The sequence below is a fragment of the Streptomyces griseosporeus genome, assembly GCF_014656055.1.
GTDB classification, from domain to species: Bacteria; Actinomycetota; Actinomycetes; order Streptomycetales; family Streptomycetaceae; genus Streptomyces; species Streptomyces griseosporeus.
In genome coordinates this window covers 155,371-251,124 of the sequence record NZ_BNBR01000002.1, presented here as the reverse complement: position 1 = coordinate 251,124, position 95,754 = coordinate 155,371, and the positions used below count along the sequence as shown (strand labels likewise).

General features: G+C 71.6%; 84 protein-coding genes and 1 pseudogene (1 of these 85 only partly in view). 50 read left to right on the top strand and 35 right to left on the bottom strand.

What is annotated here, in order from left to right:
• Positions 1-12: 12 nt before the first annotated feature.
• Entirely contained in the window at positions 13-1,230 is a 1,218-nt protein-coding gene (locus IE308_RS10175; RefSeq protein WP_373314488.1) for a CE1 family esterase, read from the bottom strand.
• A 70-nt stretch (positions 1,231-1,300) separates the two neighbouring features.
• A complete protein-coding gene (locus tag IE308_RS10170; RefSeq protein ID WP_190217597.1) occupies positions 1,301-2,947 on the bottom strand; it encodes a glycoside hydrolase family 27 protein in 1,647 nt (548 codons plus the stop codon).
• A 294-nt stretch (positions 2,948-3,241) separates the two neighbouring features.
• Between IE308_RS10170 and IE308_RS10165 the strand changes: the two genes are divergently transcribed.
• Positions 3,242-4,876, top strand: a complete 1,635-nt coding sequence (locus tag IE308_RS10165; RefSeq protein WP_190217596.1) for a glycoside hydrolase family 43 protein — start codon at positions 3,242-3,244, stop codon at positions 4,874-4,876.
• 22 nt (positions 4,877-4,898) lie between these two features.
• On the opposite strand, the gene IE308_RS10160 is transcribed toward IE308_RS10165, so the two are convergent.
• The gene (locus IE308_RS10160) at positions 4,899-5,912 is read right to left on the bottom strand and encodes a LacI family DNA-binding transcriptional regulator (protein WP_190217595.1); all 1,014 of its coding nucleotides are present in this window, start codon (positions 5,910-5,912) and stop codon (positions 4,899-4,901) included.
• A gap of 216 nt (positions 5,913-6,128) precedes the next feature.
• Here IE308_RS10160 and IE308_RS10155 point away from each other — a divergent pair, with 216 nt between their 5' ends.
• Positions 6,129-7,094, top strand: a complete 966-nt coding sequence (locus tag IE308_RS10155) for a glycoside hydrolase family 6 protein (protein ID WP_190217594.1) — start codon at positions 6,129-6,131, stop codon at positions 7,092-7,094.
• A gap of 145 nt (positions 7,095-7,239) precedes the next feature.
• On the top strand, positions 7,240-8,514 hold the full coding sequence (locus IE308_RS10150; protein ID WP_190217593.1) for a glycoside hydrolase family 6 protein: 1,275 nt from the start codon (positions 7,240-7,242) through the stop codon (positions 8,512-8,514).
• Between the two features lie 25 nt (positions 8,515-8,539).
• Here the strand turns inward: IE308_RS10150 and IE308_RS10145 are convergent, their stop codons facing one another.
• Positions 8,540-9,703 carry an MFS transporter gene (locus IE308_RS10145; protein WP_229908812.1) on the bottom strand — a complete coding sequence of 388 codons (1,164 nt, stop codon included), beginning with the start codon at positions 9,701-9,703 and terminating at the stop codon, positions 8,540-8,542.
• A gap of 305 nt (positions 9,704-10,008) precedes the next feature.
• Here IE308_RS10145 and IE308_RS10140 point away from each other — a divergent pair, with 305 nt between their 5' ends.
• The 3 genes and pseudogenes from IE308_RS10140 to IE308_RS10130 form a co-directional block, all read left to right on the top strand.
• Positions 10,009-11,193 (top strand): Gfo/Idh/MocA family protein, encoded by a 1,185-nt coding sequence (locus IE308_RS10140; protein WP_190217591.1) that lies wholly within the window; start codon positions 10,009-10,011, stop codon positions 11,191-11,193.
• Between the two features lie 56 nt (positions 11,194-11,249).
• A complete protein-coding gene (locus IE308_RS10135; RefSeq protein WP_229908811.1) occupies positions 11,250-11,750 on the top strand; it encodes a VOC family protein in 501 nt (166 codons plus the stop codon).
• Between the two features lie 87 nt (positions 11,751-11,837).
• A pseudogene (locus tag IE308_RS10130) lies at positions 11,838-12,273 on the top strand (BtrH N-terminal domain-containing protein); the annotation flags it as partial.
• 40 nt (positions 12,274-12,313) lie between these two features.
• Here the strand turns inward: IE308_RS10130 and IE308_RS10125 are convergent.
• Complete coding sequence (locus IE308_RS10125; protein ID WP_190217589.1) at positions 12,314-12,610, bottom strand: hypothetical protein; 297 nt, start codon at positions 12,608-12,610, stop codon at positions 12,314-12,316.
• 278 nt (positions 12,611-12,888) lie between these two features.
• Between IE308_RS10125 and IE308_RS10120 the strand changes: the two genes are divergently transcribed.
• The 5 genes from IE308_RS10120 to IE308_RS10100 all read left to right on the top strand — a co-directional run bounded on the left by IE308_RS10120 (position 12,889) and on the right by IE308_RS10100 (position 17,957).
• Entirely contained in the window at positions 12,889-14,448 is a 1,560-nt protein-coding gene (locus IE308_RS10120; protein WP_190217588.1) for a Re/Si-specific NAD(P)(+) transhydrogenase subunit alpha, read from the top strand.
• 4 nt (positions 14,449-14,452) lie between these two features.
• The gene (gene pntB, locus IE308_RS10115) at positions 14,453-15,919 is read left to right on the top strand and encodes a Re/Si-specific NAD(P)(+) transhydrogenase subunit beta (protein WP_162655436.1); all 1,467 of its coding nucleotides are present in this window, start codon (positions 14,453-14,455) and stop codon (positions 15,917-15,919) included.
• A gap of 200 nt (positions 15,920-16,119) precedes the next feature.
• Complete coding sequence (locus tag IE308_RS10110) at positions 16,120-16,764, top strand: dihydrofolate reductase family protein (RefSeq protein ID WP_190217587.1); 645 nt, start codon at positions 16,120-16,122, stop codon at positions 16,762-16,764.
• Between the two features lie 29 nt (positions 16,765-16,793).
• Positions 16,794-17,459 carry a TIGR03086 family metal-binding protein gene (locus tag IE308_RS10105; RefSeq protein WP_373314487.1) on the top strand — a complete coding sequence of 222 codons (666 nt, stop codon included), beginning with the start codon at positions 16,794-16,796 and terminating at the stop codon, positions 17,457-17,459.
• 165 nt (positions 17,460-17,624) lie between these two features.
• A complete protein-coding gene (locus IE308_RS10100; protein ID WP_190217585.1) occupies positions 17,625-17,957 on the top strand; it encodes a putative quinol monooxygenase in 333 nt (110 codons plus the stop codon).
• A 79-nt stretch (positions 17,958-18,036) separates the two neighbouring features.
• On the opposite strand, the gene IE308_RS10095 is transcribed toward IE308_RS10100, so the two are convergent.
• Entirely contained in the window at positions 18,037-18,642 is a 606-nt protein-coding gene (locus tag IE308_RS10095; protein ID WP_190217584.1) for a TetR/AcrR family transcriptional regulator, read from the bottom strand.
• Between the two features lie 127 nt (positions 18,643-18,769).
• Between IE308_RS10095 and IE308_RS10090 the strand changes: the two genes are divergently transcribed.
• Positions 18,770-19,924, top strand: coding sequence for an FAD-dependent oxidoreductase (locus tag IE308_RS10090; protein WP_190217583.1), 1,155 nt, complete (start codon positions 18,770-18,772; stop codon positions 19,922-19,924).
• Here IE308_RS10090 and IE308_RS10085 read toward each other — a convergent pair.
• From IE308_RS10085 to IE308_RS10070, 4 genes are all read right to left on the bottom strand, one after another.
• Complete coding sequence (locus IE308_RS10085; protein WP_190217582.1) at positions 19,917-20,453, bottom strand: GNAT family N-acetyltransferase; 537 nt, start codon at positions 20,451-20,453, stop codon at positions 19,917-19,919. The two genes, IE308_RS10090 and IE308_RS10085, sit on opposite strands and share 8 nt — an antisense overlap.
• Positions 20,454-20,561: 108 nt before the next feature.
• A complete protein-coding gene (locus tag IE308_RS10080) occupies positions 20,562-21,482 on the bottom strand; it encodes an RNA polymerase sigma-70 factor (protein WP_190217581.1) in 921 nt (306 codons plus the stop codon).
• Positions 21,479-22,684: an NAD(P)/FAD-dependent oxidoreductase gene (locus IE308_RS10075; RefSeq protein WP_190217580.1), complete on the bottom strand. Its 1,206-nt coding sequence runs from the start codon at positions 22,682-22,684 to the stop codon at positions 21,479-21,481. Before IE308_RS10075 ends, IE308_RS10080 begins: the two co-directional genes overlap by 4 nt.
• 125 nt (positions 22,685-22,809) lie before the next feature.
• Entirely contained in the window at positions 22,810-23,409 is a 600-nt protein-coding gene (locus IE308_RS10070; protein ID WP_190217579.1) for a TetR/AcrR family transcriptional regulator, read from the bottom strand.
• A gap of 145 nt (positions 23,410-23,554) precedes the next feature.
• On the opposite strand from IE308_RS10070, the gene IE308_RS10065 reads away from it, so the two are divergent.
• Positions 23,555-25,024 (top strand): MFS transporter, encoded by a 1,470-nt coding sequence (locus IE308_RS10065; protein ID WP_190217578.1) that lies wholly within the window; start codon positions 23,555-23,557, stop codon positions 25,022-25,024.
• Positions 25,025-25,308: 284 nt separating this feature from the next.
• Here the strand turns inward: IE308_RS10065 and IE308_RS10060 are convergent, their stop codons facing one another.
• On the bottom strand, positions 25,309-26,187 hold the full coding sequence (locus tag IE308_RS10060) for a patatin-like phospholipase family protein (protein ID WP_190217577.1): 879 nt from the start codon (positions 26,185-26,187) through the stop codon (positions 25,309-25,311).
• Positions 26,188-26,445: 258 nt separating this feature from the next.
• Here IE308_RS10060 and IE308_RS10055 point away from each other — a divergent pair, with 258 nt between their 5' ends.
• The gene (locus IE308_RS10055) at positions 26,446-27,045 is read left to right on the top strand and encodes a DUF4328 domain-containing protein (protein ID WP_190217576.1); all 600 of its coding nucleotides are present in this window, start codon (positions 26,446-26,448) and stop codon (positions 27,043-27,045) included.
• A gap of 74 nt (positions 27,046-27,119) precedes the next feature.
• Here the strand turns inward: IE308_RS10055 and IE308_RS10050 are convergent, their stop codons facing one another.
• Positions 27,120-27,821: a bleomycin resistance protein gene (locus IE308_RS10050; RefSeq protein ID WP_190217575.1), complete on the bottom strand. Its 702-nt coding sequence runs from the start codon at positions 27,819-27,821 to the stop codon at positions 27,120-27,122.
• A 68-nt stretch (positions 27,822-27,889) separates the two neighbouring features.
• Positions 27,890-28,714 carry a DUF1684 domain-containing protein gene (locus tag IE308_RS10045; protein ID WP_190217574.1) on the bottom strand — a complete coding sequence of 275 codons (825 nt, stop codon included), beginning with the start codon at positions 28,712-28,714 and terminating at the stop codon, positions 27,890-27,892.
• Between the two features lie 359 nt (positions 28,715-29,073).
• Between IE308_RS10045 and ku the strand changes: the two genes are divergently transcribed.
• Positions 29,074-30,165 (top strand): non-homologous end joining protein Ku, encoded by a 1,092-nt coding sequence (gene ku, locus IE308_RS10040; RefSeq protein ID WP_190217573.1) that lies wholly within the window; start codon positions 29,074-29,076, stop codon positions 30,163-30,165.
• A gap of 68 nt (positions 30,166-30,233) precedes the next feature.
• On the opposite strand, the gene IE308_RS10035 is transcribed toward ku, so the two are convergent.
• Positions 30,234-30,611, bottom strand: a complete 378-nt coding sequence (locus IE308_RS10035) for an STAS domain-containing protein (RefSeq protein WP_110626012.1) — start codon at positions 30,609-30,611, stop codon at positions 30,234-30,236.
• A gap of 162 nt (positions 30,612-30,773) precedes the next feature.
• Between IE308_RS10035 and IE308_RS10030 the strand changes: the two genes are divergently transcribed.
• Positions 30,774-31,253, top strand: a complete 480-nt coding sequence (locus IE308_RS10030; protein ID WP_190217572.1) for an ATP-binding protein — start codon at positions 30,774-30,776, stop codon at positions 31,251-31,253.
• A 152-nt stretch (positions 31,254-31,405) separates the two neighbouring features.
• Here IE308_RS10030 and IE308_RS10025 read toward each other — a convergent pair whose 3' ends face one another.
• Positions 31,406-33,142, bottom strand: coding sequence for a SpoIIE family protein phosphatase (locus IE308_RS10025; protein WP_190217571.1), 1,737 nt, complete (start codon positions 33,140-33,142; stop codon positions 31,406-31,408).
• Between the two features lie 330 nt (positions 33,143-33,472).
• Here IE308_RS10025 and IE308_RS10020 point away from each other — a divergent pair, with 330 nt between their 5' ends.
• Positions 33,473-34,228: a hypothetical protein gene (locus tag IE308_RS10020; protein WP_190217570.1), complete on the top strand. Its 756-nt coding sequence runs from the start codon at positions 33,473-33,475 to the stop codon at positions 34,226-34,228.
• 79 nt (positions 34,229-34,307) lie between these two features.
• On the opposite strand, the gene IE308_RS10015 is transcribed toward IE308_RS10020, so the two are convergent.
• The gene (locus IE308_RS10015) at positions 34,308-35,210 is read right to left on the bottom strand and encodes a Rieske (2Fe-2S) protein (protein WP_190217569.1); all 903 of its coding nucleotides are present in this window, start codon (positions 35,208-35,210) and stop codon (positions 34,308-34,310) included.
• A 273-nt stretch (positions 35,211-35,483) separates the two neighbouring features.
• Here IE308_RS10015 and IE308_RS10010 point away from each other — a divergent pair, with 273 nt between their 5' ends.
• Positions 35,484-36,752: a PP2C family protein-serine/threonine phosphatase gene (locus IE308_RS10010; protein WP_229908809.1), complete on the top strand. Its 1,269-nt coding sequence runs from the start codon at positions 35,484-35,486 to the stop codon at positions 36,750-36,752.
• A gap of 43 nt (positions 36,753-36,795) precedes the next feature.
• Positions 36,796-37,596 carry a phosphotransferase gene (locus tag IE308_RS10005; protein ID WP_190217568.1) on the top strand — a complete coding sequence of 267 codons (801 nt, stop codon included), beginning with the start codon at positions 36,796-36,798 and terminating at the stop codon, positions 37,594-37,596.
• Positions 37,597-37,604: 8 nt separating this feature from the next.
• Here the strand turns inward: IE308_RS10005 and IE308_RS10000 are convergent, their stop codons facing one another.
• Positions 37,605-38,051 carry a MarR family winged helix-turn-helix transcriptional regulator gene (locus IE308_RS10000; RefSeq protein WP_229908808.1) on the bottom strand — a complete coding sequence of 149 codons (447 nt, stop codon included), beginning with the start codon at positions 38,049-38,051 and terminating at the stop codon, positions 37,605-37,607.
• A 181-nt stretch (positions 38,052-38,232) separates the two neighbouring features.
• Between IE308_RS10000 and IE308_RS09995 the strand changes: the two genes are divergently transcribed.
• The gene (locus IE308_RS09995; protein WP_229908807.1) at positions 38,233-39,729 is read left to right on the top strand and encodes an MFS transporter; all 1,497 of its coding nucleotides are present in this window, start codon (positions 38,233-38,235) and stop codon (positions 39,727-39,729) included.
• Positions 39,730-39,758: 29 nt separating this feature from the next.
• Entirely contained in the window at positions 39,759-40,553 is a 795-nt protein-coding gene (locus tag IE308_RS09990) for a maleylpyruvate isomerase family mycothiol-dependent enzyme (protein WP_190217567.1), read from the top strand.
• 22 nt (positions 40,554-40,575) lie between these two features.
• On the opposite strand, the gene IE308_RS09985 is transcribed toward IE308_RS09990, so the two are convergent.
• Positions 40,576-42,183 carry a DUF4246 domain-containing protein gene (locus tag IE308_RS09985; protein WP_506005317.1) on the bottom strand — a complete coding sequence of 536 codons (1,608 nt, stop codon included), beginning with the start codon at positions 42,181-42,183 and terminating at the stop codon, positions 40,576-40,578.
• Positions 42,184-42,255: 72 nt separating this feature from the next.
• On the opposite strand from IE308_RS09985, the gene IE308_RS09980 reads away from it, so the two are divergent.
• Positions 42,256-43,590 (top strand): hypothetical protein, encoded by a 1,335-nt coding sequence (locus IE308_RS09980; RefSeq protein ID WP_229908806.1) that lies wholly within the window; start codon positions 42,256-42,258, stop codon positions 43,588-43,590.
• A gap of 119 nt (positions 43,591-43,709) precedes the next feature.
• Here IE308_RS09980 and IE308_RS09975 read toward each other — a convergent pair whose 3' ends face one another.
• A complete protein-coding gene (locus IE308_RS09975) occupies positions 43,710-45,272 on the bottom strand; it encodes a pectate lyase family protein (protein ID WP_190217565.1) in 1,563 nt (520 codons plus the stop codon).
• A 652-nt stretch (positions 45,273-45,924) separates the two neighbouring features.
• Here IE308_RS09975 and IE308_RS09970 point away from each other — a divergent pair.
• The 4 genes from IE308_RS09970 (at position 45,925) to IE308_RS09955 (ending at position 49,081) form a co-directional block, all read left to right on the top strand.
• Positions 45,925-47,292, top strand: coding sequence for a pyridoxal phosphate-dependent decarboxylase family protein (locus IE308_RS09970; protein ID WP_190217564.1), 1,368 nt, complete (start codon positions 45,925-45,927; stop codon positions 47,290-47,292).
• Between the two features lie 210 nt (positions 47,293-47,502).
• On the top strand, positions 47,503-48,243 hold the full coding sequence (locus IE308_RS09965; protein WP_190217563.1) for a hypothetical protein: 741 nt from the start codon (positions 47,503-47,505) through the stop codon (positions 48,241-48,243).
• 133 nt (positions 48,244-48,376) lie between these two features.
• Positions 48,377-48,592 (top strand): hypothetical protein, encoded by a 216-nt coding sequence (locus IE308_RS09960; RefSeq protein ID WP_190217562.1) that lies wholly within the window; start codon positions 48,377-48,379, stop codon positions 48,590-48,592.
• Positions 48,593-48,910: 318 nt separating this feature from the next.
• Entirely contained in the window at positions 48,911-49,081 is a 171-nt protein-coding gene (locus IE308_RS09955; protein WP_110625987.1) for a hydrophobic protein, read from the top strand.
• A gap of 123 nt (positions 49,082-49,204) precedes the next feature.
• Here IE308_RS09955 and IE308_RS09950 read toward each other — a convergent pair whose 3' ends face one another.
• A complete protein-coding gene (locus tag IE308_RS09950; protein ID WP_190217561.1) occupies positions 49,205-51,187 on the bottom strand; it encodes an APC family permease in 1,983 nt (660 codons plus the stop codon).
• Between the two features lie 307 nt (positions 51,188-51,494).
• Here IE308_RS09950 and IE308_RS09945 point away from each other — a divergent pair, with 307 nt between their 5' ends.
• Positions 51,495-52,343 (top strand): class I SAM-dependent methyltransferase, encoded by an 849-nt coding sequence (locus IE308_RS09945; RefSeq protein WP_308440093.1) that lies wholly within the window; start codon positions 51,495-51,497, stop codon positions 52,341-52,343.
• A gap of 114 nt (positions 52,344-52,457) precedes the next feature.
• Here the strand turns inward: IE308_RS09945 and IE308_RS09940 are convergent, their stop codons facing one another.
• Positions 52,458-53,468, bottom strand: a complete 1,011-nt coding sequence (locus tag IE308_RS09940) for a LysR family transcriptional regulator (RefSeq protein ID WP_190217560.1) — start codon at positions 53,466-53,468, stop codon at positions 52,458-52,460.
• 180 nt (positions 53,469-53,648) lie between these two features.
• On the opposite strand from IE308_RS09940, the gene snpA reads away from it, so the two are divergent.
• The 4 genes from snpA to IE308_RS09920 all read left to right on the top strand — a co-directional run bounded on the left by snpA (position 53,649) and on the right by IE308_RS09920 (position 58,235).
• Positions 53,649-54,335 (top strand): snapalysin, encoded by a 687-nt coding sequence (gene snpA, locus IE308_RS09935; protein WP_110625984.1) that lies wholly within the window; start codon positions 53,649-53,651, stop codon positions 54,333-54,335.
• A gap of 388 nt (positions 54,336-54,723) precedes the next feature.
• Complete coding sequence (locus tag IE308_RS09930; protein WP_190217559.1) at positions 54,724-55,194, top strand: hypothetical protein; 471 nt, start codon at positions 54,724-54,726, stop codon at positions 55,192-55,194.
• A 128-nt stretch (positions 55,195-55,322) separates the two neighbouring features.
• Positions 55,323-57,329 (top strand): WD40 repeat domain-containing protein, encoded by a 2,007-nt coding sequence (locus IE308_RS09925; RefSeq protein ID WP_190217558.1) that lies wholly within the window; start codon positions 55,323-55,325, stop codon positions 57,327-57,329.
• 144 nt (positions 57,330-57,473) lie between these two features.
• Positions 57,474-58,235 (top strand): aminoglycoside adenylyltransferase family protein, encoded by a 762-nt coding sequence (locus IE308_RS09920; protein ID WP_190217557.1) that lies wholly within the window; start codon positions 57,474-57,476, stop codon positions 58,233-58,235.
• Between the two features lie 56 nt (positions 58,236-58,291).
• Here IE308_RS09920 and IE308_RS36850 read toward each other — a convergent pair whose 3' ends face one another.
• The 3 genes from IE308_RS36850 to IE308_RS09900 form a co-directional block, all read right to left on the bottom strand.
• Positions 58,292-60,754 carry a S9 family peptidase gene (locus tag IE308_RS36850; protein WP_229908805.1) on the bottom strand — a complete coding sequence of 821 codons (2,463 nt, stop codon included), beginning with the start codon at positions 60,752-60,754 and terminating at the stop codon, positions 58,292-58,294.
• A complete protein-coding gene (locus IE308_RS09905; RefSeq protein ID WP_190217556.1) occupies positions 60,730-62,511 on the bottom strand; it encodes an N-acetylglutaminylglutamine amidotransferase in 1,782 nt (593 codons plus the stop codon). Before IE308_RS09905 ends, IE308_RS36850 begins: the two co-directional genes overlap by 25 nt.
• Positions 62,512-62,661: 150 nt before the next feature.
• A complete protein-coding gene (locus IE308_RS09900; RefSeq protein WP_110625979.1) occupies positions 62,662-63,849 on the bottom strand; it encodes a carboxylate-amine ligase in 1,188 nt (395 codons plus the stop codon).
• A gap of 336 nt (positions 63,850-64,185) precedes the next feature.
• Here IE308_RS09900 and IE308_RS09895 point away from each other — a divergent pair, with 336 nt between their 5' ends.
• Positions 64,186-64,704 (top strand): SRPBCC family protein, encoded by a 519-nt coding sequence (locus IE308_RS09895; RefSeq protein ID WP_190217555.1) that lies wholly within the window; start codon positions 64,186-64,188, stop codon positions 64,702-64,704.
• A 32-nt stretch (positions 64,705-64,736) separates the two neighbouring features.
• Positions 64,737-67,043 (top strand): FdhF/YdeP family oxidoreductase, encoded by a 2,307-nt coding sequence (locus IE308_RS09890; RefSeq protein WP_190217554.1) that lies wholly within the window; start codon positions 64,737-64,739, stop codon positions 67,041-67,043.
• Between the two features lie 112 nt (positions 67,044-67,155).
• Here the strand turns inward: IE308_RS09890 and IE308_RS09885 are convergent, their stop codons facing one another.
• Entirely contained in the window at positions 67,156-67,962 is an 807-nt protein-coding gene (locus IE308_RS09885) for a GNAT family N-acetyltransferase (RefSeq protein WP_190217553.1), read from the bottom strand.
• Positions 67,963-68,428: 466 nt separating this feature from the next.
• Here IE308_RS09885 and IE308_RS09880 point away from each other — a divergent pair, with 466 nt between their 5' ends.
• Complete coding sequence (locus IE308_RS09880) at positions 68,429-69,319, top strand: glycoside hydrolase family 19 protein (protein WP_190217552.1); 891 nt, start codon at positions 68,429-68,431, stop codon at positions 69,317-69,319.
• A gap of 87 nt (positions 69,320-69,406) precedes the next feature.
• Here the strand turns inward: IE308_RS09880 and IE308_RS09875 are convergent, their stop codons facing one another.
• From IE308_RS09875 to IE308_RS09860, 4 genes are all read right to left on the bottom strand, one after another.
• Positions 69,407-70,954 (bottom strand): fascin domain-containing protein, encoded by a 1,548-nt coding sequence (locus IE308_RS09875; protein WP_190217551.1) that lies wholly within the window; start codon positions 70,952-70,954, stop codon positions 69,407-69,409.
• 72 nt (positions 70,955-71,026) lie between these two features.
• Positions 71,027-72,103, bottom strand: a complete 1,077-nt coding sequence (locus IE308_RS09870) for an AraC-like ligand-binding domain-containing protein (RefSeq protein WP_190217550.1) — start codon at positions 72,101-72,103, stop codon at positions 71,027-71,029.
• A 116-nt stretch (positions 72,104-72,219) separates the two neighbouring features.
• Entirely contained in the window at positions 72,220-72,663 is a 444-nt protein-coding gene (locus IE308_RS09865) for a DUF4267 domain-containing protein (RefSeq protein ID WP_190217549.1), read from the bottom strand.
• Between the two features lie 55 nt (positions 72,664-72,718).
• Positions 72,719-73,165: an anthrone oxygenase family protein gene (locus IE308_RS09860; protein ID WP_190217548.1), complete on the bottom strand. Its 447-nt coding sequence runs from the start codon at positions 73,163-73,165 to the stop codon at positions 72,719-72,721.
• Positions 73,166-73,256: 91 nt separating this feature from the next.
• Between IE308_RS09860 and IE308_RS09855 the strand changes: the two genes are divergently transcribed.
• The gene (locus IE308_RS09855) at positions 73,257-73,835 is read left to right on the top strand and encodes a TetR/AcrR family transcriptional regulator (protein WP_190217547.1); all 579 of its coding nucleotides are present in this window, start codon (positions 73,257-73,259) and stop codon (positions 73,833-73,835) included.
• Positions 73,836-73,958: 123 nt separating this feature from the next.
• The gene (locus IE308_RS09850) at positions 73,959-75,695 is read left to right on the top strand and encodes an SdrD B-like domain-containing protein (RefSeq protein WP_190217546.1); all 1,737 of its coding nucleotides are present in this window, start codon (positions 73,959-73,961) and stop codon (positions 75,693-75,695) included.
• A gap of 59 nt (positions 75,696-75,754) precedes the next feature.
• On the opposite strand, the gene IE308_RS09845 is transcribed toward IE308_RS09850, so the two are convergent.
• From IE308_RS09845 to IE308_RS09835, 3 genes are all read right to left on the bottom strand, one after another.
• Positions 75,755-76,294 carry an NADPH-dependent FMN reductase gene (locus IE308_RS09845; RefSeq protein ID WP_190217545.1) on the bottom strand — a complete coding sequence of 180 codons (540 nt, stop codon included), beginning with the start codon at positions 76,292-76,294 and terminating at the stop codon, positions 75,755-75,757.
• A gap of 96 nt (positions 76,295-76,390) precedes the next feature.
• Complete coding sequence (locus tag IE308_RS09840; protein WP_110625969.1) at positions 76,391-77,056, bottom strand: hypothetical protein; 666 nt, start codon at positions 77,054-77,056, stop codon at positions 76,391-76,393.
• Between the two features lie 272 nt (positions 77,057-77,328).
• Positions 77,329-78,018, bottom strand: a complete 690-nt coding sequence (locus IE308_RS09835) for a lytic polysaccharide monooxygenase auxiliary activity family 9 protein (RefSeq protein ID WP_190217544.1) — start codon at positions 78,016-78,018, stop codon at positions 77,329-77,331.
• 298 nt (positions 78,019-78,316) lie between these two features.
• On the opposite strand from IE308_RS09835, the gene IE308_RS09830 reads away from it, so the two are divergent.
• The 12 genes from IE308_RS09830 (at position 78,317) to IE308_RS09775 (ending at position 93,171) form a co-directional block, all read left to right on the top strand.
• A complete protein-coding gene (locus tag IE308_RS09830; RefSeq protein WP_190217543.1) occupies positions 78,317-79,705 on the top strand; it encodes a DEAD/DEAH box helicase in 1,389 nt (462 codons plus the stop codon).
• Between the two features lie 91 nt (positions 79,706-79,796).
• Complete coding sequence (locus tag IE308_RS09825) at positions 79,797-80,039, top strand: DUF5302 domain-containing protein (RefSeq protein WP_190217542.1); 243 nt, start codon at positions 79,797-79,799, stop codon at positions 80,037-80,039.
• 674 nt (positions 80,040-80,713) lie between these two features.
• Positions 80,714-82,267: an amino acid adenylation domain-containing protein gene (locus tag IE308_RS09820; protein WP_190217541.1), complete on the top strand. Its 1,554-nt coding sequence runs from the start codon at positions 80,714-80,716 to the stop codon at positions 82,265-82,267.
• Positions 82,257-82,523, top strand: coding sequence for a phosphopantetheine-binding protein (locus tag IE308_RS09815; RefSeq protein WP_190217540.1), 267 nt, complete (start codon positions 82,257-82,259; stop codon positions 82,521-82,523). Before IE308_RS09820 ends, IE308_RS09815 begins: the two co-directional genes overlap by 11 nt.
• Positions 82,520-83,896 carry a flavin monoamine oxidase family protein gene (locus IE308_RS09810; RefSeq protein ID WP_190217539.1) on the top strand — a complete coding sequence of 459 codons (1,377 nt, stop codon included), beginning with the start codon at positions 82,520-82,522 and terminating at the stop codon, positions 83,894-83,896. The genes IE308_RS09815 and IE308_RS09810 overlap by 4 nt, the downstream gene beginning before the upstream one ends.
• Positions 83,897-84,232: 336 nt before the next feature.
• The gene (locus IE308_RS09805; protein ID WP_190217538.1) at positions 84,233-85,936 is read left to right on the top strand and encodes a class I adenylate-forming enzyme family protein; all 1,704 of its coding nucleotides are present in this window, start codon (positions 84,233-84,235) and stop codon (positions 85,934-85,936) included.
• A 17-nt stretch (positions 85,937-85,953) separates the two neighbouring features.
• Positions 85,954-87,450: a KamA family radical SAM protein gene (locus IE308_RS09800; protein WP_229908803.1), complete on the top strand. Its 1,497-nt coding sequence runs from the start codon at positions 85,954-85,956 to the stop codon at positions 87,448-87,450.
• Positions 87,447-88,490 (top strand): ATP-grasp domain-containing protein, encoded by a 1,044-nt coding sequence (locus IE308_RS09795; RefSeq protein WP_190217537.1) that lies wholly within the window; start codon positions 87,447-87,449, stop codon positions 88,488-88,490. The genes IE308_RS09800 and IE308_RS09795 overlap by 4 nt, the downstream gene beginning before the upstream one ends.
• A gap of 5 nt (positions 88,491-88,495) precedes the next feature.
• The gene (locus tag IE308_RS09790; protein ID WP_190217536.1) at positions 88,496-89,713 is read left to right on the top strand and encodes a phenylacetate--CoA ligase family protein; all 1,218 of its coding nucleotides are present in this window, start codon (positions 88,496-88,498) and stop codon (positions 89,711-89,713) included.
• On the top strand, positions 89,710-91,011 hold the full coding sequence (locus IE308_RS09785; RefSeq protein ID WP_190217535.1) for an MFS transporter: 1,302 nt from the start codon (positions 89,710-89,712) through the stop codon (positions 91,009-91,011). The genes IE308_RS09790 and IE308_RS09785 overlap by 4 nt, the downstream gene beginning before the upstream one ends.
• Entirely contained in the window at positions 91,008-91,910 is a 903-nt protein-coding gene (locus tag IE308_RS09780; RefSeq protein WP_190217534.1) for an SDR family NAD(P)-dependent oxidoreductase, read from the top strand. The genes IE308_RS09785 and IE308_RS09780 overlap by 4 nt, the downstream gene beginning before the upstream one ends.
• 4 nt (positions 91,911-91,914) lie before the next feature.
• Positions 91,915-93,171, top strand: a complete 1,257-nt coding sequence (locus IE308_RS09775; RefSeq protein WP_190217533.1) for an AMP-binding protein — start codon at positions 91,915-91,917, stop codon at positions 93,169-93,171.
• A 51-nt stretch (positions 93,172-93,222) separates the two neighbouring features.
• On the opposite strand, the gene paaI is transcribed toward IE308_RS09775, so the two are convergent.
• Positions 93,223-93,669 carry a hydroxyphenylacetyl-CoA thioesterase PaaI gene (gene paaI / locus IE308_RS09770; protein WP_190217532.1) on the bottom strand — a complete coding sequence of 149 codons (447 nt, stop codon included), beginning with the start codon at positions 93,667-93,669 and terminating at the stop codon, positions 93,223-93,225.
• Positions 93,670-93,820: 151 nt separating this feature from the next.
• Between paaI and IE308_RS09765 the strand changes: the two genes are divergently transcribed.
• Positions 93,821-94,222, top strand: a complete 402-nt coding sequence (locus tag IE308_RS09765; protein WP_190217531.1) for a hypothetical protein — start codon at positions 93,821-93,823, stop codon at positions 94,220-94,222.
• A 35-nt stretch (positions 94,223-94,257) separates the two neighbouring features.
• Here IE308_RS09765 and IE308_RS09760 read toward each other — a convergent pair whose 3' ends face one another.
• Positions 94,258-94,581 (bottom strand): hypothetical protein, encoded by a 324-nt coding sequence (locus tag IE308_RS09760; RefSeq protein ID WP_190217530.1) that lies wholly within the window; start codon positions 94,579-94,581, stop codon positions 94,258-94,260.
• The gene (locus IE308_RS09755; RefSeq protein WP_268256472.1) at positions 94,575-95,174 is read right to left on the bottom strand and encodes a TetR/AcrR family transcriptional regulator; all 600 of its coding nucleotides are present in this window, start codon (positions 95,172-95,174) and stop codon (positions 94,575-94,577) included. The genes IE308_RS09760 and IE308_RS09755 overlap by 7 nt, the downstream gene beginning before the upstream one ends.
• Between IE308_RS09755 and IE308_RS09750 the strand changes: the two genes are divergently transcribed.
• Positions 95,060-95,754, top strand: the start of a protein-coding gene (locus IE308_RS09750; protein ID WP_268256471.1) for an MMPL family transporter. The gene runs 928 nt beyond the window's last position; only the first 695 of its 1,623 coding nucleotides appear in the window; its start codon is at positions 95,060-95,062; the stop codon falls past the right edge of the window. The genes IE308_RS09755 and IE308_RS09750 overlap by 115 nt on opposite strands.

Sequence of the window (95,754 nt, the reverse complement as noted above, 5' to 3'; positions counted from 1 at the left end):
GACCCCAGCGGCTCAGGTGGTACAGGCGGCGCCGTTGAGGGTGTATGCGCCGGGCGGTGCGGTGTTGCCCGTGTGGGTGGCCTGGAAGCCGATGTCGATCGAGGCACCCGGGGCGATGGTGGCGTTGTGGCTGACGTTCCTGGCGGTCACCCGGCCGGAGACGGGGGAGTACTCCGCGTTCCAGCCGGAGGTGATGGTCTGGCCGTCCGGGAGGGTGAACCCGAGGGACCAGCCGTCGACGGGCGTCGTACCGGTGTTGGTGAGGGTCAGGTTCGCGGTGAGGCCGGTGTTCCAGGCGCTGACCGTGCCGGTGACGCGGCAGGTCCCGTTGCCCGGCTGCGGCTCAGAGGTCTGGAACTGGGTGAAGAACTTCCACACCTCCGCCGGCAGCCAGGTCCGGGAACCGCTGTCGCCCGGTGCCCCGTCCTGGGGCGCGGCGATGTGCCCCTCGTCGAACGCGGCCCACACGACCGGATGTCCGGCCGAGCAGCCCGAGTAGGCGGTGACCCGGTGGGTCAGGCTGCCGGCTGCCGGCTCGGGCGGGTTCTGTGGTGTGCAGCCGTTGTTCGCGACGAACCTGTCCCGCAGCGTCCGCCCGCCGGAGATGCCGAGGACGTTGTCCCGCAGGCCGTGCACCCCCAGGTAGGCGATGGGCTGGGTGCCCCCGCTGCATCCGCTGAGCAGTCCGCCGCTCTGGACCGCGACCGCGCGGAAGACCGTCGCCCGTGAGCACGCCAGGGCGTACGACATGGCGGCGCCGTAGCTGAAGCCGAGGGCGAAGCGCTGGGTGGTGTCCACGCACAGGTCGGCCTCGATGCGCCTGAGCATGTCGTCGACGAAGGTGATGTCTTCGCCGCCGGTGTTGGCCCAGCCGTTGTTGAGGCCCTGGGGTGCGACAAAGATGGTGCTGTTGTTCGCCAGCCGCTGCAGGCCGTAGTAGGCCCAGGTGCCCGTCTCCACGGTGCGGCCGGTGGCGACGTCGGTGGAGGTGCCGCCCAGCCAGTGGAAGCCGAGGACCAGCCGGTAGGGGTGGTTGCGGTCGTAGCCGTCGGGGATCCGCAGGATGAAGCTGCGGTTCTTGCCGCCGGTCTGGATCGTGTGCGTACCGCTGGTGAGCGTGGGCGTCCTGCCGCATCCGGAGCTGGCGGGGGCCGCGGCCGGCGTACCGGCCACCGCGGTGCCGCTGCCCAGGCTCAGCACGGCCAGCAGCGCGACCAGGGTGGTCCACAAGAAGGATGCCGACCTTGTCCTGGAGCCCGACGTCGGCCTTGGTGTTGACCTTGCCATCGTGCAACTCCTCTCAGGCGCGGGCCCACTTCTGCCCGGCGCGGCCGTCGCAGGTCCACAGCACCAGCGGCGTTCCGCTGGCGGTGGCGCCCCCGCTCGCGTCGAGGCACAGGCCCGCCTGGACGTTGCGGATCGAGCCGTCGGCGCCGAGGGTCCACTTCTGGTTGTCCTGGCCGTTGCAGGGCCAGGTGATGACCCGGGTGCCGTTGGTGGTGCCCTGGTTGTAGGCGTCCAGGCACTTGTCGCCGTAGACGCGGATCTCGCCGCCGGCCCAGCTGGTCCACAGCTGGTTGGCGGCCGTGTGGCAGTCCCAGAGCAGCACGGTCGCCCCGGCGGCGGTGGAGGCGTTGTCCACGTCCGCGCAGCGGCCGGAGGCGCTGGCGCGCAGGCGGGAGGTGGTCGCGGCCAGTGGGCTGCCCCCGGTGACCCGGAAGACGGCGACTCCGTGGGCGGGGACGTTCGCCGAGATCTGCCCCGACGTGCTCGACGTGCCGCCGGTCCACAGATCGGTGAGGGTGAACGAGCCGCCGGACAGGCCGACTTGGGCGGCGTTCGTGGTGACGGTCGTGGCGCCGTCGCCGCGGTTGAACAGGCCCACCGCGACCGAGCCGTCCGCCAGGGACTTGGCGAAGACCTCCGTGTTTCCGTCGTCGCGCACCCGGCGTCCGCCCGCGCCCAGCGGATCCTGGTTCACCGCCAGCAGGCGCGGGTTGCGCAGGATGGCGCTGACGTCGGCGGACATGGTGCGGATGTCGTTGCCGGCCATGAGCGGGGAGCCCATCAGCGCCCACAAGGCGAAGTGGGAGCGGGACTCGGTCAGCGACAGGCCGGGACGGCCGACGACCAGCATGTCGGGGTCGTTCCAGTGGCCCGGGCCCGACTGGGCCGCCAGCGGCGCGGTGACGTCCAGGACGTTCCCGACGCCCATCGGGTAGCTGTTGGTGTTGCCGTTCTGCCAGATGTCGAGCAGGTCCTCGGTCGTCCGCCAGAGGTCGGCGACCTCGCCCCAGTTGTACGTGGAGCCGGTGATGGCGTGGAAGCTGTTGGGGTTGATGCTGTAGACGATCGGCCGGCCGGTGGCCCGCAGGGCGTCCCGCATGAGGGTGAACCGCGCCACCTGCTCGTCGCGTGTACCGCTGGACGAACACCAGTCGTACTTGAGGTAGTCGACGCCCCACGAGGCGAAGGTGGCGGCGTCCTGGGTCTCGTGGCCCCTGCTGCCCGTGGAGCCGGGGTAACTGCCCACGGTCTGGGCGCAGGTGCGCTCGCCCGGCACCTCGTAGATGCCGAACTTCAGGCCCTTGCTGTGGATGTAGTCCCCGAGGGCCTTCATGCCACTGGGGAACTTGGTCGGGTTGGCCCGCAGGTTGCCCTGCGCGTCACGCTGCGGATCGAACCAGCAGTCGTCGACCACCACGTACCGGTAACCGGCGTCCCGCATCCCGGAGGACACCATCGCGTCGGCGGCCTGGCGGACCTGCGCCTCGGTGATCCCGCAGCCGAAGCTGTTCCAGCTGTTCCAGCCGAGGGGCGGGGTGAGTGCCGGACTGCCCGGCGCGGCCGAGGCGGGGGAGTGGGCGGAGGCCGTCACGCACGCGGTGGCCGTCAGGGCGGCGGCCGCGCACAGGCGGACCAGTCGCCCGCGTAAACGTCTGAGCACCAGGGGCTCCTTCAGGGGTTCGAAATTTCGACCTTCGTTCGGAAAGTGGCGGTCTCAGGGATGCTAGAGATGGATGACGCGGTGTCAACACCTGTCCCAGGACTGGCTCCATTGCGACGGAAACCCGAGCAGGGGAGCGCCGAAAATTTCGGAGCCGGGGCCGAGTCGTGCGGGAAGGGTTGACGGCGTTCCCCGACCCCCTATGCTCCAGTTGCTCGCCCAGTCGACCCGCGTTCGATATGTCGGACGTATGAGTGATCGTCAGTTCCCGAAGCCAGGAAGAGGGCGCCCTTCATGGAAATGTCATGGACTCATCAGCCAGTGTCGCGTCGCCGCGCCCTGTCCACCGCCACCGGCCTGGCGGCAGGCGTCCTCCTCCCCTCGGCCGGAGCCACCGCCCCGGCGCAGGTGCAGGCCCAGGCCCAGGCGGCGACCTACACGAACCCGGTCATCTGGCAGGACTTCGCCGACATCGACGTCCTCCGCGTCGGCGACACCTACTACGCCTCGGCCTCGACGATGCACTACTCGCCGGGCGCGCCCGTCCTGCGCTCGTACGACCTGGTGAACTGGGAGATCGCCGGCCACTCCGTGCCGGTGCTCGACTTCGGTGCCAAGTACGACCTGAACGGCGCGCGCGGCTACGTCAGAGGCATCTGGGCCTCGTCCCTGGCGTACCGACCGAGCAACAGGACCTTCTACTGGCTCGGCCAGATCGACTTCGCCCGGACGTACGTCTACACCGCCACCGCCGTCGAGGGGCCGTGGAACAGGCTGACGACGATCGGCACCCCCTACTACGACGCGGGCCTGCTCGTCGACACCGACGACACCCTGTACGTGGCCTACGGAAACACCACCATCAGCGTCGCCCAGCTCTCGCCCGACGGACGCACCCAGGTCCGCGCCCAGGAGGTGTTCAGGACGCCGTCGAGCGTCGGCACTCTGGAGGGCTCCCGCTTCTACAAGATCAACGGGCAGTACTACATCTTCCTGACCCGGCCCGCGAACGGCCAGTACATCCTCAAGTCCTCCGGCGGCCCCTTCGGGCCGTACACCATGCGCCAGGTCCTGCTCGACCTGCGCGGACCGATCCCCGGCGGCGGTGTCCCGCACCAGGGCGGGCTGGTGCAGACGCAGAGCGGCGCCTGGTACTACCTGGCCTTCGTCGACGCCTACCCCGGAGGCCGGATGCCCGCGCTGGCCCCGGTCACCTGGACCTGGGACGGCTGGCCCGTCGTACAGCTCGTCGACGGCGCCTGGGGCACCTCGTACCCCAGCCCGGTGGTGCCCCCGCCGCCGCGCCAGGTCACCCCCATGACCGGCGTCGACACCTTCGACGGTACGGCCCTCAAGCCGAGGTGGGAGTGGAACCACAACCCCGACAACACGAAGTGGTCGGTCGGCAACGGGCTCACCTTACGGACCGCGACCGTGACCAATGACCTGTACTGGGCCCGCAACACCCTGACCCACCGCGTCCAGGGCCCGACCTCCACCGCCACCGTCCAGCTCGACCACTCCGCCATGCGGGACGGCGACCGGGCCGGGCTCGCGCTGCTGCGGGACTCCTCCGCGTGGATCGGCGTCAAACGCGACGGCGGCGCCGCGCGGGTGGTGATGGTCACGGGGCTGACCATGGACACCAACTGGAACACCACCGGCACCGGCTACGAGGTCGCGAGCGCGCCCCTCTCCGGCAGCCGCGTCTGGCTCCGAGCGACCGCGGACATCCGCCCGGGCGCGCCGCGCCCCGGCACCTTCTCCTACAGCACCGACGGCGTCACGTTCACCCGTCTCGGACCGGCCTTCTCCATGGGCAACGACTGGCGGTTCTTCATGGGTTACCGCTTCGCCCTCTTCAACCACGCCACCCAGGCACTCGGCGGCGCCGTCCGCGTCACACGGTTCGAGCTGTCCACGCCCTGAACCGAGCCTCCGCCACCACCCGTCAGGCGCTGGAGCGCACGACCAGCCGGGTCGGCAGGATCAGCGGAGAGGGGTCCTGCCCGTTGACGAGGGCGACCAGCATGCGCGCCATCTCCCGGCCCAGAGCCTCTATGGGCTGACGGACGGTGGTGAGCGGCGGGTCGGCGATCCGCGCGACGGTCAGGTCGTCGAAGCCGACCACGGCGACGTCGGCCGGCACCCGCCGGCCGGCCTCCCGCAAGGTGCGCAGCGCGCCCGCCGCCATGTTGTCGTTGGCCGCGAACACCCCGTCCACATCGGGTTGTTCCGCCAGCAGTACGGCCATGGCGGCGGCGCCGCCGGCCTCGGTGAAGTCCCCTCCCCGCGGCGGGACCGGTTCGAGGCCCGCGGCGAGCATGGCGTCCCGGTAGCCGCGGTACCGGGCGCGTCCCGCCTCGGTGTCCAGCCGCCCGCAGATCGCGGCCACCCGCGTCCGGCCCAGCGATACCAGGTGCTCGGTGGCCGCGCGCGCTCCGCCGACGTTGTCGACGTCGACGTACCACCTGGGGGTCGAGGCGACGGGTCGTCCGCCGAACACGACGGGCATCTGCGCCTCCTCGGCCGTCCGCGCCAGCGGATCGTCCTCGCGCAGCGCCATCAGCATGACGCCGTCGGCGCCCCTGGACCGCAGGAGTTCCGCCACGCGCTTGCGGCCCCGGTCGGAAGCGGCCAGGCACAGCATCAGATGCAGGTCGGCCTCCTCCAGAGCGGCCGACGCGCCCACGATGACCTGGGCGAAGAAGGGGTCGGCGAAGATCGACGGATCCTCTCCCGACACGACCAGGGCAGCCGCTCCCGTCTGCCGCGTGGCGAGGGCACGGGCGGTGGGGTTGGGGACGTAGCCCAGTTGCCGCACCGCACGTTCGACGGCCTCGCGCTTGGCGCGGCTGACGTGCGGCGCGTTGTTGAGGGCGCGGGAGGCCACGGAGCGGGAGACACCGGCGCGTTCGGCCACCTCGTCGAGCGTCGGCTGCCGACGCGGCGCATCTTCTGCCATGGACCGGGAGTCTTCCACAAGCCGGAAGATCTGCGGTGGCTGAATCTGGAAGCGCTTCCAACTCTCCGCCCCTCCGAGCCGCTTGCACGATGCGCAGGTCAACTCCTGCGCCGACTATTGACAGTTCAACGAGCCGCTCCCACGATTGGGACCGCTTCCAGTGGGAGCGCTCCCAGTGCACCCGAATCCCTCCCCCCAGGAAATCGAGGTACAGCCATGCGCCGCAGACTCCGCGTACTGATGGCAGCGCTCTGCGCCCTGCCGCTCGCGCTGGCCGCCGCACCCTCCGCCCATGCGGCCGACCCCACCACCATGACCAGCGGCTTCTACGTGGACCCCAACTCCACGGCGAAGCAGTGGGTCGCCGCCAACCCCGGCGACGGCAGGGCCCCCGCGATCAGCGCCGCCATCGCCAACACCCCGATGGCCCGCTGGTTCGGGGCCTGGAGCGGCACCATCGGCACCGCGACCGGGTCGTACGTGGGAGCGGCGGACTACGCCGACAAGCTGCCCGTCCTCGTCGCCTACAACATCTACAACCGCGACTACTGCGGCGGGCACTCCGCGGGCGGGGCCTCCTCGCCGTCCGCCTACGCGAACTGGATCGCCCAGTTCGCGGGCGGCATCGCGAGCCGCCCGGCCGTCGTCATCCTCGAACCGGACTCCCTCGCCGACTACGGCTGCATGAGCCAGGCCCAGATCGACGAACGCGAAGCCATGCTCACCGGAGCCCTCGCACAGTTCAGCCGCCAGGCCCCCAACACCTGGGTCTACATGGACGCGGGCAACCCCGGCTGGGCCGGCGCGGCGACCATGGCCCGGCGTCTGCACGAAGCCGGCCTGCGCCAGGCCCACGGCTTCTCGCTCAACGTCTCCAACTACTTCACCACCGCCGAGAACACCGCCTTCGGCAACGCCGTCAACGCCGAACTCAGCGCCCGCTACGGCTACACCAAGCCGTTCGTCGTGGACACCAGCCGCAACGGCAACGGCTCCAACGGCCAGTGGTGCAACCCCGCGGGCCGCCGCATCGGCACACCCACCCGGACCGGCGGTGGCGCCGAGATGCTGCTGTGGATCAAGACCCCGGGCGAGTCCGACGGCAACTGCGGCGTCGGAACCGGCTCCACGGCCGGACAGTTCCTGCCCGAGGTCGCCTACAAGATGATCTACGGCTACTGATCCAGGACCCCCGCCGCCCGCACCGGCGATCCGGTGGTCCGACGATGCGTCGATGGCGCGACCCGTTGGTCCGGCGATCCGACGATCCGCCGGCTCCCGGGCGGCGGGTGTCTCCCGTTCCCACCTCACCGACCAGGAAGCAGTCATGGAACCACGCAGCCCACGGCGCCGTACGGCCGCCGTCCTCGCGGCCCTCACCGCCTTCGCCGCTCTCCCGGCGACGCAGGCGCAGGCCACCCCCACGCAGGACGTGATCACCCCGGCCACCCAGTTCTACGTGGACCCGCACAGCAAGGCCGCGCAGCAGGCCGTCGCGGACGTCCGCGCCGGCGACCTCGTCAACGCCCTGAACATGGCCAAGGTCGCGAGCTGGCCGCAGGCGCAGTGGTTCACCGAGGGCACGCCCGACGAGGTGCGCGCCAAGGTGAGCGGTCTCGTCCGCCGCGCCCGCGCCGTGGGCCGTACGCCCGTGCTGGTCGCCTACAACGTGCCGGGCCGGGACTGCTCGCAGTACTCCAGCGGCGGTGCCGGGTCCTCCGCCGCCTACCGGCAGTGGATCGACGCCTTCGCCGCCGGCATCGGCACGGGCAAGGCGCTGGTCGTCGTGGAACCCGACGGCACGGCCCTCCTGCCCAAGGACTGCGGGCCCACCACGGACCCGACCGGTGAGCTGACGGCCGCCCGGATCGCCGACCTCGCGTACGCCGTCAGGACGCTGAAGGCGAAGCCGCGCACCGCGGTCTATCTGGACGCGGGCAACGTCCAGTGGCGGCCGGTGGGCGAGATAGCGCAGCGGCTGCTGGACGCCGGGGTGCGCGACAGCGACGGCTTCGCCCTGAACGTGTCCAACACGCATCCCACCGAGCACAACGCCAGGTACGGCACCTGGATCGCCCAGTGCATGTGGTACGCCACCGCGGGCCCCGCGGAGGCGCGCGGCCACGCCGAGCGGTGCGCCGACCAGTACTACTCCGCTGCCGCGCCCAACGACGGAACCCCCGGCAGCGCGGTCTCCTCCGCCGACCCCGCCACCTGGCGCTGGACCGATGCCTGGTACGACCAGAACGTGGGCACCCCGCCGGCCGACGAGCTGGCGCACTTCGTGATCGACACCAGCCGCAACGGGCTCGGCGCCTGGACCCCCGAGCCGGGCAAGTACAGCGGGGACCCGGAGATCTGGTGCAACGCGCCCGGCCGCGGACTCGGCCCGCGCCCGACCGCCGACACGGGTGTGCCCCTCGTCGACGCCTACCTGTGGGTGAAGATCCCCGGTGAGTCCGACGGCAGCTGCACACGCAACACCGGCGGCAGCGTCGACCCCGAGTACGGCATCGTCGATCCGCCGGCCGGTACCTGGTGGCCGGACCAGGCCCACAGCCTGGCCCGCAACGCGGCACCGCGCCTGACGTTCAACCGCTGAACTCCCCGCGGTCGGCGGTCCCTTGTCACCCGGGCTGTACGACGGCCCGGCGCGTCTCCTGGCGCACCACCCAGGACTCGGACAACAGCACGGACAGGCCGCCGACCGCGAGGACACCGCCGAGGAGCACCGCGCCTCGTACGCCGAAGCCGGTCGGCAGCAGCAGCCCACCGAGGAAGGAGCCGCCGGCGATACCGACGTTGAAGACCGACGAGCCGACGGCCGAGGCGATCTCGGTGCTCCCCGGCGCCACGTGCAGGATCCTGCTCTGCAGGGCCGTCGTCATCGCCGCCATGGCGAAGCCGAGCAGGGCGACCAGGCAGACCGCCGCGAAGGTCAGCTCCCCGCACAGGGCCAACCCCAGCATCGCGGTCGTCAGCAGGGCCATGCCCAGCGCCAGGGTGCCGCGCGGACGGCGGTCCACCCGGGCGCCGGCCAGCGCGGTGCCCGCGATCCCCGCGACGCCCGCGGCCAGCAGCAAGGGTGCCACGGCAGCCTCGGACAGTCCGGTCACGTCGGTCAGGAAGACCGTGATGTACGTGTAGCCCGTGAACACGCCGCAGACGACCAGGCCGGTCGCGGCCATCAGGACCAGGAACCGGCGGCGGCTCGGTTCGGCGCCGCCGGTGGCGTGACCCTCCTCGCCGGCCGTGGACGGCAGCAGAACCGCCACCGCGACCAGGGCGAGGAAGCCGAACCCGCTCATCACCGTGAACGGAACGCGCCAGCCGGCCTGCTGGCCCAGCCAGGTCCCGGCCGGGACGCCGACCACACCGGCCAGGGAGAGCCCGGAGAAGAGCCCGGCCACCACGCGGCCGCGCACCTCGGGCGGGAACAGACTCGCGGCGGTGGCCGCGATCACCGACCAGAACACCGCGTGCGTGAGAGCCACCGTGATGCGGGCCCCGAGCAGCACCCCGTAGCCCGGGGTCGCGGCGGAGACGAGGTTCGCTGCGACGAACAGGGTGAGCAGCCCGCACAGCAGCGTGCGGCGCGGAACCCTGCGGACCAGGCGGGTCAGCGGCACCGAGGCGACCGCCACGACGACGCCGTATCCGGTCACCAGGCGGCCCGCCTCGGCCTTGGACACCCCGAGATCGTCGGCGATCTGCGGCAGCAGCCCGACCGGCAGGGTCTCCACCGTGCTCAGGGAGAACAGCGCCAGCGCCAGCGCGACCACCACGACCACGGCGGTCGAGGTGCGTAAAGGTGTTCTCGTTCCGGTCTGCGGCACTGTCACTGCCTTTCTGCCTTTCCTGTTCGAGATTTCGGAGATCGGGGCGGCCGTCATTGAATGCGCTGTCCCGTGCGTCATGCAAGCGCATTTCTGTAAACACCCCGTGAACCGCGGGCGATGTGCCGTTCCGGCCATGAGTGCAGAACCAGCCGAAACTCTTTCGAAGCTTGAGATTGCGAACCCGGGGCCTGTTGTCTGTCTCTCGCATGTCCTCTGCGTGACGCTCCGCAATGCATGTCTAGGAACATGGAGGAAGAATGCCCACTCCCATGGACACGGGCAAGCGGGTAGGGATCGCCTTTCTCGGATGCGGTTATGCCGCCGACTTCTACGGCCCCACGCTGCCCAACTATCCCGAGATCGAGCTCTTAGGCGCCTACGACCCGGCCTCGGACCGAGCGAAATCTTTCGCCGCGGAGTACGGCGGCCGAGTGTTCGGCAGCATGGAGGAGGTGCTCGCCGATCCCGACGTCGAGATCGTCGTGAACCTCACGCCGACCACCGAGCACTACTCCGTGAACAAGGCCGCGCTCTCGGCCGGAAAACACGTGTACTGCGAGAAGCCCATGACCACGAGCATGGCGCAGGCACGGGAACTCGCGGCGCTCGCCGCCACCCGCGGACTTCACCTGTGCAGCGCGCCCGCCACGGTGTTCAGCCGGTCGGCACAGACCCTCATCCGGGCCGTCCACGGGGGAGTGGCGGGCACTCCCCGGCTCGCGTACGCCTCGCTCGACATGGGGCCGCTCGCGTTCATGGCCTACCGCGACTGGCGCAGCAGCCGCGGCGTCCCCTGGCCGTACCGCGAGGAGGTGGGCAACGGATGCGTCCTCGAACACGCCGGCTACCTGCTCACCTGGCTGACGGCCATGTTCGGCCCCGTCGTGGGCATGTCCGCCCAGACCGTCACCCCCTTCGCGGACCAGTGGGAGGGCGTCGTCGACGACGTGGCGCCCGAGACCTCCTTCGGCGCCCTGCGGTTCGCCGACGGGACCGTGTGCCGGCTCACGATCGGCTGGGCGGCCCCGGCCGACAAGTCCCTGCTGGTCGTGGGTGATCAGGGCGTCCTGTCCGTCGACGACGTCTGGCAGGCGTCGAGCCCGGTCATGCTGCGCCGCCGGGTCCACACGAGCGGCAGGGACACCGGTTACCTGGCCGAGCCCGAACAGCTCCCCTTCGTCCTGCCCCCGCTCGCCCACGGATACGACGACGAGGCGCACGACCTGACGGTCGCCGCGGGCATCGCCGACCTGGCGCGGGCGGTGCGCTCCGGGGGCCGGCCGCTGCTGGGTGCGGAGTACTCCCTGCACATCCTCGACGTGAGCCTGCGTCTGGCCGCCGCCCGCAGCACGGAGGAGTACCTCGACGTCCCCGCCCCCTCCGCGACCAGCCTGTGGGGCGACCGGTACCGGCAGCCGGCGCAGATCAGCGTCCCGGCCTGAGCACGCGGAAGGAAACCATGCGCGGCACGACACGAGGAATCCCCGGATCGTCAGGCGTGCACCACGTCGCGTACACCGTTCCGGACCTGGACCAGGCCGTCGAATTCTTCGTCGATGTCCTCGGAGCGGAACTCGCCTACCGGATCGGACCGGTGGAATTCCCGGACAGCGACTGGATGGAGAGATACCTCGGCGTCCACCCGAAGGCGACGATGGACCTGGCGATGCTCAGGCTCGGGCCGGTGACCAACTGCGAGCTGTTCCAGTACTCCGCCCCCGAACAGCGCCGGGAGATGCCGCGCAACAGCGACTGGGGCGGCCACCACCTGGCTTTCCACGTGGCGGACATGGACGAGGCGGTCGCCTATCTGCGGGCTCAGCCGGGCGTGCGGTTCCTCGGCGAGCCGCAGCCTCTGGACCCGGGTTCGACGCGGGGTGACAGCTGGGTCTACTTCCTCACCCCCTGGGGAATGCAAATGGAACTCATCAGAATGCCCCCCGGAATGGCCTACGAGAGCCGGACCACGACCCGCCTCTACCAGCCGGAGAGCCACTGAGCCCGGGGCTCTCTCCTGGCACGCGGCTCCAGGCACCGGCGGCGGGCTGCCGTCCGGTGCCGGGGGGAATGAGCGGCATGGCCACGGTCCGCCGCACTCGGGCTCGGTCTTGCCGTCGCGGAGACCACCTCAGCGCGGAAGGCGTGGCAGAACGTGGCGACGCCCATCGACGCGGGCCGGCCGGTCGGCCTCCAACTCGACAGCTACCACCTGGACTACTTCACCACCAAGGTGCACTTCGGCGGGCACGTCGTGGCCATGTACGGCTACGACGACCAGGACGCCCTGTTCCGCAATCTCTACCAGGACTTCCTCGCCGAGTGCGCCGAGCTGATGACAACAGCCACCTGCGCACGGGCCACAACCTGTACGCCGAGGCCGCCGCTTGCTGGACAGCGGTGGCCGAGCTGATCGCAGCAGCGGGCGAGTCCGGCGACGCGAGAACCTCGTGCGGGCCGGCTCCCTGCTCCACGAGACCGCGCGCATCGAACGGGAAGCCATGCGCGCACTCAGCAGGCTCTAGGACTCTGTCCGGTTGACCCGGTGGCGTCACCTATGGCGTCTCAGCTCACCGACGCGCCGGGCGCCAGCGCCAAGCCGGAGGCCGCGAGGAAGGCTTCGAGGCCGATGGCTCCGCCGTTCGTGCCGTCGTCCCACTCGACCAGGAGTCCCGACAGGCCCTCGTTCCAGGAGTCCGGTGTGTCGATGTCCGGGCCAGGGTGTCGTTCGACGCGACCCTGGCCGTGGCGGTACCGGAGGTACAGGTACTGACCCTCCACTGTCCAGGCATCCCACTGGGACGGATGGGCGGAACACGTCTGCACGACCCGCACCAGCACCAGCCCCTCGGCTTCCTTCATACGGCCATGGTCACGCGTGATGCGGAACCGGGGCAATCGACTGGTTCTCCGAGCCCGGGACTTTCGCTCCACTCTGCCCGACGGTGCCCGAATCGCGGCCGCAACCGGCGGTGGCCGAGAGCCGTCGGTCACTGCTGCCGGGTGAACGACGTCACCGTGCGACTGCGTTGGCCAGGGCCCTTCTGGCGGGTAGGTTCCACCGATCACGGGGGAAGACGTCCTAACCGGCGCGCGCGCAGCTCCCCTTCCGCACCCCCCTCTGATGAGAGATTCGGGACATGTCTGCTGAAGAACGCTCACATCTCCTACCCCGGCGCATCGGCGTGGTGGCCGAGTCCGTGTCCGGCGAGACGCGGGTCGCGGCGACCCCGTCGACGGTACGGATGCTGCTGGGTCTCGGTTACGAGGTCGTCGTCGAGCCCGGAGCCGGTGAGGCCTCCGGCTTCGCCGACCAGGCGTACGCCGATGCTGGCGCCGGGATCGGCGAGGCCTGGGACGCGGATGTCGTCCTCAAGGTGAACGCCCCCTCGGACGCCGAGATCCGCCGGCTGCGGCGGGGCGCGACCCTGGTCGCCCTGCTGAGCCCGGCGCAGAAGCCGGAACTGCTGCAGGCGCTCGCCGACGCCGGGATCACCGCGCTCGCCCTGGACGCCGTGCCGCGTATCTCCCGCGCCCAGTCGATGGACGTGCTGTCGTCGATGGCGAACATCGCCGGCTACCGGGCCGTCATCGAAGCCGCGCACGTCTTCGGCAGGTTCTTCACCGGTCAGGTCACCGCCGCGGGCAAGGTGCCGCCCGCGAAGGTCCTCGTCGCCGGTGCCGGCGTCGCCGGTCTCGCCGCGATCGGTGCCGCCTCCAGCCTCGGCGCCATCGTGCGCGCCACCGACCCGCGGCCCGAGGTCGCGGACCAGGTGAAGTCGCTGGGCGGCGAATACCTCGCCGTGGACGTCGTACAGGAGACGAGCACCGACGGGTACGCCAAGGCCACGTCCGCCGACTACGACCGCGCCGCCGCCGAGCTCTACCACGAGCAGGCGAAGGACGTGGACATCGTCATCACCACCGCACTGATTCCCGGGCGGCCCGCCCCGCGCCTGCTGACGGCCGAGGACGTGGCCGTGATGAAGCCGGGCAGCGTGATCGTCGACATGGCGGCCGTGCAGGGCGGCAACGTCGAGGGGACGGTCGCGGGCCGGGCCGTGGTGACCGACAACGGCGTCACGATCATCGGCTACACCGACCTGGCCTCCCGCCTCCCGGCCCAGGCCTCGCAGCTCTTCGGCACCAACCTGGTCAACCTCGTCAAGCTGCTCACGCCCGGCAAGGACGGGCAGCTCGTGATCGACTTCGACGACGTCGTGCAGCGCGCCGTGACGGTGGTCCGGGAGGGCGACGTCACGTGGCCGCCTCCGCCCGTGTCGGTGTCGGCCGCGCCCGCCGCACCCCCGAAGGCGGCCGCCGCCGCCCCGCCCGAGCCGAAGCGCACACGGCTGACCCCCGCCGGCCGCCTCGCCCTCATCGGGCTCGGCATGCTCGCGATGTTCCTGCTGGTCGCCTTCGCGCCCGCCCAGCTCGCCGAGAACTTCACGGTGTTCGCGCTGGCGGTGGTCATCGGCTACTACGTCATCGGCAAGGTGCACCACGCACTGCACACACCGCTGATGTCGGTGACCAACGCGATCTCCGGCATCGTCGTCATCGGTGCCCTGCTCCAGATCGGGCACGAGAGCACGCTCGTCACCACCCTGTCGGTCGTGGCGATCCTGCTGACGAGCATCAACATCTTCGGCGGTTTCGCCGTCACCCGCCGCATGCTGTCCATGTTCTCGAAGGGCTGAGCCGATGACCTCCCTGACAGCCTCACACGCCGCCGACCTGGTCGCCGCGCTGCTGTTCATCCTCAGCCTGGCCGGCCTGTCCCAGCACCACACCTCCCGCGCCGGCGTCGTCTACGGCATCGCCGGCATGGTCCTCGCGCTCGTCGCCACCGTCGTCGTGGCGGCGCAGAGCATCTCGGCCGGAGCGGTCACCCTGATCGTGCTGGCGATGGCGCTCGGCGCGGCGATCGGCCTGTGGCGGGCCCGCCGCGTCGAGATGACGCAGATGCCCGAACTGATCGCCGTACTGCACAGCTTCGTCGGCCTGGCCGCGGTGCTGGTCGGCTGGAACAGCTACCTGGAGGTGGAGGCGCACGGCGCCGACCAGACCCGGATCGGCGACGACCTGCTCGGCATCCACCACGCCGAGGTGTTCATCGGCATCTTCATCGGCGCGGTCACCTTCACCGGCTCGATCGTGGCGTTCCTCAAGCTGTCCGCCCGGATCAAGTCCCGTCCGCTGATGCTGCCCGGCAAGAACGCGCTCAACATCGGCGCGCTCGCCGCCTTCGTCGCGCTGACCGTGTGGTTCACCATCAGCCCGAACCTGCCGCTGATGATCGCGGTGACCGTACTGGCACTGGCCCTGGGCTGGCACCTGGTCGCCTCGATCGGCGGCGGCGACATGCCCGTCGTCGTATCGATGCTGAACAGCTACTCGGGCTGGGCGGCGGCCGCGGCCGGCTTCCTGCTCGACAACAACCTGCTCATCGTCACCGGCGCGCTGGTCGGCTCCTCCGGCGCCTACCTGTCGTACATCATGTGCAAGGCGATGAACCGGTCCTTCTTCTCCGTCATCGCCGGCGGCTTCGGCATCGAGGCTCCCTCCGGCGGCGACGAGGAGCAGGGCGAGCACCGTGAGGTGCGGGCCGCGGAGGCGGCCGAGATGCTCGCGCAGGCCCGCTCGGTGATCATCACCCCGGGCTACGGCATGGCCGTGGCCCAGGCCCAGCACCCGGTCGCGGAGCTGACCCGCCGGCTGCGCGAGAGGGGCGTCGAGGTCCGCTTCGGCGTCCACCCCGTCGCCGGACGCCTGCCCGGGCACATGAACGTCCTGCTGGCCGAGGCGAAGGTGCCGTACGACATCGTCCTGGAGATGGACGAGATCAACGACGACTTCGCCGACACCTCGGTCGTCCTGGTCATCGGCGCGAACGACACCGTCAACCCCGCCGCGACCGAGGACCCGGCCAGCCCGATCGCGGGCATGCCGGTGCTGCGGGTCTGGGAGGCGGAGCAGGTGATCGTCTTCAAGCGCTCCATGGCATCCGGCTACGCGGGCGTACAGAACCCGCTCTTCTTCCGTGAGAACAGCAGCATGCTCTTCGGTGACGCGAAGCAGAGCGTGGAGGACATCCTGAGCGCCCTGGGCACCGGCGGCCGAGGCGACACGGACCCGTCGGCCCGCCAGGCCACGGTGGCGAGCCACTGACGCACGCCCCCTGCCACGGCCCCCTCGGCCGCCCAAGAGCGATGCCCACCCGGACCCTGCGAACGGTCCGGGTGGGCACGGTGGCCCGCGCTGCGTGAAAAAAGTTCGTGAGCCGTGTCGATCCGGCTGCGTCCCGTTCGACGTCAGGACGAGCGGCGCCCCGACGGGTGAGGGCGCCACAAGACCTGGTGAGGGACCAAGTGCAGCAACTGCTGAGAGTCATGAACTTCAACGTCTCGAGTGACGGCATCGGTGCCGGTGAGCACCAGAGCCTCGAGCTGCCGTTCGGCCTGGACCGCCCCGAAAGGCTCTTCTCCTGGGCGGGAGCGACGGCGAGCTGGCCCATGCGCACGGATTCCGGGGGGAGCCGGGGCCTCGACGACTACTTCACGCGGGACTTCGCCCGCAACATCGGTGCGGAGATCATGGGCCGCAACAAGTTCGGGCCCGAGCGGGGGCCCTGGGCCGACCACGAGTGGCTCGGCTGGTGGGGGGAGGAGCCCCCGTTCCACACGCCGGTGTTCGTCCTGACGCACCACAAGCGGCCGTCGTTCACCCTCTCCGACACCACGTTCCACTTTGTGGACGGCGATCCGGCCACGGTCCTGGAACAGGCGCGGCAGGCCGCACGGGGCCAGGACGTCCGGCTCGGCGGGGGAGTCACCACCATCCGGCAGTTCCTCGACGCCGACCTCGTCGACACCCTGCATGTGGCGGTCTCGCCGGTGAAGCTCGGCTCCGGACTGCGGCTCTGGGAGTCCCCCGAGGAACTGCTCGACCGGTTCCATCTGGAGGTCGTGCCCAGCCCGAGCGGGGTGACGCACCACCTGTTCTGGCGCAGGTAAGGGGAGGGGTCTTTCGGCCGCGCGCCTGAATGTCAGTGGTGGGGCATATGGTGGAGCTGTATTTCGGTTCGTGGGGTGGATCAAAGGGGGGCAGCGGGTTGTCCGTTGACGGGTTCAAGTTGCTGGCGGATGCGCATGAGTACCTGATGGCCGCGGTGCGGGGGGTGCCCGAGGAGGCATGGGGGGCCGCGACGCCGTGCAGCGAGTGGACGGTCCGTCAGGTCTACCATCACGCCCGGCTCGACCAGCAGGCCCTGACCATGCAGATCACGGGGCAGGCGCCGGAGAGCGACCCGTTCGAGCCCGTGGACGCACTGGCGGGCGACGGCGCGGAGGCGGTGATGCGGCTGGAGGCCACCCTGGGCGCGGCGCTGAAGGCCTGGGAGTCGGGGCGCGAGGCGGAGAGTGTGGCGACGCCGATGGGCCCGATGCCCGCGCAGGCCGGCGCCATGGTCGCCGCGCTCGACGCGGCCGTCCACGCCTGGGACATCGCCAGGGCGACCGGTCAGGACCTTCCGCTGACCGAGGACATGGCCGAGCGGCTGGAGCTCCCGGCCGGGCAGGTCGTCGAGTTCGTCCGCCAGTCCTTCGGCAAGTTCGCGCCCGTGGTCGAGATACCCGCCGACGCGAGCCGGGCCGACAAGTTCCTCGCGTTCACCGGCCGCGACCCGTACTGGTCCGCGACGACAGGCTGATCTTCCTCGTGTACGTCTCGTAAGTGCTCGGAGGGTTGCGCCTGCGGGCGGCGGCTCCTTGGCGACATCATGAAGTCGTCATGAAGGCGGAGACCACGGCCGTGCGGCATGCGGCGACGCAGTCCACGGCCGTGCCGCCCACCGCACCTGCCGAGGGAGCCTGAGATGATCTTCATCACGGCGAAGTTCCGTGTCCGGCCCGAGCACGCCGACCAGTGGCCGGAGATCGCCGCCGACTTCACCCGGGCGACGCGCGCCGAACCGGGTTGTCTCTGGTTCGACTGGTCGCGGAGCGTCGACGACCCGGAGGAGTACGTCCTCGTGGAGGCGTTCCGCGATGACCGGGCGGGCGCCGAGCACGTCGGCTCCGAGCACTTCCAGACCGCGCAGAAGACCCTGCCGCGCTATCTCGCGGAAACCCCGCGCATCGTCAACGCCACCGTCCCGCAGGACGACTGGTCCCTGCTCGGAGAGATGGCCGTCCCGCAGGAGGGCTGACGACCGTCCGCGCCCCTCTCCCTCGCACTGGGTGCCGCGTGCGGATGACTGACCCGTCGGCCCGGGCCGGTGGTGCCGGCTATCGGTGGTCGGCGAGGGCGCACCAGCCGTTTTCCAGCACCTCGAAGGCGCGGATGACCGCCTCGCGGGGGTCGCCGTGGCCGCGGGCCGCGCGAGGCGCTTCGAGGGCGAAGTGGGCCAGGGCGGCGCAGGCGGGATCGTCGGCCGGCAGTTCGCTCTCCTCGGCGATGACCTGAGCCAAGGCGGCTGTGTGGCGCAGCCACATGTTCTGGGCGTAGTCCCGCAGGGCCGGTGTGCTGTTCACGAGGTCGAAGAACGCGGTGAAGCGGGCGTCGGCGCCGGCTGCGGCCATGCGGTACCGCAGGGCGTGCTCGCGCAGAGCGGCGGGGATCGACTGCCCCTCGGGGCGTTCGCGTACGGCCGCGAGCAGACGGGCCTCCTGATCGGCGTCCTCGTCGAAGACGAGGGCCTCCTTGACCGGGAAGTGCTTGAACAGCGTGGTGGTGGACACGTCGGCGGCGTCGGCGATCTCGCGGATGCCGACGGCGTCGTAACCGCGCTCCAGGAACAGGCGCAGCGCGGCGTCGGCGATCGCCTGGCGAGTGGCGGCCTTCTTGCGCTCGCGGCGCCCCATCGGCACGGGGCCGGTCTCGGTGTCCGTCATGCCTGCGAGCATACCGCTTGGGTTGCTCAGTTACAAAAGTTGAGTTGTTGCATTTATTGGGCGGGTGTGCTCTTTTGGAGTGCACGGCTGCACCCGTCCCACACCGCCGCACGAACGGAGCGCCACCATGACCTCCTCCTCCGCCCCGCGCATCGCGATCATCGGTGCCGGCCCGGGTGGCCTGACCTGCGCGCGCATCCTGCAGCGCCATGGCATCACCGCCACCGTCCACGAGCACGAGAGCGGCCCCGACTCCCGCAACCAGGGCGGCACCCTGGACCTGCACGAGGACAACGGCCAGATCGCCCTGCGCGAGGCCGGGCTGCTGGACGACTTCTTCCGCCTCTCCCGGCCGGAAGGCCAGGAGATGCGCCAGATGGACCCGGCGGGCACGCTGCTCTTCCACCACCGCCCCGCGGACGGTGAACGCTTCAAGCCGGAGATCGACCGCGGCACTCTGCGCGACCTCCTGCTCAACTCGCTGGAGCCCGGCACCGTGCGCTGGGGCCACAGCCTGCGCTCCGTCAGCGGGCCCGCAGCGGGCCCCCGACGACTGCACTTCGCCGACGGCACCGTCGTCGAGGCCGACCTCGTCGTGGGAGCCGACGGCGCATGGTCCAGGGTCCGTCGCGCCGTCTCCGACGCCCGGCCCCGCTACAGCGGCGTCAGCTTCCTGGAGGCGTGGTTCCACGATGTCGAGAACAGGCACCCCGAGATCGCCGAACTCGTCGGCCAGGGCAGCGCCGCAGCGGCCGACGGCGACCGCGGCGTCTTCGCCCAGCGCAACGGCGGGGACCACATCCGCGTCTACATCCTCCAGCGCGTCCCCGTGGACTGGATCGCCGCGGCAGGCCTGACCGTCGAGGACACCGACGGCATCCGTGCCCTCCTGCTCGACCGCTACCGCGACTGGGCGCCGGGCCTGCGCCGCCTGCTCACCGACAACGACGGCCGCTACGTCGACCGCCCCGTCTTCGCCCTGCCCGTCCCGCACACCTGGGAGCACAACCCCACTGTCACGCTCCTCGGCGATGCGGCCCACCTCATGCCCCCGCTCGGGGTCGGCGTCAACCTCGCGATGCTGGACGCCTGCGAACTCGCCCTCGCCCTGGCGCGGCACGACACGATCGACGAGGCCGTCCGCGCCTACGAGCAGACGATGCTGCCCCGCTCCACAGAGATGCAGCACCTCCTCGACAACGGCGCTGAACACCTGCTGTCCACGGAACTGCCCGACTTCGCGCAGGACGGGACGCCCACGGATGAAGGCGCTCTTATGTGAGCGTGACAGCGGGGCGCATGCCGAGCCACTGCTCGGCGTCCCAGGCCCAGAACCGCTCCAGTTCGGTGAACCCCAGCTTCGCCGCGAGGCGCATCGAGCCGGCATTGGCGGTCTGCGTGGCGAGCACCACCGGCTCACCGGGAAGGACGCGTTCGAGCCAGTCGAGTGCCGCCGTACAGGCCTCGGCGGCGTATCCGAACCCCCACGCGTGCGGCAGGAACAAGTAACCGAGATCGACCTTCCCCACGGCGGCGGGGCGACGGTGTGCCGTCGCTCTCCTGATGAGGACCTGACCGATCATCTCCCCGCCGAGATCGACGACGAAGCTCCCGGGCCATCGCGCGGGCACCTCGGGCATCTCACGCTCAAGCTCCTCACGCGGGCGGGGACCGCCGAGGTAGGCGTGCACCTCAGGCGACGCCAGCAGCTCGATGAACGCCTCACGGTCCCGGGCCTCGGACGCACGCAGCACCAGCCTGTCGGTCCGGATCGGCGCCGGCGGCCAGGGAACGGGCCCGAGATCGCTCATGCCGCCCAGCCAATCAGCAGACTGGGCAGCGATCAAGGCTCGTTGACTCTCCGACCGCCCTCGCCGTGATCTCGGCGCCGCCGCGCCGACACATACCGGTCCGGGCTCCTACCGTGTTGCGATGTCGTGGGTGTTCCCCTCGGCCACGGCCCGGAGTTTGTCCGGGTTGGCCACGTTGTGGATGGTGGTGATGCGGCCGGCGGTGTCGAAGTCGAAGGTGAGGGTGGCGATGACGCGGCCGGGGGCGCTGAACACGATGCTCGGGCCGCCGTTGATCTCGGCGAGTTCGGCCTTCATGTCCGTGGGCCGGACGCCCTGGTAGGTGACGGTGCCGATGGCCGCGAACCACTGGGCCACCGTGGCGGCGCCGACCACCGGGCGCAGGGCCTGGCGGACCTTGCCGCCGCCGTCGGTCCACAGGGTGACGTCGGGGGAGAGGAGTTCCATCAGGGCGTTGACGTCTCCGCCGGTCGCGGCGGTGAAGAACCGTTCGGTGGCCCGCCGTTGCTGTGACCGGTCGACGGTGAAGCGCGGCCGTCGGGCCTGCACGTGCTCGCGCGCCCGGTGCGCGGCCTGCCGTACCGCGGCTTCGGAGCGTTCCACCGCCTCGGCGATCTCGGCGTGGCTGAAGTCGAAGACCTCCCTCAGCACGAACACCGCGCGCTCCAGCGGGCTGAGGGTCTCCAGCACGACCAGCATGGCCATGGACACCGACTCGGCGTCCGTGACGGCCTCGGAGGCGTCCCCGCCGGTGAGGATGGGCTCCGGCAGCCACGGCCCGACGTAGGTCTCGCGTTTGTGGCGGGTGGAGCGCAGCCGCTCCAGCGCCAGGTTGGAGACGATGCGCGTCAGGTACGCCTTGGGATCGGCCACCTGCGAGCGGTCGGAGGCGGACCATTTGAGCCAGGCGTCCTGGACCGCGTCCTCGGCGTCGGCGGCGCTGCCCAGGAGGCGGTAGGCCACGGAGAACAGCAGCCGCCGGTGCTCGTGGAAGACCTGCTGACCGGGGTCGGCGGACGGGGCGCTCACCGGACTTCCCGGACCCGGCTGAAGCGGCCCCCGCGGGGCCAGATCGCGCCCGAGGCGGGCATCTTCTTCATACGGCCGTACGTCGGCCAGGGCGAGCCGGTCACCGTCTCCTTGTACCGGACGGCCAGGCGGCCCGTCAGGCAGATCCGGCGAGGGCTGTCGTCGGGCCGTGTGAACTGCACGACGGCGTCGCCCCGGCCCAGGCTCACGGGTGTGTGGTAGTAGCCGAAGCGGAACGCCTTGGGCTGCTTGCCGTCGAGGGCCCGGTGGATCGACAGCGCGGCGTGCACCCCGGTCGGCATGCCGCCCTGGCAGGTGCCGTGCATGACGCCGTAACCCTGCCGGATCGCGGCCGCGTCGCCGATCGCGTACACGTCGGGGTGGGACACCGAGCGCAGCGCGGGGTCGGTGACGATGCGTCCGTACCCGTCGACGGCCAGCCCGGCGGCGGCTGCCAGCGGCGACGTGCGTGTGCCGCTCGTCCACAGCACCGCGTCGGCCGCAAGGGTCTCCCCGCCCGCCAGTTCGACGGCGCCGGGCAGCACCTTCACCACCTCGACGCCCGCGCGCACCCGCACACCCAGCCGGTCGAGCGCGGCCCGCACATGCTTCCCGGCCTTGGCCGTCATGGCCGCGCCGGGCTCCTGCCTGCCCAGCAGTACGACGTCCAGCCGGGGGTGCCGCTCGGCGATCTCGGCGGCCGACTCGACGCCGGTCAGCCCGCTGCCCGCGACCACCACCGTGCCCTCGGTGAGCCGTGCCAGCCGGTCGGCCAGCAGCTCGGCGTCCTGGGCGCTGCTCAGCGTGTACGCGTGGTCCTCGGCGCCCGGCACCGCCGCTGTGTCGGCGACGCCGCCCAGGCCGTACACCAGCGTGCCGTAGGACAGCACCCGGTCGTCGTCGATCCGTACGGTCTTCGCGTCCGGGTCCACGGCGGTCACCCAGCCGCGTACGAACCGCGCGCCCGTGCCCTCCAGCAGCTGAGGGATGCTCAGCTCGGCGAGCTGCTGCCCGGTCGCCGTCATGTGCAGCCGCATGCGCTCGGTGAACCGCTCCTGAGCGTTCACCAGGGTCACCCGCACGTCGTCGCGCTGCTTGACCCGGGCCGCGAGCTGGACGGCCGCCGCCATGCCCGCGTATCCCGCCCCCAGGATCACCACGTGGTGCGTGGCTGCCGTGCCGGTCTGCAGTCGTGTGCCCATCGTTCCGTCCTCCTCAGCTCGCTTGCTGACGCCCACCAGATGGGAGCAAGCGGCCCGGACGTGACACGGCTCGGATGTGACGCGTGACACAACGGCAGGGCTACGCCGACCAGGCGATCGAGAGGTCAACGCCCCTCGTCCCGTTGCTCGGGCCGGGGCGACAGCAGGCGGTCGACCAGCCCGTCGACGTACTCGGGGGTGAGCGGGCCGATGCCGAGCAGGACGCGGACGTACATCGGGGCCAGCACATGGTCCAGCACGTCGAACGCGTCGGGCGCGTGTTCGCCGCGGGCACGGGAGCGGTCGAGCATGGACTGCAGCTGCCGGGTGCGTTCGGCGAGGAGGTCCTCGCCCGCCTTCACGCCCTGCCGGCCGTTGTGCGACAGGGCGACGGCGAGTCGCAGCAGGGCCAGGCCGTCGGGTCCGGTGATCTCACGGGCCACCTGGGCCGCGTAGGTGCGCAGGTCGCCGGCCAGGCTCCCGGTGTCGGGCATCGGCGACCGCGCGTCGAGACGGGTGAGCGCCACGTCGGTGAGCAGGGTGGCCAGGTTGCCCCACCGCCGGTAGATGCTGCTGTCGGCCACGCCCGCGCGGGCCGCTACGTCGCCGACGGTGAAGTTGCCGTAGCCGCGCTCGTTGATCAACTCGGTGACGGCCTGGTGCACCTCCGCGCGGACGCGGGCGCTGCGCCCGCCGGGCCGCCGAGCCGGCTGTCGCTCGTCCATGCCCCCACCTTAACGCAGTCGACGCTTGCGTTTGTGAGCGACCGTCCCTACAGTCGCCTAACGCAGTCGCTGACTGCATTAGGGCGTCCGGTGGGCCGAACGTGTCGGCCCGGACAGCCGCAACCGACGAGGAAGAGGAATCCCGATGGCGGTATCGCCTGCGGCCGAAGGCAGTCGCGGAGACCGGGCCGTGTTGCTCACGGTGACCTGCCTGGGCCAGTTCATGGTGCTTCTCGACAACACGATCGTCGGTGCGGCGCTGCCCGACATGCAGCACCGGCTGCACACCCAGCTGACCGGTCTGCAATGGATCGTCGACGCGTACGTCCTGCTGGTCGCCATGCTGCTGCTGGCCGGCGGCGTCTTCGCCGACCGGTTCGGCCGCAAGCGGGTGTACCTGACCGGCGTGGCGGTGTTCACCGCCGCGTCCTTGGCGTGCAGCCTCGCGCCCTCGACCGGCTGGTTGATCGCCGGCCGGGTGCTGCAGGGCATCGGCGCCGCCGCGCTGAGCCCCGCCTCACTGGCCCTGCTCGTCGCCGCCCATCCCGTGCCGCGGGAACGGATCAGGGCGATCGGGTTGTGGGCCGGCTTCAGCGGAATCGGTCTGGCCGCGGGCCCCGTGGCCGGTGGCGTGCTGACGGAGGCCTTCGGCTGGCCGGCCATCTTCCTGGTCAACCTGCCCATCGGCGTGGTCCTTCTGCTGGCCGGTCTGCGCACGCTCCAAGAGACCCGCAATCCGACCGCCCCCGCGATCGACGTCCCGGGCACGGCGCTGTCCGTCGTGGGGGTGGGGGCGCTGACCTACTCGCTGATCGAGGGCGGTGCCCGCGGCTGGACGTCGCCCGCGGTCCTCGCGAGCTCCACCGCCGCGGTGATCCTCCTCGCCGCCTTCGTCGCCGTGGAAGCGCGTCGGCGTGCTCCGATGCTGCCGCTGCGGCTGTTCCGGCAACGCCTGTTCACCGTGTCCAACACCGCCATGGTCGTGGTGGGGTTCGCGCTCATGGGCTCGTCGTTTTTCTTCTCCCAGTTCTTCGTGTACGTCCAGGGCAGCTCGATCCTGCGCGCCGGCCTGCAGACCCTGCCGACCACGCTGGCCATGGTGATCGTCAGCCCGTACGCGGGCAGGCTCGCCGCCCGGTACGGGTTCCGGGCCGTCGTCACCGTCGGCCTGGCCGTGGCCGGCCCCGGGCTGCTGGCGCTCGGCACGGTGGACGCCGACACCGGCTACGGGAACGTGTGGTGGCGCCTGGCGGTCGTGGGCATCGGCTTCGCCCTGACCATGTCCCCCCTGACAGGAGCCGCCATCCAGGCGGTCGCCCCGCAGGAAGGCGGCCTGGCCTCAGGTATCAGCAGCACCACACGGCAGATCGGCGCGGTGCTCGGCGTGGCGGTCCTCGGAGCCGTCGTCCGCGCCCGGCAGGCCGACGGCGCGTCCTTCGAGTCGGGCCTGCACAGCGCGTTCGTCGTCGCCGGCGCCCTCACCTTGGCCACGGCCGTACTCACCGGCGTGTGGCTCGGTAGGTCCAAGCCGGCGGAAGAGCCTGCGGCGCGGCACCACTCCGCCGGTGCGAGTCCGGTCACAAACTCGAACGACACACCTGCGAAGAGCAGTTGACTGCGACGCCAGGCCTTGACCGGGGGGCACGGCGCGTCCGCTGACCAGTACGCGGGGGACTCTGCGGACCCGCTCTCTGCCGCACGATGGCGCGGCTGGAAAGATTCGGCGGGCAGGGGGGTGATGAGGTTGCGCCGAACACCGCGCGGATCCGGCCTGGTCGGGTCGCCCTGCCGCTCTGGGCCTTCGGCATTCCGGAACCGGCTGATGCCGTCACCTCTCCCTGACGGCGACCGCCGCCCCCAGGCGGCACCCGAGGGCGGCCGGGAGCCGCGTCGGCCGCGTCACCCTTCGGCGAAAACCGCCCGCGACGCGCCGGGAGCAGCGACCCCGGCAAGTGCCTCCCGCACCCGCTCCACCGCGCAGAGGCCGTCCTCGTATCCGAGAACGGCCGCCACGCCCCGCACATCCGGGTCGAACGGATCCGAGCCGAAACCGGCCAGGGCCCGCTCGGACGGCTCGACCACCACAGCCCGCTCCAGCACCGCCCGCTGCTCCTCGGGCGCCTCGCCCGCGAGTTCCGCCATGGGCCGCAGCACCAGCACCCGGTCGGCGTCGGCGGCGAGGTCGGCGTTGGTGAGGGAGAACGTACCGCCGTCGAGGTACTCGACGCCGTCGATCCGGACCGTCGGCCATATCCCGGGCACGGCACAGCTCGCGGTCACCGCGTCGACGAGCCCGACGCCCGACTCCCGCGTGAACACGGTGCGTTCGCCGTCCACGCGGACGGCGGTCACCGACAGACGGCCGTCCGGCCAGACGTCACCGGCCAGCCGGCCGGCGACCGCGGCCCGTCGCAGGGCCGGATCGACCCCGGAGCGCTCCCGCGACAACCGGGCGAACCGCTCCGCCTTCTCCGCGACGGACTGCTCACTCCCGTACACGGCCAGCATCTCGGGCATCAGCTCCGCGAGGGCCACCGCCGGCGTCAGCTCCTCGTTGCGCAGCGACTTGCGCACCATCCGGTCGTACACCGCGGCCGCCGAGCCCGCCTGGAGCACCATCGCCCCCACCGCCGAGCCGGCCGACGTCCCCACGACGTGCGCGGCCGCGGACAGCCGCAGGACCCCGGCCTCCTCCAGCGCGGTGAGCGCCCCGACGGTCCATCCGATGCCGGCGAGTCCGCCCCCGCCGAGCACCACAGTGGTCGATTCCTGCGCCATACGAGTCCTCCGTCACTCAACTCCCGCCCGTGACCGGGCACTTCAGGGAGAAGCAAGACGACACCCGCGCATGTTCCCGGCGCCGCGCCGGACCGGATCAAGTCGCCCTCACCCCTCCCCGGTTGACGCCGCTGCGACGGCCCGGACGATGTCCCGCCCACCCCGTGGACACCTGCGCCGAGGCGCACCTACGATGCCGATGATCATCGCCGGGCCGCGCACGGGTGGGGTGCCGGCGACAACTTCGGGGGAACGTCCATGGACCGTTACAACATGCTCGTCGGGCCGGCCGCCGTACGGGGGCCCCGCTACCGGTTCCGCAATCCGGCCGGGCCGGCTGTCGTCGCCCAGAGCCTGATCGCCACATCGGCCCTGGCGGACATCGGCATCATCGTCTCCGGCGGATCCGACTCGCCGTGGGTCGGTGACGACGGACTCCCCCTGCTCGGGCTCCTGCAGATCGCCTGCTGGATCTCGTTCCTGGTCTGGTTCCACCGCTGCCGCTGCAACGCCGAGGTGCTCGCACCGGGGACCCACAAGTACGCTCCGGGCTTCGCCGTCGGAGCGTGGGCCATTCCGCTCGCGATGTGGTGGCTGCCCCGGCGCATCACGCTCGACATCCGCAGGGCCGGCGGACCGCCCGTGGACGTCTGGCTGATCAACGCCTGGTGGTTCGTGTGGCTCTGCGACGGCCCCCTCTCGGTCGCCGTCCACCTCCTGCTCCTTCACCAGACCGACTACCACAACCCGGTCGACCACGGCATCGGCGTCGCCTCGTCGGTCCTGGCGATCGCGGTCATCCGCCGCGTGACCGCCGGCCAGCCGGCGGGCCCGCTGCCGTACTTCAACATGACCTGAACCCGCACGGCGCGGAAGCGGCGGCCGAGGACGCCGCGCCCCCACGGAGCGCGGCGTGGGCTCTTGAAGCCGCCTCAGGTGCTCAGCTCTTCGAGGCGCCGTAGGTCGTCACTGACCGACCTCCGCTCCTGCTCGGTGAGTTGGACAGCGGCAGCCCGGGTGAGCGCGGTCCTCGCGGTGGCCTCGTCACCGAGGCGCGCGGCGACATCCGCGCGCAGCACCAGGAGCCGAAGCAACTGAACGGGCGTGGGCTGCCCGTCCTCCAAGCGCAGTACCCGGTCGATGATCTTCGCGGCGCCGGCGGGGTCCTCCTTGGAGTCCGCGAACAGGGAGGCGTGATGGAGGGCGCGGGCAAAGGGTTCCGTGGGTGCGGGGCGGTGGCGCTGGTCCTGGCTCGTCTGCTGCCCGATGCGCAGGCAGTTGCCGCCCGGATCGGTCAAGAGGAACTGCCGCATGCCGTACGACGTGTCCTTCAGCGCTCCGATGCGCGGCAGCCCTCGGGTCGGGATCCTCCCGTACGCCGCCTTGAGGCCGGTGCGGAAGGCCTCGTACAGGCCGTCCACGTCGTCGGTGCGTATGTAGCAGGTGCTGTACGACTCGGCCGGCTCGTAGTGCTTCATCGCGAAGAAGTGAAGCTGGATACCGCGGAGCTCCACGACCGCGTACGGGTTCGGGCTCTTCTGCTGGAAGGTCACCGCGAAGCCGAGGGCGGTGTAGAAGTCGAGAACGGGCTGGATGGTCCTGCACGGCAGGATCGGGATGGTCGTTTCCCTCATGCCGACAGTGTAGTCAAACTTGACTAGCCTCCCCTCGGGTAAAGGCGATCGGGTCGGGCGCCTCCGGCTCAGGAGCCGCCGCGCTCGCGCGGGATCTTCTGCCCGGCCTCGATCGCCACCGGCAGCCGGTTCTCGGCCGGGGGCAGCGGGCACGTGGCCAGGTCCGTGTAGGCGCACGGCAGGTTCGCGGCGCGGTTGAAGTCCAGTACGACCGTGCCGTCGGCGGCGGGCGGGTCGAGGGCCAGGGACCGGTTGGCGGCGTACGTGGTGACCCTGGACGTCGTGTCGGTGAACAGCACCAGCAGGCGCCCCGGGCCATGGCCGGGAAACGCGGTCAGCGACAGCCGCTGCCCCTCCAGCTCGAACTCGACCCTGCCCGGAGCGTCGTACACATGCTCAAGCCCCTCGACCGCGGCCCCCACCGTGGTCGGGCGCGGCGTGTCGAAGGGGAAGTAGCGGCCGGTCACGACCCAGCGCGGGTCGGGGGCATAGGCCGGTGTGCCGGTGAAGGCCGTGCGCAGCGGCGCGTCCGGGTGCCGGGGGCGCACGATGTCGTACCCACCGCGCCTGGCGACCTCGATGACGGCGTCCCCCCAGACGGCGTCGACGCCGCCACGCTCGGGAAGCACACCGAAGCGGTGCTCGCCGCGTACCGGCGTCCCGTCGACGATCAGTTCCTCGCCCTCGTCGAGGTCCACCACGACGCCGTCCGGGCCGGTGCGCCACGCGCCGGGCGCGTCGGGGAAGCGCTGGGGCCGGTCGTCGAGCCAGTGCAGGCCGGTGATCGCCAGGAACCCGTGCGGGGCGGCGAGCCGGGCCTCCTGGCCGCGGTACCACTCCAGCCAGGACTCGGTGAAGGCGTGGAGGTCCGTGCTGGTGGCCTCGGTGGTCATGGGGATTCTCCCTCGTTCGGGGGTGCCTGCGGGCACCGGATGCGGGGGCGCTGACGGGTGTGCTCCGCCGGGCGACGGGGCGTGCGAGGTCGTCGATGGGGCGTGCGAGGCCGCCGCGTCGAGTGCCGCACCCGGAGTCATGTCAGTCAGAACCGGCGCGGGCCGAACCCGCATTCCGGTCCGTCTGTGACAGCTTCTTGTCAGTCATGTGACGCGGTGCCGAGTGGCACCGGGGGCGGTCCGGTGCCCTGACCGCCCAGGGGCCCGACGTCCGGCTCGACAGGCGTGGCCCGGTCCGCGGTGCGAGCGTGGAAGCAGCGATGCGATGGGGGCTGGATGAGACGGGACGGAGCACGGCCATGGCTCGGGCGATGTGGACAGGCGTGATCACGTTCGGCCTCGTGACCGTCCCCGTCGGCCTCTACACGGCGACGGAGGACCACACGGTCCACTTCCACCAGCTGCAGCGGGGCACCTCGGACCGGATCCGCAGCAGGCGGGTCAACGAGCGCACCGGCGACGAGGTCGACACCAGTGACATCGTCAAGGGCTACGAGATCGACCAGGGCCAGTACGTCGTGGTGGAGCCGGACGAGCTGGACGAGATCGCGCCGGGCCGCTCCCGGACCATCGACATCACCGACTTCGTCGACCTCGACCGGATCGAGCCCGTCTACTTCGACCGCACCTACTACCTCGCACCCCGCGGCAAGGAGTACACGAAGGTCTACGAGCTGCTGCGGGCCGCACTGGCCGAGGCGAACAAGGTCGGGATCGCCACCTTCGTCATGCGCAACAAGCAGTACCTGACCGCGCTGCGCGCGGAGGACAAGGTGCTCGTACTGCAGACCCTGCACTGGGCGGACGAGGTGCGCGACCCGCGCCAGGAACTGCCCGAGCTTCCCTCGGGGCGGGCGGGGCGCGGCAAGCAGCTGGACATGGCGCTGCAGCTCGTCGACGCGCTCAGCACCGACTGGGAGCCGTCCCGCTACCAGGACACCTACCAGGAGAAGGTCCGCGAGCTGGTCAGGGCCAAGGCCGAGGGCAGGGAGATCGCCGTGGCGGACGAGGCGCCGGAGGCGACCAATGTGATCGACCTGATGAAGGTCCTCGAAGGAAGTGTCCAGGCCGCCCGCTCCGGCCGTGGCGGCAGCGAGCCCGACGCCGAGGAGAAGGGCGAGGCCGCGCCGCGCAAGGCGGCCGCCCGGTCATCGGCCGGCGGCAAGCAGGCCAAGTCGCCGGCGCGAAAGGCGCCGCCGAAGAAGGCCGGCGCAGCGCGGGCGCGCACCCGCGACACCGGCGGCGTGAAGGAGCTGCAGAAGCTGAGCAAGGCCGAGCTGTACCAGCGGGCCACCGACGAGGACCTTCCCGGCCGGTCGAAGCTGAGCCGCGACCAGCTCGTCGACGCCCTCGCCCGCAGCGGGCGCCGACGCAAGAAGACGCCCGCGTGAGGTTGCCCCCCGGCACTGCCGCGCGCCCGTGAGCAGCCCTTCGGGCACTCACGGGGCGCCCGAGCGGGTCAGGCAGCGAGCGCTTCCTGCAGGGTGGGGTGGCATTCGATGAGGTCGTCGACGCCGACCAACTGCAGCACGCGCGCGACGGAGTCGGTGGGTGCGGCCAGGCGCAGCCAGCCGTCGGCCGCGGTGACGGCCTGGTAGGCGGCGATGAGGACGTTGATGCCGCTGGAGTCCATAAAGGTGACCTGGCCCATGTCGACCACGATGCGCGGTCCGGCGGTGCCCGTGACCTCCAGGGCACGGCGCAGCTGGTCGCTCGTCTCGTGATCGATCTCGCCGGCCAGGGTCAGCACGCGGATGCCGTCCGTGGCGGTGGCCACGACCGATAGCCCGCCGACCGGTTCGGTTCGCTCGGTGTCCGTCATTCGTCCCTCAGCCATTCGGTGATACTTGCACACCAGGACCTCCCGCCCAAAGTGCGTCCGCGCACGTCCGGGGGATGCCGCAGGTGTCGGCGGGGAGTCGGCGCAGCAGAGTGGAGCGTGTATCGCGCGGGCGCGGGTACACGCGAGGTGTGAACGGGGTGGCGAAAGCGGGCCGTGATGGAACCAGTTCCAGTGGATGAGGAGGGCACCGCACCGGACGAGCAGCAGCTGCGGACCACGGTGGCGCTGTCGGGCGACAGCACGGACATCGCCCAGGCGCGCCACCTGGCGGCGCAGTTCCTCGCCCGGGTGCAGGCCGAAGCGGGCCTGCCCGTCTCGCGGCGAGCAGTGGACGTGACCCGGCTGGTGGTCAGCGAGCTGATCACCAACGCCCACAAGCATGCGCCCGGTCCGGTGCTGATGGATCTGCGGATCGCCGGCGACATGGTCGAGGTGGTGGTCTGGGACTCCGAGCCGGTGCTGCCGGTGGCCCGCTCCGCGGACGCCGGGCGGGTCGGGCAGCACGGTCTGGAGATCGTGATGGCGGTGTCCCAGGGCTTCGAGGTCCAGCGGGAACCGGTGGGCAAACGCATCACCGCCCGCATCGCCCTGCTGGACGATCCCGGCGGCGCCGTCGCAGGGCGTAGCCCCGAGTAGCTTGCGCGCACCTTTGCGGGGAGGGGCAGTGGTGCGGGCCGAGTCCGTCGGCCCGGTGAGCGGTCGACAGTGCTGCGGGCAGGCGGGCAGGAATGTTCTGACGGAGGTCGGTCCGGCCCCCCGGTGGGGAGATTCCGTCGGACCAGGGGATGTCACACCCGCTCGGGTGTCCGCAGGGCGAGGAGCGCGACGTCGTCGTCGTTGGCGGCCGGGCGGACCCTGCGCAGCAGCTGGTCGGTGAACGAGGCCAGGGGCCGGTGGGCGAGGGCGGCGGCGTGCCGGCGCAGCCGCTGCAGGCCGTCGTCGACGGTGTGGCCGGGCTCTTCGATCAGTCCGTCGGTGTACAGCACGAGCGTGGAGCCCGGCGGCAGCACGACGCTCGCGTCGGTGCGCGGTCTGCCGGCTCCGGTTCCCAGCAGAATGCCGTGGCCGTCGGTCAGGTAACGGGTCAGGCCGTCGTGGCTGATCAGCAGGGGCGGTGGGTGGCCCGCGTTGGTCCAGGACAGCTTCCAGTGGCCGTCGCCCACTTCCTCGATGCGGGCGAGCACCAGGGTGGCCATGGTGACCTCGGTGATCTGCATGATCGCCTCGTCGAGCCGACTGACGATCTGGCTCGGGGGTTCTTGCAGCGCCCAGGCGTAGGCGCGGAGCATGTTGCGCACCTGTGCCATGCCGGCCGCGGCCTCCAGGTCATGGCCGACGACGTCCCCGACCGCCAGCGCGGTGGCGCCGTCGGACAGCGAGAAGGCGTCGTACCAGTCGCCGCCGACCTGGGAGGCGTCGGGCGCGGGCAGGTAGCGGGCCGTCATCTGCAGTCCCGGTACATGGGGCATCTGGGGCAGCAGGTGATTCTGCATGGTCTCGGCGACCTTGCGCTGACGCTCGTACAGGCGTGCGTTGTCCAGCGCGAGCCCGGCGCGGCGCGCGATGTCCTCGATCAGGGGCAGGTCGGCCGTCGTGAACGTGCCCGGATGCGCGGCACGGCCCAGGGTGAGTGCTCCCAGGACCTCGCGGGTGCTGCGGATGGGGGCGATGGCGGCGGAGCGGATGCCGGTGGTGTCGAACAGGCGGCGCTGTTCCACGGCGATCCCGGAGTCCGGTTCCTGCCGGTAGGTCTCGGGCCCGGCCACGGTGGACGCGACTCCGCGCAGGGCCCTGGACAGCGGCATGGGGGAGTGCGGCGGGATCGGTGGCATCGGACCCTGGAGGTCCTCGCGGTGCAGCAGGGTGTCCCCGTCGGCGTGGACGACGATGCTGCGCCACAGCTCGTCGCGCTCGGCGATCAGATCGACGATCGCCCAGTCCGCCAGCCGGGGCACGACCAGTGTCACCAGACGGCGCAGCGCCTCTTCGACGTCGAGGGTGGAGGTGAGCTGTGTGGTGGTCTCGGCCAGCAGGGCGAGCCGGTCCAGTTCCGACAGCGGTGTGCTCGACGAGCCCGGCTCCCCTTCGGGTGTCTGCCGGCGGTCGCAGCTGTGGAAGACGACGAGCGTGCCGCTGTCGTGGCCGATGTCGTACGGGGTGATCAGCCAGGAGATGGGCAGCACCGAGCCGTCCCCGCGGGCGAAGTAGTCCTCCTCCACCTGGGCCGTACTGCCGATGTGGAACGCCTGCCGCACGGTGCACTGGGTCCTCGACAGGCGCTGGCCGTGGGCGTCCCGGTGCAGCAGGTCGTGCGCGTCCCGGCCGATGAGCTCGGAGGCCGGACGGATCAGCATCTTCTCGGCGAGGGAGTTGACGGCCAGGATGCGGCCTTCCGCGTTCACCACGTAGGCGCCGGTGCCGATGGCTTCCAACGCGTCGGTCAGCGCGGCAGCGGGTGTGGCTCCGGCCTGTGTCGCTCCGGCCTGCCGCCTCGTGTAGGGCGCCGCCTGCTCAGGCCCTGCCATTCCCGTCCCCTTGCTCGAATCCCGGTGTCTGTCCGCCGACGGCACATCCGCTCGCCGGCCTGCCCTTTGCCACATGCCCCCGCTTCACGCCGGAACGCCTCCCGAAAGGGCCGCCCGTCCGGAAGCCCCGGCTCGGCGGGCGGGGCCTGCCCACAACGCCGCGGCTCTCTCCAACAGTCTCCACCCGCCACCCCCGAGCGGCTCGCCGCCCACGGCCGTCGTGACATCGACGACGTCCCCGCGGCCGGGATTCTTCTGCACAGCGGCCAACGGGACCGGGCGCCGGCCCTTGCCCCCGTTCCGGCGTCTTCGGCACGCTTGAATGCGAGGGTGATGAACTGGGGGCGCCCGTACGTACCTCGGACCGATGAGCTCCTGCCGGCGCTCCTGGATCAGGTGGAGGCCGGGGGCGTCAGCGAGAGCGTGTGGCGCGAGCTGTGGACGATGCTGTGCGGAGAGGGGGAGACCCTCGTCCCGGGCAGTCCGGCCGCGCTGCCACGTCTGGTCGCGCTCGCCCGAAGCGAGACGCAAGCGCTGGAGATGGCCGGGGCGATCGTGCGGAGCGCGATGACGGACGACCAGGGCGAACTCATGTTCGTGGAGAGTGCCGACGCCATCGCGGAGCTTCGGGAGCTGGTGGACCGTCGCCTCCGAACGCGCCCGGCTGACTACATCTGGGGCTTCCGCACCCTCCTGGCGATCGAGGGGCAGTTCCACTGGAGCGCCGCCCTGGGTGACTTCAGCGATGACTTCTACGCGGTGCCCTGTCCGCACTGCTCCCTGAACGTGACCATCGCCATCGGCGGATACGGGACCTACTCCGCCCGCCGGGACTGGGACGCCTGGGACGTCGACCGACGCGATCTGCGGCCGGCGTCCGTCGCGGAGCTCGACGGCACAGGTCGGTGGATGTACGACCTCGCGGTCCGTGACGGTCAGGACCGGCTGGCCGAGAGGATCAGGTATCTCATGGGCCGCGCGGAGTGTCCGCGCTGTGCCAGCGTCTTCGGGATTGCGGACGAGTACGCGGCCGCCAATCTCCCCCCGCTGTCTTCCGTTCCGCTTACACGTTCCTGGACCGAATGACAGACGGCTGTTCGGGCCACGTCAGTCCGCGGGCCGGCCGTTGCTGTGGCCGCGGTCAGCCCCCGTGCCCATCGGCCCCTTACGGCAAGGCCTCCGCCGTCGACGGGCTGCTCTCGGCGGATGACTCTTCCGGCAGACGCACCTCGACGTGGCCGTCGACGATGCGGGTGTCGAAGGCGGGCTGGGGAGCGGTGGCCGGGCCGCGTACGTTCCAGCCGTCGGAGAGCCGGAAGACGCTGCCGTGCCAGGGGCACCGCACACATCCGTCCTCGACGGTTCCCTCGGACAGGGGCCCCGCCAGGTGGCTGCACCGGTCGGCCAGCGCGTGGACGGCCCCTCCGGGCTCGCGCACCACCAGGACCGGCACGTCGTCCACGCTGCGCCGCACCGCCTGGCCCGCCGGGAAGTCGGCCACGGCGCCGATGCGGTGCCAGCCCTCCGAGACGACGTGCGGCACCTCCTCGGCGTGGTTGGCGCCCGCCGCCTGCCGGTAGGCGAGGTGGCCGCCCAGCATGCCGCCGGTCGCCGCCGCCGTCAGGCCCAGGTAGGCGAACCCCCGCCCGGCCCCGGTACGGCCCTTGGCGCGGCACACGAGCGAGGCGGCGTACAGCCCGACGGCCGCGGTGTTGGCCAGCGCGTGCACCAGGCCGACCCGCTGCTGCGGGCGGTGCAGCTCGGCCCAGTCGACGGCACCGGCCAGCGCGGCGGGAGCGGCGGCGGCCAGCCCGACGCCGATGAGAAGGCTCGCCTCTCGTGACCGGCTGGGACGCAGGTCCAGCACCGCGGCGGAAAGCCAGCTCCCGATGGGGACCTGGACCATCAGGGGATGCACCGGATGGCCGAGCCACCTGCCGTGCAACAGGTCCCGGCCGCCGCCCAGCGGAAGAGCGCGCACGCCCCGGCCGACCAGGTCCATGACGGTGTCCGCGCGAGGCTGCCGTTCCAGGCCGTCCAGCAGCCGCAGCACTCGGTTCTGCCCCATCCGGCGACGTAGCGTGCGTGTCATGAGTCGCAGGGTCCCCCCACCCCGCAGGGGGTAAACGGCCGGTTGCCCCAGGTGGAGGCGCGCGGTCACCCGGTCGCGCCGCGCCAGATCGTCGTCGCCGGCGACCGGGCGGCAAGCTGCCGGGCCGTCCACCAGCCGCCATCGACCGAAGAGCGGCGATACACCCCGGGACCCCGCAACCGAAGAGGGGCAGACTGATAGCGACGCACCTGTCGGCGGACGGCGTTGATGCCGTGCCGAGGAAAGAGAGTGCTGGCTGTGGAGGACCGCGACCGCGACGGCCGGGGGATGCTGGAGGGCCTGCTGGCCGCCAGCCACGTGATGCCCTTGGAACTCCTGCCCGCCCGGGTCACCGAGCACGCGGCGGCCGCGGGCATGACCGAGGTGCTGATCTACGTCGGGGACGTGCAGCGCCACGCGTTGCGGCTGCTGACCGGCCGCGGCGAGGACGCCGGGCAGGCGACGGACGGTGCGCAGGCCGAGCTGAAGGTCGAGGGAACGCTGCCGGGGCGGGCCTACCAGCACGTCCAGGTCGTGCCCGACAGTTCCGCCCCCGCCGAGCAGCACCGCTGGTGGGTGCCGTTGCTGGACGGCACCGAGCGGATCGGGGTGCTGCGCGTCACCGCGGCCGACGACTCGGAGCGGGTACGGCGGGACATGGAGGCGCTGGCGTCCGTGATCGCGCTGATCCTGGTCAGCAAGCGCGGGCACAGCGACTCCTACGCCCGGCTCACCCGCACGGAGCCGATGGACATCGCCGCCGAGATGCAGTGGCAGCTGATGCCGCCGCGCACCTATGCCGACGGGCGTGTCGTGATCTCCGCGGCGATGGAGCCGGCCTACCGCATCAGCGGTGACGCCTTCGACTACGCCACGGCCGGACCGGTCGTGCACCTGTCGATCTTCGACGCGATGGGACACGACACCGCCGCGGGGCTGACCGCGAACCTCGCCATGGCCACCTGCCGGAGCTTCCGCCGTCGGAAGGCCGGACTGGTGGAGCTGACCGAACGGATCGAAGAGGCCCTGATCGAGCAGTACGGCCAGACCCGCTACGCGACCGGGGTGGTCGCCGACCTGGACACCGGCACCGGTGTCTTCACCTGGGTCAACCGCGGTCACCACCCGCCGGTCATCATCCGTGGCGGGCGCTGGATCAGTGAGCTGCGCTGCCGTCCCGCCCACCCCATGGGCACGGGGCTCGGACTGCCGGTCGTCCTGTGCCGCGAGCAGCTGGAGCCGGGTGACCGGATCGTGTTCTACACGGACGGGATCACCGAGGCCCGGGGCTCGAAGGGGGTGGAGTTCGGCCTGCAGCGGTTCATCGACTTCCTCATCCGCCACCACGCCGACGGCCTGCCCGTGCCCGAGACCCTGCGCCGTCTCGTCCGTGCTGTGCTGGAGTACCACGACGGTCGGCTGGAGGACGACGCCACGGTGCTGGTCTGCGAATGGCTCGGCCACGACCCGGACGCCACCGCGGAGGCCAGGGCCCTGACCGGCCTCACCCGCATGTGACCGCCCATACCCGCGTCTCCGGCGCGGCGGTAGCGTGATCGCCATGACGGCTGAGGGCGAGGCGCTGGTCGGCGGAATGGTGAACACGGGGGCGGTCTTTCGCCGGGGTGCGCTGGTGGAGCGGCCGGCGCCACGCCATGCGCGCGCTCTGCACGCCTACCTTCTGGAGCTGAGGGAGCGCGGCTTCGACGCGGCGCCGGCGCCCGTCGGTCTCACCGCCGACGGCCGTGAGCGGCTGACGTTCCTCCCCGGCGACGTGGCTCTGCCGCCGTTCCCGGACTGGGCGATGACGGAGGCCGCCCTCGCGTCCGTCGGCAGCCTGCTGCGGCGCCTGCACGAGACCGGTAGGGCCGTCGCGGTCGACACGCGCGCCGACTGGCCGCGGGACCTGGCCGACCCGGAGGGGGGAACGATGCTGTGCCACAACGACGTATGCCCGGAGAACGTCGTCTTCCGCGACGGTCGTGCGGCCGCACTGATCGATTTCGACATGGCGGCGCCGGGCCGCCCTCTCTGGGACATCGCCATGACCGCCCGCTACTGGGTGCCGATGCTCGACCCCGAATCCGCGGCAGGCCTTTACCCCTCAGGGCTGGACGCGCCCGTACGGCTGCGGATCCTCGCCGACGGCTACGGCCTCCCGGCGGACGAGCGCGCCGAACTGCCCGGCGTCATCGAGCAGGCCACCGAGGTGTGCCGGACCTTCGTATCCCGACGTGTGGCCGACAACGACCCCGTCTACCTCCAGGCACTCGCCGACCGCGGAGGATGGGAGCGCTGGGACCGTGTGCAGACATGGCTGGCGAACCACCGCGAGACGTTCATGGCCGCCCTGCTCGACTGACCTTTCTCTCAGGCGCGGGCGGCAGCGGGCTGCGGGGTGAAGACGCGCTCCAGGAGGGCGCCCAGGGCGGCCCGCTCGTCTTCGTCCAGCCGGTCCAGACCCGCGAGCGTGCGGTGCATGTTGCCGCGGATCACGTCGATGACCCGCTCGCCCTCCGCCGTCAGTACGACGTTCTTGACGCGCCGGTCGGAGGCGCTCGGCTCGCGGCGCACCAGGCCTCGCTTCTCCAACCGGTCGACGATCCCGGTCATGTTGGAGGCGTCGCAGGTCAGCGTGGTGGCCAAGGTGCTCATCGAGGCCGGTCCCCGGCGCAGCACATTCAGTGTCTTGCCCTGGCTGGCCGTGAGGTTCTCGTCGGCGGCGGCCACGGTGAAGTCCCCGTAGTAGGCGGCCAGTGACGCCGAGAGCAGCTCCATGAGCCGGGCGGAGTCGACGCGGGGGAGTGCTGCTGTCATGTGCGTCACCCTACGCCGGAAAACTTGACGATCTCAAATACCGCTGGCTACGGTCCTGGCAATTGCTTGAAGTCCTCAAGCTTCGAGGTCCTCAAGCTTCCACGTTCTCAAGTTTCACCGTTCCGCGGCCCCGGCGTGCTCCCGTTCGCCGAGGCCGAGGTCTCACCGAGGAAGAGATTCCGTGTCACAAGCACTGCGCACGGCCGGCCCGAGACGCGCACCGGACAGCGTGCTGATCCTCACCCTGGGGCTCGCCGCGATGGTCGTCTCGATGATGCAGACGCTGGTCGTGCCGATCCTGGGCATCATCCAGAACGATCTGCACGCCGGCACGGCGAGCGTCAGCTGGGTGACCACCGCCACGCTGCTGTCGGCCGCCGTCTTCACCCCGCTGCTCGGCCGCTTCGGCGACCAGCACGGCAAGAAGGCCACCCTGGTCGGTGTTCTCCTCGTGATGGTCGCCGGCTCGGTGCTCGCCGCCACGACCACCTCGCTGACCTGGCTGATCGTCGGCCGGGTGATGCAGGGAGCGGCGACCGCGATCTTCCCGCTCGCCCTCTCCGTCCTGCGCGAGGAGATCGAGCCGGTGAAACTGCCCGGCGCCATGGCCCTGGTCAGCGGCACCCTCGCGTTCGGCAGCGGACTCGCGCTGGTCGGCGCGGGGCTCCTCACCCGGGGCGCCGACCCCGACTACCACCGGGTGTTCTGGCTCGCGGTGGCGCTGGCGGTGGTGGCGCTGGCAGGCGTGTGGTTCGCCGTGCCCGCCTCCCGGACGGCGACGGGAGGGCGGACGGACTGGCTGGGCGCGGCCACCCTGGGAGCGCTGCTCGTGCTGCTGCTCCTGCCCGTCTCGCAGGGGCACGAGTGGGGATGGACGTCCGGCCGTACCCTCGGCTCCTTCGCCGGAGCGGCCGTCATGGCGGCGGTGTGGGTCGTGACCGAGAGCCGGGTCAAGGAGCCCATGGTGGACATGAAGATGTTCACCCACCGGCCCGTCCTCTTCACCAACCTCGCCGGGCTGCTGCTCGGGTTCGCGATGTTCGCCCAGTTCATCGGCGTCTCCTACCTCGTCCAGATGCCCGAGGACATCGCCGGCTACGGCTTCGGCGCCTCCGTGCTCCGCGCCTCCGTCGTGTACCTGCTGCCGACCACGCTCGTCTCGCTCGTGGGATCGCAGTTCGGCGGAGTGCTGGTGGGCCGGCTCGGCGCCCGCGTCACCCTGGCCGCCGGGGCCTGCTTCGGCGTCGTCGGCTTCACGTGGCTGACCGTGGCGCACGAGACGTCGGCCTCGGTGATCGGCGCCGGCATGGTCATCGGTCTCGCGATCAGCTTCGGTTACGCCGCCATGCCCGCCCTCATCGTGGCGAGCGTCCCCGCCCACCAGTCCGGCATCGCCAACGGCATCAACTCCATCTCCCGCTCCGTCGGCAGCGCCGTCGCCAGCGCGGTGATCACCACACTGCTGGCGTCGAAGACCATCCGGCTGCCGCACGGCATGCCCGCGCTGCCCCAGGAGAGCCAGTTCACGATCGGCTTCGCGCTCGCCGGCGCGGCCTTCGCCCTGGTGGTCGCCGTGTCCCTCGTCGGCATCAAGTCGGCGCACGCACCTCGTACACCCGTCCTGAGGAAGGCCGCCGAAAGCCGTACCCCGGCCGTCCTCGACCAGCCGTCCCGCTGACCCGCACCTTCCCGGAAAGGCAGCTCACGATGAGCATCTCCGACCCCACGCAGGCCTCTGTCGTCCCCCCGGTCGATCACCGCGCGGCGGTCGCGGCCGAGACCGCGCGGTTCGTCGCCGCGCTCCGCGGCGCCGACCTGAGCACCGCCGTGCCCAGCTGCCCCGACTGGACACTGGCCGACCTGGTCAGGCACACGGGCAGCGTGCAGCGCTGGTTCTCCGTCCTGCTTCGGTCACGTATCCAGGAGCCTCCGCGCACCCGTGAGGTGGACCTGCGGCTGCCGGAGCGGGAGGACGGCTACCCCGACTGGCTGGCCGAGAGCGCGACCGTGGCCGCCGAGGCCTTCGCGGCCACGGACCCGGACCTGCCGATGTGGGCGTGGGGCGTCGACCAGCACGCCCGCTTCTGGGCCCGCCGCATGCTCTTCGAGACGCTGCTGCACCGCGCCGACGCCGAACTCGCCCTCGGCCTGACGCCCGCGATCGACCGTTCCCTCGCCGTCGACGGCATCGACGAGTTCCTCGTCAACCTGCCCTTCGCCACCTTCTTCGCACCGAAGGTCGCCGACCTGCGCGGCCCCGACAGGACCATCCGCTTCCGTACGACCGACGGCGACGAGTCCTGGCTCGTGCGCCTGCGGCCCGACGGCTTCGGCCTGGAGGAGGCCGGCGCGACCGCGGACACCGCCGACGCGACCGTCCGGGGAACCGCGGCCGACCTGCTCCTGCTCGTCTACGGCCGCCTGCCCTACCGGGCGCAGGCCCTCGCCCACGAGGGGGACGAGGACCTGCTGACCCACTGGTTCGCGCACTCCGCCTTCTGAACGGCCCGGAGCGCGCCGGCCCTCAGTGCTCGCAGAGGGAGAACTCCCGCTCGTAGAGCTGCTCGTTGTGTTCGTCGACGAAGAACTTGCGTTCCCGCATGAGTTCCTCGCGGTAGGCCTTGGCCTGCTCCAGCGTCATGGTCGAGGTGTCGGACCACGGCTGCTGGGGCGGCACGTCGGACGTCGAGACGATCTGCTCCGACGGGTCGACCAGGAAGAACGCGAGGATCTTGCGGTGTCCCGGGCGGGTGGGGTCCGCGAGGCGGAACGAGCCGACGCGGTGCTGCAGGATGTTCGGGAACGCAAGGCAGCGGCCCTCCGGGGTCGACGCCGATCCCAGCACCTGGTTCAGCGCGTCCTCGTTCTCCAGGCCGTACACCTCACGCATGCCGTTGTCGTCGTTCTGCTCGTAGTGGGGGTCGTCGAGTGCGGCTCGGAAACTCAGCCGGCTTTCGGTGATGTTCTCGCTGTCGAAGTAGTGGATGCCGGTCGAGACGATCCGTTCGTTCAGCATCCCCTCGACATGCCAGGAACCGCCGGGGTACTCCGGCTTGTCGGGGGTGAGATGGATGGAGGCGAGCTTGACGATGACCTGGAGACGGCGCCCGCGCAGGCCGACCCGGGCGCTTTCGCCGGGCACCTCGGGCGCGGTGAACTCGGGGGCGTCCGGCACGACCGGCCGGCGGTTCTCCCACCAGTCGTCCTGGGCCTCTTCCCAGACGCGGACGGCTTCCGCGTGGGCCTCGTCGTCGCTGTAGGAGGACCTGTCCGGGTACTCCGGCTCCGACTCGTACCACCCATAGGGATCGGCCTCTATGCGCAGCGGCCGCGGATGGCGCAGGTCGGTGAGCACGTTCTCCCACAAGGGAAGGAACCGCGCGAACAGGTCCGGCAGGACGGAGGCCAGTTCGTGATGCTGCTCGGGGTGGACGTTGTTGACGTACGAGCGGAACGTGACCTCGCCGTCGTCACTGACGTCCACGTCCGTGGGCAGCCACTGGAACCTCTCCGAGAACTCGTGCTTCGAGTAGCGGTCCGTCGGGTTCCGCCACGCCCGCTCGGGCGCCCCGCTCACCTCCCTCACCAGACAGAACAGAGAGGGATGAACGAGATCCAGCACCTGGCCGTCCGAACCGGGATGCCAGTCCTTCTCCGCCTCGGGGACCTCCTCCAGCACCCGCACCGCCTCACGCAGCCGTGACCCGAGCTTGTCGTCGACCAGGGCGTCCGACTGCCACACCCCGTCGACGGCGGACACCTCTATGCCGGTCCGCCCGTCCCGCAGTGCCGCGTAATGCGCCAGTTCGGCCAGTACGTAGCGGATCTGCGCCTCGGTGAGGCCCTGGTCGATCGCCTCTCGCGTCCACCTGTCGACGATGTCGGCGTCGTTCATCTTCTCGAACCACCCCGGCTTCGCCCGGATGTGCGAGCTGCACTCCATCATCTGCAGTTCCCGCAGTGTCCGGGGCTGCGCGAAGGACAGGGAACGGGAAGCGTGAAACGGGAGCGGGAAAGCCGGCGTGCCGGTCAACTCTCTTGTTCCTCTCGGTCGATGAGCGGTGCCGGGCACGATACGTGAGCGCACTGACAACGCGGCCCTGGCCTCGGTCGCCCGAGGAAGTAAGATCATCGGACTCTTGGGCTTCCTGTGGGGAAACCGTGGTGGCCCCTCCGTGTTCTCGCCGTGATCGAAAGGATCTGTGTGAAGATCCCGCGTTCCCTCGCCGTCGCCGCTGCTGTCGCGGTCGTGACCCCCGTCGCCTTGTTCTCCGCCGCCCCAGCCTTCGCCGGCGAGGCGGCCGTAGGCCAGACACAGGACCAGCCGACGTACGCGGAGCTGGTGAAGGCCGCCGAGGGCGCGGGGAAGGCGTACGACCTGGCCGTCGCCGCCAAGGCGGAGGGGCGCGAGGAACTCGAGACCACCCTCGAGGAACTCGACTCGGACACGCATCCGCTGAAGGCCGCCGCCCTCGACACCGCGAAGGCCGCGAAGGCCGCCGCCGACGCCAGGACTGCCGCCGAGAAGGCGGTCACCGAGGCCAAGGCCAGGCTCGAAGCGGCCCAGAACGACACCGAGAGGGCCGAGGCCCAGCAGGCCCTCGACTCCGCGGAGGGCGATCTGGCGAAGGCGGTGACGGCGCAGCAGGCCGCCGCCGCGGCGGCCGAGAAGGCGCAGACCGCGCTCGACGACGCCCGGGTGGCGGCCGTCCGCAAGTACAGCCTCCTGGAGCAGGCCCTCGACAAGGCCCTCGCCGACAAGCAGGCCGCCGACAAGGCGCTCGCCGCCGCGAAGGAATGCGTCCGGGAGGCCGGACTGACCTCCCTCGCGGTCGGGCTGCCGTCGAAGCTCGTCGCCGGGACCACCGTCGACTTCACGCTGCGGGTGACCAACGGGACCACACGCACCCTGACCGTCGACCCCCTCGTGTCCATCCACGTGGCCGGTGAAGGCGCGGGGACGAAGAGCGTTCTCGGCGTGGAGTGGTCGGACGGCTCGCGGTGGCGGCCGCTCAGCGGCGAGGGATCCGAGCACATCGCGCACGTCGACGCGATGAAGCCGGGCGAGCACAGCGACGTGAAGCTGCGGATGAAGGCCGACTCGCCGGCCACGGCGAAGGACGCCCTCGCCCTCTTCGCCGGTGACGCCTCCGACGCCTACCGGCCGTGTGTACTGGGCCCGATGAAGCGCTACGACTTCCAGGTCCTCCCCGCCGGCAGCACCACGGACCCGGGCGACGACGCCGAGCCGGCGCAGCCGGGGGACCAGGACGACGCCCGGCCCGGTCCGGTCACGCCCGGGCAGGGAACCGGTGCCAGGCCGCAGGGCGGTGCCGCTCAGCAGGCGACCGGGGCGGCCGGGACGACTCAGGCGGCGGCCGCGGCCGGTACCGGGGGAGCGACCCTCGCGGCGACCGGTTCGTCCTCTGCGACGCTGCCGATGGCCGGGGCCGGCGCGGGCGCTGTCGTACTGGGTGCCGCGGCGGTTGCGGCGGTCCGACGCCGTACGTCGGGCTCCGGTTCGGCAAGGGCTATCTGACCCACCGCTGGACGTACGCGGCACACGGCAGCGCGTTCGGCCCGTCCCCTGCCGTCGGGCAGGAGAGGCGGTCCGAGGCGCCGCCGCGTGCCGCGCGGAGGATGCCCGGGGGTGCCGGATCAGGCGTAGGTCTCGAACTCGGCCACCTTCGGGGTGCCGGTGGCGCCGGTGATCTCGAAGGTGATCTTCTGCAGGGAGGTCCGCGCGAAGGAGATGACGCCCGCTCCGCTGCCGGTCTTCAGGACGGCACCCGTGTCGGCGTTGAGGAGCCGCCACGAGCCGATGGCGCCCACTGACCCGGCGGCTTCGCGGATGTTGACGCTCGACACGGCGGTGGGCGCACCCCACTTGATGGAGACGGAGCCCGTCGACCCGGACGGCGACCAGTAGGTGCTCAGGTTGCCGTCACGGACGTTGCCGTAGCTGGTGCCGTCGGCCTTGCTGGAGCCGTCGGAGCCGGCGCCGATGCTGAGGTTGGTGCCACTGGGCTGGCTCGGCGTGGGCGTCGGGGTGGGAGTGGGAGTGGGAGTGGGCGTGGGGGTCGGAGTCGGGGTAGGAGTCGGCGTAGGACTCTGCGGCGAGCAGTTGCCGTCGGACACTTGCAGGCCCTTGTTCGCGCCCGCCGTCCGGCTCACCACGTCGGGTACGCAGGAAGCGGCGTCGAGGGTGTAGGCGTAGGGGATGCTGACGGTGGTGTTGGACTGCGGGTCCGGACCGGCGGGGTGGCTGTCCGTACCGGGGGCGGACCAGGTGACGTTGTCGAAGATGTTGCCGCTGACCTGCCAGTAGCCGAGTTCGTCCGTGTAGAAGGTGCCCAGGACGTTGGCGGAGTCCTCGAAGTAGTTGTTGTCGACCTTCGCCTTGCCGCCGGCGCGGGAGTTGATGCCGGACTTGTTCAGGCTCACGTAGTGGTTGTTGTACATGTGGGCCGTGCCGCCGCGCAGCAGGGGCGTGCGGGAGTCGATGTTCTGGTACAGGTTGTGGTGGAAGGTGACATAGCCGTTGGACAGGTCGCTCTCGCTGGAGCCGATCAGGCCCCCGCGGCCCGAGTTGCGCAGGATGCTGTACGACAGCGTCACGTACTGCGTGTTGTCCTTCATGTCGAACAGGGCGTCGTAGCCCTCGGCTTCACCGCCCGACGCCTCCAGCGTGGCGTGGTCCACCCACACGTTGCGGACGTTGCTCTCCATGCCGATCGCGTCGCCGCCGTTGGAGGTGGGCGAGCCGGACTTCTTCACGTTCCGGACGGTGACGTTCTGGATGATGATGTTCTTGGACTCGCGGATGTGGATGCCGACTTGGTCGAAGACCGCGCCACTGCCCACGCCGACGATGGTGACGTTGCTGATCTGCTTCAGCTCGATCACGCCCGCGGCCGTGTTGCAGCTCGCGCCGGACACCTTCTCGGTGTTGGCGTGGTTGATGGTGCCCTCGACCTGGATGGTGATCGGGGTGCTGCTGCTGGCGCGCCCGCACAGCGCCGCGTGGATCTGGGTGCCCGTGGTGGCACGGACCGTCTGCCCGCCGGCCCCGCCGGTGGTCCCGCCGTTCTGGGTGGCGTAACCGGTGGCGCCGCCGGTGGCCGCGGACGCCTCGGACATCGACAGGGCGGCTCCCGCGGCGGTCGCGAGGGCCAACGCGGCTGTGGCGGCGGACAGTCGCAGGGCGACAGGTCTTTTCATTGGGGGCTCCTGGGGGTCGAGGTGATCGGTGCGGGTGTGCGGGTGTGCGGGTGTGCGGGTGTGCGGGTGTGCGGGTGTGCGGGTGTGCGGGTGTGCTGGCGGGGTGGTGCGGTTGGTCCGGGGTGCCGGTCGGCGGGAGTTCCCGGTGGCTCGGCGCCGCGCCACCGGTGCCGGGGCGCGTCAAGCGACCGTCCGGGGTCGCCGGACGGGCGTGGAGTCGCGTGGTCGCTCGGTGTGGTGCGGTGTGGTGCGCCGTCGGATGCGGCCGGAGGACCGGACAGCGTCGGACGGTTCCTTGCGGCTCGTGCACGCGTCGCGGTGGCCTCCGCGACCATCGCTTCCTCGGGCTGTCCCGGTGGCCCGGGGGGAGCGATCGGGAAAGCGCTTTCTGGCGGGAGACGATAGAGCTCGTTCGACCGGCTGACAAGAGCAGCGGCAGGATCTGGTTCACATGCTCGAATTCGCGGCCAGGTGCATGCCCTTGGCGAGCGTGAGGTTCGCACGTTTTACGGGTTGTAGCGGCAGGGCAGCTCGCGATTCCCTGCGAGGATAGATGCGTACATGAATATCGTTCATATAACTGGACACAGTGGTCGGCGTTTCGAGGGCGCCCCGCTTGCCTGGCGGCGGACGCCGTCCGATAGTCCGATACATGGACGAGCGCGAGGCGGCGCTCCACCGGGCGTTCGATCACGCGGTGCGCTGGCTGGCCGGCCTGTCGGAGCGGCCGGTACCCGCGCGTGCCTCGGTGGAGGAGGTCGTCCGCGCCTTGGGCACCGATCTGCCCGACGACCCCACCCCGGCCCCCGAGGTCGTCGACCTGCTCGCCACGGCCGGCGAACCGGGCCTGACCGCGTTCCCCAGCGGCCGCTTCTACGGCTTCGTCGTCGGCGGCACCCACCCCGCCGCCCTCGCCGCGGACTGGCTGGTCAGTGCCTGGGACCAGAATTGTGTGATGCGGGCCGCCTCACCCGCCTACGCGGCGGCCGAGGACATCGCCGCCGCATGGCTGCTGGAGCTGCTGCGTCTGCCCGCCACTGCCGGCGTCGGCTTCACCACCGGCGCCACCATGGCCAACTTCACCTGCCTGGCCGCCGCACGCGACACCGTGCTGGGCCGAATCGGCTGGAACGCGGCCCGGGACGGACTCTCCGGCGGACCCCCGGTACGCGTCCTGGCCGGCGCCGAGCGCCACATCTCCGTCGACCTCGCCCTGCGCTACCTGGGCCTGGGGGAGCCGGAGCTGATGCCGGCCGACGACCAGGGACGGATCCGGCCCGGCGATCTGCGGCAGGCGCTGTCCGACGGCGAGCCACGGCCGACGATCGTCGTGCTGCAGGCCGGCAACGTGCACTCCGGTGCGTTCGACCCGTTCCGGCAGGCGGTGAGCGCCGCACACGAGGCCGGCGCCTGGGTGCACGTCGACGGCGCCTTCGGACTGTGGGCCGCCGCCAGCCCCCGCCTCGCCCACCACACCGAGGGCTGCCAGGAAGCCGACTCATGGGCCACCGACGCCCACAAGACCCTCAACGTCCCCTACGACTGCGGGGTGGCCGTCGTCCGGGACGCGGGCGCGCTGCGGGCGGCGATGAGCCAGCAGGGCGCCTACCTGATCCATGACGCCCACGGTGACCCGGTCGACACGGTGCCGGAACTCTCCCGGCGCGGCCGCGCCTTCACCGTGTGGGCCGTGCTGCGCGCGCTGGGCCGCAGGGGCGTCGGTGACCTGGTCGAGGGGCTGTGCGCACACGCCAGGGCGTTCGCGACGGGCATCGGCGGCATCGACGGCGCCGAGGTCCTCAACGACGTGGTGTTCACCCAGGTCTGTGCCGCGTTCGGCGACGACGCGCGCACCGACCGGGTTCTTGCGCGGCTCCTCGACGACGGCACGGCCTGGATCAGCGGCTCCACCTGGCGGGGCCGCCGCATCATGCGCATCTCCGTCAGCAACTGGTCCACCACGGCCGACGACGTCGCCCGCACGCTGGACGCGATCCGCCGCGCGGCGGCTGCGGCCTGACGGCGCGTGCGTGGCATGGCCAGCCTCCGGCCCTGGACTTTGCGGGCCGGCGGGGGCCATCGGTGCTGCCGGCATGGGCAGTGCGCCGGCCTGGGGGTGGTCGGATGCCGGCGGGCGTGCCATACGGGGGAGGTTGGGGACGTAGGCGGGCAGGCCGAGGGCGTGAAGGGATATGCATCCCTCGTCCACGTTCCCCCGTCGGAGGTCGCAGTGAACCGCAGAAGGGTGCTGGCCGCGCTGGCCGGCGCGGCCGTGTGTGTCGGAGTACCGGGCGCCGCCGGGTGCGAGCGGGAGGCGGCGGACCGGGCCGCACCGCCCAACGGATCCCCGGCCCGCCCAGGCCCGCCGCGCTCCATGGTTCGAAGCCTGCCGGGCATCGGACCGGCCATGCTGGCCCGTATCCCGGCGAGCGCTCGGCAGGTGCTGACGGTCATCGGCGGGACGGCCGACACCAACGAGGCCCGGGCGATGCTCTACCAACTGGACCCGCACACGGGCTGGGTCCCCCTCGCGGGCCCCTGGCCGGCCCGCAACGGCCTGCGCGGCTGGACCGACGACCACGACGAGAACGACCTGCGCACCCCGATCGGTGTCTTCCCGCTCAGCGACGCCGGCGGGCTGCTGCCCGACCCGGGCACGCGGCTGCCCTACGACCAGGACGAGGCCTTCACCGCCTCCGGCACCGGCCATCTGGGCGAGCCGCTGGACGGGGCCTTCGACTACGTCATCGCCATCGACTACAACCGGGTGCCCGGCAGCAGCCCGTTGGACGAGACCCGGCCGCTGGGCGACCACAAGGGCGGCGGCGTGTGGCTCCACGTGGACCACGGCGGGCCGACCAACGCCTGCATCAGCCTGGACAAGGCGCACATGCTGGCCCTGCTGCGGGTCCTGGACGCGGCCCGGCGTCCGGTCGTGGTCATGGGCCCTGAGGCCGCGCTCAGGGCGTGACCACGCCCGGCGGCACTGACGTGACGGAGCCGTATCGAGGGGTCGGGCCACCGGAGTGGGCCGGATGGAGGATTCCCGCGTGGGCGGACGCGCCGTGTCGCTACTCGCCGGCCGGAGCCTCGTTGAACGGATCATGAAGATGAACCGGATGCTGGTCGTCGGCGCTTTCGCGCTGGCCGCCCTTGCCACCCCCTCCGTCGCACACGCCGCCGAACCCACCCCCCTCGCTTCACCAGTCGTGAATCCCCTCGGACTCCTGCCGGGCCTGTGGCCCAACCTGCAGCAGACCAACGAGGGCGCACCCCGAGAGGTGTCCGCCCTGGCCACCGCACTGGGCATCAAGGCCTGACCCTCGTTCTCCCACCGGTGGGCCCTCCTTGGTTCCGAGGGCGACCGACAAGGCCCTGTCAGCCGAAAGGCTGGACAGGGCCTTGTCGCAAAAAAAGGGGGGCCGCGAACGCCCACCGAAGCACCCCGGCGCGGCGTCGGCCCGGGCACCTACCGCTGGGTCGTGGAGAGACATGCTGGCGAGCCTATGGATGTCCAGCCAGTGCCGAGGGGAAGTGCGCAAGGAATCATCGTGCCCGGCATGCCGTGGAAGTAACGCGGATTTCTCGTGCGTATAAGGCCGGTCCAAGGGCATTCGATGGCCAGGAGGTTGATATCGATGGTTCCCCTGCTTCTGGTTCTTCTGCTGGCTCTGGTTCTCTTCGGTGCGGGTTTCGCGCTGAAGGCGCTCTGGTGGATCGCGGTGATCGTGCTGGCTGTGTGGCTGCTCGGCTTCGTCGTTCGCACGGCGGACGGTACGGGTCGGAAGGGCCGCTGGTATCGCTGGTGACCTAGGAATTCCTGAAAACGCATCAGCACATGCAATGCGGGCCCTGCCGGGGACGGCCGGGCCCGCATTGCATGTGTGTCAGACGCCGTTGCACCGAGTCGAGATCGGCCGGACCAACCGTGCCTAGCCGCCGACGTGAATACCGGGTCGGCGAGCCGGGTCGGGTTCGTGTTTGCGGATGATTTCGCGGGTGACGGGGGCGGTGTCGCCGCGGCCGAGGAGGAAGTAGCGGAACATGTGGACCAGCGGGCTTCCCTCGGCCCAGGCGAAGTAACAGTGCGGCTGCACACCGGTGGCGTCACGCAGCGCGAGGAGTATCGCGGCGATGGCGTTCGGTGCCGCGGGCGCGTCGGCGCGCAGGATGCGGTAGCCGTCGACTTCCACACCGCGCACGGTGAGGGCCTCGCTGAAGTCGGACGGGTCAACCACGTCGATCTCCAGGAACAGCACGTCGGCCCGCCCGGGCACGGGGTTGATATGACGCTGCTCGTCCTCCTTGCCGGCGTACTCGGCGGCGTCACCCGCCTGCCGCCGGTTGGCGATGATGTTGATGGACCGGTCGTAGGCGAGGGTGTCGGCGATGAACCGGCGTGCGGCCTCGTCGAAGACGATACGGTCGGCGCGCAGTTCGGTGGTGCGTGAGATGCGGGAGATCAGCGAGACGGCGAGGATCCCGGCGATGAACACCCCCGAGATGGCGATGCCGTCGGGCTTGTCGACGATGTTGGCCAGCAGGGCGTAGAGCAGCACCGCGGTCAGCGCCGCGAACCCGACACCGGCCGCGCGCCGTCGGCGACGGACGACGGAGACGGTGACGGCGAACGCGCCCGAGACCATCATGGCCAGGACACCGGTGGCGTAGGCGCCGGCCTGGGCGTCCACATCCGCGTCGAAGGCGATGGTGATGCCGACGGAGATGGCGGTGTAGACGAGGACGACGGGGCGCACCGCGCGTCCCCATTCGGGAGCCATGCCGTAGTCGGGCAGGTAGCGGGGGACGATGTTGACCAGCCCGGCCATCGCGGAGGCGCCGGCGAACCACAGGATCAGGATCGTGCTGATGTCGTAGACCGTGCCGAAGGCCTCGCCCACGTGCTCATGCGCCAGCCAGGCCAGCGCGCGGCCGTTGGCGGCTCCGCCCGGCTCGAACTCCGCCTTCGGGATGAGGACGGTGGTGACGAAGCTGGCGGACAGCAGATACACACTCATGATCAGGGCGGCGGTGGTCAGCAGCCTGCGGGTGTTACGGATACGCGAGCGCAGCCGCTGCTCGGGGTCGGTGCCCTCCGCGGCGACGAGCGGCATCATGCTCACACCCGTCTCGAAACCCGACAGACCGAGCACCAGCAGCGGAAAGGCCAGAAGGGCAGGGCCCGCCAGGTCACCGAATCCGCCTCCGGTGTCCGAGAGCGCGTCCGTCCACGCCGAGAGCGCACCCTCCGTGGTGAACACCTCGGCCAGGCCGACACCGATGATCACGGCGTTGAGCAGCAGGAAGACCGCCACCAGGGGGATGGCCACCATGACCGCCTCGCTGAACCCCAGGAGGAACACTCCGCCCAGGAGCAGCAGCAGCGTCACGGTGAGTCCCACTTCGTGCCCGTGGAGGGCCTGCGGGAAGAAGGGGTTCTCCACGACGTGCACCGAGGCGTCCGCCGTGGACAGGGTGATGGTGATGATCCAGGACGTGGCGACGAAGCCCAGCAGGACCAGCACGAACAGCTTGCCCCACCAGAACGGCAGCAGATCCTCCAGCATGGCCACCGACCCGGCCCCGTGCGGGCTCTCCCGGGCCACCCGCCGGTACATCGGCAGCATCCCGAGCAGCGTCAGACCCACGATGAGCAGGGTCGCCAGCGGGGAGACGGCACCGGCGGCGACCACGGCGATCGCCGGTACGTAGGCCAGGCTGGAGAAGTAGTCGACTCCGGTCAGGCACATCACTTTCCACCACGACTGCGGCTGGGCGTGCGCCTCGCCTGCGGCCGGCCCCACCGGCTGCACCCGGTGGTGCAGCAGCCACCGCGCCAGCCCACTGGTGGGCTGCGGTCGTAGCGCGGGGCTGTCCACCACCTCCGGTACGAGCGGCCCGTCCACGTCGTTCATGTCCCCCATCGCTTTCGAAAAGCCCTCTCGGGTGTCTTCTGGTGCGTCGGCACCACGGCACGATGATCGAGTATCCGCCCCACCACAGCCGTCACCCACGCGCCCCCCCGGTCAACGGACCGTGGCTTGCCGTGAGGCTGGGGCGGGGCTCCGTTCGTCCGAGAGGGGGATGGTCGGCTACGGATACAGGCAGCGGCGACCATCGATCACGCGGTCGCATGCCGACCGTACGCGCATCACCGGCTGACCGCGCCTGACGCTCGCTCCCCTCATCAGGCCCCTCAAATCGGTCCTCTACGCTGGCGCGGTGACTGATGAGCAGGAGCGGGTGCAGCCGTCGGGAGTGTGGGCCACCGCGGTGGGGGTGGCCAGGGTGCGGGCGTTGGAGACCGAGCGGAAGAACGCGCTGTTCCGCGATCCGCTGGCACGGGCCTTCGCCGCCGCCGGCGGCCTGTGGCCGTCCTCGCCGCCGCCCGATGACGAGGCCGCGCGGCGCCGCCGGCTGGCAGTGTCGTGGTCCATCGTGATCAGGACGAAGTTCCTCGACGACCTGTTGCAGCAGGCCTCCGCGTCCGGTGTGCGGCAGGTCGTGCTGCTCGGCGCCGGCATGGACAGCCGGGCCTTCCGGATGAACTGGCCCGAGGGCACCAGGCTGTTCGAGGTCGACACCGCCGCGCCACTGGACTTCAAGGCTGCGGTGCTGCGCCAGGAACGGGCCGTCGCACAGTGCGAGCGGATCACCGTCGCGGTGGATCTGCGGGAGGACTGGCCGGATGCGCTGGCCGCCGCAGGGCACGACCCGGCGGAGCCGACCGTGTGGATCGCCGAAGGACTGCTGATCTATCTGCCCGAGGACGCGGTGGAACAGCTGCTGGCCCGGATCAGCGAACAGTCGGCGGCCGGCAGCCGGATGGGGCTGACCTTGGGCTCGCGCGGCGTGATCGAGCGCTTCGGCGCGGACGCCGCGCCGGGATCGGCGGCGTCCATGTGGGTCTCCGAGATGCCCGACGACCCGGTGGCCTGGCTGGCCCGGCACGGCTGGGAAGCCGAAAGCCACAGCCTGCGCGAACGCGCTGCCGCCTACGGCCGTCCGTTCAGCACCCCGCCGCAGCGCGAGGACCAGCCCGGCGGACTGATCTCGGCGGCCCGCCGGTAGAGCGACTCCCGGGTCCGCGGGCCGTGGTGACAGTACGGTGAGGCGGCACGGGTCTACTCGTAACGTCATGGGCGCGCAGGAGCTCGCCTACCATCATCTGGCAGAGGCACTGGTCTAGCTCGAAGCCGCCGACGCGCCCACGGACGGGGGTGGTCCCGCGTCCGGTCGCCGTGCCGCGCTCAGGGACTGGCCGGACCGGGAACCGCGCTCCAGCCACGCGAGGTAGGCCGGTGCCTCCCGGGCCACGGTCCAGTAAGCCTCCTCTAGTGCCGGGTAGGCGTCGTCCAGTTCCTCCTCCGTTCGGGCGGCCAGCAGCAGGCGGACGCCTATCGGGTCGCCTTCCAGGGGGCGGATCGTGAGGTCCGGGCGGGGATGGGCGGTCGGCTGGCTGATCGTGACCACTTCGCCGGTGGCGGCGAGCGAGTAGGCGGTGAGGTAGTCGCCGTGCAGTATCTCCGAGTGCAGGCCCGCGGCCCGCAGCGCGCGGGCCAGGGCGTCCCACTCGCCGTCGACCGTGGCGTCCACCATCCAGCGGTCGCCGGCCAGGTCGGCGAGACGCACCCGCGGATGTAACGCCGCCGGGTGGTCCGCGGCGAGGGTGACGAACTGCGGTTCGCGCTCGACGAGCACCCGCACGTGCAGGCCGGGCGGGACGCGCAGCGGGCTGCCCTCGACCTCGTGCACGAAGGCCATGTCGAGGCGGCCGGCGGCGACCATGCCGAGCAGGGCGTTGGCGGACACGTTCATCTGGAGTGTCGGTTCGACACGCGGCTCACGTGCCCTCAGCAGCCGGAGCCAGCCCGGGATGGCGCGGCTCGCCGTGGCGCCGATACGCAGCTGGAACCCGTCGGCGGTCCGGGCCGCCGCCGCCCTGGTCTCGGTGACGATCGCGGCGAACTCGGCCACCAGCGGCCGGGCCCGGCTGAGCACCACGAGCCCCAGCGGGGTGGGCCGGCAGCCGGTCCGGTCACGGACGAAGAGCTGAGCCCCGAGGGTGCGCTCGATGCGCCGCAGCTGAGTGCTCAACGACGGTTGTGCCAGCCCCAGTTGACGTGCGGCTTTGTGCAGGCTGCCGGTGTCGGCGATGGCACAGAGAACGCGCAGGTGCCTCACCTCCAACTCCATGGGGGGAGAGTAGGGCGGCAGGGCATGTGACACCAGATGTTCAAGGTCCAACAGTTATGGCGAGTTGGCCGCCGATAGCCCGGTGCTATCCCCGATTGCCATCATCCGCAGCCCCGTTGGTCTGCCCGAGACTCACTGGCAACCGATCGTTCAACCCCACAGGACGAGTAGGAGCCCCCCATGGCGTCGTTCCGCACCCGCACCCGGCCGAAGGCCTCCGGCAGACTGCTGGCCCTCGCACTCGGCCTGGGCATGGCCTCCGCAGCGCTGGGCACCGCGGCCCCGGCGAGCGCCCAGAAGAACGCCGAAGCACCCGTCCGCACCGCCGTCGGCTATGTGGGCGTGTCCCAGAAGGCCGACAACAAGGCGTTCTTCGACGCCGTACTGAAGTCGGTCGCCAAGCGGCAGGCCGCACAGCCCTCGGCTCAGGCGGTGACCGTCTACTACAACGCCTCGCAGGCCCCCAGCTTCCGTTCCCAGATATCGAGTGCCGCCTCCATCTGGAACAGCTCCGTGTCGAACGTCAAGCTCCAGGCGACGTCGGGCAGCGCCGACTTCGCCTACTACGAGGGCAACGACTCGCGCGGGTCCTACGCCTCCACCGACGGCCACGGCCGCGGGTACATCTTCCTGGACTACGCGCAGAACCGGCAGTACAACTCCGTGCGGGTCACCGCCCACGAGACCGGGCACGTGCTGGGCCTGCCCGACCACTACAGCGGTCCCTGCAGCGAGCTGATGTCGGGCGGCGGCCCCGGCCCGTCCTGCACCAACCCCTACCCGAACTCGACCGAGCGCAGCCGGGTCAACCAGCTGTGGGCCTACGGTCTCGCCCAGGCCCTCGCACAGGTGGCCACGACGCGCTGACGCAGCGCCCACGACGGGCTGACGTCGGCTGACCCGCTGCCCGGGCACACGCTCAGCCCGCCGCCCACGGCGGGGCGGCGCTCCCCACCACCGGCCCGCAGCGCGGGCCCCGCCGACCCGCCGCCACGGTGCGGACCGCGACGCCGGCTCGCGGTCCGCACCGCCGCGCACTCCCAGGTCATCGAGTACACGACCGCTCCCATCCATGGCGATCCTCGGCCCCACCTCGTGGAAATCGCCCACAGGGAATTGGCGCCGGCTGTCGACCCGGTTCTGTCGGTGCGGACGATCCACGGGCCCGCTTCGTGAGTTCTGGGCGTGGGTACCGCGCGGCTTCCACCTCGCCGTATGGGACAAGATGGGCCTCTCATCCGGAGGGGGTCAGGGGATGGCGTACGACCTGCGAGCAGTGATCGCGGACGGTGAGCTGCTGCGCGGCGTGGTGGGGGAACTACCTGCTGCCCGCCTGGCGTCGATCGGGCAGGGCCTCTCGCTGATGCCGGTAACGGACGAGTTGTTCGATTCCGTCACCGACGGCGGTGGTGTCGGCACGCTGGGGTTCTGGGGGCTGCCGGGAGGGTTCGAGGAGAACCTCGCCGCCTGGTCGGCCGGTGGGCCGGTGGCCTATGTCGAGGCCGAGTACTTCGGCGGCGTGGGCGAGCAGCGGGCTGCCGTGTGGAACGGCGGTCGCATCGTGCTCGGACCGCTCCACGTGGAGGAGGGGGAGCCCTTTCCGTCGGGTGGCAGTCCGATCTCCCAAGCGCTGCGGCGATTGGGCGTAGTGGCGAGCGCCGGCGAGGACGAGTTCGCGGCAGTGGGGCTGGACAGGCATCGGCACAGCGAGGCGTGGATCGCGTAACGCGAGTCTGCCTGCGCACCCCGAGCGGCACCAGGTGCCTCCTGACGTCTCTGTCAGGGGCATGCTCTACGCTGCCGATCATCGCATCCCGCTCCGGGACGCGAGGACCTATGGGGGGTTCTCTCATCGTGCGCAGACGCACACTCTCGGCCGCGACGGCGCTCGCGGTCCTCTTCAGCTCCGCGGCGCTGGTCGCGGTCACCGCCGGCCCCGCTGCCGCCGACAGCAGCAGGAAGCTGCCGCTGACGACCGTGGGCGACGTTGTGGTGGACGGCGTCCACCACAAGATCTTCATCAGCGACCCGAACCTGGGCAAGGTCGTCGCGACGGACTACAGCGGCACCGTGCTGGGTACCGTCGCCGACCTGCCCGGCGTCACGGGCCTCGCGCTGTCCGACGACGCCGGCCGCCTGTACGCCGCCGTCCCCGGCGCGGACGCCGTCGTCGCGCTGGACACCGCCTCGGTCACCGAGCAGTCCCGGTACGCGATTGGCGAGAACACCCGCCCGCGCTTCCTGGCCCTCGCGGGCGGCAAGATCTGGTTCGGTTACGGCGCCGACGCGAACAACGGAGCCTGGGGCGACGACGACGGCGACATCGGCTCGCTCGACCTGTCCGGCGCCGAGCCGGTGGTCACCCTCGACCAGGACACCGAGACGGACTACTCGGGCGCCCCGCGGCTCGTCACCTCGCCCGCCGACCCGAACGCCCTCGCCGCCGCCAGCTCGTACCACAACCGCTTCGCCCTCGCCGCCTACGACGTGACGACGGGCACCGCGGTCCGCACCGCCCGCAACACGACCGCGCTGACCGGTATGACGAGCGACCTCGCCTACACACCGGACGGCACCCGCCTCATCACGGCCAACCCGGGCAACGTCCACCACGTGTGGCAGGCCTCGGACCTCGTCGAGACGGGCACCTACCCGAGCGAGTACCACCCGACCGCCGTGGCCGTCGCCGCAGACGGCACGGTCGCCGCGGGCGCCGACGCCCCGTACGACGACGACGTCTACGTCTACCGTCCGGGGGCCAAGACCGCCGTACGGACGTACGACTTCCCCTCCACCGGCACCAGCAGCGGCGGCGACGACCTGCCCAGCGGCGCTCTGGCCTGGGAGCCGGGCGGCAGCCGGCTCTTCGCGGTGACCACCAACTACGACAACAGCGTCCGGCTGCACGTCCTGAGCGAGCCCCTCAAGTCCGCCCCGGCGCTCACCGTCAAGGCGCCGGCCACGGCCCCGCTCGACAAGGCGCTCACCGTCTCCGGCTCCCTCAACGCCACCCTGCCGCTGCCCGCCGGGACGCCGCTGACCGTGACCCGGTACGACGCCGGCGACCCGAACGGCAAGGCATTGGGCGTCAAGCCGCTCGCGTCGGGAGGCACGTTCTCCTTCACCGACAAGCCGACCGCGGCCGGCAGCGTCACCTACAAGGTGGCCTACGCCGGGGACGCCGACCACTCGGCCGCCGCCGGGTCCGCGCGAGTCAACGTGGCGTACTACAAGACGCCGCTGACGCTCGACCGCAACGGTCTCACCGTCAACCACGCCACCACGGTCACCTACACGGCCACGCTCGGCTACACGTACAAGAACCGCGTGGTGGAGATCTGGGCCGACCCGTGGGGGACGGAGCCCAAGCGGCTGCTGAAGCGCGGCACGGTCGACTCCAAGGGCAAGCTGTCGGCGTCCCTGAAGATGTCCAAGGACACCACGGTGACCGCGGTCTTCGCCGGCGACACCCGCTACGGCCGGGCCGAGGCCAAGTCCACCGTGCGTACCCGCGCCGGCGTGACGACCACGCTGTCCCGGCACTACAAGTGGACGAAGATCGGCACCACTTGGTACCGCACCTTCCACCAGACGACCGACCCGCTGATCACCACCTGGCACAACGCCTACCCGGGCCGGTACACGCGGCTCGACCTCCAGGTCTGGTACGACGGCGCCTGGCGCTCGGGCGACTCGCAGTACTTCCCGCTCAACAGCAAGGGCATGTCGTACGTGACGCTGGACGGCGACGGCGCGGCCGGATACCGCTTCCGCATCCGGTCGGTCTACGTGGACGGTTACACCGACTACGTCAACACCACGTCCTACGGCCCCTGGCAGTACTTCAACTTCACCCGCTGAGCCGGCCACCCCGCGATCGGCCGGCCGCGCTGCGCACCGCGCGCGACGCGGCCGGCCGACGCGCACCTCGGCCGGTGGCGGCGGACCGGTGAGCCGAGCCTTGATGCCGTGCCGTCGGACCGGACAACAGGACACACTGACGCGGTGAATCAGCTCGAAGAGATCGTGGCAGTGGCCGGCGGGGTGCTGGGCGGGGATGTCATCGGTACCTATCTTCACGGATCTGCCGTGCTCGGTGAGCTCAGGCCGGCCAGCGACGTGGACGTGCTCGTCGTCTCCCGGCGGTCGATGGACGAGCGGGGGCGACGGGCGCTCCTCGGTGGACTGCTCGGCATCTCCGGCTCGCGGAACGGAGTCCGTCCGGTCGAGCTCATCGTGGTCGTCCAGTCCGAGGTCCAGCCGTGGAGGTACCCTCCCACCTGCGACTTCCTGTACGGCGAGTGGCTGCGAGACGAGTACGAGGCAGGGGAGGTCCCCCAGCCGGCGCCCATGCCCGATCTGGCTCTGCTGATCACCATGGTGCTGACCGGCGACCACCCTCTCACCGGCCCGCGGCCGGCACAGGTCCTCGGCTCGGTCCCGCACTCCGACCTGGTCCGGGCGAGCGTGGCAGGCATCCCCGACCTGCTCGACAACCTGGACGGCGACACCCGCAACGTCCTGCTGACCCTCGCACGCATCTGGACCACACTGGCCACCGGTCAGATCAGGTCGAAGGACGCTGCCGCGGACTGGGCCCTCGCCCGGCTCCCGCCGGAACACCGCCCCGTCCTGGAACACGCCAGGCAGCTCTATCTCGACTGCCCCTACTCCGAGGAGCGCTGGAACGAGGCGTTGCGGGCCCAGGTACGTCCGCACGTGGACCGCTTGCTCGCCGAGATCGACCGGTTGAGCACCCGGAGCTGACAGGTATACGAACCGCTTCTCCCGCACTCCACCGCGTGGCCCACTGCCCCTGACTGTCAGACGCTCAGGTGCCGTTGCAGCCAGTCGGCGGCGGCACGACGGAAGAGCCGGCGGTTGTCGGCGCGGAGGAACTCGTGTCCCTCGTCGAGCAGGGTGAGCAGTTCGGCGGTCACACCGCGCTCGCGCGCCGCCCGGACGAACTGCTCCGACTCACCCGGCGGCACGTTGTTGTCGTGTTCCCCGTGCACCGCGAGCACCGGTGCCCGCAGCGCGTCGATGCGGCTCATCGGGGACAGCGCCCGCAGCAGTTCACGGTCGCGTTCGGGGTGGCCGTACTTGTGGGCCGCCGACTGGGCGATCCAGGGTTCGGTGCCCTCGAAGAACGTCGCGAGGTCCGACATGCCGCACACCGCCACCCCGGTGCGGAACAGGTCCGGATGCCAGACCAGGGAGGCGAAGGTGAGATAGCCGCCGTACGAACGCCCCATCACCGCCAGCCGGGCGGGATCGGCCAGGCCGGCCAGCACGGCGTGGGCCGCGCAGTCCGCCACGTCGTCGATCGCGGCGAACCGCCCCCGGCCGAGGTCCGCGTCGACGAACGACCGGCCGTAGCCGGAGGACCCGCGGACGTCGGGGGCGAAGACGTCCAGTCCGCGCCCGAGGATCTCGTGGTACAGCGGGTTGAGGACGGGGCGTTCCTGTTCCTCGGGGCCGCCGTGCAGATGGATGACACAGGGCGCCGGTTCGCCGGGGGCGCGGCCCGGCGCACGGTAGTACCAGCCGTTCAGCTGCAGCCCGTCCCGGGCGGTGGGGCGCAGAGGGACCGGCCGTACGGGCGGGCGGCCAGGCGGAACGGCGTCCTCGTCGCGTGACGACCACGGGGTGCGCACCGGGGTCGCGCCGTCGGGCAGCCACCAGATGCCGGGGCGACGGCGGGACCCGGACAGGGCCAGCAGCAGCCGAGGGCCGGCGTCCGTGATGCGGGTGACCACTTCGTGCGGCAGGGACACGGACCGGGACGACCGGTGGGTGTCCGCCCCGGGCCGAGCGGGGGAGCCCTGGTCCTGCCAGGGGCGGCGGGACGTGCCCGCGTCTGCCCCCGGCGGGCCGGACCCGTCCACCACTGGCACCACTGGCCGACTGGACGCGTCCACCACTGGCCGACCGGCCGGGTCCGCCCCCGGCCCGCCGGTCGTTTCCGCGCCCGCCGCCGGACCACCGGACGGACCCGCGTCCGTCGACAGCCCGCCCGCCGCGCTCGTGTCCAGGACCTCCACCTCGCTCATGCCCCGGACGTTCCAGGCCAGCACGGCGGAGACGCCGTCGCGGGCGCACCGCAGCAGTTCGAGGTCGATGCCCTCGCGCGAGGCGGCTTCCGACCAGCCCCGCGGCTGTCCCTCCGGGTCGAGCTCCGCGGCGAGGAGGACCGCGAACTCCCGGTGGGCGTTGCTGCGCAGCCACAGGACGTCCGCGCGGGGTGAGAAGCCGCCGATCCACGGGTCGCCGTCGGCCACCGGCATCACGCAGGTCGTCACATGGTCGGCGGTGCGCAGGACGACGGCCTCGCGCCGGCCGCGAGGTCCCCGGCGCAGCAGCGCGAGCGTGCCGTCGCGGCTGAGGTCGCACACGCGGAGCGTCGCCGCGTCCTTCTCGACGGCGAGCAGGACGGGCGCGGCGACACCGTCGGGGTCGACGAGGTAGGCCGACAGACCGTCGCCGAACGCGGCCGCCGGTGTGGTACTGCCGCCCGGGGCGCCGATCACCGCCGTCCCCACCGTGAGCTGGGGGGACGGCAGCCCGGGCCCTGGGCCTGTGTGCGGTGCCGGGCCGAGGAGCCGTGTGTCGGCCGTACGGCCCTGCCACGGAGCCGGCAGGTGGGCGTCTGCCGGGCCGGGGCCGGGCGCGGCGGCCTCCGTGGCGGCGTCCGGGGCGGGTGCGGCGGTGGGGACCGCGACGGTGACCGCGACGGCCGACCCGTCGTGCGCCCAGCAGCCCAGGTGGGCGGAGGTGCCCGGCTCGGCTCCGGCGAGGATGTGCCGGTCGCTGCCGTCGGGGCGGACGCACAGCACCCGGGTGTGCTCACCGCCGCCGGGGGCCGCGGTGTAGGCGATCCAGCGGCCGTCGGGCGACCAGGACACCTCGGTCACGGGGTCGGGTCCGTCGTCGAGCAGGCGTACGGCCTCGCCGTCGACGGGACCCGTCCACAGCTGCGGGACGCCGCCGCGGTCGCAGATGAAGGCGACGCGGGTGCCGGACGGGTCGGCCGAGGGATACCAGCAGCCGTGCGCGATGAGCCGCGTCGTCGCCTCGCGCGGCCCGGAGGCGTTCGGCAGCGGAACGCGGGCGGGCGCGGCGAACGCGCCGGTACGGCCGTCCGGGGCCGGTGCCGACGGGGGCGGGGGTGGGGGGACGGTCCGTGCGAGAGGGGCGGGGGACGGCCGCCCGGCCCCGGTCGGGCCGGAGTCGGGCGGCCGTACCGCGAGGGACTCGCCGGTCAGATTCCGTGCGTCTGCAGCCATATCTCCAGCAAAGCCACTTGCCACAGTGCGTTCGCTCCGCGCTTGGTGCGGTGCCGGTCGGGGGCCGCCAGGAGTTCGGCGACGTAGGAGTCCCGGAAGAGTCCGCGCCGCTTGGCCTCCGGGGCGCCCAGCGCCGCACGTACCCGGTCCAGCACGGGCCCGGCCATGTGCGTGATCGCCGGGACCGGGAAGTAGCCCTTGGGGCGGTCGACCACCTCGCTCGGCAGCAGCTTGCGGCCGGCCTCCTTCAGGACGCCCTTGCCGCCGTCGGCCAGCTTCAGCTCCGGCGGGCAGGCGGCCGCCAGCTCCACCAGCTCGTGGTCCAGGAACGGCACGCGGGCCTCCAGGCCCCAGTCCATCGTCATGTTGTCGACCCGCTTGACCGGGTCGTCCACCAGCATGACATGGGTGTCGAGGCGCAGGGCGGCGTCGAGCGCCGTCTCGGCCCCCGGCTCCGCCATGTGCTCTCGCACGAACCGGCCGGAGACGTCCTCGGCCGGCAGCATGTCGGGCTGCAGCATCGCGGCGAGGTCAGCGTGCGACCGGTCGAAGTACACCTCGGCGTACCGGTCCGGCTCGTCCTCGCGGGCCGCGGCCGCCAGCTCCGGGTACCAGTGGTAGCCGGCGAAGACCTCGTCGGCGCCCTGCCCGCTCTGGACGACCTTGACGTTCTTCGACACCTGCTCGGACAGCAGATGGAAGGCGACCACGTCATGGCTCATCATCGGCTCGCTCATCGCCGCGACCGCCGCGTCCAGGGCCGCCGAGACGCGCTGCGAGGGAACCACCAGCTGCTGGTGGTCGGTGGCGAACTCCCTGGCGACCAGGTCGGAGTAGCGGAACTCGTCCCCTTCGTCGCCGCCTTCGGACTCGAAGCCGACGCTGAACGTCGCGAGGTCGCGCTGCCCCTCGTCGGCCAGCAAGGCCACGATCAGGCTGGAGTCCAGTCCTCCGGACAGCAGGACACCGACCGGGACGTCGGCCACCATCCGCCGCCGTACGGCGGTGCGCAGGGCGTCCAGGACGGCGTCGCGCCACTCGGTGGGGCCCATGCCGGCGTGCTCGGGGCGGCGCGTGTACGACGGCTGCCAGTAGCGGTGGTCGCGGTGGGTGCCGTCCGGCTCGACGACCCGCACGGTCGCCGGGGGAAGCTTGCGCACCCCCGCCAGCACGGTCCGGGGGGCGGCGACGGTCGCGTGCCAGCTGAGGTACTGGTGCACGGCGGCCGGGTCGAGCGAGGTGTCCACGTCGCCGGCCGCGAGCAGCGCGGGCAGCGAGGAGGCGAAGCGCAGCCGCCCGGGAGTCCGTGCCAGGTACAGGGGCTTGATGCCGAGCCGGTCGCGGCCCAGGATCAGGCGGCCGGTCCGGTGCTCGACCAGGGCGAAGGCGAACATGCCGTGGAAGTGGTCGACGCAGGCGGTACCCCACTGCCGGTACGCCGCGAGGACGACCTCGGTGTCGGAGGTGGACCGGAACCGGTGGCCGAGGGCCCTCAGTTCCGCGCGCAGCTCCTGGTAGTTGTAGATGCACCCGTTGAAGACACCGGTGATCTCCTGCTCGGCCTCGGTCAGGGGCTGCGCCCCGCGCTCGGACAGGTCGATGATCTTCAGGCGGCGGTGTCCCAGCGCGACGGCGCCCTGTGACCACACCCCCTCCCCGTCGGGTCCGCGGGGGGCGAGCCGGTCGTTCATCCGCTCGACGGCCGCCAGGTCCGGACGCGTGCCGTCGAAACGCATCTCTCCGCTCAGGCCGCACATCGGGAACCACCTCCCCGCTGTCCGTGGTGCGCGCACAGCACGTGCGGCGGTGTGGGACGCGGCGGACCGCCCGCCGGTATGTGGCCCGGACTGATCGACACGGTGGTGCATCTCCTTCGCAACAGGAACGAATACGGTCGTGGCCGCGGTTCAGCGGCCGGCGGTGTTGGCCCAGGCGGCCCCGGACGGGCGGCCGACCGGCCGGCCGGGGGAGGTGAGGGGCCGGGCGGGAGCGGGCCGTCGGCGCGGGCGGTCGTCGCCCCGGGTCTCCGCGATCGCCAGATCGGTGCAGGCGAGCAGGTCGTCCTCGGCGGCGGCGCGGCGCATGCGGTGGGCGGCGCTGCCGCTCGCCAGGGCGCGCTCCGCGAGATCCCGGACCGCGGGCCAGTCCCCGGCGGCCTCCAGCGCCGGGCGCACCCGCCGCAGCAGCCGCCGTACGACCTCGGCCGCGGGCGCCTCACGTCCGGTTCCGGGGTCGATCAGGGTCCCTTCCAGGCCCGACCGGGCGGCCCGCCAGGACGCGGCCCGCAGCCATTCGTGCCGGCCCGGGCAGGCGGGCGCGTCGGCCGCCTCCAGCCGCTCACGGGCCTCGGTCACGAGGGCGCGGTAGAGCCCGGCGACCAGCAGCACCGTCTCCGGTCGGGGGCAGGCGTCGCAGATGCGCAGTTCGAGGGTCGGCTGGTGGGCGGAGGGCCGGATGTCGTGGTAGATCATTCCCGCGTCGCTGATGACACCGGAGTTGATCAGGTCCCGTACGGCCGCGTCGTACTCGGCGGCGTCGGCGTAGCACCCGGCGGGGCCGGCGGTGGGCCAGCGCTGCCACACCATGGTCCGCCAGCTGGCGTAGCCGGTGTCCGCGCCCAGCCAGAAGGGGGAACTGGCGGACAGGGCCAGCAGGACGTGCAGCCACGGGGCCACCTCGCACATGAGGCGCACCGCGAGGTCGCGGTCCGGCACGTCGACGTGGACGTGGGTGCCGCAGATCAGCTGCTCGTCGGCGATCAGCCCGTAGGCGTCGACCATGCGGCGATAGCGGCGCCCGGAGGTCGGGCGGGTGTCCTGCATGCGGGCCAGTGGCACGGTACCGGCGGCCACCACGGCGAGCCCATGCGCGCTCGCCGCGGCATCGAGCCGGCGTCTGGTACTGGTCACATCGTCGTACAGGCCGTCGAGGGAATCATGGACGCCGCTGTTCGACTCGATGGTCGCCTGCTGCAACTCGGTCGTGAACGTGCCTGCGGGGAGCCTCTCGAGCATGATGTCGGCTCGCGGCGCGAGCAGGCCCGTCTCCACCTCGACGATGTGGAACTCCTCTTCCACCCCGATGCGAACGGTCACGGCACTCCTTACGTGGCGGGTGAGCGCTGGCCGCCTCACCCGGAAATCGGCCGGCTCCGCCGGTCCGGCGGAGGCGGGCTGTGCACCTCCGACTTCCCACGGGGCACATTGCCAATCAGGGGTGCTCCTCGGAGGGTGCTATCTCACAGATGAGCGGCCCGGTGTCGGCTGAGATGTGGTCCCGACGGATTGGGCCGCGCCCGGCGGGGTAGCCGCGTCCGGCGGGGCAGCCGGGCGCCCTGCGGGGCACCGGCCGCCCGTGCGGTCCGCGCCGTGTGGCGAAGGGCCGGGGGAGTGGTGAGACTGGGGCGAACGGCGCCTGAGGACGGGTGGGCCATGCACAGCGTTGAGGAAACGGTCGAGATCGCGGTCCCGGTGCGTACCGCGTACAACCAGTGGACGCAGTTCAAGAGCTTCCCCCGGTTCATGACGACGGTGAGGAAGGTCGACCAGATCAAGCCGTCGCTCACCTCGTGGACCCTCGCGCTCGGACCCGTGCACGGCGTCTTCGAGGCCGAGATCGTGGAGCAGGAGCCCGACTCCCACCTGGTCTGGCGCAGCCTCGGGCAGCGGCCCGCGCACCGCGGCGAGGTGGTCTTCGAGGCCGTGGCGGTGGACCGTACGCAGGTCACCGTACGGATGGAGATCGCCGCGCGCGGCGCCACCGGGCTGCTCGCCGGCGTGCCCAAGGTGGCCGGCCGGGTCGTACGCGGGGAGCTGCGGGGCTTCAAGGAGTACATCGAGGGACTGGGGGCGGAGAGCGGTGCCTGGCGGGGCACCATCCGCAACGGCCGCCTGCGGCGGACGCACGAGGAACGACAGGCGAGCGGGGTGCCCTGCTGGCCGGTCGGCTGATGCCCGCGACAGCGTGAGCGAGAGGCGATCCGATGAAGAACGCGCCCGGCGAGGAGCCGGACGAGGCGCTGACCGTGACTCCCCCCAAGGAGTGGGCCGCGGGAGTGCCCGCGGTGGCGCACGCCCTGGAGTACTCCCTGGCGGAGACGTCCCCCCTCCGGGCCGGCCGGACGCTGCTGACCATGAACCAGGTGGACGGCATCGACTGCCCCGGCTGCGCGTGGGCCGACCCCGCCCCGGGACACCGGCACCGCAACGAGTACTGCGAGAACGGCGCCAAGCACATCAACGACGAGGCGACGACCCGGCGCGTCACCGCCGACTTCTTCCGCGGGCACCCGGTCTCCGAGCTGGCCCGCCGCTCCGACGCCTGGCTCAACCAGCAGGGCCGCCTGACCGAGCCCATGGTGAAGCGGCCGGGCTCGGACTTCTACGAGCCGATCAGCTGGAGCGACGCCTTCGGGCTCATGGCCGAGGAGCTGACCTCGCTCGACTCGCCCGACCAGGCCGTCTTCTACACCTCCGGCAGGGCCAGCAACGAGGCCGCGTTCGTACTGCAGCTGTTCGCCCGGGCGCTCGGCACCAACAACCTGCCCGACTGCAGCAACATGTGCCACGAGTCCAGCGGCTACGCCCTGCACGAAACCCTCGGCACCGGCAAGGGCACCGTCAGCCTGCACGACCTGCACCACGCCGACCTGATCTTCCTCGTCGGGCAGAACCCCGGGTCCAACCACCCCCGGCAGCTGTCCGCGCTGGAGCAGGCCAAGCGCAACGGCGCCCGGATCATCGCGGTCAACCCGCTGCCGGAGGCGGGGCTGCTCCGGTTCAGGAACCCGCAGAAGCCGCGCGGGGTGATCGGACCGGGCGTCCGCATCGCCGACCGGTTCCTGCACCTCCGCGCCGGCGGCGACCTGGCCCTCTTCCAGGGCCTCAACCGGCTGCTGCTGGAAGCCGAGGAAGCCCGGCCGGGCGAGGTCCTCGACCACGACTTCATCCGCAGCGACACCAGCGGCTTCGACGAGTTCGCCGCACACGTCCGCGGCGTCGGCTGGAGCGACGTCCTCGCCGCGACCGGCCTGACCCGCGAGGAGATCGAGCAGGTCCGCGACGAGGTGCTGGCGAGCGAACGGGTCGTCGTGTGCTGGGCCATGGGCATCACCCAGCACCGGCACGCCGTCCCGACCATCCGGGAGATCGTCAACTTCCTGCTGCTGCGCGGGAACGTCGGCAGGGCGGGCACCGGCGCCTGCCCGGTGCGCGGACACAGCAACGTGCAGGGGGACCGCACGGTGGGCATCTGGGAGCAGATGCCGGACTCCTTCCTCGACGCCCTGCAGGCGGAGTTCGGCTTCGACCCGCCGCGCGCCCACGGACTGGACTCGGTCAAGGCGATCAAAGCGATGCGCGAGGGCCGGGTCAGGTTTTTCCTCGGCCTGGCCGGCAACTTCGTCCGGGCCGCCCCCGACAGCACGGTCACCGAGGAGGCGGTGCGCACCTGCCGGCTGACCGCCCACATCTCCACCAAGCTCAACCGCTCCCACACGGTGTGCGGGCGGACCGCGCTCATCCTGCCGACCCTCGGCCGGACCGAGCGGGACATGCAGGCGAGCGGCGAGCAGTTCGTGACCGTGGAGAACTCGATGAGCGAGGTGCACACCTCCCGCGGCCGCCTGGAACCCGCCTCCCCGCTGCTGCTCAGCGAGGTCGCCATCCTCAGCCGGCTCGCCCGCCGCACGCTCGGCGGCACACCGGACATCCCGTGGGAGCAGTTCGAGGCCGACTACGGTGCGATCCGCGACCGCATCTCCCGCGTCGTGCCCGGTCTGCACGACTACAACCGGCGCGTGACACGCCCCGGCGGCATCCCGCTCACCAACCCGGTCAACGAGGGCGTGTACGCCAACGGGGTCGGCAGGGCGCTCTTCACCCGCAACACCGCCGAGAGGCTGCAGGCCCCCGAGGGGCACCTGCTGCTGCAGAGCATGCGCTCCCACGACCAGTGGAACACCGTCCCCTACTCGGACAACGACCGCTACCGCGGCATCCACGGCAGCCGCCGGGTCGTGCTCGTGAACCCGGACGACATGGCCGAACTCGGCCTCGCCGACCGGCAGAACGTCGACCTGGTCAGCGTCTGGGCCGACGACGTCGTGCGCCGCGCCGAGGACTTCCGCGTGATCCCGTACCCGACGGCACGCGGCTGCGCCGCCGCGTACTACCCCGAGACGAACCTGCTCGTGCCCCTGGAGAGCGTGGCGGAGAACAGCAACCAGCCGACGTACAAGGGAATCGTGGTCCGCCTGGAGCCGAGGACTCCCCGGCCCATGCCCTCGTGACGGTGCGCCACAGATGTGATCAGCACTCGCCGCCCACACCCACCCCGTCCGGCGGTCCGCGCCCACTACGCGCGGCTGGAGGCCTCGCCGGGCGAGTGCGTAGCCGGATCCGTCAACCGCCCGAGCGTGCCGGGCCGGTCGGAGGTGCGGGAGGTGCCGGAGCCGTCGGGGGCAGGGACACGTAGAGGCGCGTGCCGTGCGGACGGTATCCGACGCGCTCGTAGACGCGGCGGGATCCTTCTCCCGAGTACTCCAGCCAGACGGATCCGGCCCCCTGGGAGAACATCGCCTCCGTCAGAGCCGCGGTGACGGCGGCGGCGATCCCGCGGCCGCGGCAGGCCGGGCGGGTACCGACGCCGGACAGCTCCGCGGTGCCCTCCGCCGCCGGGGAGCAGGACGCGCCGCCGGCGACGCCGCCCTCCGGGTCGGGGACGAAGCGCACGGCGCCGCCGCTCTCCTGGGTGCGGCGCAGTCGTGCCGCACCCTCCGCGGAGGGTGGGAACACGCCGCCGAATGCCTCGGCCAGCGCGGCATCGAGCGCGGCGAACTCCTCGTCGGTCTGCGGCGTCCGCACGCGGATGCGGTCGGAGGACCGGGGGAGTGTCAGCGTGCGGGGCGTGCACACGAGGTACGCGTGCACCGCCTCGTCGGCGAAGCCCGCCGCCCGCAGCACGGCTTCGACGGCGGGCGCGGCCTGAGGGGCGAACTCCAGCCGAGGCAGCAGTCCTCGCTCCCGGAAGACGCGGATCAGCGCCGCGACGTCCCGCTCCGTCGGCTCGGCGCCGGGCAGCGGGGTCGCGTAGTTGAGGTAGGGGTTGTCGGTGCCGGGGATGAAGCCCGCGACGAAGCCGCCGGTCTCGACGACCGCGGGTCGGCGGCGGAGATGGGCCACGGCGAAACTCTGGACCTGGATGTCCATGGTGGGTGTCGACCTCACGAAGTCTCTGGAGAAGCCCCCGGTGAACGCACGGCGTTCGGGGCGCGGAAGAGTGGCGGTGCGTCAGGCACCGCGTCGTGGGGCCGCCGTAGGAAACAGCGTGGCGTGATCCGAGGCCGCGGCAGCGGACGCTCAGCGCCGACGGCGGCCGCTGGGGGACGCCGAGAACATTGGCTTCGTTCCTCACCGTGAGTGCGTCTGCGAGGTCGCAGAGCGCGGCACACTTTCCCACGGCCGGCCCGCCTGGGCAAGCGGCTTTTCCCGGCCATGGAGGGCGCGTTCCTGACTGGTCTACACCCTTGACTGGTACAGACCAACGCGGTTGAGTGTGGCTCACACCCCCCCACCACGGCCGTCGTCATCCCGTATCCGGTCCGCCGGTACGTGCGGCGCGGGCCCCCTTGCGCCCCGCCCGACAACGGCCGCGCTGCGCAAAGGAGTTGATCCCGTGTCGAGACGCCATGTCTCCGCCGTCCTGGCCGCCCTCACCCTCGCCGGCACCGCCCCGGTACTGCTACCGGCCACCGACGCCGTCGCCGCGACCTGCTCCAGCTACCCCAGCTGGGTGGCCGGAAAGTCGTACAACGCGGGCGACATCGTCCGGTACACCGACGGCAAGGCGTACATCGCCGAGCACGCGAACCCGGGTTACGACCCGGTCATCAGCACCTGGTACTGGGACCCGTACGCTTGTGACAGCGGCCCGGGCACGCCCGACGCGCGCTTCGTCGTGACGGAGGCGCAGTTCAACCAGATGTTCCCCAACCGGAACCCCTTCTACAGCTACAGCGGCCTCACCGCCGCCCTCAGCGCCTACCCCGGTTTCGCCAACACCGGCAGCGACACGGTGAAGAAGCAGGAGGCCGCGGCTTTCCTCGCCAACGTCAGCCACGAGACCGGCGGTCTGGTGTACGTGGTGGAGCAGAACACCGCCAACTACCCGCACTACTGCGACTGGAGCCGGCCCTACGGCTGTCCCGCCGGACAGGCCGCCTACTACGGACGCGGCCCGATCCAGCTGAGCTGGAACTTCAACTACAAGGCGGCGGGCGACGCGCTCGGCATCGACCTCCTGGGCAACCCCTGGCTGGTGCAGAACGACTCGGCGGTGGCCTGGAAGACGGCCCTGTGGTACTGGAACACCCAGACCGGCCCCGGCAGCATGACCCCGCACAACGCCATGGTCAACGGCGCCGGTTTCGGCCAGACGATCCGCAGCATCAACGGCTCCCTGGAGTGCGACGGCAAGAACCCGGCGCAGGTGCAGAGCCGCGTGGACAGCTACCTGCGGTTCACGCAGATCCTCGGGACGTCGCCCGGCGGCAACCTCTACTGCTGACGGCCCCCAGCCCCGCCCGCCGGGGCGACACCGCCCCTGCCCGCCACGACCGCGGGTGTCTCCCGCGGTCGTGGCCCGGGTGCCCGTTCAGTGGAAGGCGACCGCGGCGCGGATCAGTTTGTGGTCCGACAGACCCGTGTCGGTGACCGAGCAGGAGTAGTCGGCGCTCTGCGGGCCGAAGACGTAGTCGAGCTTCAGGCTGGACGACGTGCTCACATGGGTCGGCGCACCGGTGCGCGCGCCGCCGTTGGCCGACTGGTCGCACTCCTCGAAGCGGTCGTCGACGACTCCGGGCTGGTGGTAGAGCGGTTCGAGCACCCACGCCGGGGCCGAGCCGGTGCCCTGCGGCGCGTCGGGCGGGGTGGCGTTCAGGTCACCGCCGAAGACGACCTCGTAGCCGAGACCGCGCAGCGTGGAGGCCTGCTGGAAGGCCGTCTTGGCCTGCTCGTTCCTGTAGTAGCCGGTGGGCTGCGGGTTTGCGCTGTCCGTGACGTCGTCGCCGGCGATCCCGGCGCTGAAGTGGCCGCCGCAGAAGGCCGTGCCCAGCGACGGGAGGGTCGCGCACATGAGCGGGCGCTGCTCGGCGGTGTCCCGCGAGGGAAGGACCCAGGAGCGGTACCAGGTGTTCTCACTGGGAACGGCGACAGCCATGCCGTACGCACCCCGGTCTGCGCCGCTCCCGCTGTTCGCGCACTGCTTCTGGGCGAGGACGCCGGTGCCGGTCAGCTTCCGGTAGGTGGGGGCGAACCGCACGTCCCAGTCGGTCAGACCGCCCACGCGCCGGCTTTCAAGGCTGCTCTCCAGGGGAGCCGCGGACTTCTCGCAGAACTCCTGGACGAACATGACGTCGGCGTCGGCGGCTGCCGCCTGCCCGGCGACGGTGTCACCGACGGTGGTCACTTCGGCGTTGTCGAGAGCACAGTCGTCGTTGTTGTTCGAGCAGGCGTTCCACGACACGACGTTCTGCACGGTTCCCGCGGGGCCGGTGGTCGTGGCCGGGGGGTCGGCCGTGTCCCCGTACTGGCCGCTGTTGGGCACCGGCACGAGCCGGACGCGCTCCCACGACCCGGACGCCTCGGCGTACCCGGCCAGGAGCAGCCCCTGGTCACCGGTGGAGGGAAGGTTGAAGCGCGCGGACACGAACTGCTGCGTCGCCATGGACTTCAGGTTGTAGGCCCCGGCCACCTCCGGGTCCTTCCGCAGCTCGAACTTCTCCCACGCGGTCGAGCTGCTGCCGATGCTGCGCGCGCGGGCGCGGAGCATCTTCGCATAGGGCGTCGCGTAGTTGACCTCGGTCGAGACGTAGAGGCCGTTCTCCTCGTTCCGCAGGGAGACCGTCGCGCCGTTGTCGGCGGTGTGCAGGGTGAAGGTCTCCCACGTGCCGATCGCGGACGGGGAAGTGGCGGCCGTCCTGGCTCGCAGCCGTCCCTTCTGTTCCGAGCTGAGCGAGTCGCTCAGCTCCGCGGCGACGTAGTAGCTCTTCCCGGTGACCCCGTCCGTGATCTGGAGGGCCCACCGCTGGCCGGTCGAGGACCGCGGCGCGTCCGCGGCCGCGGCCGCACCGGGCGCCAGCAGACTCACCGAACCGGCCACGAGCAAGGCCAGGGTCGTCATCACGATGCGTATGCGTTTCACCGGCTCATTCTCACCGCCCGCTTCCGCAGCGAGACAGCGGCCTCCCCGTACGCCGGACCTGAGCGGTCATGCTCACGAAAGCTGCGGCGAAGGCCGCGACAAGGAAGAGCCCGGCGGACCCTGACGTGCGCCTGAGGGAAGGGCGCTGCGCTGAGCGTGCCCGGCGGTGTCTGCGTGTTCCGCCGCGCGGCGGTGTTCGCTCGGGGACATGCCGTACGCCTCGCGGAACGCGCGGCTGAAGACGGAGCCGTCGGTGAACCCCCAGCGGGCGGCGATCGCCCGCACCGTGTGCGCACGCAGTGCGGGGCCGGCCAGGTCGTCGCGGCAGCGTTCGAGCCTGCGCAGGCGGATCCTCCCTGCCACGCTGACCTCCTCGTCCTCGAACAGGGCGTACAGGCTGCGCAGCGACAGGTGATGGTGCTCGGCGACCATCCGGGGCGTCAGCTCGGGGTCCCCCAGGTTGTGGTCGATGAAGGCGTCGATCCGCTCGCGGAGGGCGAGGGGGCGTGCCTCGGGCGGCTCGTCGGCGAGGACGCCGAGCCGCTCCGCGAGGCAGGAGGCGGTGAGTTCGAGGGCGAGGGTTCCGAGCCGCTCCTGGTCCCCTGGCCGGCACTCGGGGCCCTGCGTGTGCAGCGCCGCGAGGAAACGGGCCAAGATCGCCGCCATGCCCGCCCCGGCCGGGATGCGCTGGGCGACCATCCGGTCCACCCGGCGGGCCCGCAGCGGAAGCGCCGCCCGCGGCACCTGGAGGACGAGCGCCTCGGTCCTCCCGGAGCCGCCGCCGGCCCCTGAGGCGACGGCCCGCTGCGGGCGCGAGGTGTCCATGAGCACCATGTCGCCCGTGACGGGCCCGGACGTGTTACCGCCCTGGTCGACTTCCATCCGGCCCGCTCGCACCCATCCCAAGTGGTACTGCTCCGGGTCGGCACGCCTGATGAGGGCCTCTGTGCGCTGCGTCCGCAACGGCGAATACACGAATCTCGACAACTGCACCGGGCCGAGCTCCAGCACGGCCGCCTCCGCCTCGAAGTCGGCCGTGCTGTCGCTGCTGACCCTCATCGGCGCCAGAGAAGCGGCCAGCATCTCTGAGAACCACTCGAACCGATCCCTCGCCGGCACTCCCGCATCCGGCACCCCCCGCCACACCATCACATCCCCCTACGTGTCCGGTATCTGTGACGGCATCCTGCCCCTGACCACCGCGAACACCGAACCGGCTCGCCCGACCGGATGTCAGGGCCGGAAGGGCGAAACCGACGGGACGATCACGGCCTGGTCCGCGCCAGGCGGACAGCGGGGCGGGTGCCCCCGGAAGTGGCCACGGCGTTGCGGGTCTCAAACATGATCATCAGCCCGTTGAGCACCATCACGGTCGCGGTCATGCAGTGGACGCCGAGCGCGGTGGCCACGGAGCCGTGATGGGCCAGCACGGTGGCCATGTCGCCGTACGCGGCGAAGGCCTCCACCAGCAGCACCCAGCCCAGGGCCCGGCGGTGCCCCGTCACCAGCAGGATGCCCAGGACCAGGGCGAGGACGACGTCCCGCACTCCCTTCACGACGAGGAAGCCGCCGCCGTCGCCGGAGGGCCAGCTCGGCAGGCCGAAGGTCGGCGCCGTCGTCTCCGGGATCAGGATGAACTCCGTCCCGAACCAGAGGATGAACAGGACGAAGGCGGCGGTCAGGACGGTGTTGATCTTCTTCAGCGCCATGGGTCTTCTCCTTGTGAGGCTTCGTCAACGGACACGTGTCGTGGTGGCGGTCGCCTTACGTCAGGGCGGTGACCAGCAGGGTGAAGGCGGCGACGATGACGGCGACGCGGACGTAGTGGTAGCGCTGCCAGCGGTTCAGCTGCTCTTTCCAGTCGGCGGGCCGGTTGTCGGTGGTCCAGGTCTTGTTCCGGTTGTTGATCGGGACGAGGAGCAGGACCGACATCACCACGCTGACGATCAGCAGAGCGGCGGCGGTGACGACGAGTCCGGCGCCCTGGTGGTGCCATCCGGCGACGGCCCAGATCGCGCTGAGGACGAGTGAGCCGATGTACCAGAACGGCATCAGGGCGCCGAGCATCCGGCCGCCGTGGGCGTGGCCGAGCTGGGCGCTGTCCTCGGGAAGCGCGTCCAGGATCCGGTTCATGATGAAGGCGACGCTGAACTCCACCCCCACCATGAGGCCGACGATGACGGTCGTGGCGACTTCGAGTGCGTCGAGCATGACGATCCCCCCAGAGATCTAGCAGTGCTAGGCGATGAATCGACGCTAGCACTGCTATCGCTCGGTTGTCTAGCAATGCTAGAATCGCTGCATGTCGGTAAAGGAACGCAAGGAGCGCGAACGAGCCGCTCGTGAACGCCTCATCGTGGCGGCGGCGCGCGAACTCGCCGAGCAGCAGGGCTGGGACGCGGTCACCACCCGCCGGCTCGCCGAGCGCATCGAATACAGCCAGCCCGTCCTCTACAGCCACTTCCGCGGCAAGCGCGAGATCATCGGCGCCGTCGCTCTGGAGGGCGCCGCCGAGCTGGCCTCGGCGGTCCGTGCCGCGACCGCCGCCGTCAACGGCCCGCGCGAGCGGGTGGCCGCGCTGGCCCGCGCCTACCTCGACTTCGCCGAGCGCAATCCCGCGGTGTACGACGCCATCTTCCAGCTCGACGGCGGCCTGGCGTACGCGCAGGAGGACACCCCGGAACAGCTGAAGGACGCTTTCGCCGCGCTGATGGAGAACCTGGCCGAGGTCGCCGGGGACGGCATCGAACCGGGCCTGTTCACCGAAGTGTTCTGGGCGTCCCTGCACGGGATCGCCACCCTGACCCGCACCAAACGCCTGCTGCCCGAGTACGCCGAGGCGAGGGTGGAACTGCTCGTGGACCGGCTCGCCATGCTCTGACACCCAGGGCGCAGGCGAGGTGGAGGCGGCAGCCGCCCAGCGTTGCGACGATCGGATGGACTTGGTCCCCTCGGCAGCGTCGCTGTTTCTGACCTGGCGCGTCGGTGTCCGAGTGTGGCGGACATGAACGCGTTCGAATGCCTCGGTCGTCGGACCCATGCCCGCAATGCCGCACTCGTCGCCGTCGGGGGCGCGCTGGCGGCCTCCATCTGGTGCTGGCCCCTCACCGCGGCGTACGCAGACGCCACCTCCGCGTACGGCGAGTGGACGATGAACGGCTCCACGGGCCAGGTCAGTATCCCCCTGGCGGGCTTTCCTACCGCGTCGGTGACCACGGACAGCAGCACGTCCTCCGTGCAGTCCGGAACCTCCGCCTTTCTCGGGCCGGGCACGCCCGTAGGTGCCCGGTACGGGACGTCGCAGGGCAGGACCTACGTCAACCTGCGCACCGCGGCCGGACGCACGCCGTCCACGACGACCCTCACCTTCGAGTCGCCGACCAACGCCGGGACCTTCGCGTTCACACTCGGCGACATCGACGCCGACAGCGTCCGGGTCTCCGCGACCGGCGCGGACGGGCAACCCCTGACAGCTGCGGAGCTGGGCTGGCAGGGGGCCTTCAACTACTGCCAGTCCTCTCCCAAGCCGTCCTCCTGCGGACCCACCGGGACCGACACCGACCAGCCCGTCTGGGACCCCGCCACCAGCACCCTCATCGGCAACGGCGCCGACACGACGGGTGCCGCCGGGTGGTTCCAGCCGACCGTGCCGGTCACCGGCATCACGCTGACCTTCAGCTTGCAGAGCGGCTTCCCCATCTACCAGTTGTGGACCTCGTCGCTGTCCTCACAGATCGCCGGCCGGCTCGCCTCCGACTGCGGCACCCCCTCGGGACAGGAAGTACGGCTGCTGGACGAGAACGGCGCGCCGGTCCTGAACCCCGACGGCACGCCCGTCACCACGACCACCGACGCGCAGGGCAACTACGCCTTCGCGGACATCGCCCCCGGCCAGTACCAGGTGAGCACGACGTCAGCCGACTACACCCCGCAGACGAACTCCCTCCCCGCCGACACCAGCGACGGGAACAGCGTCACGAACGCCGACCTGACACTCACCTGCCAGACCTCTCCGAGCCCCACGCCGACGGCCACGGATTCGCCGGCACCGACACCGACGGACACGGATTCGCCAACACCGACGCCTACGGATACGGCGAGTCCGTCGCCGACGGATACGGCGAGTCCGACGCCGACCGAGACGGGGTCGCCGACGCCGACGGACACCGCCAGTCCCACGCCGACCGACACGGCCAGCCCGAGTCCTACCGACACTGGGTCGCCCAGCCCCACCGACACGGCCAGCCCGAGTCCTACCGACTCGGCGAGCCCCAGCCCCACCGACACAAGCTCCCCGACGCCGACGGACACCGCCAGTCCTACCCCGACCGGCACCGGGTCGCCGACCCCGACCGGCACCGGGTCGCCGTCGCCGACGGGCCCTGGGTCGCCCAGCCCTACGGGCACGGGCAGCCCCAACCCGACGGGGCCGGGGGCCCCGACGCCCACGGGCACCGGCTCCGCCACCCCCACCCCCACCCCCACGGGTACGTGTTCCGCCGAGGCGCCTCCCGCCTACGGGGACCCGTGGGAGCCGCCGGCTTGCCCCGGTGTGACGACTACTCAGCCGCGCCCGCCGGTGTCCGATGACACCCCGGCCGGCGGACGGCCCCCACAGCTCGCCGACACCGGAGTGGACGGGTACGCAGCCTGGGCGGCGGGTCTGGCCGCGGTCTCCATGGCCGCGACGGGAGGCTTTGTCGTGCTGCGGCGGAAGACCGCCGGCGGGGAACATCGGTAAGCCGGAGCTGAGGGTTCCCCCGTGTGCTGGGGAACCCTCAGCCCTGGTGTCTCCCTGGTTCAGCCACCTGTCGCCAGTGCGCCCAGTACGTCACCCAGGCGCTGCCGCACCTGCGGATCCTCGATGACGCCGTCCGTGCCGATCATCCCCCGGTCGACGGGGAGTTTGACGCAGGCCGGTTCCACGATCGCGGCGCCGGTGTAGCCCAGCACCGTCCGCAGGGTCGCCTCGGCGCCGTGGCCCCGGCCTGGGGCGGCCGCGTTGATCCAGCCGACCGGCTTGTCGCTGATCTCGGTGCCGCCGACCGTCCAGTCCAGCAGGTTCTTGAACGAGCCGGGAAGGGTGCCCGCGTACTCCGGGGCGCAGATCAGGATGCCGGTCGCCTGCTCGATCGCCGCGCGCAGTTCGGTCACGGATGCGGGCAGCGGGTCGGTGTCGTCGTCGGGATTGAAGTGCGGCAACCGCGCCAGACCCTCGTAGCGCACGGCCCGGACCCCGGCGGACGGCGCCACCGCTTGTGCGGTGCGCAGTACGGCCTCGTTGGTGGAGGCGGCGCGCAGACTTCCCGAGAGCAACAGGACCAGCGGCATTGCGGACATTGGCTCAACCTACCTCCCCAGCGTCCTTGATGCGGACGGCCCGCGGTGCCCGACGCGAAGGCCGGGCACCGCGGGCCGCTCTGGTGCGACGGCGTGTCAGGGCTGCAGGGCCGGTGCGGCGGCGGGCGTACGACGTGCGGCGCTGCGGTAGACGGAGATGCCCACCGCGAGCAGCCAGTAGCTCAGCAGCGCCCCCATCAGGGCCGTGCTGCCCCAGCCGTTCGCCGCGTAGAAGTGCGCGGGGGTGTTGCCGAAGAACAGGGACGGTACGAAGGCCAGGTTGACCGCGGCGAGAACGTACGCCGAGCGGCCGGTCCAGCGGGGGAGCAGGTCGGCGCGAGTGACGCCGTAGCCGACCGCGGTCAGGAAGAGCGCGAGCAGCAGGCGGCCGATCGAACCGTAGAGGATGTACGTTCCGCTGACGGTGATGGTCGGGTCGATGGGCTGGTCGGCGGCGATGACCGCGCCGGCCTCCAGTCCGCTGGAGACCAGGGTGACCGTCGCGTAGACCAGTCCGGTGGCGAAGGCCACCGTGCCGACCCACTCGTGGGCGGGGCTCACCTGCTTGACCAGCTCACGGAAGCCCGTGACGAACAGGATGAGACCGCCGAGCGCGACGATGCCAATCAGCAGCCGCGTCAGCACGTTGGCGTCCGGCGGCGGCCCCGAGTAGAGGAAGTACAGGGGCACTTCGACGATGAAGCAGACCGCCGCCGCGATGCCGGCCAGCCCTGTCAGGCGCCTGGTGATGATGTCGTTCATGTGATGTCCCCCCGAAGCGAGTGTGGTCAGTGCCCGGTCGTACGTCCGCGTGGTGCCGACGACGAGCACTTTCCCGCGCCCGCCGCGCCGCGTCGCTGGGCCTGGACACCGAAAGCCGCCGGGGTGTGGACACCGGACGGGGGTGGGGCTACGGACACCTCACGGGGCGCCGCCGGGTGGTTCCACGGTCAGGACCAGGACCCAGCGGAGGGTGGGATGGGCTGCGAGCGGCGCCGGCCCGTGGACCGGCGCCGCTCTCCCGATCGGGCGGCTCAGGAGAAGTTCACGTCACTGCACAGGAAGTACGTCTGGTCCATGTGCGAGGCCTGCCAGATCGTGTAGACGACGTGGCGGCCGGTCAGGCCCGAGGTATGCACGGGGATGTCGTAGTTGTTGCTCGGCGCGTACCTGCCGGTCCGGGTCAGCAGCTGCAGGTCGCTCCACCGCAGGGGCTGGGTCGTGGGGTCGAAGCCCTGGCGGGTGACGTAGACCAGGAAGTAGTCCGCACCGTGGCTGGCCTGGTCGTACAGGCGCACGGTGAAGTCCGCCGCGACGTTCGTGGTCTTCCAGGGGCCCACGGCGTCGAGGGAGTTGTACCGGCCGCTCTCGGTGTGGCCGCCGCTGCAGAGCTGGCCGTCGGGGACGACGGCCTGGAAGTTGCCGGCGGAGCCGTTGCGGTACAGGCCGTTCCAGTTCCACATGGCGTTGGGGTTGTCCTGCCACGCCTGCCAGCACATGGGGTCCTGCTGTGCCATGGCGGGGTTCTGGAAGTCGCTGCCCCAGCGCTGCCAGCAGCCGTAGTTGCGGGACGCCGGATCCACGACCGAACCGTGGGCCTCGGCGGTGCCGCTCCCGGGGACCAGGGCGATCAGCAGCGCGGCGAGAACACTCAGCAGCAGCGCCGGACGGACGCCGCGGCGTCCGCGCGATACTGCATGGTCATGACATTCACGGTGTAACACGGTCTCCTCTTTCCACTGTGGGGGATGTGGAGGTGAAAACTGCGGCGAGGCACCCCCTCACCGAACTTTTGGGAGCGCTCCCACCTGGCCAGGGTGCGTGGTGGGAAACACAAGCGCAACACTGGTTCACGCCACTTCGGTGCCACTTCCGTGCCGCTTCGACGGTGGGCCTCGTGTTACCGTGATGCGTTTGCGTGGTCGTCGCGGTGGGCGATCGTTGGCGTTCGGTTCCGCTGGTGCGTGGGCTGTTCCTCCCCGCCGGGCCTTCCTCGGTAGATCCCCCTGCGGAAGGCAGTTCATGAAACCCGACGAGTCAGCTGTTGCCCACTCCGGCCCCTCCCCGTCGACGGCCGCCTCCTTCGCCGATCTCGCACTGCCGGCGGAGGTACTGCGGACACTGACCGGACGCGGGGTGCGCGAGCCCTTCCCGATCCAGGCCGCCACCCTGCCCGACGCCCTGAAGGGGCGCGACATCCTGGGGCGCGGGCGGACCGGTTCCGGCAAGACGCTCGCCTTCGGTCTGCCGCTGCTGACCCGTACGGCCGGCCGGCGCGCCGAACCGAAACAGCCCCTCGCCCTGATCCTCGTACCCACCCGGGAACTGGCCCAGCAGGTCACCGACGCCCTGACGCCGTACGCCGAAGCGCTGCGGCTGCGGATGGCCGCGGTCGTCGGCGGAACGCCGATCGGCCGGCAGATCTCCGCGCTGCGCGAGGGGGCCGAGGTGGTCGTCGCCACCCCCGGGCGCCTGCACGACCTGATCGAGCGCAACGCCTGCCGGCTGGGCCGGGTGCGGATCACCGTGCTCGACGAGGCCGACCAGATGTCCGACCTCGGGTTCCTGCCACAGGTCACGGACCTGATGGACCAGGTGCACCCCGACGGGCAGCGGATGCTGTTCTCGGCCACGCTCGACGACGACGTCGACCAGCTCGTCCACCGCTACCTGCACGACCCCGTCGTCCACTCGGTCGACCCGTCCGCGGGCACGGTCACGACGATGGAACACCACGTGCTGGTCGTCCACGGCCCCGACCGCTACGCCGTCACGACCGAGATCGCCGCCCGCGACGGCCGCGTCCTGCTGTTCCTCGACACCAGGCACGCCGTCGACCAGCTCACCCGGCATCTGCGGGCCAGCGGGGTGCACGCCGGGGCCCTGCACAGCGCCAAGTCGCAGCCGCAGCGCACCCGGACCCTGGCGCAGTTCAAGAGCGGCCAGCTCACCGTGCTGGTGGCGACCGATGTCGCGGCCCGTGGCCTGCACGTCGACGACCTCGATCTCGTGGTCAACGTCGATCCGCCCACCGACCCCAAGGTCTATGTGCACCGGGCCGGACGCACCGCCCGCGCCGGCGGCTCCGGCCGGGTCGTCACGCTCGTCCTCACCGGCCAGCGCCGCGAGACGAGCCGCGTCATGGCCGAGGCCGGCATCGAGCCGACCGTGACCAAGGTGCGCTCGGGCGAGGCGCAGCTGAGCCGCATCACCGGTGCCAAGACTCCCTCGGGCGCCCCGCTCGACGGCGGGCCCGGTGTGGCCCGGCCCAAGAACACCAACGCACCGTTCCGCGGGCTCGGCACCACCAAGGACCCCGCGCGCGGCGCCGGCGGGAAGTCCCGCAAGGCCGGCGAGGCCCGCAAACTCGCCGAGGCCCGTAAGGCCGCCCGCATGCGTCGCAACGGCTGAGGGGCCCTCGCTTCCGGCCGTGACAGTCCTGGCAGAGCGGCCGACATGACAAGCTGTGCTTGCCCAACCCCCCGAACCCCAGGAGGTCACCATGACCGCAGAGCCCGCGTCGACGGAAGGTTCGGAGCCGGCCGAGTCGCAGACACCGCCGCTGGCGGCGGACGCCGACGGCAACTACGACCTCAAGCGCAAGTTCCGCGAGGCCCTGGCCCGCAAGCGCGGCGCGCAGGCGGACGCGGCCGACGGCGCCGCCGGCTCCGACGCGTCCAAGGTGCGCGCCGCGCACGGTCCGGCCACGAACCAGCGGTCGTTCCGGCGCAAGAGCGGCGGCTGACCGGTCAGCCACGGGATCCGGCCGCTTCACCGGCACTGCGAACGCCGTGAAGCGCGCCGGATCCCCGCGTCCGCACCTCACCCGTTCCACGCCGGCCCCGCCGTGGCGCGTAGATCCCCGACTCGGGAATGAGCTGGGCGCAACGGGGTAGACGTGCCGCTGGCCGGGGAAGGACGCGTGCACCTGGGGAGGTCGAACGCGTCCTTCCCCGTTTTTTGATCGCTCGGGGAGCCCTGCGCGCAGGACAAGGTCGACTTGTCGATGCCCGTCCCAAACCGTGAGACTTGTCGGTCGCTTCGGCGTGGGGGAGGAAGCCGCCCGCCACGCGACGGCGTGCGTGCCGTCGCCGGCGACATGGCGCCCCATGAACCACCGAACGCCCCCTCCGCTTTCAGCCGCGCGCGGCACGCGAACCGGTAGCGCCGCCTCCGCGACGCATGCCTCCGCCGACCGCGTTCCCGGCGCCGCACGGATCGGAAGCGCGGGCTCCGCGGAAGTGGAAGCGGAGCCTTCGCAGGGCCTCTGACCTGCTGCGGCGCGTGCGGTGACCGCACCTTCACAAGGAACGCCTGATTCTCCTCAACTTCCGTTGTGGCCACACATGTTCGGAGGTAGAGTCCCCGTTCGTCGGGCACGGACAGGCGCTTTCAAGCTTTTTTGGGGCGAACAAGTCGATGCAGTGCGAGACCCTTGAAAACACCCCGGACCTCGTCCAGGCCTTCACGGAAGCCGCCCTCCGCGACCCGGAGCGCGCGGCCCTCGTGCACGAAGGGCGGGTCGTGACGTACGGCCGGCTGGCAGAGCTCGTGCACACCCTCGCGGAGCGGCTCGGGCCCCGGCCCGGAGCGGTGGCGGTACCGGCGACGCACAGCCCGGACACCGTGGTGGCGATGCTCGGCGTACTGGCGGCCGGCGGTACCTACTGTCCCGTCGACCCGGCGTTTCCGCCGGCGCGGCGGCAGGAGATGGTGTCCGCGGCAGGATGCCGCGCAGCCGTCGCCACCGACGTGGCACCCGAACTCGAACTCGGGTTACCGGCCACGCACTTGAGCTGGGAGGAGGAGGGTGGGGGAGGGGCGGCCGGCGATGGCTTCCGGCTCGGCCGGGACCAGGACCCCGAGGCCGCCGCGTACATCCTCTTCACCTCCGGCTCCACCGGCCGGCCCAAGCCGGTCGTGACACCCCGCCGGGCCATTGCGGCTTCCGTGCGCTCGCTCCGCGGATTCTTCGCGCTCACCGAAGAGGACAGGGTGCTCCAGTTCGCGTCACTCAACTGGGACACCTCGCTGGAGGAGATCCTCCCGGCCCTGACCACGGGAGCCACCCTCGTCTTCGACCGTGACGCACACTCGGGGTCCTTTCCGCGGTTCCTGCGGATGGTCGAGCGCGAGCGCGTCAGCGTCCTCGACCTGCCCACCGCCTTCTGGCACGAACTCGTCCTCCACCTCACGGAGGAAGCGGCGAGCCTTCCGGACTGCGTCCGGCTGATGGTGATCGGCGGGGAGGCGGTCAGCCCTGCCCGGCTGGCCGACTGGAGCCGCCTCGACACCGGCCGGATCCGCCTGGTCAACACCTACGGGTGCACCGAGACCACCCTGATCACCCACGCCGTCGATCTCCACGGCCCGTCCGTCCCCGTCCCGGCCTGGGACTGGAGCGAGGGCACGAGGGCGCCGATCGGCCGGGCGCTGCCCCATGTCGTCGAGCTCATCGGCGAGGACGACGAGCTGCTGATCGGCGGCCCGGCCGTGGCTCTCGGCTACCTCGGGATGCCGCAGGCCACCGAGAAGGCGTACGTGGTGGTGGACGGCGAGCGCCGGTTCCGTACCGGCGACCGGGTCAGCAGGACACCGGACGGCCTCCTCACCCACGAGGGCCGGCTGAACGACGAGATCAAGATCCGGGGCATCCGGGTCGACCCGGCCGAGGTGGAGGCGCACCTCGCCGGCCACCCCGCGGTGAACACGGTGGCCGTCACCGGTGCGACCGCGGCCGGCCGCACCACACTCGTCGCCTACGTGGTGCCCCGGCCGCACGCCGGGACCCGGGAACTCGACGCGGACCTGCGGACCTATCTGCGCGAGCGGGTGCCCGCCCACCTCGTGCCGAGCCGGATCACCGTCGTCCCGCAGCTCGTGCTGACCACGAGCGGCAAGGTCGACAGAAAAGCCTCACACCAGCGTTACGCCACCGTGAACAGGTCAAAGGAGACCGTTGATGAGCGTTGACACCACCGCCGCAGCCGCCGGGAGATCGCCTGCCCCTGCCGACACCGAAGGCGTGGTGGCGATGTTCCGGCGCGTGCTGGAGGTCGACGAGGTCTCCGCCGACTCCGACTTTTTCCTCCTCGGAGGCGACTCGCTCGTCGCGACCCGCGTACTCAGCGCCGTCGCCCGCACCTACGGGGTCGAGCTGACCTTCGCGGACTTCCTCGACGCGCCCACCCCCAAGCGGCTCGCCGCGAAGATCGCGGCCGCCCGGTGACCGGCCCCGACACTCCTCTCGCCGCGGACACCCCGGGGCCTTCCGGCGGCGTCACCAGCGCGGTGGTGGTCGGAGCCGGATACGCCGGGCTCACGGCCGCGACCGCGCTGGCCGCCCGCGGGGTCGATGTGACCGTCCTGGAGGCGCGCGACCGGGTCGGCGGCCGGGCCCACGGGCTCCAGGTCTCGGCCGACGGCTGGGCGGACGCGGGCGCCGCCTACCTCGGGGACCGGCACACCGAACTGCACGCCCTCATAGCCGAGTTGGACCTCAAGGCGACGCCCACCACCATGGACGGAGCCAGCCGCTTCGCGCTCGGGAGTGAGGCGTCCACCCGGGACGGCCGGTTCCCGCCGCTCAACGCGGTGGCGCTCGGCGACCTCTTCGAGAGGCTCGACGACCTCACGGCGACCGTCCGGCCCGACGCGCCGTGGCTCACCCCTGGCGCCGGGGAACTGGACCTCCTGACCGCCCGGGAATGGGCCGAACGGCACCTCACCCACCCGGACGCCCGGCTCTTCTTCCCGCTCTTCCTGGGCGAGATGATGGCCGCCGACCCGGCCCGGGTGTCCATGCTGCACGTCGCCTTCTACCTGCGGTCGGGCGGAGGACTGCGCTACCTCAACGCCTTCGAGGGCGGCGCCCAGCAGGACCGGATCGACGGAGGCGCCCACCAGGTGTGCGAGCGGCTCGCCGCCCGGCTGGGCCCCAGAGTGCGGCTCGGTGAACCGGTGCTCGCCGTGCACCAGGACGACGAGGGCGTCACGGTGCGCAGTGCGCGCGGGGCGTACCGCGCCGACGTCGCCGTGATGGCGCTGCCGCCGCTGCTCGCCGACGCCGTCGACTACCGGCCCGGGCTGCCGGTGCGCCGGGCGAGCGACCGTACGGCGCGGGGCTGCGCGGTCAAGGTGCACCTGGTGTACCCGGCGCCGTGGTGGCGCGACCACGGCCTGTCGGGGTGGTCGGTCAACGCCGAAGGACCGCTGCTGTCCACCGTCGACGACTCGCCGGCCGGAGCCGGGGTCGGCGTGCTCACCGGATTCGTCACGGGCGCCGAGGCCCACCGCTACGCGGCGCTCGACCCGCGGGAACAGCGCTCGACGGCGGTCGAGCAGGCGACCCGGCTCTTCCCGATGCTGCCCGAACCCGTGGGCTTCCATGTGACGGACTGGGTCAACGACCCCTACAGCAAGGGCTGTTACGCGGCACTCTTCGGCCCCGGGGACTGGCTGCGGCACGGTCCGACACTGACGGAACCGCACCTGCGGGTGCACTGGGCCGGCACCGAGACCAGCACCGAGTTCTTCGGCCTGCTGGAGGGGGCCGTCCGCTCCGGCCGCCGGGTGGCGGCGGAGGTCCTCGCCCGCCCGTAGCGCCGCGGCCCGCTCCGTGACCCGGCGGCGCCGCCGCTCGCGCGCCGCCTTCACAGCCGTACACATCCTCCCGGCGTCCCCGAGGGGCGCCGGCGTCCACCCTCCCTGTCTCACAAGCACCCCTGTCCCTTCCCCGACCGGGGTGCGCCCCGGGGTGCTCCGAGCCGGTCGCACGCCGGGCGGGAGGCCCCGCGCGATACGTCGCACAGCACCGCAGCAAGGCACCGCAGCAAGGCAGTCGAACCACCGTTCCGCCGAGTACAGCAAGCCTTCGACACGTCGCCGGGGCCCGCCCCACCAGGGCCACCTCCCGGCGACACCAAACGGGAGACCGTCATGAGCGACCAGACCTCCATCGCCCCTCTCGCGGCCAGACAGCAGCTGATGGCCGAGCCCACGCTCGGAGCCGGCAACTTCCTCGACCACGCGATCGCCGTCAACCCGAACCGCGGGGTGCCGTACGCCTACACCCATCGCGTCGACCACCGGGGCGCCATCGAACTGCGCGGCCACAGCCTGCTCGACCTGGCCGCGCTGCGCGACCAGTACGCGAAGTGGTACTGGTCCAACGGCGTCCGGCCCGGTGACCCGGTCGGCGTGGTGGTCGGCGAAGGTCTGGAGCCCGTCCTGCACTTCCTCGCGCTCTCCGCGCTCGGAGCCGTACCCGCCCTCGTCAACGACGCCATGCGGCACGAGGTGATGGTGCGCTACCTCAACCACGTGGGTGTCGTCGGAGTGGTCGCGGACGACCCCACCCGGCTGGCCGCCGCCTACCGCGAGACGCCGCACCGCCGGCCCCGCTTCATCGCGATGGCCGCCGAACTCCACGCCTTCGACGCGGAGACGGCGGAGCTGCCCGAGGTGTACCCGTACCGGCACGCCGCCGACGACGTGGTCGCGCTCATCCACTCCTCCGGCACCACCGGCACACCGAAGTCCACCAAGCTGGCGCACCGCCAGTTCTGGGAGGGCAAGCAGCCGCGCATGGTGCGCTTCCCCGCCGAGCCGTACGACCGGCTGATGTCGCTCATGCCGCACACCCACGCGGGCGGCCTCAGCTACTTCCTCACCGCCACCCTGCTCGGCTTGCCCACCGTGGTCATGTCCGACTGGCGGCGTACGGTCGTCGAGCCGGTCATGGAGGCCTTCCTGCCCACCATGGTGGCCTCCTTCCCGCGCACCTTCGTGGAACTGGCCACCGGCGAACTCCCGGTCAGGGGCGCCGCGAAGGTGCACTCCTGGTTCAACACCGGCGACAGCGCCCACTACGGGCACATCCGGCGGCTGGTGCAGCTCGGCGAGCGGCCGGCGGGTCTGATCAGGCCCTGGCTGCTGCCCCGGGAGAGGGCGGAGCAACCCGCGCTGCCCGGCTCGCAGTTCGTCGACGGACTGGGCTCCTCCGAGATGGGCATGGCCCTGTTCGGGCAGCTGACCACACCGGAGAGCGAGCGCGACGACCGCTGCGTCGGCAAGCCCCTGGAGGTGGTCGAGAAAGCGGCGGTGCTCGACGAGAACGGCGAGGAGGTACCCGACGGCACGGTCGGGATGCTCGGCGTCGTCACGCCGTCCCGGACCCCCGGCTACTGGAACGACGACCGGCTCACCCGCACGTTCGAGATGAACGGCTACTGGCTCACCGGCGACGTCGCCCGCCGTGACGCCGACGGACGCTTCTACCACCTCGACCGCACGGTGGACGTCATCGACACCGCGGACGGGCCGGCGTACAGCCTGCCCATCGAGGAGGTGCTGCTCGCCGACTGCGCCACGCTGGTGCAGGACTGCTCGGTGGTCGGCGTCCCCGCCGGACCGGGCCGTGGCCAACTGCCCGTCGCCGTCGTCCGGTTGCAGGCGGAGGCCGCCGAGAGCACCGCGGAGGACGTCCAGGAGGCGGCCAACAAGGCCCTGACCGCCGCCGGGCTGACCCCGCTCGCCGCGGTGAGCGTCGCGCGCACACCCGAGGACTTCCCGCTCGGCCCCACCGGGAAAGTGCTCAAGCGCGAGCTGCGCACCCGCTTCGCCACCCTCCTCACCGGCTGATGGGCCGGGGACGACAGATGATCCGGCAGCCGTACGAATACGCGCGGACCCCGCTGACCGAGCCGGACTGGCGACGGCTGCCGGGCTGGCGCCATGTCACGGAAGGCGAATGGCGGGACGCCCAGTGGCAGCGGGCCCACTGCGTGAAGAACGCGCGTCAGCTCAGGGCCGTCGTCGGCGACCTCCTCACCGACGGCTTCTACGACGATCTCGCCGCCGACCGGGCGGAGTTCGCCACCATGGCGATACTCGTCACCCCGCAGATGCTCAACACCATGGCGCCCGGGGCGGATCCGCGGCCCGCGGCGTTCACCGCGGCGTTCCTCGCCGATCCGGTCCGCCGGTACATGCTGCCGGTGCGCTCGGACCGGCACCCCCGGTGGCCGAGCCATCCGAAGGCGGGGCGGGACTCGCTGCACGAGGCCGAGATGTGGGTGGTGGAGGGCCTCACCCACCGGTATCCGACCAAGGTCCTGGCGGAACTGGTCGCCACCTGCCCCCAGTACTGCGGGCACTGCACCCGCATGGACCTCGTCGGCACCTCCACGCCCCAGGTCACCAAGGCCAGGCTGGAGCTGCGCCCGCGGGACCGGCAGGAGCAGATGCTCGACTACCTCAAACGCACACCGACCGTGCGCGACGTGGTGGTGTCCGGCGGGGACGTCGCCAACGTGCCCTGGCCGCAGCTGGAGACGTTCCTCATGCGGCTGCTGGACCTGGGTTCGGTACGTGACATCCGGCTGGCGAGCAAGGCCGTCGTGGGCCTGCCGCAGCACTGGCTCCAGCCAGAGGTCGTCGCGGGCCTCGGCCGGGTCGCGGCGGTCGCGGCGCGCCGCGCGGTCAACCTCGCCGTGCACACCCACGCCAACCACGCGCAGTCCGTGACCCCGCTGGTCGCCGAGGCCGCCCGGGCCCTCCTCGACGCGGGCGTGCGGGACGTCCGCAACCAGGGCGTGCTGATGCGCGGGGTCAACGCCACCCCCGAGGACCTGCTCGACCTGTGCTTCGCACTGCAGGGCGAGGCGAACATCCTCCCGTACTACTTCTACCTCTGCGACGTGATACCCCACGCCGAGCACTGGCGGACCCCGCTCCACCAGGCCCAGTGGCTCCAGGAGGCGATCATGGGGTACCTCCCCGGCTACGCCACCCCGCGGATCGTGTGCGACGTACCGCACGTCGGCAAGCGCTGGGTGCACCAGGCCGTCGCCTACGACCGCGAGCGCGGCATCTCGTACTGGACGAAGAACTACCGCACCGAACTGGAGGTCCGGCAGTCGCCCGACGCGGACCCCGAGGCCACGCTGGCCCGGCGCCACCCGTACTACGACCCGCTGGACACGCTCCCCGAGTCCGGCCGCCGCTGGTGGGCGGAGAACGACCCGGACCAGCACGCCCCGGACCAGGACGCCTCAGACCTGCTCGCCCCGGACCAGGACGCCCGGACCGGAATCACCTCCGAGTCCCGGACCGGCGCACCGTTCGCCCCCACCGCACCCGAGGACAGCCCGTGAATCTCCCCCCGCCCCACGCCGACGCCGGCCCGCTGCGCCGGATGTGCTGGATCTTCCCCGACCGGGAGTCGACCCGCGCGGCCGGTGTCTGGCACGCCATGTTCTGGGACCTCTACGCGGAGGTCGCCGAGGACCTCGGCATGAGCTGGACCCGGCACTCTCCCGACGCGGTCTCGGTCGACTGCACCGAGCCGGGCCGGCCCCGCGTCTACGTGGACGACGTCCTCGTCACGCCCGAGGACACGCTCTTCATCACGGCGCTGTACTCGCTGCCGTACCAGAGCATGGACATCTTCAACCAGTACGCCCTCGCCGCGGTGCTCCAGCAGGCCGGTTACTACCTGCCCTTCCCGCCCGAGACCTCGCTGATCGGCAACGACAAGCTGGCCACCCTGCTCCACCTCGGCGGCTCGCCCGTCCCGCCGATCCCGACCGTCCGCATCGGCACGGGACGCGACGTGAGCAGGCACCTGTACGAGGTGGCGCTCGGCAACATGACCTATCCGGCGATCGTCAAGCCGGCCGGCTGGTGCGGCGGTGGCGGCATCAACCTCGCCCGCAGCGTCGGCGACATCCGGGGCCTGGCCTCTCTCGCGCAGGGCGGCGACACCACGCTCGTGGTGCAGCCGTACCTCGGCGACGGCACCGTCGACTACCGGGTGTACGTCATCGGCGGCCGCGCCCACACGGTCCTGAAGCGGACTCCGCAACCCGGCTCGGCGGTGGCCAACGCCAGCCACGGCGGCATCCTGGAGTTCGAGCCGGTCCCCGACGAACTGGCCGAGGCCACCGCCTACTTCGCCGAACGGCTGACCATCCCCTTCTTCTGCGTCGACTTCCTCCACGACGGGCAGCGGTTCTGGTTCTCCGAGCTGGAGCCCGACGGCGTCATCCCCGGCGTCCCCGGAGACCCCGATCGCACGGTCCAACGGGAGATCGTGCGGGCCCGGTTCACGGCCTACCGGGACGCCCACGCCAAGCACCTCGCCGACGCCGCCGGCGGGACGCCCCTGTTCACCTCACCGACGGAGACGAGTTGACCCCCATGTTCTCGCTGACCCCGGAGGCGGCCGAGCCGCGGCTGCCCGTCGCCCGCCGCACGCTGGAGCGACTGCGGCAGGTGCCGGAACTCGCGCCCCGCTACGACGGGCACGCGGACGTGCGCACCCTCGACGACATCGCCGCGCTGCCGCCGCTGCTCAAGGACGACCTCAACACCGCCCTGGCCCACCTGCGGCCCCGCGCCGAGCACGGCGCCACCTGGCTCTTCCAGAGCGGCGGCAGCACCGGCGCGCCCAAACTCGGCCACGCGCCCACCGGTTTCTACATGGCCGGGGTGCACGCCCACTGGCAGCCGCTGGACCGCGACGACGTCTTCGTCAACGCCTGGGGCGCCGGACGCATGTGGGGCGCGCACTTCCTGGTGGCCGCCCTGGCCGACCTGTCGCAGTGCCAGGTGATCGCGCTGGGCTCGGTCGGCAAGGACGAGTACGCCGAGTGGCTGGCGTTCTTCGCGGCGCGCGAGGTGACGGCCATCGGCGGCACCCCGAGCGTGCTGCGGCTCTGGTTCGCCCACGCCCGGGCCGCCGGTCTGGAACTGCCGCACCTGCGCAAGGTGCTGTGGCTCGGCGAGGCCTGGCAGCCGCAGGTGGAGGAGGACATGGCAGTGGTCGCGCCGGCGGCCCGGCGCTGGGGCATGTTCGGCAGCACCGAGACCTGGGTGGTCGGCACGAACACGCCCGACTGTCCGGCGGACAGCTTCCACACCCTGCCCGACCAGCTGGTGCACGTGGGGGAGGACCAGCTCCTGGACTTCACCACCCTCAACCCGGAGATGCTCAACCCGGTGCTGCGCTACCGCACCGGCGACGCGGGACGGCTGGAGCCCTGTCCGTGCGGGCGGCCCGGACGGGCCATGCGCGTGCTCGGCCGCCGCGACAGTGTGGTGCAGGTCCGCGGCCTGGGCCTGCACGTCGACGAGGTGATCGCACGGGTGGAACGGGAGCCGGGCGTCTCGCGCGCCCAAGTGGTGATCTCGGAGACCGGCGGCCGCGCCGGCACCGTGGAGGTGCTGCTGCTGACCCAGCCGGGTGCGGCGGTGGACGCCGAGCGGCTGCGCAAAGAGCTGCTGGCCGAGACGTTCACGCTGAGCACCGCCTTCCTGCACGACCCGGAGAACTTCCGGGTACGTCCCGTCACCGACCTGATCAGCAACGAGCGGACCGGCAAGACCGCCGGGCTCGTGGTGCGGGAGGAGGAGTGAAGCCGCGGTGGCCGGTCTCCCTCGGCCCCGAGTTCAACCGCTTCTGGGTCGGCCAGTCGGTGAGCACCGTCGGCGACCGCATCACGATCTTCGTCGTACCGACGCTGATGATCTTCGTGCTGGACGCCTCCGCCTTCCAGGTGGGCATCGTCGCCATGGCGCAGTACCTGGGCATTCCGCTGCTGGGTCCGCTGGCCGGCGTGCTGGTCGACCGGTGGGACAACCGCCGTACCCTGCTCGCCTGCGACCTCGCCCGGCTGGTGGCGGTGGCCGTCATCCCCGTCGCGTACTGGCAGGGGTGGCTCTCCACACCGCTGCTGTTCGGCTGCGTGGCGGTGATCAGCGGCGCGACCATCTTCTTCACCGTCGGCTACCTGGTCGCCGTACCCGCCGTGGTGCCGAAGGACCACCTGGTGCGGGCCTACTCCCGGCTCGAAGGCACCCGTTCGGTCTCCGAGGTCTCCGGCCCGTCCCTCGCGGCCGGCCTCTACGGCGCGCTGGGCGTGGCCGCCCTCCTCGTCGACGCGGCCAGCTATCTGGTCTCGGCCCTGTGCATCCGGTCCATGCGGCCCTGGGGCGAGCGAACGGTCCCCGAAGGATCGGTGTGGGAGCGGCTGACGGCGGGCTTCCGGCTGAACTGGGCCGACCCGGTGCTGCGTCGGGTGGTGATCGCGGCCGTGACGCTGAACTGCGGCGGACCCGTCTTCGTCACCGTGCTCCCGATCCTCGCCTACCAGGGACTGGGCGTCTCCGTGGGCGTCTTCGGCGCCGCCATGTCGGTCGCCGCGGTGGGTGCCCTGGTCGGTGCGGCCGTCGCACCGAAGGCGGGTGAACGCCTGGGGACCGGGCGGATGCTGGCCTGGGCGCTGCTGCTGCACTGTCTGGTGGGCCTCGGGGTCCTGGCCGCCCCCGCGCTGCCGGCCGGCGCGGTGATCGCCGTGACCATGGGCTGTTACGGCTTCTTCATGTCCTGCATCAACGTCTCCAGCGCCCCCATCCGCCAGTCCCGGATGACCGCCTCCCACCAGGGCGTGATGCACGCGGCGTTCCGGACCGCCACGTGGGGTGTGATCCCGCTGGCCGCCCTGGCCGGAGGCGGGGCCGTCAGTCTGCTCACCGGACCGCTCGGCGTGCTGGACGCGGCCCGGGTCACCATGGCCGGCGGCACCCTGCTCGCGGCCTGCTCCTTCCTGCCCGCGCTGCGGGTGCAGCCGCTCCTGAACGCGGCCGAGCGGCAGAAAGTGGCACAGGTGGACGGCGGGGGCGCCGAACCGGCACTCGCGGAGGGCGCCTCATGACCACGACGGACGGCAAGCCCCCGGTCGTGCTGATCACCGGTACCTCCTCGGGCATCGGGCTGGCCACCGCGGTCGCGGCCGCCCGGGCCGGCTTCACCACGGTCGCCACCCTGCGCGACCCCACCCGCGCCGACGTGCTCCGCAAGGAAGCCGATGGGGCCGGAGCACGGCTGGACATCCGCCAACTGGACGTGACCGACACCGAATCGGTCACGCGCTGCGTCGACGGCGTGCGCGAGACGTACGGACGCCTGGACGCGCTGGTCAACAACGCCGGCGTCTCCAACTTCGACCCGACCCTGGAGATGTCCACCCCGGAGGCGCTGCGGGCCAACCTGGAGGTGAACTTCTTCGGCGTCGTCGAGGTCAGCCGGGCCGCGATGCCGCTGCTGCGCGCCGCCCGGGGCCGCCTGCTCACCATCGGCAGCGTCCACGGCATCGTCGGACAGCCCTTCAACGAGGCGTACTGCGCGGCGAAGTTCGCCGTCGAAGGCTTCATGGAGAGCCTCGCGCCGGTGGCCGAGGCGCACGGGGTGACGGTGTCCGTGGTGGTGCCCGGCTTCGTCCGGGACACCTCCTTCGGGATCTTCCCCGACATCAACCGCAGGACCATCGAGGCCGCCTCCGGCCCGTACGCGCCCACCTTCGCCGACTACATCCACTGGGTCACCACCCAGGGCTGGGAGGGCGCCGGGCAGTCCGCGGCCGAGGTGGCGGACGTCGTGGTGCGGACACTGCGGGCCGAACGGCCGGCCTTCCGCGTCCCCACGAACCCCTGGGCGGCCGCCTACATCGAGAACAAACTGGCCGACCGCGACGGCTCCGTGGTGCGGGAACTCGCCCGCACGTGGATCGGGCGCGGGCCGCAGTCCGACGCCGACACAGAGCAGGAAAGGTAGCGCCGTGCCCACCAAATCCCTCCAGGAACTCGTCGACTTCGTCCGCACCCACTCGCCCTTCTACGCCGAGGCGTACAAGGACGTGCCGGAGACGGTCTCGCATCTCACCCAGCTCCCCGTCATCGACCACACCGAGTTCTGGGCGGCCAACACCTGGCCCGACAACCGGGTGCTGACCGGACCGCTGACCGACGCCGGGGTCTACAAGACCGGCGGCACCACCGGCGTGCCCAAGCTGTCGGTGTGGTCGCGGACGGAACACGCCGACTCCGTCACCGCGTTCGGCGCCGGCATCGTGCAGGCCGGACTCAAGCCCGGTCACCGCGTGGCCAACCTCTTCTGGGCGGGCGAACTCTACGGCGGCATGCTCTACATCGAACACGCCCTGCACGCGGCCCCCGTGGAGAACGTCCGCCTGCCCGTCGGCGCCGGTGCCCCCAACGAGTTCATCGCCGACCTCATCCGCGACTTCGGCGTGAACGTCCTCGCGGGCGTGCCCATGAAGCTGGCCGCCGTCGCCGAACTCCTCGTCCGCCGCGGCCGGACCGCCGACTCGGTCGAACTGCTCCTCTTCGGCGGCGACCTGCTCTTCACCGACCTGCGGCCCATCCTGCTGCGGGCCTTCCCCAAGGCCGCCATCGCCTCGGTCGGTTACGCCTCCATCGACGCGGGCCTCGTCGGACGGCCCGTACCCGGCGAGGACGTACGGGTGCACGAGGCGTTCCCGCACCGCACGGTCGTGGAGATCGTGGACGACGTCACGAGCGAGCCGATTACCACGCCCGGGGTGCCGGGCCGGCTCCTCGTCACCAACCTGTTCCGCACGCTGATGCCGGTCATCCGCTTCCCGGCCGGCGACCGCGCCGAGTGGGTCGACGCGCAGTGCACGCGCTTCCGGCTCCTCGGACGGTCCATCGAGGGCGGCCGCGTCGGCACGGTGTCGATGCCGATCGAGGACGTCCGCGCGGTCCTCGTGGAGGCGGATCCGGACCGGTACATCGCCGGCATGCAGATGGTGCAGCGCCGCTGGGACGGCAAGGACGGCCTGATCCTGCGACTCGGATACGTCGAGGAGCCCCCGGCCGGCCTCGCGGCCCGGCTCGTCGAGGCGGTCTACGCGGCCCGGCCCCTCTTCCCGGCGGAGGTCGCGGACGGCGCCATCCACGAGCTGGGCATCGAGTGGGTACCGCGGTCCGAGCTGCTCACGAACCCGCGCACGGGCAAGCTCCAGCAGGTGGTGGACGAGCGCCCGGCGAACTGACCGGGCCCGGGCCCGCCCCGCCCGGTCGGTTCGCCGGGCGGGGCGGCCGGCTCAGTCGCGCGGAGCCGCCTGTGCCCCTCCGGAGAGCATCACGCTCTGCCCGCGGAACTCCGCGATCACGGTGCCGTCCGTACGGCGGACCGTCACGTCGTAGATCCCGTTGCGTCCAGAGCGCGTCCGTTCCACGGCCTCGGCGATCAGCTCGTCGTCCACCGCGGCCGGCCGCAGGAAGGTGACCTGGGCGGACTGCGCGACGGTGACCGGTCCGTAGCCGTTGCAGGCGTAGGCGAACGCCGCGTCGGCGAAGAGGAAGAGGAACCCGCCGTGGGCCATGCCGTGCCCGTTCACCATGTCCTCACGCACCCGCATGCGCATGAGCGCCCGGCCCGGGGTGACCTCCTCCAGGGCGATGCCCAGGCTCCGGCAGGCGCGATCCCGCTCGTACAGCTCCGCGATCCCGTCCGGTGCGTCGTCCGGCACGCCGGCGTGCAGGCCCACGACCTCGCCCCTTCCTCTTCGGTGACCGGACCGAAGGGGCCCGGGTGCTTCGCGTGCGCATTAGATCCACCGGTGCGGATGCCTGTCAACGGAAAGGCGGGCCGCCCGCACTACCCTGGAGGCCCGACCGACCGAGGAGTTCGAAGGACCGATGACGATGCTCGTGGCGGGCCACCGCGTGAGGCTGGGGGCGGACCTCGTACTGTCCGGCTCGGTCACCCTCGCCGAGGGCGCGCCTGCCGAGAAGGAGGCCGTGGCCGGCTCTCTGGCGCTGGCGGCGGGCCTCGAAGGCACCGTGGACCGGGTGTACGAGGACCAGGCGGAGCCGCCGATGGTGCGCGAGTACGTGCGGCTGAAGTCTCTGCTCGACGACTACGGGCACCAGATGCCGCCCGAGAGCCGGAAGCGGCTGGAGGACGAGGTCTCCTCGCTGGAGCCGGAGTGGGCCGCCTTCCAGCAGCGCAGGCTCCGTGTGACGGTCCGCGTCCGCCTCGACAACGGCTTCGTGCTGGACGACGTCCCCGGCGACGTCTTCGTCCCTGCCTCCGGCTGACCGCATCGCCGCCTGAAGCGCCCGGGGCCGGCCGCTCAGGAACGGGACCTCGGCGTTGCCTCTGCGGCGGCCAGAGGTGTGCGGCCCCGGCCGAAAGCTCCGATGGTCGCGTGGAAGACGCCCATGGCGAGAACGCCGAGAGCGGCAGCGGTGAAGGCGGGCACCGGGTGCTCGGTCGCACGGGCCGCCACGGCGAGGAGCACGGCGATGACGTACATCGCCCAGCCCGCGATCACGTTGACCAGGGGGCCGTCGCCGAAGGGGGTGGGGAACCGTTCCTTGGTGATGCCCTTGATGAAGTGCGGGGTGGCGTTCGCGGCGAAGATTCCGGTCAGGAAGCTCAGAAGCACGGTCAGCACGGGGGCGCATCCTCGGGAGTGCGGGTGAAGCCACGGACGGTGAGCTGAGCCAGGTGACGCAGACGCGCGTGCTTCACCTCCGCCACCTGGCGGGCTTGCGCGATGCCCGCGAGGGCGTCACACAGGAGGTCTGCGGTAGCGCGGACGGACAACGCCGAGTCGCGGAGGCCGAGTACGTCGGCGCAGTCCTGGAGGACGTCCTCGATGACGGCGCGGTAGGCCTCTTCGAAGGCCTGGACGGTGTCCGCGGCGATGTCCGCGGCTTCGCGGAACAGTTCGGCATGGGACCCGGCCCCGACGGATTCTGCGAGCACGTCCAGTTTCACGGCCAGGCCGCGGTACAGCCGCTCTTCGGCCGGCAGCGCCCGCGCCTTCTCGCCCGCCTCACGCGCGGCCGCGGTCACCTGGGCGGCGACGTGTTCCGCGACGGCTCGGAACACTTCCTGCTTGTTCTTGAAGTACTGGTAGACGGCAGGACGTGACATGCCGGCCGCCTGGGCGACGAGGTCCATGGAGGTCCGGCGGTAGCCGTACCTGCCGAAAGGCGGCCCTGCTGACGGTCGCGGCCGGCCTGCTGTCGGTCCTCGGGACACTGGCCGGCCTGCGGTTGCTCGCGCAGTTCACGGAGGTGTCGACGTTCGCCGCGAACCTCGCCCTGGTCTTGGGTCTCGGCCTCGGCGTCGACTACGGGCTCTTCGTCATCAACCGCTACCGCGAGGAGCGCGCCGCCGGGCACACGAACCCCGACGCGGTCGTGCGGGCGACCGCGGCCGCGGGCCGCACGGTCGTCTTCAGCGGAGTCACGGTCGCGGTGTCGCTGTGCTCCCTGGCCGTGTTCCCGTTCTACTTCCTCAGGTCGTTCGCGTACGCCGGTGTACTGGTCGTGCTCACCGCGGTCGCGGGAGCGGTGCTCTTCCTGCCCGCCGCGCTCGCCCGCTGGGGCCGGCACGTGGAACGACCCGCCGCACCCGCGTCGGGCTTCTGGCATCGCACAGCGCTGCGCGCCCTGCGCCGGCCACTGCTCGCCGGGGGCGGTGTCCTCACCGTGTTGCTGGTCGCGGCCCTGCCGCTGCTCGGGCTGCGCTTCGGACTGCCCGACGAACGGGTACTGCCCCGGGGAACGTCCTCGCGCACCGCCGCCGAGATCGTGCACCGCGAGTTCGCGGCGGAGCC

What these genes read in the sequence shown, in the direction of transcription:
- IE308_RS10165 (WP_190217596.1), top strand. Translation starts at nt 3,242, where the DNA reads ATGGAAATGTCATGGACTCATCAGCCAGTGTCGCGTCGCCGCGCCCTG.
- IE308_RS10160 (WP_190217595.1), bottom strand. Translation starts at nt 5,912, where the DNA reads ATGGCAGAAGATGCGCCGCGTCGGCAGCCGACGCTCGACGAGGTGGCC.
- IE308_RS10155 (WP_190217594.1), top strand. Translation starts at nt 6,129, where the DNA reads ATGCGCCGCAGACTCCGCGTACTGATGGCAGCGCTCTGCGCCCTGCCG.
- IE308_RS10150 (WP_190217593.1), top strand. Translation starts at nt 7,240, where the DNA reads ATGGAACCACGCAGCCCACGGCGCCGTACGGCCGCCGTCCTCGCGGCC.
- IE308_RS10140 (WP_190217591.1), top strand. Translation starts at nt 10,009, where the DNA reads ATGCCCACTCCCATGGACACGGGCAAGCGGGTAGGGATCGCCTTTCTC.
- IE308_RS10125 (WP_190217589.1), bottom strand. Translation starts at nt 12,610, where the DNA reads ATGAAGGAAGCCGAGGGGCTGGTGCTGGTGCGGGTCGTGCAGACGTGT.
- IE308_RS10120 (WP_190217588.1), top strand. Translation starts at nt 12,889, where the DNA reads ATGTCTGCTGAAGAACGCTCACATCTCCTACCCCGGCGCATCGGCGTG.
- pntB (WP_162655436.1), top strand. Translation starts at nt 14,453, where the DNA reads ATGACCTCCCTGACAGCCTCACACGCCGCCGACCTGGTCGCCGCGCTG.
- IE308_RS10105 (WP_373314487.1), top strand. Translation starts at nt 16,794, where the DNA reads ATGTCAGTGGTGGGGCATATGGTGGAGCTGTATTTCGGTTCGTGGGGT.
- IE308_RS10100 (WP_190217585.1), top strand. Translation starts at nt 17,625, where the DNA reads ATGATCTTCATCACGGCGAAGTTCCGTGTCCGGCCCGAGCACGCCGAC.
- IE308_RS10095 (WP_190217584.1), bottom strand. Translation starts at nt 18,642, where the DNA reads ATGACGGACACCGAGACCGGCCCCGTGCCGATGGGGCGCCGCGAGCGC.
- IE308_RS10090 (WP_190217583.1), top strand. Translation starts at nt 18,770, where the DNA reads ATGACCTCCTCCTCCGCCCCGCGCATCGCGATCATCGGTGCCGGCCCG.
- IE308_RS10085 (WP_190217582.1), bottom strand. Translation starts at nt 20,453, where the DNA reads ATGAGCGATCTCGGGCCCGTTCCCTGGCCGCCGGCGCCGATCCGGACC.
- IE308_RS10075 (WP_190217580.1), bottom strand. Translation starts at nt 22,684, where the DNA reads ATGGGCACACGACTGCAGACCGGCACGGCAGCCACGCACCACGTGGTG.
- IE308_RS10070 (WP_190217579.1), bottom strand. Translation starts at nt 23,409, where the DNA reads ATGGACGAGCGACAGCCGGCTCGGCGGCCCGGCGGGCGCAGCGCCCGC.
- IE308_RS10065 (WP_190217578.1), top strand. Translation starts at nt 23,555, where the DNA reads ATGGCGGTATCGCCTGCGGCCGAAGGCAGTCGCGGAGACCGGGCCGTG.
- IE308_RS10060 (WP_190217577.1), bottom strand. Translation starts at nt 26,187, where the DNA reads ATGGCGCAGGAATCGACCACTGTGGTGCTCGGCGGGGGCGGACTCGCC.
- IE308_RS10055 (WP_190217576.1), top strand. Translation starts at nt 26,446, where the DNA reads ATGGACCGTTACAACATGCTCGTCGGGCCGGCCGCCGTACGGGGGCCC.
- IE308_RS10050 (WP_190217575.1), bottom strand. Translation starts at nt 27,821, where the DNA reads ATGAGGGAAACGACCATCCCGATCCTGCCGTGCAGGACCATCCAGCCC.
- IE308_RS10045 (WP_190217574.1), bottom strand. Translation starts at nt 28,714, where the DNA reads ATGACCACCGAGGCCACCAGCACGGACCTCCACGCCTTCACCGAGTCC.
- ku (WP_190217573.1), top strand. Translation starts at nt 29,074, where the DNA reads ATGGCTCGGGCGATGTGGACAGGCGTGATCACGTTCGGCCTCGTGACC.
- IE308_RS10035 (WP_110626012.1), bottom strand. Translation starts at nt 30,611, where the DNA reads ATGGCTGAGGGACGAATGACGGACACCGAGCGAACCGAACCGGTCGGC.
- IE308_RS10030 (WP_190217572.1), top strand. Translation starts at nt 30,774, where the DNA reads ATGGAACCAGTTCCAGTGGATGAGGAGGGCACCGCACCGGACGAGCAG.
- IE308_RS10025 (WP_190217571.1), bottom strand. Translation starts at nt 33,142, where the DNA reads ATGGCAGGGCCTGAGCAGGCGGCGCCCTACACGAGGCGGCAGGCCGGA.
- IE308_RS10015 (WP_190217569.1), bottom strand. Translation starts at nt 35,210, where the DNA reads ATGGGGCAGAACCGAGTGCTGCGGCTGCTGGACGGCCTGGAACGGCAG.
- IE308_RS10005 (WP_190217568.1), top strand. Translation starts at nt 36,796, where the DNA reads ATGACGGCTGAGGGCGAGGCGCTGGTCGGCGGAATGGTGAACACGGGG.
- IE308_RS10000 (WP_229908808.1), bottom strand. Translation starts at nt 38,051, where the DNA reads ATGACAGCAGCACTCCCCCGCGTCGACTCCGCCCGGCTCATGGAGCTG.
- IE308_RS09990 (WP_190217567.1), top strand. Translation starts at nt 39,759, where the DNA reads ATGAGCATCTCCGACCCCACGCAGGCCTCTGTCGTCCCCCCGGTCGAT.
- IE308_RS09985 (WP_506005317.1), bottom strand. Translation starts at nt 42,183, where the DNA reads ATGATCTTACTTCCTCGGGCGACCGAGGCCAGGGCCGCGTTGTCAGTG.
- IE308_RS09975 (WP_190217565.1), bottom strand. Translation starts at nt 45,272, where the DNA reads ATGAAAAGACCTGTCGCCCTGCGACTGTCCGCCGCCACAGCCGCGTTG.
- IE308_RS09970 (WP_190217564.1), top strand. Translation starts at nt 45,925, where the DNA reads ATGGACGAGCGCGAGGCGGCGCTCCACCGGGCGTTCGATCACGCGGTG.
- IE308_RS09960 (WP_190217562.1), top strand. Translation starts at nt 48,377, where the DNA reads ATGAAGATGAACCGGATGCTGGTCGTCGGCGCTTTCGCGCTGGCCGCC.
- IE308_RS09955 (WP_110625987.1), top strand. Translation starts at nt 48,911, where the DNA reads ATGGTTCCCCTGCTTCTGGTTCTTCTGCTGGCTCTGGTTCTCTTCGGT.
- IE308_RS09950 (WP_190217561.1), bottom strand. Translation starts at nt 51,187, where the DNA reads ATGAACGACGTGGACGGGCCGCTCGTACCGGAGGTGGTGGACAGCCCC.
- IE308_RS09940 (WP_190217560.1), bottom strand. Translation starts at nt 53,468, where the DNA reads ATGGAGTTGGAGGTGAGGCACCTGCGCGTTCTCTGTGCCATCGCCGAC.
- snpA (WP_110625984.1), top strand. Translation starts at nt 53,649, where the DNA reads ATGGCGTCGTTCCGCACCCGCACCCGGCCGAAGGCCTCCGGCAGACTG.
- IE308_RS09930 (WP_190217559.1), top strand. Translation starts at nt 54,724, where the DNA reads ATGGCGTACGACCTGCGAGCAGTGATCGCGGACGGTGAGCTGCTGCGC.
- IE308_RS36850 (WP_229908805.1), bottom strand. Translation starts at nt 60,754, where the DNA reads ATGGCTGCAGACGCACGGAATCTGACCGGCGAGTCCCTCGCGGTACGG.
- IE308_RS09905 (WP_190217556.1), bottom strand. Translation starts at nt 62,511, where the DNA reads ATGTGCGGCCTGAGCGGAGAGATGCGTTTCGACGGCACGCGTCCGGAC.
- IE308_RS09895 (WP_190217555.1), top strand. Translation starts at nt 64,186, where the DNA reads ATGCACAGCGTTGAGGAAACGGTCGAGATCGCGGTCCCGGTGCGTACC.
- IE308_RS09890 (WP_190217554.1), top strand. Translation starts at nt 64,737, where the DNA reads ATGAAGAACGCGCCCGGCGAGGAGCCGGACGAGGCGCTGACCGTGACT.
- IE308_RS09885 (WP_190217553.1), bottom strand. Translation starts at nt 67,962, where the DNA reads ATGGACATCCAGGTCCAGAGTTTCGCCGTGGCCCATCTCCGCCGCCGA.
- IE308_RS09870 (WP_190217550.1), bottom strand. Translation starts at nt 72,103, where the DNA reads ATGGTGTGGCGGGGGGTGCCGGATGCGGGAGTGCCGGCGAGGGATCGG.
- IE308_RS09865 (WP_190217549.1), bottom strand. Translation starts at nt 72,663, where the DNA reads ATGGCGCTGAAGAAGATCAACACCGTCCTGACCGCCGCCTTCGTCCTG.
- IE308_RS09860 (WP_190217548.1), bottom strand. Translation starts at nt 73,165, where the DNA reads ATGCTCGACGCACTCGAAGTCGCCACGACCGTCATCGTCGGCCTCATG.
- IE308_RS09855 (WP_190217547.1), top strand. Translation starts at nt 73,257, where the DNA reads ATGTCGGTAAAGGAACGCAAGGAGCGCGAACGAGCCGCTCGTGAACGC.
- IE308_RS09850 (WP_190217546.1), top strand. Translation starts at nt 73,959, where the DNA reads ATGAACGCGTTCGAATGCCTCGGTCGTCGGACCCATGCCCGCAATGCC.
- IE308_RS09845 (WP_190217545.1), bottom strand. Translation starts at nt 76,294, where the DNA reads ATGTCCGCAATGCCGCTGGTCCTGTTGCTCTCGGGAAGTCTGCGCGCC.
- IE308_RS09840 (WP_110625969.1), bottom strand. Translation starts at nt 77,056, where the DNA reads ATGAACGACATCATCACCAGGCGCCTGACAGGGCTGGCCGGCATCGCG.
- IE308_RS09830 (WP_190217543.1), top strand. Translation starts at nt 78,317, where the DNA reads ATGAAACCCGACGAGTCAGCTGTTGCCCACTCCGGCCCCTCCCCGTCG.
- IE308_RS09825 (WP_190217542.1), top strand. Translation starts at nt 79,797, where the DNA reads ATGACCGCAGAGCCCGCGTCGACGGAAGGTTCGGAGCCGGCCGAGTCG.
- IE308_RS09820 (WP_190217541.1), top strand. Translation starts at nt 80,714, where the DNA reads ATGCAGTGCGAGACCCTTGAAAACACCCCGGACCTCGTCCAGGCCTTC.
- IE308_RS09815 (WP_190217540.1), top strand. Translation starts at nt 82,257, where the DNA reads ATGAGCGTTGACACCACCGCCGCAGCCGCCGGGAGATCGCCTGCCCCT.
- IE308_RS09805 (WP_190217538.1), top strand. Translation starts at nt 84,233, where the DNA reads ATGAGCGACCAGACCTCCATCGCCCCTCTCGCGGCCAGACAGCAGCTG.
- IE308_RS09800 (WP_229908803.1), top strand. Translation starts at nt 85,954, where the DNA reads ATGATCCGGCAGCCGTACGAATACGCGCGGACCCCGCTGACCGAGCCG.
- IE308_RS09790 (WP_190217536.1), top strand. Translation starts at nt 88,496, where the DNA reads ATGTTCTCGCTGACCCCGGAGGCGGCCGAGCCGCGGCTGCCCGTCGCC.
- IE308_RS09780 (WP_190217534.1), top strand. Translation starts at nt 91,008, where the DNA reads ATGACCACGACGGACGGCAAGCCCCCGGTCGTGCTGATCACCGGTACC.
- IE308_RS09765 (WP_190217531.1), top strand. Translation starts at nt 93,821, where the DNA reads ATGACGATGCTCGTGGCGGGCCACCGCGTGAGGCTGGGGGCGGACCTC.